Annotated in this window: 104 protein-coding genes, 1 tRNA gene and 3 pseudogenes (2 of these 108 only partly in view); 66 read left to right on the top strand and 42 right to left on the bottom strand. The window is 71.6% G+C overall.

What is annotated here, in order from left to right; translation table 11 throughout:
- The 4 genes in view from dnaK to OHA91_RS18160 are tightly spaced (at most 39 nt apart) and all read left to right on the top strand, a layout consistent with a single transcriptional unit that may run on beyond the window.
- Positions 1–1,760: the 3' portion of a molecular chaperone DnaK gene (dnaK, locus tag OHA91_RS18175; RefSeq protein WP_031155121.1), read on the top strand. The gene continues 85 nt to the left of window position 1, outside the view; the window shows 1,760 of its 1,845 coding nt (coding positions 86–1,845); the start codon falls outside the window, past its left edge; its stop codon occupies positions 1,758–1,760.
- A complete protein-coding gene (gene grpE / locus OHA91_RS18170; RefSeq protein ID WP_031155123.1) occupies positions 1,760–2,419 on the top strand; it encodes a nucleotide exchange factor GrpE in 660 nt (219 codons plus the stop codon). The genes dnaK and grpE overlap by 1 nt, the downstream gene beginning before the upstream one ends.
- 39 nt (positions 2,420–2,458) lie before the next feature.
- Complete coding sequence (dnaJ, locus tag OHA91_RS18165; RefSeq protein ID WP_031155126.1) at positions 2,459–3,637, top strand: molecular chaperone DnaJ; 1,179 nt, start codon at positions 2,459–2,461, stop codon at positions 3,635–3,637.
- 2 nt (positions 3,638–3,639) lie between these two features.
- Positions 3,640–4,110, top strand: a complete 471-nt coding sequence (locus tag OHA91_RS18160) for a heat shock protein transcriptional repressor HspR (protein ID WP_031155128.1) — start codon at positions 3,640–3,642, stop codon at positions 4,108–4,110.
- Positions 4,111–4,194: 84 nt separating this feature from the next.
- Here OHA91_RS18160 and OHA91_RS18155 read toward each other — a convergent pair whose 3' ends face one another.
- The gene (locus OHA91_RS18155; RefSeq protein WP_051893480.1) at positions 4,195–5,268 is read right to left on the bottom strand and encodes a helix-turn-helix domain-containing protein; all 1,074 of its coding nucleotides are present in this window, start codon (positions 5,266–5,268) and stop codon (positions 4,195–4,197) included.
- A gap of 84 nt (positions 5,269–5,352) precedes the next feature.
- Here OHA91_RS18155 and OHA91_RS18150 point away from each other — a divergent pair, with 84 nt between their 5' ends.
- Both OHA91_RS18150 and OHA91_RS18145 read left to right on the top strand, forming a co-directional pair.
- Entirely contained in the window at positions 5,353–5,628 is a 276-nt protein-coding gene (locus OHA91_RS18150; protein ID WP_030838845.1) for a hypothetical protein, read from the top strand.
- On the top strand, positions 5,625–5,939 hold the full coding sequence (locus tag OHA91_RS18145; protein ID WP_030026718.1) for a Rieske (2Fe-2S) protein: 315 nt from the start codon (positions 5,625–5,627) through the stop codon (positions 5,937–5,939). Before OHA91_RS18150 ends, OHA91_RS18145 begins: the two co-directional genes overlap by 4 nt.
- Positions 5,940–6,073: 134 nt before the next feature.
- On the opposite strand, the gene OHA91_RS18140 is transcribed toward OHA91_RS18145, so the two are convergent.
- Entirely contained in the window at positions 6,074–6,487 is a 414-nt protein-coding gene (locus OHA91_RS18140) for a pyridoxamine 5'-phosphate oxidase family protein (RefSeq protein ID WP_031155136.1), read from the bottom strand.
- A gap of 116 nt (positions 6,488–6,603) precedes the next feature.
- Between OHA91_RS18140 and clpB the strand changes: the two genes are divergently transcribed.
- A complete protein-coding gene (gene clpB, locus OHA91_RS18135) occupies positions 6,604–9,204 on the top strand; it encodes an ATP-dependent chaperone ClpB (protein ID WP_266499088.1) in 2,601 nt (866 codons plus the stop codon).
- 158 nt (positions 9,205–9,362) lie between these two features.
- Positions 9,363–9,902, top strand: coding sequence for a YbjN domain-containing protein (locus OHA91_RS18130; protein ID WP_030647953.1), 540 nt, complete (start codon positions 9,363–9,365; stop codon positions 9,900–9,902).
- 10 nt (positions 9,903–9,912) lie between these two features.
- Here OHA91_RS18130 and OHA91_RS18125 read toward each other — a convergent pair whose 3' ends face one another.
- Positions 9,913–11,001, bottom strand: a complete 1,089-nt coding sequence (locus OHA91_RS18125; protein ID WP_266499085.1) for a hypothetical protein — start codon at positions 10,999–11,001, stop codon at positions 9,913–9,915.
- A gap of 368 nt (positions 11,002–11,369) precedes the next feature.
- On the opposite strand from OHA91_RS18125, the gene OHA91_RS18120 reads away from it, so the two are divergent.
- Together OHA91_RS18120 and OHA91_RS18115 are read left to right on the top strand one after the other, a co-directional pair.
- Positions 11,370–11,855: a prevent-host-death family protein gene (locus tag OHA91_RS18120; RefSeq protein ID WP_266499082.1), complete on the top strand. Its 486-nt coding sequence runs from the start codon at positions 11,370–11,372 to the stop codon at positions 11,853–11,855.
- Complete coding sequence (locus tag OHA91_RS18115) at positions 11,852–12,202, top strand: hypothetical protein (RefSeq protein WP_266499080.1); 351 nt, start codon at positions 11,852–11,854, stop codon at positions 12,200–12,202. Before OHA91_RS18120 ends, OHA91_RS18115 begins: the two co-directional genes overlap by 4 nt.
- Before the next feature lie 74 nt (positions 12,203–12,276).
- Here the strand turns inward: OHA91_RS18115 and OHA91_RS18110 are convergent, their stop codons facing one another.
- Positions 12,277–13,473 carry a pyridoxal phosphate-dependent aminotransferase gene (locus OHA91_RS18110; RefSeq protein ID WP_266499078.1) on the bottom strand — a complete coding sequence of 399 codons (1,197 nt, stop codon included), beginning with the start codon at positions 13,471–13,473 and terminating at the stop codon, positions 12,277–12,279.
- A gap of 671 nt (positions 13,474–14,144) precedes the next feature.
- Here OHA91_RS18110 and OHA91_RS18105 point away from each other — a divergent pair.
- The 13 genes from OHA91_RS18105 to OHA91_RS18045 all read left to right on the top strand — a co-directional run bounded on the left by OHA91_RS18105 (position 14,145) and on the right by OHA91_RS18045 (position 28,582).
- Complete coding sequence (locus tag OHA91_RS18105; protein WP_266499075.1) at positions 14,145–14,690, top strand: DUF2617 family protein; 546 nt, start codon at positions 14,145–14,147, stop codon at positions 14,688–14,690.
- 157 nt (positions 14,691–14,847) lie between these two features.
- Positions 14,848–16,491, top strand: coding sequence for a polyamine aminopropyltransferase (locus OHA91_RS18100; protein WP_266499073.1), 1,644 nt, complete (start codon positions 14,848–14,850; stop codon positions 16,489–16,491).
- 32 nt (positions 16,492–16,523) lie between these two features.
- Positions 16,524–17,348, top strand: a complete 825-nt coding sequence (locus tag OHA91_RS18095) for an SRPBCC family protein (RefSeq protein ID WP_266499071.1) — start codon at positions 16,524–16,526, stop codon at positions 17,346–17,348.
- Positions 17,349–17,412: 64 nt separating this feature from the next.
- Positions 17,413–18,195 carry an aldose epimerase family protein gene (locus OHA91_RS18090; protein ID WP_031155151.1) on the top strand — a complete coding sequence of 261 codons (783 nt, stop codon included), beginning with the start codon at positions 17,413–17,415 and terminating at the stop codon, positions 18,193–18,195.
- Between the two features lie 21 nt (positions 18,196–18,216).
- Positions 18,217–18,780 (top strand): orotate phosphoribosyltransferase, encoded by a 564-nt coding sequence (gene pyrE, locus OHA91_RS18085; protein ID WP_031155153.1) that lies wholly within the window; start codon positions 18,217–18,219, stop codon positions 18,778–18,780.
- Between the two features lie 238 nt (positions 18,781–19,018).
- Positions 19,019–20,041 carry a class II fructose-bisphosphate aldolase gene (gene fbaA / locus OHA91_RS18080; protein ID WP_031155155.1) on the top strand — a complete coding sequence of 341 codons (1,023 nt, stop codon included), beginning with the start codon at positions 19,019–19,021 and terminating at the stop codon, positions 20,039–20,041.
- A 204-nt stretch (positions 20,042–20,245) separates the two neighbouring features.
- Positions 20,246–20,959, top strand: a complete 714-nt coding sequence (locus OHA91_RS18075; protein ID WP_051893481.1) for a ScbR family autoregulator-binding transcription factor — start codon at positions 20,246–20,248, stop codon at positions 20,957–20,959.
- A gap of 250 nt (positions 20,960–21,209) precedes the next feature.
- Positions 21,210–21,623: a DUF3151 domain-containing protein gene (locus OHA91_RS18070; RefSeq protein ID WP_031147497.1), complete on the top strand. Its 414-nt coding sequence runs from the start codon at positions 21,210–21,212 to the stop codon at positions 21,621–21,623.
- Between the two features lie 166 nt (positions 21,624–21,789).
- A complete protein-coding gene (locus OHA91_RS18065; RefSeq protein ID WP_136230952.1) occupies positions 21,790–22,635 on the top strand; it encodes a tryptophan 2,3-dioxygenase family protein in 846 nt (281 codons plus the stop codon).
- The gene (gene kynU, locus OHA91_RS18060; protein ID WP_031147499.1) at positions 22,628–23,839 is read left to right on the top strand and encodes a kynureninase; all 1,212 of its coding nucleotides are present in this window, start codon (positions 22,628–22,630) and stop codon (positions 23,837–23,839) included. Before OHA91_RS18065 ends, kynU begins: the two co-directional genes overlap by 8 nt.
- Before the next feature lie 171 nt (positions 23,840–24,010).
- A complete protein-coding gene (locus OHA91_RS18055) occupies positions 24,011–24,889 on the top strand; it encodes an alpha/beta hydrolase (protein ID WP_031147500.1) in 879 nt (292 codons plus the stop codon).
- A 154-nt stretch (positions 24,890–25,043) separates the two neighbouring features.
- Positions 25,044–26,672, top strand: a complete 1,629-nt coding sequence (locus OHA91_RS18050) for a PKD domain-containing protein (protein ID WP_266499059.1) — start codon at positions 25,044–25,046, stop codon at positions 26,670–26,672.
- A gap of 209 nt (positions 26,673–26,881) precedes the next feature.
- Positions 26,882–28,582 carry a PKD domain-containing protein gene (locus OHA91_RS18045; protein ID WP_328739618.1) on the top strand — a complete coding sequence of 567 codons (1,701 nt, stop codon included), beginning with the start codon at positions 26,882–26,884 and terminating at the stop codon, positions 28,580–28,582.
- A gap of 40 nt (positions 28,583–28,622) precedes the next feature.
- On the opposite strand, the gene OHA91_RS18040 is transcribed toward OHA91_RS18045, so the two are convergent.
- The 4 genes from OHA91_RS18040 to OHA91_RS18025 form a co-directional block, all read right to left on the bottom strand.
- Positions 28,623–29,579: an MASE1 domain-containing protein gene (locus OHA91_RS18040; RefSeq protein WP_037631706.1), complete on the bottom strand. Its 957-nt coding sequence runs from the start codon at positions 29,577–29,579 to the stop codon at positions 28,623–28,625.
- A gap of 47 nt (positions 29,580–29,626) precedes the next feature.
- Positions 29,627–30,502, bottom strand: a complete 876-nt coding sequence (locus OHA91_RS18035) for a PP2C family protein-serine/threonine phosphatase (RefSeq protein WP_051892820.1) — start codon at positions 30,500–30,502, stop codon at positions 29,627–29,629.
- A gap of 169 nt (positions 30,503–30,671) precedes the next feature.
- Positions 30,672–34,607 carry a hypothetical protein gene (locus OHA91_RS18030; protein WP_328739617.1) on the bottom strand — a complete coding sequence of 1,312 codons (3,936 nt, stop codon included), beginning with the start codon at positions 34,605–34,607 and terminating at the stop codon, positions 30,672–30,674.
- Between the two features lie 188 nt (positions 34,608–34,795).
- Positions 34,796–36,079, bottom strand: a complete 1,284-nt coding sequence (locus OHA91_RS18025; protein ID WP_031147513.1) for an adenylosuccinate synthase — start codon at positions 36,077–36,079, stop codon at positions 34,796–34,798.
- A gap of 183 nt (positions 36,080–36,262) precedes the next feature.
- Here OHA91_RS18025 and OHA91_RS18020 point away from each other — a divergent pair, with 183 nt between their 5' ends.
- From OHA91_RS18020 to OHA91_RS18010, 3 genes and pseudogenes are all read left to right on the top strand, one after another.
- The gene (locus OHA91_RS18020; protein WP_266499050.1) at positions 36,263–37,105 is read left to right on the top strand and encodes a diacylglycerol kinase catalytic domain-containing protein; all 843 of its coding nucleotides are present in this window, start codon (positions 36,263–36,265) and stop codon (positions 37,103–37,105) included.
- A gap of 154 nt (positions 37,106–37,259) precedes the next feature.
- Positions 37,260–37,418: pseudogene (locus OHA91_RS18015) on the top strand (ABC transporter); the annotation flags it as partial.
- Positions 37,415–38,588, top strand: a pseudogene (locus tag OHA91_RS18010) (ABC transporter permease). The pseudogenes OHA91_RS18015 and OHA91_RS18010, both read left to right, overlap by 4 nt.
- Here OHA91_RS18010 and OHA91_RS18005 read toward each other — a convergent pair.
- The 7 genes from OHA91_RS18005 to OHA91_RS17975 all read right to left on the bottom strand — a co-directional run bounded on the left by OHA91_RS18005 (position 38,585) and on the right by OHA91_RS17975 (position 46,166).
- Positions 38,585–39,793, bottom strand: a complete 1,209-nt coding sequence (locus OHA91_RS18005) for a cytochrome P450 (protein ID WP_031147516.1) — start codon at positions 39,791–39,793, stop codon at positions 38,585–38,587. The pseudogene OHA91_RS18010 and the gene OHA91_RS18005 sit on opposite strands and share 4 nt — an antisense overlap.
- 30 nt (positions 39,794–39,823) lie before the next feature.
- The gene (locus tag OHA91_RS18000; RefSeq protein WP_266499048.1) at positions 39,824–40,483 is read right to left on the bottom strand and encodes a response regulator; all 660 of its coding nucleotides are present in this window, start codon (positions 40,481–40,483) and stop codon (positions 39,824–39,826) included.
- Entirely contained in the window at positions 40,480–41,817 is a 1,338-nt protein-coding gene (locus OHA91_RS17995; RefSeq protein ID WP_051892825.1) for a sensor histidine kinase, read from the bottom strand. Before OHA91_RS17995 ends, OHA91_RS18000 begins: the two co-directional genes overlap by 4 nt.
- An 88-nt stretch (positions 41,818–41,905) precedes the next feature.
- On the bottom strand, positions 41,906–42,577 hold the full coding sequence (locus OHA91_RS17990; protein WP_031147522.1) for a response regulator: 672 nt from the start codon (positions 42,575–42,577) through the stop codon (positions 41,906–41,908).
- Positions 42,574–43,917 (bottom strand): sensor histidine kinase, encoded by a 1,344-nt coding sequence (locus OHA91_RS17985; RefSeq protein ID WP_266499043.1) that lies wholly within the window; start codon positions 43,915–43,917, stop codon positions 42,574–42,576. The genes OHA91_RS17990 and OHA91_RS17985 overlap by 4 nt, the downstream gene beginning before the upstream one ends.
- Positions 43,918–43,927: 10 nt before the next feature.
- A complete protein-coding gene (locus OHA91_RS17980; protein WP_031147525.1) occupies positions 43,928–45,118 on the bottom strand; it encodes an acyltransferase family protein in 1,191 nt (396 codons plus the stop codon).
- Positions 45,111–46,166 carry an alpha/beta hydrolase gene (locus tag OHA91_RS17975; protein ID WP_328739616.1) on the bottom strand — a complete coding sequence of 352 codons (1,056 nt, stop codon included), beginning with the start codon at positions 46,164–46,166 and terminating at the stop codon, positions 45,111–45,113. Before OHA91_RS17975 ends, OHA91_RS17980 begins: the two co-directional genes overlap by 8 nt.
- Before the next feature lie 214 nt (positions 46,167–46,380).
- On the opposite strand from OHA91_RS17975, the gene OHA91_RS17970 reads away from it, so the two are divergent.
- A complete protein-coding gene (locus OHA91_RS17970) occupies positions 46,381–46,872 on the top strand; it encodes an HIT family protein (protein WP_328739615.1) in 492 nt (163 codons plus the stop codon).
- 55 nt (positions 46,873–46,927) lie between these two features.
- On the opposite strand, the gene OHA91_RS17965 is transcribed toward OHA91_RS17970, so the two are convergent.
- The 4 genes and pseudogenes from OHA91_RS17965 to OHA91_RS17950 form a co-directional block, all read right to left on the bottom strand.
- The gene (locus tag OHA91_RS17965; protein ID WP_031147529.1) at positions 46,928–47,317 is read right to left on the bottom strand and encodes a nuclear transport factor 2 family protein; all 390 of its coding nucleotides are present in this window, start codon (positions 47,315–47,317) and stop codon (positions 46,928–46,930) included.
- 80 nt (positions 47,318–47,397) lie between these two features.
- Positions 47,398–48,969: a serine/threonine-protein kinase gene (locus OHA91_RS17960; protein WP_031147531.1), complete on the bottom strand. Its 1,572-nt coding sequence runs from the start codon at positions 48,967–48,969 to the stop codon at positions 47,398–47,400.
- Between the two features lie 270 nt (positions 48,970–49,239).
- Positions 49,240–49,713 (bottom strand): annotated as a pseudogene (locus OHA91_RS17955) (MarR family winged helix-turn-helix transcriptional regulator); the annotation flags it as partial.
- Positions 49,706–50,335 (bottom strand): DJ-1/PfpI family protein, encoded by a 630-nt coding sequence (locus tag OHA91_RS17950; RefSeq protein WP_031147535.1) that lies wholly within the window; start codon positions 50,333–50,335, stop codon positions 49,706–49,708. The pseudogene OHA91_RS17955 and the gene OHA91_RS17950, both read right to left, overlap by 8 nt.
- 333 nt (positions 50,336–50,668) lie before the next feature.
- On the opposite strand from OHA91_RS17950, the gene OHA91_RS17945 reads away from it, so the two are divergent.
- The 3 genes from OHA91_RS17945 to OHA91_RS17935 all read left to right on the top strand — a co-directional run bounded on the left by OHA91_RS17945 (position 50,669) and on the right by OHA91_RS17935 (position 53,637).
- Positions 50,669–52,027: an aspartate aminotransferase family protein gene (locus OHA91_RS17945; protein ID WP_031147537.1), complete on the top strand. Its 1,359-nt coding sequence runs from the start codon at positions 50,669–50,671 to the stop codon at positions 52,025–52,027.
- A gap of 198 nt (positions 52,028–52,225) precedes the next feature.
- Positions 52,226–52,909 carry a GntR family transcriptional regulator gene (locus OHA91_RS17940; protein WP_031147539.1) on the top strand — a complete coding sequence of 228 codons (684 nt, stop codon included), beginning with the start codon at positions 52,226–52,228 and terminating at the stop codon, positions 52,907–52,909.
- 77 nt (positions 52,910–52,986) lie between these two features.
- Entirely contained in the window at positions 52,987–53,637 is a 651-nt protein-coding gene (locus OHA91_RS17935; protein WP_031147541.1) for a hypothetical protein, read from the top strand.
- Between the two features lie 64 nt (positions 53,638–53,701).
- Here the strand turns inward: OHA91_RS17935 and OHA91_RS17930 are convergent, their stop codons facing one another.
- A complete protein-coding gene (locus tag OHA91_RS17930; RefSeq protein WP_031147543.1) occupies positions 53,702–54,448 on the bottom strand; it encodes an SLATT domain-containing protein in 747 nt (248 codons plus the stop codon).
- Positions 54,449–54,738: 290 nt separating this feature from the next.
- On the opposite strand from OHA91_RS17930, the gene OHA91_RS17925 reads away from it, so the two are divergent.
- The 7 genes from OHA91_RS17925 (at position 54,739) to OHA91_RS17895 (ending at position 60,870) form a co-directional block, all read left to right on the top strand.
- Entirely contained in the window at positions 54,739–55,083 is a 345-nt protein-coding gene (locus OHA91_RS17925; protein ID WP_078959136.1) for a YbaB/EbfC family nucleoid-associated protein, read from the top strand.
- Between the two features lie 84 nt (positions 55,084–55,167).
- Positions 55,168–55,767 carry a recombination mediator RecR gene (gene recR, locus OHA91_RS17920; protein WP_030010802.1) on the top strand — a complete coding sequence of 200 codons (600 nt, stop codon included), beginning with the start codon at positions 55,168–55,170 and terminating at the stop codon, positions 55,765–55,767.
- Entirely contained in the window at positions 55,760–56,407 is a 648-nt protein-coding gene (locus OHA91_RS17915) for a DUF5063 domain-containing protein (RefSeq protein ID WP_031147547.1), read from the top strand. The genes recR and OHA91_RS17915 overlap by 8 nt, the downstream gene beginning before the upstream one ends.
- A gap of 120 nt (positions 56,408–56,527) precedes the next feature.
- Positions 56,528–57,802 (top strand): aspartate kinase, encoded by a 1,275-nt coding sequence (locus tag OHA91_RS17910; RefSeq protein ID WP_031147550.1) that lies wholly within the window; start codon positions 56,528–56,530, stop codon positions 57,800–57,802.
- Positions 57,799–58,875, top strand: coding sequence for an aspartate-semialdehyde dehydrogenase (locus OHA91_RS17905; protein ID WP_328739613.1), 1,077 nt, complete (start codon positions 57,799–57,801; stop codon positions 58,873–58,875). The genes OHA91_RS17910 and OHA91_RS17905 overlap by 4 nt, the downstream gene beginning before the upstream one ends.
- Positions 58,876–59,044: 169 nt before the next feature.
- Entirely contained in the window at positions 59,045–59,779 is a 735-nt protein-coding gene (locus tag OHA91_RS17900; RefSeq protein WP_381623819.1) for a SigE family RNA polymerase sigma factor, read from the top strand.
- The gene (locus OHA91_RS17895) at positions 59,776–60,870 is read left to right on the top strand and encodes a hypothetical protein (protein WP_266499021.1); all 1,095 of its coding nucleotides are present in this window, start codon (positions 59,776–59,778) and stop codon (positions 60,868–60,870) included. The genes OHA91_RS17900 and OHA91_RS17895 overlap by 4 nt, the downstream gene beginning before the upstream one ends.
- Here the strand turns inward: OHA91_RS17895 and OHA91_RS17890 are convergent.
- Both OHA91_RS17890 and OHA91_RS17885 read right to left on the bottom strand, forming a co-directional pair.
- Positions 60,837–61,652 carry an SURF1 family protein gene (locus OHA91_RS17890; RefSeq protein ID WP_031147558.1) on the bottom strand — a complete coding sequence of 272 codons (816 nt, stop codon included), beginning with the start codon at positions 61,650–61,652 and terminating at the stop codon, positions 60,837–60,839. The genes OHA91_RS17895 and OHA91_RS17890 overlap by 34 nt on opposite strands.
- 37 nt (positions 61,653–61,689) lie before the next feature.
- The gene (locus OHA91_RS17885) at positions 61,690–63,501 is read right to left on the bottom strand and encodes a S9 family peptidase (protein WP_328739612.1); all 1,812 of its coding nucleotides are present in this window, start codon (positions 63,499–63,501) and stop codon (positions 61,690–61,692) included.
- 87 nt (positions 63,502–63,588) lie between these two features.
- Here OHA91_RS17885 and OHA91_RS17880 point away from each other — a divergent pair, with 87 nt between their 5' ends.
- Genes OHA91_RS17880 through OHA91_RS17860 form a run of 5 tightly spaced genes read left to right on the top strand, consistent with a single transcriptional unit; the run spans position 63,589 to position 66,568 of the window.
- Entirely contained in the window at positions 63,589–63,756 is a 168-nt protein-coding gene (locus OHA91_RS17880) for a hypothetical protein (RefSeq protein ID WP_158714733.1), read from the top strand.
- Between the two features lie 39 nt (positions 63,757–63,795).
- Positions 63,796–65,097, top strand: a complete 1,302-nt coding sequence (gene codA / locus OHA91_RS17875) for a cytosine deaminase (RefSeq protein ID WP_328739611.1) — start codon at positions 63,796–63,798, stop codon at positions 65,095–65,097.
- Positions 65,098–65,103: 6 nt separating this feature from the next.
- Positions 65,104–65,688 carry an HD domain-containing protein gene (locus OHA91_RS17870; RefSeq protein WP_031147564.1) on the top strand — a complete coding sequence of 195 codons (585 nt, stop codon included), beginning with the start codon at positions 65,104–65,106 and terminating at the stop codon, positions 65,686–65,688.
- Positions 65,689–65,746: 58 nt separating this feature from the next.
- Positions 65,747–66,241 carry a DUF5956 family protein gene (locus OHA91_RS17865; protein ID WP_328739610.1) on the top strand — a complete coding sequence of 165 codons (495 nt, stop codon included), beginning with the start codon at positions 65,747–65,749 and terminating at the stop codon, positions 66,239–66,241.
- Positions 66,242–66,289: 48 nt separating this feature from the next.
- Positions 66,290–66,568, top strand: coding sequence for a hypothetical protein (locus OHA91_RS17860; protein WP_031147568.1), 279 nt, complete (start codon positions 66,290–66,292; stop codon positions 66,566–66,568).
- A gap of 75 nt (positions 66,569–66,643) precedes the next feature.
- Here the strand turns inward: OHA91_RS17860 and OHA91_RS17855 are convergent, their stop codons facing one another.
- The 7 genes from OHA91_RS17855 to OHA91_RS17825 all read right to left on the bottom strand — a co-directional run bounded on the left by OHA91_RS17855 (position 66,644) and on the right by OHA91_RS17825 (position 74,094).
- Complete coding sequence (locus tag OHA91_RS17855; protein WP_328739609.1) at positions 66,644–68,377, bottom strand: type IV secretory system conjugative DNA transfer family protein; 1,734 nt, start codon at positions 68,375–68,377, stop codon at positions 66,644–66,646.
- Between the two features lie 102 nt (positions 68,378–68,479).
- Positions 68,480–70,519: a peptidoglycan DD-metalloendopeptidase family protein gene (locus OHA91_RS17850; RefSeq protein ID WP_266499006.1), complete on the bottom strand. Its 2,040-nt coding sequence runs from the start codon at positions 70,517–70,519 to the stop codon at positions 68,480–68,482.
- Between the two features lie 7 nt (positions 70,520–70,526).
- Positions 70,527–71,216, bottom strand: coding sequence for a hypothetical protein (locus OHA91_RS17845; protein ID WP_031147575.1), 690 nt, complete (start codon positions 71,214–71,216; stop codon positions 70,527–70,529).
- A gap of 188 nt (positions 71,217–71,404) precedes the next feature.
- The gene (locus OHA91_RS17840) at positions 71,405–71,794 is read right to left on the bottom strand and encodes a DUF4913 domain-containing protein (protein WP_328739608.1); all 390 of its coding nucleotides are present in this window, start codon (positions 71,792–71,794) and stop codon (positions 71,405–71,407) included.
- Complete coding sequence (locus OHA91_RS17835; RefSeq protein WP_328739607.1) at positions 71,791–72,951, bottom strand: hypothetical protein; 1,161 nt, start codon at positions 72,949–72,951, stop codon at positions 71,791–71,793. Before OHA91_RS17835 ends, OHA91_RS17840 begins: the two co-directional genes overlap by 4 nt.
- A complete protein-coding gene (locus tag OHA91_RS17830; RefSeq protein ID WP_051892834.1) occupies positions 72,948–73,583 on the bottom strand; it encodes a hypothetical protein in 636 nt (211 codons plus the stop codon). The genes OHA91_RS17835 and OHA91_RS17830 overlap by 4 nt, the downstream gene beginning before the upstream one ends.
- Before the next feature lie 40 nt (positions 73,584–73,623).
- The gene (locus OHA91_RS17825; RefSeq protein ID WP_051892836.1) at positions 73,624–74,094 is read right to left on the bottom strand and encodes a hypothetical protein; all 471 of its coding nucleotides are present in this window, start codon (positions 74,092–74,094) and stop codon (positions 73,624–73,626) included.
- Positions 74,095–74,365: 271 nt separating this feature from the next.
- On the opposite strand from OHA91_RS17825, the gene OHA91_RS17820 reads away from it, so the two are divergent.
- The 12 genes from OHA91_RS17820 to OHA91_RS17765 all read left to right on the top strand — a co-directional run bounded on the left by OHA91_RS17820 (position 74,366) and on the right by OHA91_RS17765 (position 87,697).
- Positions 74,366–75,976, top strand: a complete 1,611-nt coding sequence (locus OHA91_RS17820) for a conjugal transfer protein (RefSeq protein WP_328739606.1) — start codon at positions 74,366–74,368, stop codon at positions 75,974–75,976.
- A gap of 81 nt (positions 75,977–76,057) precedes the next feature.
- A complete protein-coding gene (locus OHA91_RS17815) occupies positions 76,058–76,318 on the top strand; it encodes a hypothetical protein (RefSeq protein WP_031147587.1) in 261 nt (86 codons plus the stop codon).
- 166 nt (positions 76,319–76,484) lie between these two features.
- On the top strand, positions 76,485–77,045 hold the full coding sequence (locus OHA91_RS17810) for a hypothetical protein (RefSeq protein ID WP_245240035.1): 561 nt from the start codon (positions 76,485–76,487) through the stop codon (positions 77,043–77,045).
- Between the two features lie 7 nt (positions 77,046–77,052).
- Positions 77,053–80,040: an ATP-binding protein gene (locus OHA91_RS17805; protein ID WP_031147591.1), complete on the top strand. Its 2,988-nt coding sequence runs from the start codon at positions 77,053–77,055 to the stop codon at positions 80,038–80,040.
- A 50-nt stretch (positions 80,041–80,090) separates the two neighbouring features.
- A complete protein-coding gene (locus OHA91_RS17800; RefSeq protein WP_158714734.1) occupies positions 80,091–80,636 on the top strand; it encodes a hypothetical protein in 546 nt (181 codons plus the stop codon).
- 161 nt (positions 80,637–80,797) lie between these two features.
- Positions 80,798–82,996: a hypothetical protein gene (locus tag OHA91_RS17795; RefSeq protein ID WP_328739605.1), complete on the top strand. Its 2,199-nt coding sequence runs from the start codon at positions 80,798–80,800 to the stop codon at positions 82,994–82,996.
- 12 nt (positions 82,997–83,008) lie between these two features.
- The gene (locus OHA91_RS17790) at positions 83,009–83,584 is read left to right on the top strand and encodes a hypothetical protein (protein WP_051892841.1); all 576 of its coding nucleotides are present in this window, start codon (positions 83,009–83,011) and stop codon (positions 83,582–83,584) included.
- A 31-nt stretch (positions 83,585–83,615) separates the two neighbouring features.
- Positions 83,616–84,245 carry a hypothetical protein gene (locus tag OHA91_RS17785; RefSeq protein ID WP_051892843.1) on the top strand — a complete coding sequence of 210 codons (630 nt, stop codon included), beginning with the start codon at positions 83,616–83,618 and terminating at the stop codon, positions 84,243–84,245.
- Positions 84,242–85,321: a hypothetical protein gene (locus OHA91_RS17780; protein WP_328739604.1), complete on the top strand. Its 1,080-nt coding sequence runs from the start codon at positions 84,242–84,244 to the stop codon at positions 85,319–85,321. The genes OHA91_RS17785 and OHA91_RS17780 overlap by 4 nt, the downstream gene beginning before the upstream one ends.
- The gene (locus OHA91_RS17775; RefSeq protein WP_051892844.1) at positions 85,318–85,935 is read left to right on the top strand and encodes a hypothetical protein; all 618 of its coding nucleotides are present in this window, start codon (positions 85,318–85,320) and stop codon (positions 85,933–85,935) included. Before OHA91_RS17780 ends, OHA91_RS17775 begins: the two co-directional genes overlap by 4 nt.
- Positions 85,936–86,050: 115 nt before the next feature.
- Entirely contained in the window at positions 86,051–87,433 is a 1,383-nt protein-coding gene (locus OHA91_RS17770) for a WhiB family transcriptional regulator (RefSeq protein ID WP_078959138.1), read from the top strand.
- Positions 87,434–87,445: 12 nt separating this feature from the next.
- Positions 87,446–87,697: a hypothetical protein gene (locus OHA91_RS17765; RefSeq protein WP_037631708.1), complete on the top strand. Its 252-nt coding sequence runs from the start codon at positions 87,446–87,448 to the stop codon at positions 87,695–87,697.
- A gap of 138 nt (positions 87,698–87,835) precedes the next feature.
- On the opposite strand, the gene OHA91_RS17760 is transcribed toward OHA91_RS17765, so the two are convergent.
- Positions 87,836–87,909 (bottom strand) — tRNA-Pro (locus OHA91_RS17760).
- A 100-nt stretch (positions 87,910–88,009) separates the two neighbouring features.
- Positions 88,010–88,948 carry a metallophosphoesterase gene (locus tag OHA91_RS17755; RefSeq protein WP_328739603.1) on the bottom strand — a complete coding sequence of 313 codons (939 nt, stop codon included), beginning with the start codon at positions 88,946–88,948 and terminating at the stop codon, positions 88,010–88,012.
- A gap of 67 nt (positions 88,949–89,015) precedes the next feature.
- Between OHA91_RS17755 and OHA91_RS17750 the strand changes: the two genes are divergently transcribed.
- Positions 89,016–89,477 carry a GatB/YqeY domain-containing protein gene (locus tag OHA91_RS17750; protein ID WP_031147610.1) on the top strand — a complete coding sequence of 154 codons (462 nt, stop codon included), beginning with the start codon at positions 89,016–89,018 and terminating at the stop codon, positions 89,475–89,477.
- A 115-nt stretch (positions 89,478–89,592) separates the two neighbouring features.
- Here the strand turns inward: OHA91_RS17750 and OHA91_RS17745 are convergent, their stop codons facing one another.
- Entirely contained in the window at positions 89,593–91,878 is a 2,286-nt protein-coding gene (locus tag OHA91_RS17745; RefSeq protein WP_328739602.1) for a transglycosylase domain-containing protein, read from the bottom strand.
- 385 nt (positions 91,879–92,263) lie between these two features.
- Here OHA91_RS17745 and OHA91_RS17740 point away from each other — a divergent pair, with 385 nt between their 5' ends.
- Positions 92,264–92,614 (top strand): WhiB family transcriptional regulator, encoded by a 351-nt coding sequence (locus OHA91_RS17740; RefSeq protein ID WP_030648100.1) that lies wholly within the window; start codon positions 92,264–92,266, stop codon positions 92,612–92,614.
- A 29-nt stretch (positions 92,615–92,643) separates the two neighbouring features.
- Here the strand turns inward: OHA91_RS17740 and OHA91_RS17735 are convergent, their stop codons facing one another.
- Positions 92,644–93,897: an ArsA family ATPase gene (locus OHA91_RS17735; RefSeq protein ID WP_051892846.1), complete on the bottom strand. Its 1,254-nt coding sequence runs from the start codon at positions 93,895–93,897 to the stop codon at positions 92,644–92,646.
- Positions 93,894–94,874 carry an ArsA family ATPase gene (locus tag OHA91_RS17730; RefSeq protein WP_031147615.1) on the bottom strand — a complete coding sequence of 327 codons (981 nt, stop codon included), beginning with the start codon at positions 94,872–94,874 and terminating at the stop codon, positions 93,894–93,896. The genes OHA91_RS17735 and OHA91_RS17730 overlap by 4 nt, the downstream gene beginning before the upstream one ends.
- A gap of 72 nt (positions 94,875–94,946) precedes the next feature.
- Here OHA91_RS17730 and OHA91_RS17725 point away from each other — a divergent pair, with 72 nt between their 5' ends.
- The 5 genes from OHA91_RS17725 to OHA91_RS17705 all read left to right on the top strand — a co-directional run bounded on the left by OHA91_RS17725 (position 94,947) and on the right by OHA91_RS17705 (position 97,756).
- Positions 94,947–95,108, top strand: a complete 162-nt coding sequence (locus OHA91_RS17725) for a DUF4177 domain-containing protein (protein WP_007264966.1) — start codon at positions 94,947–94,949, stop codon at positions 95,106–95,108.
- The gene (locus OHA91_RS17720) at positions 95,105–95,578 is read left to right on the top strand and encodes a RidA family protein (protein WP_030648108.1); all 474 of its coding nucleotides are present in this window, start codon (positions 95,105–95,107) and stop codon (positions 95,576–95,578) included. The genes OHA91_RS17725 and OHA91_RS17720 overlap by 4 nt, the downstream gene beginning before the upstream one ends.
- 128 nt (positions 95,579–95,706) lie before the next feature.
- Positions 95,707–96,615, top strand: a complete 909-nt coding sequence (locus OHA91_RS17715; RefSeq protein ID WP_031147617.1) for an NUDIX hydrolase — start codon at positions 95,707–95,709, stop codon at positions 96,613–96,615.
- A complete protein-coding gene (locus OHA91_RS17710; protein WP_328739601.1) occupies positions 96,612–97,457 on the top strand; it encodes an MBL fold metallo-hydrolase in 846 nt (281 codons plus the stop codon). Before OHA91_RS17715 ends, OHA91_RS17710 begins: the two co-directional genes overlap by 4 nt.
- A complete protein-coding gene (locus OHA91_RS17705) occupies positions 97,454–97,756 on the top strand; it encodes a hypothetical protein (RefSeq protein WP_328739600.1) in 303 nt (100 codons plus the stop codon). Before OHA91_RS17710 ends, OHA91_RS17705 begins: the two co-directional genes overlap by 4 nt.
- On the opposite strand, the gene OHA91_RS17700 is transcribed toward OHA91_RS17705, so the two are convergent.
- Together OHA91_RS17700 and OHA91_RS17695 are read right to left on the bottom strand one after the other, a co-directional pair.
- A complete protein-coding gene (locus tag OHA91_RS17700) occupies positions 97,686–98,579 on the bottom strand; it encodes a nucleotidyltransferase domain-containing protein (protein WP_328739599.1) in 894 nt (297 codons plus the stop codon). The genes OHA91_RS17705 and OHA91_RS17700 overlap by 71 nt on opposite strands.
- A gap of 145 nt (positions 98,580–98,724) precedes the next feature.
- A complete protein-coding gene (locus OHA91_RS17695) occupies positions 98,725–99,399 on the bottom strand; it encodes a Crp/Fnr family transcriptional regulator (RefSeq protein WP_003981529.1) in 675 nt (224 codons plus the stop codon).
- A 288-nt stretch (positions 99,400–99,687) separates the two neighbouring features.
- Between OHA91_RS17695 and nth the strand changes: the two genes are divergently transcribed.
- From nth to OHA91_RS17680, 3 genes are all read left to right on the top strand, one after another.
- Complete coding sequence (nth, locus tag OHA91_RS17690) at positions 99,688–100,518, top strand: endonuclease III (protein ID WP_308289012.1); 831 nt, start codon at positions 99,688–99,690, stop codon at positions 100,516–100,518.
- 74 nt (positions 100,519–100,592) lie between these two features.
- Positions 100,593–101,315: an NUDIX hydrolase gene (locus OHA91_RS17685; RefSeq protein WP_245240037.1), complete on the top strand. Its 723-nt coding sequence runs from the start codon at positions 100,593–100,595 to the stop codon at positions 101,313–101,315.
- A gap of 13 nt (positions 101,316–101,328) precedes the next feature.
- Positions 101,329–102,531, top strand: coding sequence for a MarP family serine protease (locus OHA91_RS17680; RefSeq protein WP_031147628.1), 1,203 nt, complete (start codon positions 101,329–101,331; stop codon positions 102,529–102,531).
- 369 nt (positions 102,532–102,900) lie between these two features.
- Here OHA91_RS17680 and OHA91_RS17675 read toward each other — a convergent pair whose 3' ends face one another.
- The 5 genes from OHA91_RS17675 to OHA91_RS17655 form a co-directional block, all read right to left on the bottom strand.
- Positions 102,901–103,860, bottom strand: a complete 960-nt coding sequence (locus OHA91_RS17675) for an alpha/beta fold hydrolase (RefSeq protein ID WP_031147630.1) — start codon at positions 103,858–103,860, stop codon at positions 102,901–102,903.
- Positions 103,857–104,315: a phage holin family protein gene (locus tag OHA91_RS17670; protein WP_031147632.1), complete on the bottom strand. Its 459-nt coding sequence runs from the start codon at positions 104,313–104,315 to the stop codon at positions 103,857–103,859. Before OHA91_RS17670 ends, OHA91_RS17675 begins: the two co-directional genes overlap by 4 nt.
- Positions 104,316–104,382: 67 nt before the next feature.
- Entirely contained in the window at positions 104,383–105,816 is a 1,434-nt protein-coding gene (gene nhaA, locus OHA91_RS17665) for a Na+/H+ antiporter NhaA (RefSeq protein ID WP_328739598.1), read from the bottom strand.
- A 207-nt stretch (positions 105,817–106,023) separates the two neighbouring features.
- Positions 106,024–108,024: an acetate--CoA ligase gene (gene acs / locus OHA91_RS17660; RefSeq protein ID WP_328739597.1), complete on the bottom strand. Its 2,001-nt coding sequence runs from the start codon at positions 108,022–108,024 to the stop codon at positions 106,024–106,026.
- Positions 108,025–108,185: 161 nt separating this feature from the next.
- Entirely contained in the window at positions 108,186–110,678 is a 2,493-nt protein-coding gene (locus OHA91_RS17655; RefSeq protein ID WP_051892848.1) for a bifunctional SulP family inorganic anion transporter/carbonic anhydrase, read from the bottom strand.
- Between the two features lie 237 nt (positions 110,679–110,915).
- Between OHA91_RS17655 and OHA91_RS17650 the strand changes: the two genes are divergently transcribed.
- Positions 110,916–112,217: a polysaccharide deacetylase family protein gene (locus tag OHA91_RS17650; protein WP_031147639.1), complete on the top strand. Its 1,302-nt coding sequence runs from the start codon at positions 110,916–110,918 to the stop codon at positions 112,215–112,217.
- On the opposite strand, the gene OHA91_RS17645 is transcribed toward OHA91_RS17650, so the two are convergent.
- Entirely contained in the window at positions 112,171–113,229 is a 1,059-nt protein-coding gene (locus OHA91_RS17645; RefSeq protein WP_245240038.1) for an ATP-binding protein, read from the bottom strand. The two genes, OHA91_RS17650 and OHA91_RS17645, sit on opposite strands and share 47 nt — an antisense overlap.
- Before the next feature lie 109 nt (positions 113,230–113,338).
- Between OHA91_RS17645 and OHA91_RS17640 the strand changes: the two genes are divergently transcribed.
- Positions 113,339–114,086, top strand: partial view of a Fic family protein gene (locus OHA91_RS17640; protein ID WP_266498948.1) — the 5' portion only. The gene runs 74 nt beyond the window's last position; only the first 748 of its 822 coding nucleotides appear in the window; its start codon is at positions 113,339–113,341; the stop codon falls past the right edge of the window.

The raw sequence follows: 114,086 nt of genomic DNA, 5'->3' as shown, positions 1-114,086 counted from the left end.
ACGCCGAGGGCGCCAGGACCACGCCGTCCGTCGTCGCCTTCGCCAAGAACGGCGAGGTCCTCGTCGGCGAGGTGGCCAAGCGCCAGGCGGTCACGAACGTGGACCGGACCATCCGCTCCGTCAAGCGCCACATGGGCACTGACTGGAAGATCAACCTGGATGGCAAGGATTTCAACCCGCAGCAGATGAGCGCCTTCATCCTGCAGAAGCTGAAGCGCGACGCCGAGGCCTACCTGGGTGAGAAGGTCACGGACGCGGTCATCACCGTCCCGGCCTACTTCAACGACTCCGAGCGTCAGGCGACCAAGGAGGCCGGCGAGATCGCGGGCCTGAACGTCCTGCGCATCGTCAACGAGCCGACGGCCGCCGCCCTGGCCTACGGTCTCGACAAGGACGACCAGACCATCCTCGTCTTCGACCTCGGTGGCGGCACCTTCGACGTGTCGCTCCTGGAGATCGGCGACGGCGTCGTCGAGGTGAAGGCCACCAACGGTGACAACCACCTCGGTGGTGACGACTGGGACCAGCGCGTCGTCGACTACCTGGTGAAGCAGTTCGCCAACGGCCACGGCGTCGACCTGTCCAAGGACAAGATGGCCCTGCAGCGTCTGCGCGAGGCCGCCGAGAAGGCGAAGATCGAGCTGTCCTCCTCCACGGAGACCTCGATCAACCTGCCCTACATCACGGCTTCCGCCGAGGGCCCGCTGCACCTGGACGAGAAGCTCACGCGCGCCCAGTTCCAGCAGCTGACCGCGGACCTGCTCGACCGCTGCAAGACCCCGTTCCACAACGTCATCAAGGACGCCGGCATCCAGCTGTCCGAGATCGACCACGTGGTCCTGGTCGGCGGCTCCACCCGCATGCCGGCCGTCGCCGAGCTCGTCAAGGAGCTCACCGGCGGTCAGGACGCCAACAAGGGCGTCAACCCGGACGAGGTCGTCGCCATCGGCGCCACCCTCCAGGCCGGTGTCCTCAAGGGTGAGGTCAAGGACGTCCTGCTCCTCGACGTGACCCCGCTGTCCCTCGGCATCGAGACCAAGGGCGGCATCATGACCAAGCTCATCGAGCGCAACACCACGATCCCGACCAAGCGGTCCGAGATCTTCACGACGGCCGAGGACAACCAGCCGTCCGTGCAGATCCAGGTCTACCAGGGCGAGCGCGAGATCGCGGCGTACAACAAGAAGCTCGGCATGTTCGAGCTGACCGGCCTGCCGCCGGCCCCGCGTGGCGTCCCGCAGATCGAGGTCTCCTTCGACATCGACGCGAACGGCATCATGCACGTGACCGCGAAGGACCTCGGCACGGGCAAGGAGCAGAAGATGACCGTCACCGGCGGCTCTTCGCTCGGCAAGGACGAGGTCGACCGCATGCGCCAGGAGGCGGAGCAGTACGCGGACGAGGACCTGCGCCGCAAGGAGGCCGCCGAGTCCCGCAACCAGGGCGAGCAGCTCGTCTACCAGACGGAGAAGTTCGTCAAGGACAACGAGGACAAGGTCCCGGCCGAGGTCAAGACCGAGGTCGAGTCCGCCGTCGCCGAGCTGAAGGAGAAGCTCAAGGGCGAGGACACCGGCGAGATCCGCAGCGCGACCGAGAAGCTCGCCGCGGTCAGCCAGAAGCTCGGCCAGGCGATCTACGCCGACGCCCAGGCCGCCCAGGGCGCCGCGGGTGCCGGTGACGCGGGCCAGGCCAAGGCCGACGACGACGTCGTAGACGCCGAGATCGTCGACGACGAGAAGCCGAAGGGTGGCGCTGCCTGATGTCGGAGGAGACCCCGGGCTTCGACGAGGAGCCCGAAGTCCCCGCCGACGCCGCTCAGGACGACGCCGGGCCGAAGGCCGCCGACTCCGCCGACACGGCGGAGGGGGCGGCCCCGGCCGGGGACAGCGCACAGGATGTGGCCCTGCTGGCGCAGCTGGACCAGGCCCGTACCGCGCTCGGCGAGCGCACCGCGGACCTCCAGCGGCTGCAGGCGGAGTACCAGAACTACCGCCGCCGGGTGGAGCGGGACCGGATCACCGTCAAGGAGATCGCGGTCGCGTCCCTCCTGACGGAGCTCCTGCCGACGCTCGACGACATCGGCCGGGCGCGGGAGCACGGCGAGCTGGTCGGCGGCTTCAAGTCGGTGGCCGAATCGCTGGAGACGGTCGCCGCCAAGATGGGCCTGCAGCAGTTCGGCAAGGAGGGCGAGCCCTTCGACCCGACGGTCCACGAGGCCCTGATGCACTCGTACGCGCCGGACGTCACGGAGACGACCTGTGTGGCGATCCTGCAGCCGGGCTACCGGATCGGCGAGCGTACGATCCGTCCCGCACGGGTCGCGGTGGCCGAGCCCCAGCCGGGCGCGGCCCCCAAGTCCGAGTCCGCGGAGGGCGACAAGCCGTCCGGCGAGGACACGGATGCAGCCGACAAGGGCTGACGCAGTTCACGTAGAGGCACGGGAGGAGGGACACCGAGGATGAGCACGAAGGACTTCGTCGAGAAGGACTACTACAAGGTCCTCGGTGTCCCGAAGGACGCCACCGAGGCCGAGATCAAGAAGGCGTACCGGAAGCTCGCGCGCGAGTTCCACCCGGACGCCAACAAGGGCGACGCCGCCGCCGAGGAGCGCTTCAAGGAGATCTCCGAGGCGAACGACATCCTCGGGGACGCCAAGAAGCGCAAGGAGTACGACGAGGCGCGCGCCCTGTTCGGCAACGGCGGCTTCCGCCCCGGGCCGGGCGGCGGCGGTTCGTTCAACTTCGACCTGGGCGACCTCTTCGGCGGCACCCAGCAGGGCGGTCAGGCCGGCGGCTTCGGCGGCGGCCTGGGCGATGTCTTCGGCGGCCTCTTCAACCGCGGCGCCGGCCCGGGTGCGGGCACCCGCACCCAGCCGCGCCGCGGCCAGGACGTCGAGTCGGAGGTCACCCTCTCCTTCACGGAGGCGGTGGACGGGGCCACGGTCCCGCTCCGGATGTCCTCGCAGGCGCCCTGCAAGGCCTGTTCGGGCACCGGCGACAAGAACGGCACGCCCCGGGTGTGCCCGACCTGCGTCGGCACCGGCCAGGTCTCGCGGGGCAGCGGCGGGGGCTTCTCGCTGACCGACCCCTGCGCGGACTGCAAGGGCCGCGGCCTGATCGCGGAGACCCCCTGCGACGTCTGCAAGGGCAGCGGCCGTGCCCGCAGCTCGCGCACCATGCAGGTCCGGATCCCGGCGGGCGTCTCCGACGGCCAGCGGATCCGGCTGCGCGGCAAGGGCGCTCCCGGCGAGCGCGGCGGTCCGGCCGGCGACCTCTACGTGGTCGTGCACGTCGGTACCCACCCGGTGTTCGGCCGCAAGGACGACAACCTCACGGTGACCGTCCCGGTGACGTTCGCGGAGGCGGCGCTGGGCGCCGACATCAAGGTCCCGACCCTGAACGGCCCGTCGGTGACGCTGAAACTGCCCCCGGGCACCCCGAACGGGCGTACGATGCGGGCCCGCGGCAAGGGGGCGGTCCGCAAGGACGGCACCCGCGGGGACCTTCTGGTCACCGTGGAAGTGGCGGTTCCGACCGAGCTGTCGGACAAGGCCCGCGAGGCGCTGGAGATGTACCGCGAGGCGACGGAGTCCGAGGACCCGCGCTCCGCGCTGTTCGAGTCCGCGAAGGGAGCATGAGCATGGACGGCCGCCGACGACAGTCCTCCCGCTTGGGCGGGGGCTACCAACTCACCGACGAGACCCCGGTCTACGTGATCTCGGTGGCCGCCCAGCTCTCGGGTCTGCACCCGCAGACCCTCCGCCAGTACGACCGTCTCGGCCTGGTCTCCCCGGACCGTACGGCCGGCCGCGGCCGGCGCTACTCGGCCCGGGACATCGAACTGCTCCGCACGGTGCAGGCGCTGTCCCAGGACGAGGGCATCAACCTGGCGGGCATCAAGCGGATCATCGAACTGGAGAACCAGGTGGCCGCGCTCCAGCAGCGCGTCGCCGAGCTCTCGGCCGCGGTGGACGGCGCGGCGGCAACGCTGCGGGCCCGCGAGGCCCAGGTGCACGCCTCGTACCGGCGCGACCTGGTCCCGTACCAGCCGCCGCAGCCGGGCAGCGCCCTGGTGGTCTGGCGCCCCAGCCCCAAGCGGCCGCTGGACTGACCGGCAGGTCGCCCGGGCTCCCGGAGCACACCTTTCAGGCCCCGCCCCTCCCGGGGCGGGGCCTGAAGGCTTTCCAGAGGCCTTCTAGAGGTCTTCGGGGTCCCGGTGCGGGTCCCGGTCCGGATCGGCGTCCTCGCACTCCTGCGGGGCGGAGGGGCGGCCCAGGATGCCGGACTGGGCGATGAGGTAGCCGAGCTGGGCCCGGCTGCCGCTGCCGAGGGTGGTGGCGAGCTTGGCGATGTGGGCGCGGCAGGTCCGCACGTTCATGCCCAGGCGCCGGGCGATGGCCTCGTCCACGTGCCCCTCGATGAGGAGCTGGGCGATGGTGCGCTGCACGCCGGTGATGCCGCCGGGGGTGCTGCGGTACGTCACCTCCTCCGTGAGGGGCACGGCGCGGTGCCACAGCTGCTCGAACACCTTGATGAGGTAGTCGACGAGGCCGGGGTGGCGCAGCTCCAGCGCGACCCGCCGGTCGTCGCTCACGGGGATGAAGGCCACCGTGCGGTCGAAGATGATGAGGCGCTCTATCAGCTCTTCGAGCGTGCGGATCTCGACCTTGCCCATGGAGATGCGGTCCACGTAGGCGAGGGTGCCCTGGCTGTGCCGCGCGGTGTGCTGGTAGAGGGTCCGTATGCTGACCCCGCGGTCGATCAACGGCTGGTCGCGCTCCAGGGCTTGTGTGAGAGCCTCGGAGGGGCGCGCTCCGCCCGGCTGGACCGTCAGCACCTCGGTGTGGCATTCGGCCGTCGCGAGGTTCAGTGCGGCGTTGATCCTTTCGAAACCCTCCAGCACCGTGATGGCATGGGTGTCGGCCGGACTCTGTGCGCTGATGGCCAGGAAAGGCTCGAAAGTGTCGGTGAGATCTACAGCGCTGCGTCGGCGGTCCTGGATCTCGCGTTCAATCGGATGGAGCCGTTGCGCCAAAGCCACGGACGGGGGAACCGGCCGGAGTTGGTTCGCGTCATCCGGGTCGGGCTGCAGAAGGGCGAGTTCCAGCAGGCAGGGGGCGTTCTGGATCTCTCCCCGGGCGATCCGGCCGGTGCTCAGGGCAGCCGCGTAGAGCCGGGTCCCCTCGGCGCACATGGACGTGACGGGGTGGGGATGTGTCGCCATTGTCTCGTTTCGCGTCAAATCTCCACCCCCCAGGGTCCTGAACATGCAAGAACATGATGCATCGTCCCTGTGGCATTGACGTGCCTGAATGAGCCATCGTCTGACACGCGGGGGAGAGGATTCCATCAAGTGAGGACGAAGCCGACCATGTACAAGAGAATGCTTCGCTCGGTGCTTGCCATAGGTTTCTCCGCCGTTGCGGTATTTGGGGCAGTCAGCGCCGTCGAAAGTGACGCGGGGAGCGCTAGGGACGGTCAGGGCACGAGCCTGACGAGCACGGAGTTCGACACCGGCTGGACCACGGCACCCGTGGGCAAGTACGCCGACACCGGATGGACCAGCGCCGAGCTGGGCGGTAAGGACGACACCGGCTGGACCGAGGCTCCCGCTGGAGTGTCCGCATGACCCCCGACGACCGCGGCTTCCGCCGCGAGATGGCGTCCGCCTACCGATCGGGCTGGCAGTTCATCGACCTCGCCACGGCCATCCCCCACCCCGGCGACTCGTTGATGGTCACCCTGTTCGGCCAACCGATCGTCATCGTGCGCGAGGAGGACGAGGACGTACGTGCCTACCGGTGCCTGCGCCGCCCGCGCGGCGCGCCGCAGCCCGTCCGCTGCGAGGTGCGCTACGGAATGGTCTTCGTCAATCTCGACCAGCGGGACCACCAGCTCTTCGAACCCGACATCACCACCGCCACCCCCCGCAGTGCCTGAAGCGATTCCCCCGTCGTTGCAGATCGCTCAGGCGCTACCCCCACACAACGGCGCCATCGTGGACCTGACCACGATGGCGCCGTTGTGATGCCTGCGTCCAGTGCGTGAACCGGACAAGATGAAGAATCAACGGCTCATGCGCGACCCATGGCCCGGTCCAGGGTGATCTCCACGACCACTCGGTCGGGATTGGGCGACGGCGTCCGCCCGTACCGCTCCGCGTAGCGCGCCACCGCGTCGGCGACCGACGCCTCGTCCGTGCGGACCACCGCGCGGCCCTCGAGCGTGGCCCAGCGGCGCCCTTCCATCTGGCAGACCGCCACCCGCGCCCCGCCCTCCTGCGCGGCCTGCGCCGCCAGGACGTTGCGGACCTTCTTGCTGTGCTTGTTGCTGATCACCCGGGCCAGGCCGGCTGCGGGGTCGTACGTCACGCCCACCGGCACCACGTGCGGGGTCCCGTCGGGGCGCGGGGTGGTCAGCGTGCAGACGTGCCGCTCCCGCCAGAAGGCGAGGTACTCGGGCGTCGGGTTGAGTACGTCATGGGACATGGCCCGAAGGGTACGGGCAAGCCGTCCCCTCAACTGCCTTGAGTGGAATAGACTCAACTTTGCATACGCTGACCCTGTCAGACCTAGTTGCATCCCTCGGAGAGGAGAAAGACGCAGTGGACGCCGAGCTGACCAACAAGAGCCGGGACGCGCTGAACGCGGCCACCAGCAGGGCCGTCAAGGAAGGCCACGCGGACCTGACCCCCGCGCACCTGCTGCTGGCCCTGCTCGCCGGCGAGGACAACGAGAACGTGATCGACCTGCTGATCGCCACGGAGGCCGACCAGGCCGCCGTGCGCAGCGGCGCCGAACGCCTCCTCGCCGCGCTGCCCAGCGTCACCGGCTCCACGGTCGCGCCCCCGCAGCCCACCCGCGACCTGCTCGCCGTACTCGCCGAGGCCGACAGCGAGGCGGGCAAGCTCGGCGACGAGTACCTCTCCACCGAACACCTGCTCATCGCCGTCGCCGCCAAGGGCGGCGCGGCCGGTGAGGTCCTTTCCGCCCAGGGCGCGACGGCGAAGAAGCTGCTGGACGCCTTCCAGAACGCACGAGGAGCACGGCGGGTGACCACCCCCGACCCCGAGGGCCAGTACAAGGCCCTGGAGAAGTTCGGCACCGACTTCACGGCGGCCGCGCGCGACGGCAAGCTCGACCCCGTCATCGGCCGCGACCACGAGATCCGGCGCGTCGTGCAGGTGCTCTCGCGCCGTACGAAGAACAACCCGGTGCTCATCGGCGAGCCCGGCGTCGGCAAGACGGCCGTCGTCGAGGGCCTGGCCCAGCGCATCGTCAAGGGCGACGTGCCCGAGTCCCTGAAGAACAAGCGGCTCGTCTCCCTCGACCTCGGCGCCATGGTCGCCGGCGCCAAGTACCGCGGCGAGTTCGAGGAGCGGCTCAAGACCGTCCTCGCGGAGATCAAGTCCAGCGAGGGCCAGATCATCACCTTCATCGACGAGCTGCACACGGTCGTCGGCGCGGGCGCCGGCGGCGACTCCGCGATGGACGCCGGCAACATGCTCAAGCCCATGCTGGCCCGCGGCGAGCTCCGCATGGTCGGCGCGACCACCCTCGACGAGTACCGCGAGCGCATCGAGAAGGACCCGGCGCTGGAGCGGCGCTTCCAGCAGGTGCTGGTCGCCGAGCCGTCCGTCGAGGACACCATCGCGATCCTGCGCGGGCTCAAGGGCCGCTACGAGGCCCACCACAAGGTCGTCATCAACGACAGCGCGCTGGTCGCCGCCGCGACCCTCTCCGACCGGTACATCACCTCCCGCTTCCTGCCGGACAAGGCCATCGACCTCGTCGACGAGGCCGCGTCCCGGCTGCGCATGGAGATCGACTCCTCGCCCGTCGAGATCGACGAGCTCCAGCGCTCGGTGGACCGCCTGCGGATGGAGGAGCTGGCGCTGAACAACGAGTCCGACCCGGCCTCGCGCGAGCGCCTCGACAAGATCCGCAAGGACCTCGCCGACCGTGAGGAGGAGCTGCGCGGCCTGACCGCCCGCTGGGAGAAGGAGAAGCAGTCCCTCAACCGGGTCGGCGAGCTCAAGGAGCGCCTGGACGACCTGCGCGGCCAGGCCGAGCGGGCCCAGCGCGACGGCGACTTCGACGCCGCCTCCAAGCTGCTCTACGGGGAGATCCCGGCCCTGGAGCGCGAGCTGGCCGAGGCCACCGAGGAGGAGGCCGAGGCCTCCAAGGCCGGCACGTCGAAGAACACGATGGTCAAGGACGAGGTCGGCCCCGACGACATCGCCGACGTGGTGGGCGCCTGGACCGGCATCCCCGCGGGCCGCCTGCTGGAGGGCGAGACCCAGAAGCTGCTCCGCATGGAGGACGAGCTGGGCCGCCGCCTGATCGGCCAGACCGAGGCCGTACGGGCCGTCTCCGACGCCGTGCGCCGCACCCGCGCCGGCATCGCCGACCCGGACCGGCCGACCGGCTCCTTCCTCTTCCTGGGCCCGACCGGCGTGGGCAAGACGGAGCTGGCCAAGGCGCTCGCCGACTTCCTCTTCGACGACGAGCGGGCCATGATCCGCATCGACATGTCGGAGTACGGCGAGAAGCACAGCGTGGCCCGGCTCGTCGGCGCCCCGCCCGGCTACGTCGGCTACGAGGAGGGCGGCCAGCTCACCGAGGCCGTCCGCCGCCGCCCGTACAGCGTGGTGCTCCTCGACGAGGTGGAGAAGGCCCACCCCGAGGTCTTCGACATCCTGCTCCAGGTCCTCGACGACGGCCGGCTCACGGACGGACAGGGCCGCACCGTCGACTTCCGCAACACCATCCTGATCCTGACCTCGAACCTGGGCAGCCAGTTCCTGATGGACCCGGCCACCCCGGCCGAGCAGAAGAAGCAGCAGGTCCTGGACGTGGTCCGGGCGAGCTTCAAGCCGGAGTTCCTCAACCGCCTGGACGACCTGGTGGTCTTCTCCGCGCTGAGCCGGGACGAGCTGGCGCACATCGCCGAGCTCCAGATCCGCCGGCTCGCGAAGCGCCTGGCCGAGCGGCGCCTCACCCTGGACGTCACCCCCGAGGCCCTGGCCTGGGTGGCGGACAAGGGCAACGACCCCGCGTACGGCGCACGGCCGCTGCGCCGCCTGATCCAGACGGCGATCGGCGACCGCCTGGCGAAGGAGATCCTCTCCGGCGAGGTGCGCGACGGCGACACCGTACGGGTCGACGTGGCGGGCGAGGACCTGCTGGTGGGCAAGGCGCTCTGACCGGGCCCCCGGCCGGGCGCACCACCGGGCACCCCGCGTACAGGAACGTGCGCGGGGTGCACTCCTGTCCGCCCGCAGCGGATCCGTGACCGTCGGGCTGGACACAGGGTGGGCGGGATGGGGGAGGATGCAAGTATCCGCACGAAGGGAAGTACACGGTGAGCATCGACCCGGCCTCGATTCCGAACTTCGGAGGGCAGCAGCCCGATCCGCAGGCCACAGGACCGGCGGGCCCCGTCGTCCCCGACCAGGATCTGGTCAAGCAGCTGCTGGAGCAGATGGAGCTCAAGTACGTCGTCGACGACGAGGGTGACCTCGCGGCGCCGTGGGAGGAGTTCCGTACCTACTTCATGTTCCGCGGCGAAGCGGAGCAGCAGGTCTTCTCGGTGCGGACCTTCTACGACCGTCCGCACAAGATCGACGAGAAGCCGCAGCTCCTCGAGTCGATCGACGACTGGAACCGTCGCACCCTGTGGCCGAAGGTCTACAGCCACACGCACGACGACGGCTCCGTCCGCCTGATCGGCGAGGCGCAGATGCTGATCGGCACCGGCGTCAACCTGGAGCACTTCGTGTCCTCCACGGTCAGCTGGGTCCGCGCCTCCATCGAGTTCGACAAGTGGCTCACGGAGCAGCTCGGACTGGAGAAGGACATCGACTCCGCCGACGGCGAGGACGAGGACGGCGGGGACAACTGACCCCCCGCTCTCACAGGGGCATCTTGGCGAACACCAGGAGGTAGACCCCGTAGGCGTAACCGAGCCCGGCCAGCCCCGCGGTCACCACGACCGCGGAGCGCGGCCGGGCTCGTGCCATCACGGCGGCCAGCGGCAGCAGCAGCGGGAACGCCGGCAGCAGGAAGCGCGGCTTCGACTCGAAGTAGCCCGCCCCGCCCACGGCGATCACCAGCAGGACCGCGGTGTAGACGAACAGCGGCAGCGGGGGCCGGTCGGCGCACAGCAGCACCGCCAGCAGCAGGGCCGTGCCCAGCAGGAGTGCCGACACGGCGGTGGCGAGCGCCACGGGTCCGCCCCCGAGCACCTCCCAGACCTTGGACAGGGTGGCCCGGCCCCCGTCGAAGCGGGAGCCCCACTGCCGCTGCACGGCGAAGTACCCGGCCACGTCGTCCCTGGCCACCCCGACGGCCACCACGTACGCCAGCCAGCCCGCCGGCGCCAGCAGCCCGGCCGCCCAGACCGCGGGCGCCCGGGATCTTCGTACGAGCAGCGCGTGCAGGGCCGTGACGGACACGGCCGCGGCGACGGCGATCCCGGTGGGCCGGGTCAGCCCCGCGACCAGCGCCAGCGACGCGGCGAGCAGCCAGCGCTCGCGCAGCAGCGCGTACAGCGACCAGGAGGCGAGGGCGACCAGCAGCGGCTCGGTGTAGGCGAGGGTGAGCACCACCGCGTGCGGGACCGCCGCCCACAGCGCGACCAGCAGCAGCGCGACGCGCCGCCCGGCCACCAGCTCGCCGACCCGGTAGACGCCGACGGCGGCCACCGCGGCCGCGGTCCAGGAGACGAGCAGCCCGCCCCACTCGCCGCCGCCGGCCAGCCGCACCAGCGCCGGGTACAGCGGGAAGAAGGCGTAGTCGCTCTGCACCAGCCCGGTGACGGGCCAGATCTGGGTGCGGCCGTAGCCGTGCCGGGCGATGGCGAGGTACCAGACGGAGTCCCAGGAGTGCCCCAGCACCCGTACGGGGCTGCGCCCGGCCCACCAGGCGGCGAGGGCCAGCACGGCGGCCCCGGCCACGCGGATCGCGGCGAACACGCCGAGCGCGAGTGCGGCCGTGGGCACCCCGACGGCCCTGACGTCCCGCGGCCGCACGAAAACAGACGTACTGCCCGTCGCCGTCATCTACCCCGACTTCCTGCGCTGCGTGAGGACGCCCATCCGGACGAGGAGGAGCCTCGGGCACACTAAGCGCCCCCGACTCACTCCGGGCGGGAATGGCGTGGGAAGCTCCGGTGAAATCGGGCACCCCGCGGGGTGCGGGCTTGCTGAGGCGCGGTGGCGGCGCGGCGGCGGGCCGTCCGGCTCAGAGCCGCCGCAGTCGGTCCGCGGCCTCTTCGAGGACCTCGGTCTTCTTGCAGAAGGCCAAGACATGAGCACGGGGCGCTCATACACCCCTAGCACTCAGAACATAATCTGAGTACAGTCTGAGTATGAGCCTTGCTTACCTGGGAGCCGAGCCCGAGTCGGTTTCGTTCACGGATCTGTCGAGAAACCCGAAGGCCGTAGCTGCCCGGGCTGCCGCCCTCGGCGCGCTGCGCGTCACCCATCGGGACGCACCCGACATGGTGCTGACGACTGCGGTGCATGCGGAGCGGACCGAGGAGAACCTCACGACCGCGTCTCGGCTCTTCCTCGCGCTCATGAAGCACGATGACGGAGCCCGCTCGCTACTGCTGGCGCTGCCGGAAGTCTTCCCGTGGGTGCGGCATCTGGACGACGAAGAGATGCGCGCGTTCACCGTGGAGCTTCTGGAAGCGCTTTCCGACGCGGCAGAACTGGGTGCCAGGGAAGCCGTGCACCGCGCGCTCGTTTCCTGGCGGGCGACGGCTCGCATCAACTCCGATCCGGATCAGCTCAAGGAAGCGCTGCGTCCGCTCGACGGGGATGACCTGGGTTCGGTCGAGGTGAGCGGGTGAGCCCGAAGAAGGGCGATCGTGTCAGCGTCCCACCCCTGAACGGGTGGAATGTGGTCTTCGGGACCACGGAGGCGGTGACGGGTTGGGAGGAACTGTGCCGCGCGGCGCTGCCCAGTGCCCACCGATGCCTGGAGGCGCTGCGCACCGACCCGCTGTCGCGTGACAACTGGAATCGCCAACATCAGCTCCGCGGAAAACTCGCCACGAAGGAATGGAAGGGATCCGCGCTGGAGCAGTGGGAGTTCGAGGTCACGAGCGGTGGCCGGGATCGCTACCTGGTCAGCCCGGAAACGGCGACGGTCATTACGGTCTACGCGTCCACTCAGCACCCCAAGGACACCGAGTAGCTCGTCGTTCCCGTTGCGGGACGGGGTCCGGCTGAAATGCCGGGCCCTGTGCCCACACGTTCACCTGGCCGCTCTCAGCGAGCCAGCCGACCGAGGCGGTCCACCGCCTCCTGCAATACAGCCGTTCGCTTGCAGAAGGCCCAGCGGACCTGCGTGGCGCCGGCGGACTTGTCGTCGTAGAAGACCTGGTTCGGAATGGCGACGACCCCGCAGCGCTCGGGAAGGGCGCGGCAGAAGGCGAGGCCGTCCTTCTCGCCGAGGGGGGTGATGTCGGTGGTGATGAAGTAGGTGCCGCGCGGGCGGAAGACCTGGAAGCCGGCCGCCGCGAGGCCGCCGGCGAGGATGTCGCGCTTGGCGGCGAGGTCGGCGCGGAAGGCGTCGTAGTAGGCGTCCGGCAGGTGCAGGGCCTCGGCGATGGCGTACTGGAAGGGGCCCGAGGAGACGTAGGTGAGGAACTGCTTCGCCGAGCGGACCGCCGAGACGAGCTCCGGCGGTGCGGTGATCCAGCCGACCTTCCAACCCGTGAACGAATACGTCTTGCCCGCGCTGCTGATGGTGACCGTGCGCTCGCGCATGCCGGGGAAGCCCGCCAGGGGGGTGTGGGAGCCCTCGAAGACCAGGTGCTCGTACACCTCGTCGGTGACGACCAGCAGGTCGCGCTCGACCGCCAGCGCGGCGATCGCCGCGAGCTCGTCGGGGGTGAGGACGGTGCCCGTCGGGTTGTGCGGGGTGTTCAGCAGGAGCAGCCGGGTGCGCGGGGTGACGGCGGCGCGCAGCTCCTCCAGGTCGAGGGCGAAGGCGTCGCCGTGCGGGCGCAGGGTGACGGGGACGCGGGTGGCGCCGGTCATCGCGATGCAGGCCGCGTAGGAGTCGTAGAACGGTTCGAGGGCGATGACCTCGTCGCCGGGCTCCAGGAGCGCGAGGAGGGAGGCGGCGATGGCCTCGGTGGCGCCCGCGGTGACCAGGACCTCGCTGTCGGGGTCGTAGCCGAGGCCGTAGAAGCGCTGCTGGTGCGCGGCGATCGCGGTGCGCAGCTCCGGGACGCCGGGCCCGGGCGGGTACTGGTTGCCCAGGCCCGTGAGGACCGCGCGGGAGGCCGCCTCGGCGATCTCCGCCGGGCCGTCGGTGTCGGGGAATCCCTGGCCGAGGTTGATCGACCCGGTGCGTGCGGCCAGTGCCGACATCTCCGCGAAGATCGTCGTGCCGAAGGCCGCCAGCCGGCGGTTCAGGAAGGGGCGGTCGCTGCCCACGGGTGCGCTCATGGGCGCCATCCTGCGTGCAACCTCTGGACTTGCTCAAGTGTGCTTTGGGCCGTGCGGGCCGTGGGGATTCCTCCTTCACGCGGGACGCGGGGATCCCGCTCCCCGGGAGGACCGGGGCGTGAGAGAGGGGCGGACATGGAGTTCGTCTTCGTAGTGCTCGGGGTCTGTGCGTTGCTCGTGTTCTTCATGAGCCGGATCGTCCGGAAGCTGGCGGGGCACGGCTCCCGTCCGCGCCGGCCCCGCCGGGGCAGGCGCAGCTGGTGGGCCGGTGACTCCGGCTCGGCGGGCTGCGGATCGTCGTCCTCGTGCGGTTCTTCGTCCTCCTGCGGGGGCGGGGGGTGTGGCGGCGGCAGCTGACACGGGGCGGCCGACGCCGTTCTGACGTGGGCGTCCGAGGGGCCGTTTCCCCTCGGGCGCCCCGCGCGTTGTCCATGCATCCCGACGCGCGGGACGCAACCTCTTGAACACGTGAACTGCCGGGCCCCCGGGGGGATGTAAACCCCGTCAAGTTGGGTAAAAACGCTGTGAGTGCCGTGCCTTTCATGATTCCCTCGGTTGAGTAGACCAGTCCTCGGACCTCCCTGGACTTCCTGTGGACCCGTGCCGGTGTCCCCCCACCCGTGCTTGCTACCGCTGGCGGGCCCCGGCCCATCTCCCTCGCGCGTTTGCGGAGCCGACTCATGCTCACGACCCTCCAGACCTCCTACACCGACACGCGTGCCGCCGACCTCGCCTGGGCCCTGGGTCGGGACCGGCTGCCCGCCCTGGCCGTACTGAACCTCGAACTTTCGGGTGCGAAGGTCGAGTTGCGCCTGCTCGGGGCCTCCCATCAGGTTCTGCTGGAGGAGCGGGACGTGCTCTGCTCGGAGACGGTCGCCTGCATGCCCGGGAGCAGTACGCCGCTGCCGCTCGGCGTGGCGAAGCGGGTGGGCGACTGGGAGTACGAGTTCGCCGCGCGGGTCGAGACCCTGTCCCGGGGATCCTTCGCGGGGCGGGCTCAGGAGCTGCTCGCGCTGGTGGCCGACCACCCGAACGGACTGGCGGGGACGTTCCCGGGGAGCCCGCACGCCTTCACCGCGATGCTCGCCCAGCGGTACGAGGGCCAGGTGCGGTGGCGCACCTGGCACGCGTACCCGCAGGAAGGGCAGTTGGTGGCCACCCGCACGCGGGTCGGGGTGCGGATGGGCGCCGTGGCGCCCGCCCTGGAATCGGCCGCCCTGCTCTAGGCCGTGCGGGGGAGGGGGTGCTCGGGCGGTGCGTGGCCGACCGGCGCTCCGCGGTGCGGGATGTGCGGTGTGGTTACGCCAACTGGCCGGATCAGTGCGCCACTTGCACCCATGTGGGTGACCGGATGCGAGTGGGCGGTGACGTACGGTTCGCTTCATGATCGACCGTTCCGTCCCGCGCCGGGTCCTCCCGGCTCCGGAGCCGGGAGGCGCCGCGACCGTTGCGGCCGCCCTGCCCGTACGGCCCCGGACGGGCCGACTCCTGGTCCTGGCCACCGTGTTCGTCTGCGCAGCCTGCGGGCTCGTGTACGAGCTGGAGCTCCTCGCCCTGGGCACCTACCTCATCGGCGACTCCGTCACCCAGGCGTCGGTCGTGCTGTCCGTCATGGTCTTCGCCATGGGCGTCGGCTCCCTGCTCGCCAAACGCCTGCGGCACCGGCCCGCCCTCGGCTTCGCCGCCATCGAGGCCGGGCTCGCCCTCCTCGGCGGGCTCTCCGCCATAGCGCTGTACGCGAGTTTCGCCTGGCTGGGGGAGTCCCGCCCGGCGCTCGTCGCGTTCTCCTTCGCCATCGGCATGCTCATCGGCGCGGAGATCCCGCTGCTGATGGTCCTCATCCAGCGCATCCGCAGGCAGGACGCGGGCGGAGCCGTCGCCGACCTGTTCGCCGCCGACTACGTGGGCGCCCTCGTCGGCGGCCTCGCCTTCCCGTTCCTGCTGCTGCCGATGCTCGGCCAGCTCACCGGCGCCATGCTCACCGGCACCGTCAACGCCGTCGTCGGCGGCGGACTGGTCCTGTGGCTCTTCCGCCACGACCTGAGCCGGCGCAGCCGCTGGCTGCTCATCGCCGCCAACCTGACCGTCCTCGTCGTGCTCGCCTCCGCGACCGTCCTCGCCGACGACTTCGAGCGGCTCGCCCGGCGCGCCGTCTACGGTTCCGAGGTGCGGGTCGCCGTCCAGACCGGGGTGCAGGAGCTGGTGCTCACCGGCCCCGCGACCGGCTCACCGCGCTCCCTCGACCTGTACCTCGACGGGCGGCTGCGGGTCAGCGGCTACGACGAGTACCGCTACCACGAGGCCCTGGTCCACCCCGCGATGACCGGCCCGCACGCCCGTGTCCTCGTCCTCGGCGGCGGCGACGGGCTCGCCGCCCGCGAGGTGCTCCGCTACCGGGACGTCGCCTCCGTCACCGTCGTCGAGGTCGACCCCGGCGTGGTCCGCCTCGCCCGCACCGACCCCATGCTCTCCGCGCTCAACGCCGGGGTGTACGCCGACCCGCGCCTGGCCGTCGTCACCCAGGACGCCTTCCGCTGGCTGCGCGGGCCCGCCGCGAACGACCGCTTCGACGTGATCGTCTCCGACCTCCCCGACCCCGGCATCACCCCCAGCACGAAGCTGTACTCGCAGGAGTTCTACGGACTGGCCGTGCGGGCCCTGGCGCCCGGCGGCCGGATGGCGGTGCACGCCGGGCCGCTGGCCACGCGCCCCCGTACGTACTGGACGGTCGACTCCACGCTCCGCGCGGCCGGCCTGCGCACCGCCCCCTACAGCGCGGGCGGCCGCCTCACGGGCTTCGCCGCAGGCCCCGACCGCACCCCGCTCGGGGGAACCGGCGCGCCGCCGCAGGACTGGGGGTTCGTCCTGGCCGCCCGCGACCAGGAGCCCCGGCTGCGCGTGGACCACGAGACGCCCGCCCTGCGCTCGCTGTCGACCGGCTCCCTCCAGGACGCGTCGCGCGACGCCGAACGCACCCGGGTGAGCGGACTTCCGCCCTCGACGCTGCCGCATCCGCGCTATTCGTGACCCGGTGCGGTCCAGGCCGTAGGCTCGACCGCATGGAGCATCAGGTGTTCGTCCCGGTACCGGCAGACGACCTCCGCGCCGTGCTGCGCGACCCCGCCAGCGTGGCCCGGTGCGTGCCGGGACTCCAGCAGGACGCCGACACGGGCGTGGGCCCGCTCTCCGGACGGCTCAAGGTGCGGGCCGGCGGGAGCACCGTGACCTACCGGGGCTCCGCGGCCGTCATCGAGCAGGACCCCGACCGCTTCACCTTTGAGGGTGAGGGCACGGAGGTGCGGGGCAGCGGCAGCGTGAAGTTCTCCCTCGGCCTGCGCCTGACCCCGGTCCCGGGCGGGACCCGGATCGACTTCACCGCGCACGCGACCGCCGACGGGCGCGCCGCCTCCTTCGCCCCCGAGGCCGCGGCCACGGCCCTGCGCAGGCTGCTCGACCGGGCAGCCGGCCAGCTGGCCGCGGGGTCCGCGATCAGCGACCCGGTCGCGGAGGCCGAGGCCGAGGAACTCGACGGCCCGGCGGGGCCGGAGGACGAGGTCACCGAGGTCAGTGCCACGGTCTTCGAGACCGAGGTGCCGCCCCCGTCCCTGGACCCCGCCCTGGATCCCTTCCTGGCCGGCGGGTTCGAGGACCTCGACGCGGCCGGAGCTCCGCGGCCCCCGGCCGAGGCCGCCCACGCCCGCCGCACCATGATCGGCCGCAGCGCCGAGGAGGTGGACCACGCGCCCCCGCGCGGCCGGTACGCCCCGGTGCCCGCGCCGGCCGCCACCGCGACCGGCGACAGCCTGCGCTGGATCGCCCCGGCCGCGGCGCTCGCGCTCGCCTCGGCCGTCGTCATCGGCCGGGCCCTGCGCCGCCGCCGCTGACCTGCGGCCTCGGCCACGTCGACCCGCGGGGATTCTCGGCGGGCCACCCCCTAGGGTCGACCGCATGAGTACGCAACTGAGCGCCGGCGGCACCGAGGTGACTGTCGACCAGGAGAACGGCTGCCGGATCAGCAGTCTGCGCATCGACGGGACCGAGCTGCTGCGCCAGGGGCCCCGGTACGGGTCCTTCCCGATGGTGCCGTGGTGCGGCCGTATGAAGGACGGCCGGTTCCACAACGGTGCGACCCTGCACCAGATGCCCCTCGACCACCCGCCGCACGCCCTCCACGGCTTCGGCCGTGACGCGTCGTGGCGGCCGGCCGGCGCCACCGCCACCGAGGCCGCCTTCACCTACGACCTCGTCGACCCGTGGCCGACCCCCGGCCGGGTCACCCAGGTCGTCACGCTCGCCGAGGACTCGCTGACCCTCACCATGGGCGTCGAGACGTACGGGGACTCCTTCCCGGCCCAGGCCGGCTGGCACCCCTGGTTCCTGCGCAACCTGGGCGGCCGGGACGTGGAGCTCTCCTTCGACCCCGCCTGGCAGGAGGAGCGCGGCGCCGACCACCTCCCCACCGGCAACCGCATCGACCGGAAGCCCGGCCCCTGGGACGACTGCTTCGGCATGCCCGACGGGGTCGACGTCACCCTCACCTGGCCCGGCGCACTGGAGCTGCGCATCACCAGCAGGTCCGAATGGGTGGTCGTCTACGACGAGCAGGCCGAGGCCGTCTGCGTCGAGCCGCAGTCCGGCCCGCCGAACGGGATCAACACCGCTCCGCGCCTGGTCACCCCCGTGGACCCGCTGGAGGTTTCCACGACCTGGACGTGGCGTCGGCTCGCCTAGCCCGCAACTAAGCTCGTCGGCATGAGTGACGTCAACGAAGTAATGCCGCCAGGCACACGGGATGCGCTTCTGCAGCAGATCAAGGACAAGGCCGTCGTGCACGGCAAGGTGATCCTCTCCTCCGGCCGGGAGGCCGACTACTACATCGACCTCCGTCGGATCACCCTCGACGGCGAGGCGGCCCCGCTGGTCGGCCAGGTCATGCTCGACCTCACCGCCGAGCTCGACTTCGACTGCGTCGGCGGCCTCACCCTCGGCGCCGACCCGGTCGCCACCTCGATGCTGCACGCCTCCGCCGCGCGCGGTCAGCGCCTGGACGCGTTCGTCGTCCGCAAGGCGCAGAAGGCGCACGGCATGCAGCGCCGCATCGAGGGCACCGACGTGAAGGGCAAGCGCTGCCTGGTGGTCGAGGACACCTCGACCACCGGCGGATCCCCGCTGACCGCCGTCGAGGCCGTCCGCGAGGCCGGCGGCGAGGTCGTAGCCGTCGCCACGATCGTCGACCGCGGCGCCGCCGACGCGATCGCCGAGGCGGGCCTGCCGTACCTCACCGGCTACCGCCTCGAGGACCTCGGCCTGTCCTGACCGGCCACTGCGGCAACTCGTGACAAAGGTCCCCGGCCGCCCTTGAGGCGGGCCTGACCTGGCCTTTCCCCGCGGCCCGGGATGTTTCACGTGAAACATCCCGGGCCGTTCGCCCATCACGTGAGACCGGCGGGCTGGACCCTTGCGCGGAGTCTGGAAAGATAGGCGCGACGATGACGTCGCCCCCAGGTCAGGGCCCGCAATAAGCACACTCCCCGCACATCCAAGGAGCGGACAGATGCCCATCGCAACCCCCGAGGTCTACAACGAGATGCTCGACCGGGCGAAGGCAGGCAAGTTCGCCTACCCGGCCATCAACGTGACCTCGTCCCAGACCCTGCACGCTGCGCTGCGGGGCTTCGCGGAGGCCGAGAGCGACGGCATCATCCAGATCTCCACCGGTGGTGCGGAGTTCCTGGGTGGCCAGCACAAGAAGGACATGGTCACCGGCGCGGTCGCCCTGGCGGAGTTCGCGCACATCGTCGCCGCCAAGTACGACATCACCGTCGCGCTGCACACCGACCACTGCCCCAAGGACAAGCTGGACGGCTACGTGCGTCCGCTCCTGGACATCTCCGCCGAGCGCGTCGCCCGCGGTCTGAACCCGCTCTTCCAGTCGCACATGTGGGACGGCTCCGCCGAGACCCTGGCCGACAACCTTGCCATCGGCCAGGAGCTGCTCGCCAAGGCCGTCGCGGCGAAGATCATCCTCGAGGTCGAGATCACCCCGACCGGCGGCGAGGAGGACGGCGTCAGCCACGAGATCAACGACGAGCTCTACACCACCGTCGAGGACGCGATCCGTACCGCCGAGGCCCTGGGCCTGGGCGAGAAGGGCCGCTACCTGCTGGCCGCCTCCTTCGGCAACGTCCACGGCGTCTACAAGCCGGGCAACGTCGTCCTGCGCCCCGAGCTCCTCAAGGACCTCCAGGCCGGTGTCGCCGAGAAGTTCGGCAAGGCCTCGCCGTTCGACTTCGTCTTCCACGGCGGTTCGGGCTCCACGGCCGAGGAGATCGCCACCGCGCTGGAGAACGGCGTCGTGAAGATGAACCTGGACACCGACACCCAGTACGCCTTCACCCGCCCGGTCGTGGACCACATGTTCAGCAACTACGCCGGTGTCCTGAAGGTCGACGGCGAGGTCGGCACCAAGTCGAAGTACGACCCCCGCACCTGGGGCAAGGCCGCCGAGGCGGGCATGGCCGCGCGTGTGGTCGAGGCGTGCGCGAACCTGCGCTCCGCCGGCACCAAGATCAAGTAGTCGCCCGCCGCAGCCGCGGCAGCAGTCGCACAGGAGGGTCCGGCCCCCGTCCCAGGACGGAGGCCGGGCCCTCCGGCGTTCCCGGACGGGGGCCGGACGGGGGCCGGCGGGGGCGGTGCGGGGGCGGGGACGCCGGTGGACGGTGGCTCCGCGATGGTGTGAACTGCAATCCTGCGTCGGGGGCGTGGAGGGGGACAGGGGCACATGAGGGCTGGACGACCGCAGGTGAAGCAGGACCGTGCGGTGCGCACCCGCCGGGCGATCCTGGAGGCCGCCGCGATGGTGTTCGAGGACCGCGGGTACGACGCGGCCAAGCTGACGGACATCGTCAGCCTCGCCAAGGTCACCAAGGGCGCGCTCTACTTCCACTTCGAGTCGAAGGAGCACCTGGCGCAGGCCGTGATCGAGGCCCAGGTGAACATGCACGCGCCGTTCGCCCCGCAGGAGTTCAAGGCGCAGGAGTTCGTCGACGTCGGCATGGTCTTCTCGCACCGTCTCCAGTACGACGTGCTGATGCGCGGCAGCGCGCGGCTCACCCTGGAGCACAACGGGCGGGAGCTGGACCGGGCGGCGCCGTACCTGGGGTGGATCGAGCTGCACACCGCACTGATGGCGGAGGCGAAGGAGCGCGGCGAACTGCTCCCGCACGTGGACCCGTCGGCTGCCGCGCGGCTGGTGGTCGGGGCCTTCGCCGGGCTCAACGTCATGTCGCAGACGCTCGGCCTCGAACTGGACCGGGAGGTCTCGGCGCTCTACGCCAACGTGATGCCGGGCCTGGTGCTCCCGGCCGTGGCGGAGCGGCTCGACACCGCGCCCGGCCGCGGCGCCAGGGCGCTGCACGACCAGGCCGAGGCCTGCCGGTGCGATCGCCCCGTGCCGCCGCGTCCACCCGCCGCAGCCCTCGCCCCCACAACCTGACCCCGCCCCCTCGCCCCCGCCCCCTCGCCCCCTCGCCCCCTCGCCCCCCGGCCCCCTCGCCCCCCTCGGCCCCCCCTCGCCCCCCGGCCCCGGCGGGCCCCGGCCCCGGCCCCCGCCCCCCGCCGCGGCCCTCGCCTCCCGGGCCTGGCGGCCCACCCCGCAGCGCCCCGGGGCTCGGCGGGGTGGGCGGTCCGGGGCCGCGGGTTGTGCCGCCGGTTTTGCGGACCACCGCACCCGGCAGACTGGGGGCATGTCCATTCACCAGAACCTGCTCGGGGGCCCCGCCCCCACCCACCTCCCCGACGAGCCCGGCCGTGCGGCCATCGCCGCCGGCACCCCGGCCGTCGAGGTGGCCGCCGCGCACCCCACGTCCTCCCTCGCCTGGGCGGTCCTCGCCGACGAGGCGTTCGCCGCCGGCAGCACGGTGGAGTCGTACGCCTACGCCCGTACGGGCTACCACCGCGGTCTCGACGCGCTGCGCCGCGCCGGCTGGAAGGGCCACGGCCCCGTCCCGTGGGAGCACGAGCCGAACCGCGGTTTCCTGCGCGCCCTGCACGCCCTGGCCCGCGCGGCCGAGGCGATCGGCGAGAAGGAGGAGTACGAGCGCTGCACGACCTTCCTGCGCGACTCGTCCCCGACGGCGGCGGACACGCTGAGCGCCTGAGGCCGTACAGCGGGGGGTGACACGCGGACATCTCATGTGGTCTGCATCACTCCCCGCTGGAGCGCCGGCGCGCCGGCGCCCTATGATGCGGGCAGGGGACCGGGGCTCCACTCACCTCACGGAAGGAGCGGACCGCTACCCGGAAGCACGTGTCGAGGAGACAGCGATGTCGAACACCCTTGATGCCTCCGGAGTCGGCGGGGAAACCCCGAACCTCGACTTCGACGGCACGACCCCGTACGAGGACTACGTCCAGGCGGACGTCCTCACCCACCTCCAGCACCTCCGCTCGGACGACCCCGGCGAGATGGTCTTCCTGGTCACGACCCAGGTCATGGAGCTGTGGTTCACGGTCATCGTCCACGAGTGGGAAACCGCCGCGAAGGCTCTGCGCGAGGACCGCATCCCGGTCGCGATGGATGCGCTGAAACGTTCCCTCCGTGAACTGGAGGCCCTCAACGCCTCCTGGCGCCCGCTCGCCCAGCTCACCCCGGCGCAGTTCAACGCCTACCGCGGTGCCCTCGGCGAAGGTTCCGGTTTCCAGTCGGCGATGTACCGCCGGATGGAGTTCCTGCTCGGCGAGAAGTCCTCCTCCATGCTCGTCCCGCACCGGGGCGCGCCGCGCGTCCACGCGGAGCTGGAGAAGGCCCTCCAGGAGCCCAGCCTCTACGACGAGGTGCTGCGCCTCCTGGCCCGCCGCGGCCTGCCGGTCCCGGAGTCCGTCCTGCACCGCGACCTCTCGGTGCGCTACGAGGCCTCGCCCGAGGTCGAGGCCGTCTGGACCGGCCTGTACGCCGCCCCGGACGAGAACCCGGACCTCCACCGGCTCGGCGAGGTCCTCACCGACGTCGCCGAGCTCGTCTGGCGCTGGCGCAACGACCACCTGGTGGCCACCCGCCGTGCGATGGGCGCGAAGACCGGCACGGGCGGCTCGGCCGGTGTGACCTGGCTGGAGAAGCGCGCCACGAAGAACGTCTTCCCGGAGCTCTGGACGGCGCGCAGCTATGTCTGACACCTCCGAGGACATAGCGGCGGACCTCCGTACCCGCGCGGCCGCCCTGGACGCCGCCGACGAGCTGGCGAAGCTGCGCGAGCGCTTCACCCTGCCCGACGGCGTCGTCTACCTGGACGGCAACTCGCTCGGCGCACTCCCGACCGGCGTGGCCGCGACCACCGCCGACGTCGTGGCCCGGCAGTGGGGCGAGCTGCTCATCCGCTCGTGGGACGAGAGCGGCTGGTGGACCGCGCCCGAGCGGATCGGCGACAAGATCGCCCCGCTCATCGGCGCCGCCCCCGGCCAGGTGGTCGTCGGCGACTCCACCAGCGTCAACCTCTTCAAGGCGCTGGTCGGCGGTGCCCGCCTCGCGGCTCCCGGCCGGACGAAGCTGCTGGTCGACTCCGCGACGTTCCCCACCGACGGCTACATCGCGCAGTCGGCGGCCCGGCTGGCGGGCCTGACCGTCGTCCCGGTCGACCCCTCGCGGGCGGCGGAGGCGATCGACGCGGACACCGCCGTGGTCCTCCTCAACCACGTCGACTACCGAAGCGGCCGGCTCCACGACCTGCCGGCCCTCACGGCGGCGGCCCGCGCCGCCGGGGCGGTCGTGGTCTGGGACCTGTGCCACTCCGCGGGCGCCCTGCCCGTGGGCCTCGACGAGCACGACGTCGACCTGGCGGTCGGCTGCACGTACAAGTACCTCAACGGAGGCCCCGGCGCCCCCGCGTACCTGTACATCGCCGCCCGCCACCAGGACGCCTTCGACTCCCCCCTCCCCGGCTGGAACGGCCACGCGGACCCCTTCGCGATGACCCCGGCCTACGAGGCGGCGCGGGGTGCGACCCGCGGCCGCGTCGGCACCCCGGACATCCTGTCCATGCTGGCGCTGGAGGCGGCGCTCGACGCCTGGGACGGCGTGGCCGTCGAGGCGGTGCGGGCCAAGTCGCTCGCCCTGACCGACTTCTTCCTCGAATGCGTGGCGGCGTACGTCCCGCAGGGCCTGGTGGAGTCTGTCACCCCGGCCGAGCACGAGCGCCGCGGCAGCCAGGTCTCGCTGCGGTGCGAGAACGCCCGTGAGGTCATGGGCGAGCTCATCGCCCGGGGGGTCATCGGCGACTTCCGCGCACCCGACGTCCTGCGCTTCGGCTTCACCCCGCTGTACGTCGGTTTCGCCGACGCGGAGCGCGCAGCCCGCACGCTGGGTCACATTTTCGGGTGACGCGGTAGCGAAACGTCACATCACAGGGCGGGCGGGGCTACGGCTCCGTCCGCCCCGTCATATTCCGGGCCCAGCACGGAACCGCCCGTTCCAGACTGATACGGTCCCGCTCTGCCGGAACACCGGAACATCTGTCCCCGCTGTCCCACGCGTTACCGAGAGGTTGAGCCGATGACGGACCCCGCCGCCGTGGAACGGGACGCCGCCGAGGCCGCCTCGGCCTTCGCCCATCCGGCGGTCGCACCGGACGTGACGGCCGCTTACGGGGAACACCCCGACCACGTCGTCGACTTCTACGCCCCGCGCGGCGAGGCCACGGGACCGGTCCCGCTGGTGGTGGTCCTGCACGGCGGGGCGTGGCGGGCCCCCTACGACAGGCAACACATCACCCCCTTCGCGGACTTCCTGGCCCGGCGCGGTTTCGCCGTCGCCAACGTCGAGTACCGGCGCGGAAGTTCCCTGCCGCACCAGAGCGCCGAGGGGCCGGTCGCCGGGCGCTGGCCGGAGACCTTCGACGACGTCGCCGCCGCGATGGACGCCCTCCCGGGCCTGGTCGCGACCGCCCTGCCGCAGGCCGACGTCCGCCGTGTGGTCGTCACCGGGCACTCGGCGGGCGGCCACCTCGCGCTGTGGGCCGCGGCCCGGCACGTGCTCCCGTACGGCTCGCCGTGGCGGCTGTCCGTCCCGCCGATGCTGCGCGGGGTGGTGGCGCTGGCGCCGATCGCGGACTTCACGGTGGCGGAGGAGCTGGGCGTGTGCGGCGGGGCGAGCGCGCAGCTGCTGGGCGGCGCGGAGCACTGGGACGAGCGGCTGCCCTCGGCCGACCCGGCGTCGCTGCTGCCGACGGGCATCGCCACGGCGGTGGTCCAGGGCCGGGACGACATCGTGGTCCCCCAGGAGGTGGCCGAGGCGTACGTGGCGGCGGCGGCGAAGGCGGGGGAGATGGTGGGGCTGACCCTGCTCGACGGGGTCGGGCACTTCCCGCTGATCGACCCGGCGGCGGACGCCTGCGCGGTGGTCGCGGAGGAGATCTCCCAGCTGGCCTGGTAGCGGACCCCGGCCCTCCGCCGCACCGTCGGTGACCAGCACGGATGCCCGTGGCGGGGATGGCCGCCACGCTGGTTACTCTGGTCAAGCTTTGATCAGTTTGTGCCGAAGGACCAACAAAAAAATGGGGGGGCCGGTGCGCAATCACCGACTCGTAATGACCGCTGCCCTCGTGGCGGCGGGTCTCGGGCTCAGCCCGACCATGGCCTCGGCCACCGAAGGGCCGTCCAAGGCCGTCGCGCCGAGCCCGGCCAAGGCCGAGGGTGCCGCCGCAAAGACGTTCCACAGCCCTGCCGACCGTACGGTCCGCACGGCGCTGCCGGGCGCCCGCAACAAGGCCGCCGAGGACCACACGGGGATCGCGGTCGCGATCGAGGGCCGAAGCTTCAGCGCGTACGGACTCGAACTCGAGACCAGGATCACGGGTCCGGACGGCGTCACGCTCGACGTGGTCGTCGACTGGGGCGACGGCAAGACGGAGAAGACGACCGTCAAGGGGTCCGGCGAGCTGGTCCACGGCCACACGTACGCCGAGGTCGGCAACTACACGGTGAAGGTCACCGCGACCGACACCGCCAACGCCGTCCGGGGTGCCAACGAGATCGCGTTCGTGACCCCGGGCTCCAAGTTCACCCCGCACGCGCCGACCCGGCTGCTGGACACCCGTGACGGCACGGGCACGAAGGCCGGCAAGGTCGCCGCGCGGGGCGCGACCCGCGTGAAGGTGGCCGGCAACTCCGGCATTCCCGCAGGAGTCGAGGCGGTCGCCCTCAACGTCACCGTCACCAACACCACCGCCGGCGGTCACATCACGGTGTGGCCCGGGGGGAAGGGCTCGGAGCGGCCCGAAACCTCGAACCTGAACTACACGGCCGGCCAGTCCGTTCCGAACATGGTCATCGTCCCGGTGGGCGCCGACGGCCAGGTGGAGCTCTTCAACGGCGGCTGGGAGTCGGTCGACCTGGTCGCCGACGTCACGGGCTACTTCACCCGTAGCGCGGCCAGTGGCTACACCTCGATGACCCCGGCGCGGTTCGTCGACACCCGCGAGGGCCTGGGCACGGCCAAGGGCCAGCTCGCCGGGCGGGCCACCTTCGCCACCCAGATCAGCGATCTGCGCGGCGTGCCCAAGGGCATCACGGCCGTGGCGCTGAACGTGACGGTGACCGACCCGAAGGAGGCCGGGCACCTGTCCGTCTTTCCGGGGGGCGGGCAGGCTCCCACCGCGTCGAACCTGAACTTCACCGCCGGTCAGACGGTCGCGAACTCGGTGATCGTGCCGGTCGGTCCGGACGGCAGGCTCAGCGTCTTCAACGGCGCCTGGGCGGGCACCGACGTCGTCGTGGACGTCGTCGGCTACTACAGCAAGGACAGCAAGGCCGCATACCGGCCCATCGGCCCGTGGCGGACCCTGGACACCCGCGACCCGGAAAGCTGGTGGCCGGGTGGCCGTCTGCCGGCCCGCGGGTACATCCCGCAGTGGTACTCGCCCGACGACCACGCGGGTGACGAGGCCCTCGTGCTGAACACGACGGTGACCAACACGGTCGATCCCGGATTCCTCTCCGTGGCCCCGAGCCCCTTCCCGTGGCTGGTGAACGACCAGCCCGGGGCGCCCGTCCCGACCCGTCCCGGTTCCTCCAGCCTGAACTGGACTAAGGGCGCCACCGTCGCCAACCTGGTGCAGGCCGGTGACGGCGAGCACGGCATCGTCCACTTCTGGAACCAGGGCTGGAAGGACGCCGACCTGATCGTCGACCTCTTCGGCGTCTACGAGACCGACTGATCCGCCGGTCCGCGCACACGGCGAGGGCCCCGTCCGATCTCACGACCGGACGGGGCCCTCGCCCGTTCGCCGACCCGCTGGACATTGGGATCAGTTCGGGACAGAAACGCGCCAACTCGCCTGGATTGCACATGTATTCGCGATCTCACGGGTGAAGATCTATGTACTCTGTAGCCCAGACCTGAGCACGTTCAAAAATGGGGGGACCGGTGCGCAGTCGCCGTCTCGTAATTTCCGTCGCCGTCATCGCGGCAACCATCGGTCTCGCGCCGGGCATCGCCCAGGCCGCGGAGCCGGTCGCGCCCGGAGCGGCCACGCCCGGAGCGGCCACGCCCGGAGCGGCCACGCCCGGCGTGGGTGCGCCCGCCGTCGACCTGGCCAAGGCCGCGGCGCCTGACCTCAAGACCTACAAGAGCCCCGCGGAGCGTTCCGTCCGCAAGGCCCTGCCCGGCGCCAAGGGCGGGGTCGCCGCCCAGCAGGCGGCCGGCAACCCGGACCTGGCCCTCGTCCTGAACGCCGCGGCCACCACCGCGCACGCGTTCGACCTGAACACCACCGTCATCAGCGCCGACTCCACGCTGAAGGTCACCGTCGACTGGGGCGACGGCAGCAGCCCCGACGCCATGGACGCGTACGGCTCGACCGAGCTGAAGAGCAGCCACACCTACGCGAAGCTCGGCCAGTACAACGTCAAGGTCACCGTGACGGACCCGGCCAACCAGGCCGAGGTCGTCAACGAGTTCCCGGTCATGACCGCCGGCTCGGACTTCGTCGCGCACACCCCGACGCGCCTGCTGGACACCCGCAACGGGACCGGAGCGGTCCGGGGCAAGGTCCCCGCGTACGGGTCGACCCGCGTGCAGGTCGGCGGCAACGGCGCGATACCGGAGGGGGTCACCGCCGTCGCCCTCAACGTGACCGTCACCAACACCACCAGCGGCGGGCACATCACCGCTTTCGCCGAGGGCACCGAGCTGCCGACGACCTCGAACGTGAACTTCGAGGCCGGCCAGTCCGTCCCCAACCTGGTCATCGTGCCCGTCGGCAAGAACGGCTACGTCGAGCTCGCCAACCGCAGCTCGGAGTCCGTCGACCTGATAGCGGACGTGACCGGCTACTTCACGCGCACCGACGCCGCCGGCTACACGCCGATGACGCCGGTCCGGTTCGTCGACACCCGTGAGGGCCTCGGCACCACCCGGGGCCAGCTGGCGGGCCAGAAGACCTTCGGTACGCAGATCAGCGGCCTGCGCGGCGTGCCGGAAGGCATCACGGCCGTGGCGCTGAACGTGACGGTGACCAACCCGAAGGAGGCCGGGCACCTCTCCGTCTTCCCGGCCGGCGGGAGCATCCCCATCACGTCCAACGTGAACTTCACCGCCGGCCAGACGGTCGCGAACGCGGTGATCGTGCCGGTCGGCCCCGACGGCAGCATCAACGTCCGCAACGGCGCCTGGGCCGGCACGGACGTGATCGTCGACGTCGTCGGCTTCTACAGCACCGACAGCAAGGGCGCCTACATGCCGATCAAGTCGGTCCGGCTGATCGACACCCGCGACCCGCGCTGGACCCACGGTCCGATGCAGGGCCGCGGCTACATCTGGCAGGCGCTGTCCGCGGGCGAACCCGGCATCGCCGGCTACGTCCTCAACACGACGGTCACCAACACCGCCGGCACGGGCTTCCTGTCGGTCGCCCCGGACCCGAACACGCGGGAGCAGTACCGGCAGGGCAGCCAGGTCTTCCCGCAGCGCCCCACCGCCTCGACGCTGAACTGGACGGCCGGCAAGACCGTGCCGAACCTGGTCCAGGCGGGCTCCGGGAACAACGGCATCGTCGACTTCTGGAACCAGGGCTGGGACAAGACCGATCTCGTCGTCGACATCTTCGGCTACTACGAGACCAACTGATCCACCGCCGAGCGCCCCGGGGACGGCCTCCCCGGGGCGCTCAGCGTTCGGGCGGCCTGCCGCCCGGAGCCAGGTGCTCCACCAGTTCGGCCAGGTCCTCGCAGACCTGCTCGATCCGCAGCCGTACGTTGTTCTGCTCGGTGACCAGCGCGGACAGCAGCAGCCCGGTCAGGGCGGCCGCTCCGTTGAGGGCCTGCAGGTTGACCATGAGCTCCAGCAGGCTGTGCTCGGTGAACGGTCCGACGTGATCGTGCGCCGCCGAGATCGCCAGGACCGAGATCAGCAGGGCGCACGGCGCGCTCCCGGCGAACTGGAAGCGTACGGCCGCCCAGATCAGCAGCGGGAAGACGAGGAAGAGCACGGACAGGTGGCTGCGGGTGGCCACGAGGGTGACGACCACGGACGTGACCGCCAGGGCCGACACCTCGACCAGCCGGTAGTCGTCCCGGGGCAGCCGGGCCCGGCGCAGGACCAGCAGCAGCGGGGTCAGTACGAGCACCCCCATGGCGTCCCCGACCCACCAGGCCGCCCACACCGGCCAGAATCCGCCCCGGGGCAGATCGCCGGTGAGGACGAGGGTCCAGGTCCCGGCCGTCGCGCTGATCAGCATCGGTAACAGGCCGCCCAGGAAGACGAGCGCCAGCGCGTCCCGCAGCCGGTCCATCTCCGTGCGGAAGTCCACCCGGCGCAGCATCAGGTACGCGCACACCGGTGCGATGGTGTTCCCGGCGAGGATGCCGAGGTCGCTGAGGTCGAATTCGCTGATGCGTTCGATGGCGAAGTAGGTGCCGAGGGAGATCCCCGGCCAGACCCGCAGGCCCAGCCAGAGCAGGGCGGCCAGCGCGATGCCGGTGGGCAGCCACAGCGGGGTGACCTGGGCGCCGTCGACGGTCACGCTCTGGCGCAGGCCGATCCGCCCGCCGATGTAGTAGGCGACGGCGACGGCGAGGATCAGTAGGAGCAGTTCGGCCGGACGTCGCCATCCCTCGGTGCGCACCGCTTCATCAGACAACAGCCCGCGGGCCGGGTGGGGCGTGACACGCGCTACGCCGTCCCACGGGGTTCCGGGCCGCCGTCCTCGCCCGAGCCGGCTTCCGGGGCGGGTCCGGCCGCGTCGTGGCTGAGGACGAGCACCGCGGCGTCGTCCGCGTGGCCCGTCGAATCGGCCACCTTCATCACCTCGGCGGCCAGCTCGGCGGGGTCGGTGCCCGCCGCCTCCCGGACGACCTTGACCACGCGTTCCAGCCCCACTTCGAGCGGGAACCGGGGGCCCTCGACCACGCCGTCGGTGAGCAGGACGATCGATCCCGCCTCCGTCAGCCGCCGCCGGGTCACCGCGTACGCCGACCCGGGCACCAGGTTCAGCGGCAGCCCGCCGTTGTCCTCGGCTATGCCGTACCGGCCGTCGACCGTGGCCCAGACCGCGGGGACGTGACCGGCCCGGGCGCTCTCCAGCTCCCAGGTGTCCGGGTCGAAGCGGAGCAGGCTGCAGGTCGCGAAGAGGTCGCGGTTCATGGAGAGCAGTACTTCGTTGGCCCGGCTCAGCACCTCGCCGGGATCGACGACCACGGCCGCCACGGCCCGCAGGCAGATCCTGACCTGCCCCATGAAGGCGGCCGCGTCGACGTCGTGGCCCTGGACGTCACCGATGCAGAAGGCGAGGGCGCCCTCCGGCAGCCGGAAGCCGTCGTACCAGTCGCCGCCGATGTCCAGGCCGTGCCGGGCGGGCGAGTAGCGGGCCGCGGTGCGCAGCCCCGGCAGGCAGGGCAGCTCGGTGGGCAGCATCTCGCGCTGCAGGGCCTCGGCCAGTTCCACGCGCGCCTGCTGGAGCTCCACGCCCTGCCGCGCCTGAGCGGTCAGCCGGCCGAGCATGCTCAGCAGGTCGGCGCTGGCGACCCGAGGGGGACGGCGCCGGTTCATCGAAGGCTCCGACGATGGTGCATCCGTCCCTGCTTCCGCCGTGGAAAGGACGTGCCCATCATATTTCCGCCCACCCGCACCGCGCCCCCCGAGACGCTCGGGCCCGGCAGATGCGCAGGGCCCCGCCCGATCTGGTGACCGGGCGGGGCCCTCGCTCCTTCTTTCCTGGTCAGGAGGTGAAGTAGCCGTTCAGGTCGGCGATCACGTCGGCGGATCCGGAGTTGTTGTAGAAGGTGACCCAGCCGTCCACGACGGGGACGACCACCAGGTTGGCGACGGTCTGCCCGGCCGTGTAGTTGAGGTTCGACACGCCCGGACGGGCGACCCCGTGCGGGTGGACGATCAGGTGGCTGGCCTCGGTCGGGTTGGTGACCGTGACGTTGAGGACGACGGCGGTGACTCCTTGTGCGGGGACTCCTGCGGCGCCGGTCACCTGGAGGTGGACGGCATCGCCCGGGCCCACGGCTCCGGCGCGGGCGCCGGTGCCGTCGCGGGTGTCGAGGAGGCGGACCGGACCGGCCGCGGAGAAGGCGGAGCCGGTGGCCGCGTAGTAGCCGGTGACGTCGGCGATGAGGTCGACGGATCCGGCGTTGTTGCGGAGGTCGACCTTGCCGTTGACCACCGGCACCGTCACCAGGTTGGGGACGATCTGCCCGGGCGTGAAGTTGAGGTTCGACACGCCGGGCGCCGCCTGGCCGTTCGGATACACCGTGACGTGGCCGGCCTCGGTCGGGCTGACGGCGGTCACGTTCATGACGACCGCGGTCACCCCGGTGGCCGGGATGCCCTTGACCCCGGCGACCTGGAGGGTGACGACCCCGCCCGGTCCGACGCGCTGCTTCTTCGCGCCGGTGCCGTCACGGGTGTCCAGGAACCGGGACGGCGTGATCGGGTTCAGCGCGGAGCCGGCCCCGGCCTTGTCGGTGTAGTAGCCGGTGACGTCAGCGATGAGGTCGACGGATCCGGCGTTGTTGCGGAGGTCGACCTTGCCGTTGACCACCGGCACCGTCACCAGATTGGGGACGATCTGCCCGGGTGCGAAGTTGAGGTTCGACACCTTGGGCACGGCCTGCCCGTTCGGGTAGACCATCACGTGCCCGGCCTCGGTCGGCTGGACCGCGGTCACGTTCATCACGACGGCGGTGACGCCGGTGGCCGGAATGCCCTTCACACCCGCGACCTGCAGGGTGACGACGCCGCCCGGTCCGACGCGCTGCTTGGTCGCACCGGTGCCGTCTCGCGTGTCGAGGAAGCGCGACGGGCCGTGCGGCACGAACCGGCTGCCCTTCGGGGGCTGGGCCGTGACGGTGTAGGCCTTGGGCAGGTAGCCCCGGGACGGGACCCCGGGGGTGTGCTCGACGCCGTCGAGCAGCAGGTCGTACTGTCCGGGTTCCAGCCCGTTCGTGTCGACCTTGACGTACAGCTGCTTTCCGTCGGTGTTCGCCGTGATCGGCTCCAGCACCCGCTCCGGCGAGCCGTTGCGGATCAGCTTGAGCTTGGTGGCGAAGGTGAGCCCGGTACCGGTGACGATGGCGTCGGTACGCGTACCGACCATGCTCGTCGACGGGCTGATGCCGGTCGGGTTCGGCGCCGGCGGCTCGACGCAGCCCTCCCGGCACTCTCCCTGGAAGGAGAAGTCGACGGGTGTGCGTGCCCGCTTGGGGCTCAGCAACAGCACTGCCTGGGCGGGCGCCGCGCCGGCACTCGTCGCGCAGCTGAAGGCGAACCGTTCACGGTCGGCCGTGCACCCGTACCCGGCGGTCGAGGAGGTCCATTCCGGCCCGTTCATCAGGTCCAGACCCGGCTTGTCGAACTCCGTGGTGCTGGTGGTGCCGGTGACGGCGATGGTCTGGCCGGCCCTCATGTCGATCACGGCGCAGTAGGCGGTGGAGGCCTCGGACAGGGTCCCGCCACGGGCGGGGAAATCGTTGACCGAGATGCGGTTGGCGGTGCATTCCGGCGCCCAGCCCGAGGCCGTGCCCACCCGCCAGGTGTCCAGCTTCGCGGCGATGGTGCCGCCGAGGGCCTTGTCGGGTCCGACGATCGCCAGGTACGACGTCGAGCCGGCGACCCGGCAGGAGCCGGTCCGCAGGCACACGGCGCGGCCGTCGCCGTCGACGACGGTCAGCGGGGCGCCGTCGACGTACGGGATGTCCGGGGTCCGCGCCGCGATCCAGAACTTGTCGGTGGCGGCACCGGTCACCCGCACGCAGCGGGTGTCCAGGGGCGAGGTCAGGTCGAAGGCGAGAGAGGGGCCGCCCGTCTTCGTGGAGGGCGTGTCCGCGCACTGCGCGGTCGCGGACACGTCGCGCCGCACCAGGCGGTACGTTTCCGTTCCGCCCCAGGCGGTGGCCGAGCTCTCCAGCAGCACCGTGTACGGCTCGCCGGGAGCCAGGGAGCAGACGTTGGCCGTGGAGGGGGACGCGGTCTCGCACCTGATGGTGCCCGCCGCGTCGACCACCTTGACCGTCACCGTCGCGTCCCTCGGAGTGCCGGAGACGTGGTCGAGCAGCTCTGCGGTGGAGTGGGCGTTGCCCGGCACGCTCAGGCAGGCCTGCGACCTGTGGAAGGCCACCGACACCTCGGCACCCCAGGTGCCGTTGCCGAACGTGGACTGCGGCCACGGCGTGCAGCCCTGGGCCTCCTCGGTCCGGTGGAACGCCAGTCCGAAGGTCGTGGACGCCTGGCTGCTCCTCAGCACGGCGCGGAAGGGGGCGGTGCCGGTCAGCTTGCAGAGGGTGCCGGTGTCGCACTGCTGCCGGGTTCCGGACGCGTCGTACAGCTTGTACGCGGCGTAGCTGCCACCGGCCGGCGGCCGGTTCAGTACGTAGATGCCCTTGCCGCCGGCGGTGGGCAGGGTCAGACAGAGTACGTGCCCCGGCCCGGTGAAGGCGCCGGTGGCCGGACCGGCCGCCAGACCGTTGTCGTGGGTCGGGGTGCAGCCCCTGGTCTCCCTGGCGGAGTGGAAGGCGATGCCGAAGGCCTTGAAACTGTCGCTCGTGGGGTTGGCCGACCAGGTGTAGTCACCCGGGGCCAGGTTGCAGACGTCGTACCGGGGGCAGCTGGGCACGGTCTCGCCGGCCTCGGACAGGAGCGGCGACGGAAGCGGGTGGGCGCCGGTCGCGATGACATCGGCGTAGGTGTATTCGGCGGCCTGGGTGACCCGCAGGATGCGGCAGTGCTCCGTCCCGGTCAGGTCCGGGAGGCTCCCGTACGCCTGGGGCTCGACCACCGCGCAGCCCTCCGGCTTGGAGAGCCGGGCCACGGTGTAGTCGTAGTCGACGGCCTTCCCCGAGGACTGCAACGCCGAGATCCGGAACGGTGCGGTGCCCGTGAGCCTGCAGTCCACCGCGTCCGTCAGGCGGCCCCTGGACGAGCAGACCTCTTTGCCCGAGGCGTCGTACACGCTGTGCAGGACCTCGTAGCTGCTGCTGTAGGCGCGCAGGACGTCACCGGCGGCCAGGTCCAGGGTGTAGCAGTCGCCCGCCGAGCCGGCCGGCAGCGAGCGGTGCAGCACGGACGGCGCGCCGAGCCTGCGGTCGGCGGCGCCGATGGCCTTGCACCCGGTGGAGGAGAGCAGCGCGGTGTACGACACGGAGATGCCGTTCGCCGTGCCGCTCTTGTCCGTGACCTGCACCGTGTACGTCCCGGCCTGACCGGTGGGACACCGTAGCGCCGGGTACGCGGGGTGGCGGACGCTCTCGCAGGCGACGGCGGCGCCGCCGGGCGCGATCAGCTTCGTGGTGGACGGAAGCGTCGAGACGACCTGGAGCATGACCAGGTCCTTCTGCTGCGGCAGGGTCAGCGAGAAGGACGCCGTCTTGGACGGGTCGACCGTGCAGGTGACGACCGTGTGGGGCGCGAGGGCCGCCGGACAGGGCTCGGCGAGGTCGCCCTGCTGGAGCGTCCGTACGGCAGCCTGGTGGTCGGCCTTGGGATCCGGCTCCGGCGCGGCCTGCGGACCCGCGGCCTTCGGCTGTGCCGCGGCCGTGGCGGCCGTGGTGGTGCCGGGCGCCGCGGGATCCGCGGCGGCGGTGCTGGTCTGGCCTGTCAGTGAGGCCAGCAGGGCGAGCAACAGGGTGCCCGAGGCGGCTGTCGCGCGCATCCGCCCCCGTCTGCTCCGCCCTCTTCTGCCGATCGGCAGCAAACTCATGAACCCCCCAGTTCGGATGTGCCCGACCCCCGTGACCTGCTGGGAAGCTCTGGGCAGCCGGAGTGTAGCGCCTGCCCCGGACAGCCCGAAGGGCGGGATGCGCCGTGCGCGTCCCGCCCTTCCGGTGGTGCGTGTCCTGCCTACAGGAACGAGTTGATCTCGATCGTCTCGGTGCGGCCGGGGCCGACGCCGATCGCGGAGATCGGGGCGCCCGACATCTCCTCCAGGGCCTTCACGTAGGCCCGGGCGTTCGCCGGCAGGTCCTCGAAGGTCTTGGCCTTGGTGATGTCCTCGGACCAGCCGGGGAGGTATTCGTAGATCGGCTTCGCGTGGTGGAAGTCGGTCTGCGAGTAGGGCAGCTCCTCGACGCGCTTGCCGTCGATCTCGTACGCGACGCAGACCGGGATCTGCTCCCAGCCGGTCAGCACGTCCAGCTTGGTGAGGAAGAAGTCGGTCAGACCGTTCACACGGGTGGCGTAACGTGCGATCGGCGCGTCGAACCAGCCGCAGCGACGGTCGCGGCCGGTGGTCACACCGCGCTCGCCGCCGATGCGGCGCAGGTCCTCGCCGTCCTGGTCGAACAGCTCGGTCGGGAACGGACCCGCACCGACGCGGGTGGTGTAGGCCTTGAGGATGCCGATGACACGGCTGATCTTCGTCGGGCCGACGCCGGTACCGGTGCAGGCGCCGCCTGCGGTCGGGTTCGACGAGGTGACGAAGGGGTAGGTGCCGTGGTCGACGTCGAGCAGGGTGCCCTGGCCGCCCTCGAAGAGCACGACCTTGTCCTCGTCCAGCGCGTTGTTGAGGATCAGGGTGGTGTCGGCGACGTAGCCCTTGATCTGGTCCGCGTACTGGAGCATCTCCTCCACGATCGCCCCGGCCTCGATGGCGCGGCGGTTGTAGAGCTTCGCGAGGAGCTGGTTCTTGCCCTCCAGCGCCGCTTCGACCTTCTGGGTGAGGATCGACTCGTCGTAGAGGTCCTGGACCCGGATGCCGACGCGGTTGATCTTGTCCGCGTAGGTCGGGCCGATGCCGCGACCGGTCGTACCGATCTTGCGCTTGCCGAGGAAGCGCTCGCCGACCTTGTCGAGGGTGACGTTGTACGGCGTGATCAGGTGCGCGTTGCCGCTGATGAGCAGCTTGGAGGTGTCGATGCCGCGCTCGTTCAGACCGCGCAGCTCGGAGAGCAGGACGGCCGGGTCGACGACGACGCCGTTACCGATGACCGGGGTGCATCCGGGGGAGAGGATGCCGGAAGGGAGAAGGTGCAGCGCGTACTTCTGGTCGCCGACGACGACCGTGTGGCCGGCGTTGTTGCCACCCTGGTAGCGCACCACATAGTCAACGGATCCACCGAGCAGGTCGGTGGCCTTTCCCTTGCCCTCGTCACCCCACTGAGCTCCGAGCAGCACAAGAGCGGGCACAGGCGTACACCTCTTCCGGATGGGGCATGTCCAAGGTCAGGGGGGCGTACGACGATGTACGCGGGCTGAGCCGTCGGACGGGTTGCCCCGGAATAGACGAAGGCCCTGGCGCAATAGCGCAAGGGCCTCTTGCACAAAGATGCTACCCGAGGAAGGACCGAGGTGTCGGCTCCAGAGCCCACCATGAGCCAAGCGGGCGCGCCGGTAGGCGGTCTGCTGGTGCTCGTCGACCCGGTCGCCCGCCGTCTTGACGGCGAGTCCGTGCGGATCGCGAAAGATGTGTTGTCAGCGGGAGCGGCGGCGAAGATCTGCCTCCCGGATTCGCAGGAGGAGTTTGCGCGGGCGCTCGCCCGCCGGGGTCATCGGCAGCCGGTGATCGTGGGCGACGACCGGGCGCTGGTGCGGGCCGTGGGGCTGCTGCACCGGGAGCGGGGGCTCGGCGAGAGCGCTCTGGCGCTGGTTCCGGTGGGGCCGGTGGGGTCCCTGGCGCTGGCGAGGTCCCTGGGGGTGCCGCAGTCCGCCGTCGCGGCGGCCCGGGCGGTGCTCGACGGGTCGGTCCGGACGTGTGACCTGCTGGTCGACGACAGTGACGGAGTGGTGCTGGGCGCGCTGCGGATCCCGCCGCTGCGGGGGCCGGAGCGGGGGGTCCCGAGGCCTGCCGGGCCGTCGGTGTGGAGCGCGTACCGCTCGCTGGTGCGGACGCTGGTCCGGCCGGTGGCGGCCGCGGGCGGGGTGGGCGGCGGGCACCACCGGCTGCGGGTGGAGGCCGACGGGGTCCTGCTGGCCGATGTGGACCAGCCCGTGGCGGACGTCTCGGTGCGCACGCGGGGCGACGGCGAACCGGCGGAGGTCGCGGTGCGCACGGGCGGCGGCTTCGCCGGCTCGACGGTGACGGCCCGGGCGAAGACGGTGACGGTGTCGGGTGCGGACTTCCGCTACCGGGCCGACGGCGCGATGGCCGGTCCGGTCCGCCGCCGTACGTGGACGCTGCGCCCCGGGGCATGGATGCTCACCCTGCCCCGGTGACGGAGTCGGCGCGGGCGGTGCGGGAGGTGCGGGAGGCGCCGGTGGCGGAGCCGGAGCCGGTGGCTGTGGCGCAGGCGCTGGGCGGCGCGCCGCGTGGTGCGGGACCCGGCGGCGCGCTGGATCCCGCACGAGGCCGAGGTGGTGCGTGCGCGCCGGGCTGAAGGTCCGACTCCAGGCCGACACCGACAAGCTGGACGCCGTACTGCGCTCCCTCGCCGCGTCGGGTGTGCGCTCGCTGACCGCGACCCCGCCCACCCTCGAAGAGCTCTTCCTGCGCCACTACACCGACGACGGCGAGGCGACCGCGCGATGAAGCGACGACCGAACGGCCTCGCGGGCACCGGCGCACTGCTCCGGCTGGCCCTGCGCCGCGACCGGGTGATGATGCCGGTCTGGATCCCGGTCACCGCGCTCCTGGTGGTGAGCATGCCGGGATCGCTCGGCAGCGTGTACGCCACCACCGCCGAACGCACCCAGGCCGCCGCCTCGATGAACGCCAACGGCTCCGTGCGCGCCCTGTACGGGCCGGTCTTCGGCGACTCCCTCGGCGCCCTGACCGCCTGGCGCGCCGGGGTCTTCGGCGCGGTCCTCGCGGCTGTCATGAGCCTGATCATCGTGGTCCGACACACCCGCGAGGAGGAGGAGTCGGGCCGTCAGGAACTGCTCTCCGCAGCCATGGTGGGGCGCCGGGCCCCGCTGACCGCGGCCCTGCTCGCCGCGCTCGTAGCCAACACCTGCGTCGGCCTGCTCGTCGCCGGCGGCCTCGCCGGGCAGGGAGCGCCGGGCGCGGCCGCGCTCGCACTGGCACTCGCCGGCACCGGCATGCTCTTCGCCGGCGCGGCCGCCGTCGCCGCCCAGCTGACCGAGAGCGCCCGGGCGGCCAAGGGATTCACGGCCGCGGTGCTCGGCGCGGCCTTCGTCCTGAAGGCGGCCGGAGACGCCGGTACGGCGGGCGGCAGTTCCGCCCTGACCTGGGTTTCACCGCTCGGCCGTCCTGCGCCTGAGCGGTGAGGAGTCGGGGCAGCGGGCGGAACCGCTGCTCGCGAACGCGGTCGGCCGGCTCCGCTGGGCCGGCGGCCACCTGGCCGTCGCCTTCGGCGGCTCGGCGCTGATGCTGCTGCTGGCGGGGCTGGGCCTCGGCATCGGGCACGGCGGCGAGGTGGGGACGACGGTCGCGGCCACCCTCGCCCAGCTCCCCGCGGTGTGGGTGATCGGGGCGCTGGCGGCCCTCCTCCACGGCGCGGCCCCCGCGTACGCGGCGGCCGCCTGGGCGGTGGCCGGCAGTGCCCTGGCCCTGGGCTGGCTCGGCCCGGCGCTGAACCTCCCCCAGGCCGCCCTGAACCTCTCGCCCTTCGCCCACCTGCCCAGGCTCCCGGGCGCGGAGCCCCTGTCGTGGGCTCCGCTCCTTGCCCTGACCGCCCTAGGGGCGGCCCTGGCGGCGGCCGGCCTCACCGCCCTGCGCCGCCGAGACATGACGGCCTAGAACTCCACGAGCAGGCTCTTCAGCCCGCGGATGACGTACCCGTCCTGCCACTGCGGCTCCTCGACGAGCCGCAGTGGCGGCACGCCGTCCGCCAGCAGCGCGCCGAACGAGGCCTCCAGCTCGCGTCGCGCCAGCGGCGCCCCCAGGCAGTAGTGGATCCCCGCCCCGAAGGTCAGGTGCGGATTGTCGGCCCGTGCGAGGTCCAGCGTGTCGGGGTCCTCGAAACGCGCGGGATCACGGTTCGCGGATCCGAAGAGCAGCGCCACCTCGGCCCCGCGGGGGATGTCGGTGTCGCCGACGCGGATGTCGTCGAGCACCCAGCGCTCGAACATCTGCAGGGGAGTGTCGTACCGCATGAGTTCATCCACAGCTGTGGACAACTTTTCGGGATCGCGGCCGGCGCGGAGCGCGGCGAGCTGGTCGGGGTTGCGCAGCAGCGCCCACCACCCGTTGACCGTGGTGTTCACGGTGGCCTCGTGCCCGGCGTTCAGCAGGAGGACGCAAGTGGAGATCATCTCCTGCTCGCTGAGCCGCCCCTCGTCGTCGTGGGCGGCGATCAGCCCGGAGATCAGGTCCTCGCCCGGGCGCGCGCGCCGCTCGGCGATCAGCTCCCGCAGGTACGCGCTGAAGTCGGTGCTCGCCCGCACCGCGCGCCGCGCCGTCTCCTCGTCGGGCCGCAGCTCGAACATCCCGCAGATGTCCGCCGACCACGGCCGCAGCAGCCCCCGGTCCGACTCGGGCACACCCAGCAGCTCCGCGATCACGGCCACCGGCAGCGGCTCGGCGACCGTGGCGAGCAGGTCCCCGCCCCCGTCCGCGAGCAGCCGCCCCACCAGTTCCCCGGCCATCCGCCGCACGGCCGGCACCAGCCGCTCCACCGTCCGCGGGGTGAAGGCCTTCGCCACCAGCCTGCGCACCCGCGCGTGCGCGGGATCCTCCAGGTCCAGCAGGCCGTTGCCGTTGAGCACGTGGAACGGCTCGTGCTCCGGCGGCGGCGCCTGCCGCCCGAACTCCTCGTGCGAGAAACGGTGGAGGTAGGTCCGACCCAGCCGCCGGTCCCGCAGCAGTGCGCTCACATCGGCGTAGTGCGGCACCAGCCACTGCCCGGTGGCCTCCCACCAGATGGCCCGCCCCCGCTCCCGCAACTCCCGGTAGGCCGGGTACGGATCGGCGACGAACGCGGCATCCCACGGATCAAAGCCCATCCCCGCAGAGTAAGCGCTCGGCCCTCCGGATCAGGCCGGTGTCACCAGGCGGGTCTCATAGGCGAACACCGCCGCCTGCGTCCGGTCCCGCAGACCCAGCTTCACCAGGATCCGGCTCACATGGGTCTTGATCGTGGACTCCGCGACGATCAGCCGGTCGGCTATCTCCGCGTTGGACAGGCCCTGCGCGATCAGGACCAGCACCTCCGTCTCCCGCTCCGTCAGCTCGCCCACCCCCGCCGGGTCCGCGAGCCTGCGCGCCTCGGAGATCTTCGAGAACTCCGCTATGAGCCGCTTCGTCACCGATGGCGCCAACAGGGCCTCGCCGGCCGCCACCACCCGTACTCCGTCGGCCAGCTGACGGGCCGAAGCGTCCTTCAGCAGGAACCCGGAGGCCCCCGCCCGCAGCGCCTGGTACACGTACTCGTCGAGGTCGAAGGTCGTCAGGACCAGCACCTTCGCGTCCGTGTCCGAGGCCACGATCTCCCGCGTCGCCTCCAGGCCGTTCATCTGCGGCATCCGGATGTCCATCAGCACCACGTCCGGCCGCAGCGCCGCCACCTGCGCGATGGCCTCCCGGCCGTCGACCGCCTCGCCCACCACCTCGATGCCGTCCATGGCGTTCAGCAGAACGGAGAACCCCTCGCGGACCATCATCTGGTCGTCGACGATCAGCACCCTGATCGTCATACCGTCCCCTCCTGCGGCTCGGGCACCGGCTCGGGACGGTTGCGCACCGGAATGAACACCGCGACCTCGTACCCGCCGGACTCCGTCCGGGCGGCCGTCATCTCCCCCTCCAGCATGGCCACCCGCTCCCGCATCCCGGTGATCCCGTGGCCGGCCCCCGGCGAGGGCCGCACATCCCCGGTCGGCGCCTCGTTGACGACCCGTATGCCCAGGCCGCCCAGCACGTAGGACACCTCCACCCCGGCCGACGCGCCCGGCGCGTGCCGCAGGGTGTTGCTCAGGGCCTCCTGGATGATCCGGTACGCCGACAGCTCCACGCCCTGCGGCAGCTCCCGCACCGCGCCCGTGATCGTCTTCTCCACGCTCAGCCCGGCCTCGCGCACATTGGCCAGCAGCCCGTCCAGCGAGGCCAGCGTCGGCTGCGGGGCGTCCGGCGCCTCGTAGTCCGCGGAGCGCACCACGCCCAGCACCCGCCGCAGCTCCGTCAGGGCCGCCACCGCGTTCTCCCGGATGGTGACGAACGCCGCCTCCAGCTCCGGCGGCGGGTTCTTCACCCGGTACGGAGCGGCCTCCGCCTGGATCGCCACCACCGACATGTGGTGGGCCACCACGTCGTGCAGCTCCCGCGCGATCGTGGTCCGCTCCTCCAGCAGCGTCCGCTTGTCCCGCTCGACGGCCGTGACCTCCTGCTGTGCGCTCACCTCCGCCTTGGCGTGCCGGCGTATCTGGATGCTGCCGGCGATCACCAGGGCGAACGCCGACGTCACCGCCATCTCCGGCGCGTTCGACCCCCACTCGCCGGTGAACACCACGGAGATCGCGGCGCCCAGCGCGAGGGTCAGCGCCCACATCCACGCTGCCACCCGGGGCCCGGTCCGCAGCGTGACGACGACCATGACCACGATGTAGGAGAAGAACGCGCCCGGGGTCCAGGGCCAGCTGACGCCCTCACCGAGGGCGGCCAGCACCACCGTCATCGCGACGGCCGCCCACCACGCGCCGACCGGCCGTACCAGCGTCATGAGGACGGGAACCGCGGCTATCAGCCCCATGACGAGCTGGCCCAGATCGCCCAGGTAGCTCGACTGCCCCTCCATGGTGAAGAGCACGGCGAGGAAGGCCAGCGCCCCCACCGCCGCATGCTGCCGCCACGGCGCATGCCGTCGTATCCCCTTGGGGAGCCGCCGCGAGAAGCGCCCCGGGGCCCCCGCCGGCGGCAGCGGCCGGTAGGCGAAGGCATCGGTGACGAGGTCCTGGCGCAGGGTCGCGATCACCTCCGATGCCAGTCGGAACTCAGGCGTCCGGGCTGTCCCCCCGGTGGTCGTCTCGGTCATACGCACAACCGTAGGTCTGTACCGGCTTCGTCCGCGTCGCCGCTGATGGGGATTTCTCCGGGTCCCTCTCAAGTACTACACGGGTCCGTCAGTAGCCCGTCGGACGGATCAGACCGCTCTCGTACGCGAACACCGCCGCCTGCGTGCGGTCCCGCAGGCCGAGCTTCACCAGGATCCGGCTCACATGGGTCTTCACCGTCTGCTCGGCCAGGACGAGGTGCTCGGAGATCTCCGCGTTCGACAGGCCCTGGGCGATCAGCGACAGCACCTCGGTCTCCCGCTCGGTCAGCACGTCGATCCGGGCCCGCGACGGCGCGCGCGGCGCCCCCAGCCGGGAGAACTCCGTGATCAGCCGCTTCGTGATGTTCGGCGACAGCAGCGCCTCACCGGCCGCCACCACCCGCACCGCCTCCGCGAGCTGATCGGCGGACGCGTCCTTCAACAGGAACCCGGAGGCCCCGGCCCGCAGCGCCTCGTACACGTACTCGTCGAGGTCGAAGGTGGTCAGGACGAGCACCTTCACCTCGGCGTCGGGAACGCGGGTGATCACGGACGTGGCCTCGATACCGCCCATGCCCGGCATGCGGATGTCCATCAGCACCACGTCCGGGGCCAGCTCGGCGACCTTCGCGACGGCGTCCGCCCCGTCCACCGCCTGCCCCACGACCTCTATGTCGGGCTGGGCGTTGAGGAGCACGGTGAAGCCCTGCCGCACCATCATCTGGTCGTCGGCGATCATCACCTTGATCGGGGTGCTCATGGTGCCTTCTTCGTCTCGGTGCCGGTGCCGGTGCCGGCGGGCGGGTTCTGCGGATCCATCGGGAGCACTGCGCTGACCTCGTACCCGCCGTCGGGGCGCGGGCCCGCGGCCAGTTCGCCACCCAGCATGCCTGCCCGCTCCCGCATCCCCAGCAGGCCGTGCCCCGCTCCCTGCGAGGGCGGGGCCGGCCGGGTCGGCGCGCTGTTGGCGACACAAAGGTGCAGCTCGCGCGGCCCGTACGCGACGCCGACCTCCACCTGCGAACCGGGGGCGTGGCGCAGGCAGTTGCTCAGGGCCTCCTGCACGATCCGGTACGCGGTGAGCTCGACGCCGGGTGCCAGCGACCGGCGGACGCCCGCGACCTCGGTGGTGACCTCCAGTCCCGCCCCCCGCACGTTGTCCACGAGGCCGTCCAACTCGGCGAGGGTCGGCTGCGGATGCTGCGGGGCCGCCGGATCGCCGGGCTGTTCGGAGCGCAGCACCCCCAGCACCCGGCGCAGCTCCGTGAGGGCCTCCAGCGCGTTCTCCCGGATGCCCGCCAGGTTCTCCTTGAGCTCCTCGGACGGGTTGTCCACGAGGTGCGGGGCGACCTGCGCCTGGATGGAGATCACCGACATGTGGTGCGCGACGACGTCGTGCAGCTCGCGGGCGATGCGGCTGCGCTCCTCCAGCAGGGTGCGCCGGGCCCGCTCCTCCGCGGTGAGCGTCTCCTGCTCGACCAGTTCGCCACGGGCCAGCCGCAGGGCGCGCAGCGCGTACCCGAGGAGCCCGACGAAGCCGAAGAGGACGGTGGCCCCCATCGAGGAGATCTGGCTTCCGTCCGGATGGAAGGCCACCTCGGCCGCCCCGGTGAGGGCGACGGAGATGCCGACGACCCATATGGTCACCCGCGGCGGCACCCGGAGGGCGACGAGCAGCAGCACGGGGGCGAACGCGAAGATCCCGCCGGGCGTCCAGGGCCAGGTCTGGCCCTGCCCCACGTTGTCGTGGATCATCCAGGCGATCCAGCCTGCGGCGAGCAGCCCCAGCCACCAGGCGGCGATCGGGCGGAACATCGCGAGCCAGATGGACAGCGCCGTCAGGAGCGCGACGGCCAGCGGCGGGCCGCCTTTGACGTGGTAGTGGTCCATGAGCTGCTCGGTGGTGAGGAACCCGAAGAACATGGCCGCGTAGGCGACGAGTGCGTGCGGCAGCCGCGCCAGCCACCGCGGGCGGCCCATCCGGGGAAGGGGATCGCGCCGCAGGGTGAACAGCTCCAGGGCCAACGCCAGGCTCGGTGAGGCCCCCTTGACGGCATCGGAGGGCGCCGGCTCGGCCGGGGGCACGCGCTGCTCGTTCACGTCGGCCAGCCTAGGCATGGGTGATCTCCTCGACGGAAGTGCCCGGCACGGAGCGGGCGGCCGTGACCGTGGCCGGCCGGGAACCCCGGGCCTGTTCGTGGGTGCGGAACGCTGCCCAGCACAGCCCCAGCGCGGCCGCGAACACCGGCAGCCACCCCACCCGGGCCACTATCCAGCCCACCGAGTCGGGCGCGGTGTGCAGCCCGGGCAGGCGGGCCGGGACCAGCAGTCCGAGGGCGGTGACGGCCATCATGGCGGTCTGGTGCCATAGGAAGATCGTCATGGCGGAGAGGTTCACCAGAGCCACCTTCGCCCAGGCCGCCGGCCTGCGCATGAGCCGGGCCAGCCGGTCGCGGGCCAGCAGGGCCAGCCCGCACTGGGCCAGTCCGAACGCGACCGCCGCCAGCGTCGGCGGGTTGAGGTTCGAGACGGCCGCCCCCGGCACCCCCACCATGGAGGCCGGATACCCGCCCCACAGGACCAGCGCGGCGGTGGCCGCGGCGGCGACGCCGACCAGGAGGAGCAGCCGGCCGCGCCGCGCGAGGGCTCCGCGCGACCACGCGGCGCCCAGCGTGAAGGGGACCAGCCAGCCCGCGGCCACGTTGACCCACCCGATCCACTCCGGCCCGCCCAGCCCGAAGCGCCACAGGTCGACGCCCGCCACCACGGCGGCCGGCCACACCGGGCCGAGCCGGGCCACCAGTGGAGTCGAGGCGGTCAGCGCGGCGAACACCAGCAGGAACCACAGCGGCGACAGGACCAGCTTCACCAGCGTCCGCACGGTGTCGAACTCCGCCCCACCGACGAGCATTCCGCCCGCCACGACCGTCCAGAGGACGAGCACCGCGGCGACCGGGCGGAACAGCCTGCCCAGCCTCTGCCCGACCCAGGCTCCGTACGTGATGCCCCGCTCGCGCGCCGAGGCGTACCCGAGGGCTGCGACATGGCCGCCGACCAGGAAGAAGACAGCCAGCGTCTGGAACACCCAGGAAACCGGGGCCAGCCAGGGCATGTGCGCCAGCGGGCTGGTGCCGTGCAGACCGCCGTCGGCGGCGGTCAGCGAGGTGACCAGCCAGTGGCCGAGGACCACGCCGAGGATCGCGAGGGCCCGGAGCGCGTCCACGGCCCGGTCCCGGCCGGCCGGCGTGGCCGCGTCGATACCCGCCGCCAGAGCGGACCAGCGGGCGCGGAGCTCACGCATGCCCGGCCTCCTGGGCGGGAGCGCTGCCGAGGACGATGGCCGCCAGTGCGTCGAGGGACCGGGTGCCCGGCTTGAGGTAGTCGCTGTGGCCGCCGGATCCGGCGGCGAAGGCCCGCGCCCCGAAGGCGGGGTCGACCGGGTCGGTGCCGAAGCCGAGTCCGCCGAGCCGGACGTGCGGCACGCCGGCTATCCAGTCGGCGCCGCCCCGGCCGGCCCAGACCCGGGCCGCGGTCGGCAGCTCCCGGGCGGATCCGGCCCCTGTGCCCGGACTGCCGAAGAGGACCACGTCGCCGACGGCGGCTCCCGTCACGGTCCGTGCGCAGACGACGGAGCCGTAGGAGTGGCAGAGCAGCGAGATCCGGGCACCGGGCGCGGCCATGTCCCGCAACCGGTCCAGGAACGGCCCCAGTTCGGCCGCGGCCTCGTCCGCCCGGCCGGCGGTCAGCACGGTCGTGCTGACCGTGCCCGGGGTGTCGTACCCGAGCCAGGCAACCACGGCGGTGCGCGCATGCCCGGTCTGGAGGCGCTGCCGGAGGGCGACCGCTCCGGACCGGAACCTCTCGTACGTGTCGAGGGTGGTGTCCGAGCCGGGCACCAGGACGGCGATCCGGTCGGCGGTCTCCAGCTCGCCGAACACCTCGACGGCCCGGCCCCCGCCGCGGCCGTCGAAGGCGAGGAACTGTGCCGTGCCGGCCGCCGCCATGGCCCGCAGCCGGCCGGCCCGGCCGGAGCGGTCGGCGTCCTGGGCCATCCGGACCGCCTCGGCGATGTTGTCGCGGTTGGCGGCATAGCGGCTCTGGGGCGGGGCGCCCTCGGCGAACACGGCGGGCGCCGGGGCGGGTGCCTGCGCGGAGGCGGCGGCGGACACGGGAACTATCACGGCCGCCGCGACCAGCGAGGCCAGCAGCGTGCGGCGCAGCCGCCCGCCACGCGCGCCGTCCGGCCTCCCGGAGCCGAACCCGGCCTCCCCCGCGCCGTCTTCCTCCCTGGCGCTCACCGCATCCGCGGCCCGTGCCGTGTCCGCCGTCCGTGCCGTCCCCGTGGCCATGGTGTGTTCCTTCGGTCTCCCGGAAGGGGCGTCAGTGCCCCTCTCCGCTACCGAAGTTAGAAATCCGAGCCCCTGGTCGGCGTCCCGCCACGGAGCCGTGTTCGTACGTAGCTCTTAGGTATGACGGGAAATACTTCAGAGGCACGACGCCGCACCGGTGCGCACCGGCGTGGCGCCCAACGCCCTTCCAAATCAGGCAACTTGGAGTTCATCGGTGACAGAGAGCGACTGGCGTCTCGACCGCATCGGCAGCGCGCACCGCGGGGTGAACCCGACCGTCCTGCGCCGCCTCGACACCGGATTCGCGGTCATCGGGGACCGGCAGTTCCTCCCCGGATACTCGGTGCTGCTGACCGACGACCCGGCCGTCACCCGCCTCTCGGACCTGCCCCGGCCCCGCAGGACGGCGTACCTCGCCGACCTGGAGCGGCTGGCCGAGGCCGTCGAGCGGGCCTGCGCGCGGCTCGACCCGGCCTTCCGCCGGGTGAACATCGAGATCCTCGGCAACACCGACCCGTACCTCCACGCCCACATCTGGCCCCGCTACGACTGGGAACCCGACGACCGCGTCAGGCTGCCCGTGTGGCTGTACGAGCGGGAGTGCTGGCGCGGCGAGCGGCACGCGCTGGCTCCGCGCCACGACGCCCTGCGGGCGGCGATCGGCGAGGAGCTGGACCGGCTCGGGCCGGCCGGGCCGACGGCCTGACCCGGGCGCCGGGCCAAGCGTGGCGACGGTGAGCGGTGAGCGGTGAGCGCGGGCCTCAGTCCGCCGCCAGGGGCTCGACGAATCCCGCCCGCCAGCGCGGGGCGGGGTCCTGGCCGGGGCTGGTCCAGTACTCCCTCGCCTCCACGACCTCCCCGTCGCGCACGGTCCACAGGGAGACGGCCCGGTAGAGGACGTGGTCCTGGGGCACCTCCACCTCGGTGACGACGTGGTCCCCGTCGGCCAGGATCCGGAGCACTCTCACGGGCTTCTCGTCCGCGTCGCCGTCGTCGCTGTTCACGGCGATGAAGTTGGCGCGCCCGACGATGCGCTCGGCGCTCACGGGCCATTCGATGACGGCGTCCTCGGCGATGAGCCCGGCCACGCCTTCCCAGTCGCGTGCCTCGATCCGCTCCCACAGTCGTGCCACTACCCTCAACGGCTCCATGTGCCGCAGTGTCCGACAGCGCTGTCCTGACCAACAAGCTTTGCCTGCAGGCTTATTGACCTCGACACAAACGGTGCGGGTCACTGCCTGCGGTAGTCGAGCGGGGGACCGTCACTGCCCGCGAGCTCTCTGCGCAGGGCGCCGTCGGGCAGCAGCCGCAGCCGGCTCCGGCCGCCCGCCGTGCAGGTCGGCGGGGCGCCGGAGGTGACGGTGGAGGCGTCCAGCTCCACGGGGTCGGGGCCGGGGGCGCCGTGCAGGGCCGCGGTCCAGGAGCAGGCGAATCCGGGGTCCTGGACGTCCAGGGACATCACCTGTTCGCCGACTCCGCCGCGCGTGAGCGTGAGCCGCCAGGTCTGGCTGCCGCGGACGGCCTGCCAGGTGCCGACGTAGGCCTCGGGGAGGAGCCCGGCCACGTGCGCGGACCCCGAAGCGAACCCTGAAGCGGACCCCGAAGCGGAACCCAGAGCCGAAGCGGAGGCCGAAGCGGAAGGCGATCCGGAGCCGGCCGCCACCGGCGTACGGGGACTCGTGACGGGCGGGCGCGGATCCTCGGCCCCGCTCATCACCGCGTACACCGTGCCGGCGGACAGGACCGCCACGACCGCGGCCACCGCGAGGAGCAGGGCCGTGGACGCCGTCCAGGGCCTGGGCGGAGGTTCCGGTTCCAGCGGCGGGTACGCGGAGTAGGAGGGCGGCAGCGGAGGCGGCGCCGGCACCGCACGGTCCGGCCCGGCGTCCTCGCGGTCCAGCAGCTCTACGGCGTGCCGCCCGAGCCGGGCCACCAGCGGGGTCGGCAGCCACGGCTCCAGGGCCCTCCCGTCGGCCACGGTGTCGTCGGCGCCGACCCGGGCCAGTACCTCGGCGGGCCCGGGCCGCGCGCCCGGATCCCTGTGCAGGCAGTCCCGTACGAGGTCGAGCAGTTCCGCCGGTACGCCGGCCAGGTCGGGTTCCGCTTCGGTGCTGCGCAGCAGGAGCGCCGCCAGGCCGCCGGGGTGCTCCGCGTCGCCGAAGGGCAGGCGCCCGGTGGCCGCGTACGCCAGGACCGCGCCGAGGCAGAAGACGTCGCACGCGGCGGTCACCGGCTCTCCGCGGATCTGCTCGGGGGCCATGAAACCGGGGGAGCCGATGACGTCGCCGACCCGGGTCGGACCGGCACCGCACCCGGTGGGGCAGCGGGCGATGCCGAAGTCGATGACGCGGGGGCCGTCGAGGGTGATCAGGACGTTCGAGGGCTTCAGGTCGCGGTGGACGATGCCGGCCCGGTGGATGTCCGTGAGGGCGTGCGCGAGGCCCGCAGCCAGGATCCGCACGGAACGGTCCGGCAGCGGGCCGAAGCCGTGGGCGACGACCCGGCGCAGGCTCGGCCCGGCGACGTAGCCGGTGGCGAACCAGGGGGTCGCGGCCTCGGTGTCGGCGTCCAGGACCGGGGCGGTCCATTCGCCGCCGACCCGGCGGGCGGCGGCGACCTCCTGGCGGAAGCGGATGCGGAACTCCTCGAGGGCGGCGAGCCCGGGGTGGACCAGCTTGACCGCGACGGTGCGGCCGCGGTCGGAGCGGGCGAGGTAGACCTGGCCCATGCCGCCGGCGCCGAGCCGGGACAACAGGCGGTAGGGGCCGATGCGGTGCGGGTCGTGCGGATGCAGTTGTTCCATGGCCGGGTGGTCCTTCCCCTGCTGGCCGAACAGCTCCGCTGGGAAGGACGGTTGGAGGGGTTCGCCGGTTGCCTCCCCGTCGACCTCGCCGGGCTCGAACACCTGACCGGTCCCGCACCCGAACCGGGCCCGAACCGCGAAGGTTCGGGCCCGGCGTACTCAGGCTGACGGACGGGACGGACCCGCAAGACCGAGTGGATCAGACGGATCGGCTGACTCGGACGTATCGGATGGATCAGATGGATCGGACGAATCGGATGGGTCGGACGGGTCGCGCGGTGCGGGCAGCGTGTCCAGCGCCGCTGCGAGCCGCTCCAGGACGCGGACCGTCTCCGCGAAGGCGGTGTCCCCCAGCTCCGCCGCCAGACGGGCGGCCATGGCCGAGTGGCCCGGACCGATCCGGTCCACCGCCGCGCGGCCCTCCTCCGTCGGGCGCAGCAGCTTGGCCCGCCGGTGCGCCGGGTTCGGCGCGTACTCCGCGAGGCCCTTGGCCACGAGCAGGTCCGCGATGCGCTGGACGCTCTGCCGGGTGATCCCCATGCTCCGGGCGACCCCCGCGACGGGCAGCGGTTCCCGCAGCACCGCTCCCAGTACCTGCCACCAGGCGGCGGTCAGCCCGGCGGGCCGCGCCAGCTCCTCGGAGAGGGAGAGGAACTGGCCGTTCAGCCGGAACACCCCGAGTGCGGTGCGGCTCAGCAGGTCCTGCCGGGTCCGGGGGGACCCGAGCGGCGGCGGCTCAAGCATCGCCCGCCGCCGATGCCGCCATCAGGACCGGGTACGCGCTCTCGTCCGAGTGGTGGAAGAGCCCGTACCAGGCGTCCAGGACGTCAGGCTTGTAGACGTCCAGGCGGGCGAAGACCTCGCGGGCGAAGGCGACCGGTTCCGTCGGGCCCGCCGTGATCAGGTCCCCGTCGGTCACCGCGTCGGCCTCGACGTAGTTCCCGGCGCCCCCGTAGCCGGGCTGTTCGGCCAGGTAGAAGGAGGCCGCGCTGGTGTGGGCGCGGTCGTCCAGCAGGCCTTCGCGGGCGAGGCCGGCGGTGGCGCCGCAGATCGCCGCGACCGGCACTCCGGCGGCCAGGAACTCCCGCGCCTTCGCCGCGAAGGGCGCCAGCTCGTCGCCCGTGTCCCACAAGGAGGCCCCGGTGAGGATCAGTAGCGAGGAGTCCTCCGGTCGCAGATCGGCCAGGCCCAGGTCAGGCTGGATGCGGATGCCGCCCATGGTGGTGACCGGCGCTCCGGCGGCGAGGCCGACCGTCCGCACGACGTGGCCGCGCTGGGTGAGGTGCGCGGTGGTGTGGCCGGTCTCCCAGTCGGCGTAGGTGTCGTAGACCGCGAGGTGGACGGGCTTGCGAGCGGTCTCGCTCATGGTGTTTCGCCTCCAGCGTCGGATGGTGCCAGGTGCCTGCGGCGCTCACCGTGGCCGAGGTGCCGAGGTGCGCGGTGCAGACGATGCGCGTGGTACCTGCGGTGCCTGTGATGCCGACGGTGCTCGTGGGGTGTGCCGCGCAAGCCGTCCGTACCGGCTTCCGCGAGGGCCTCCACGAAAAGCGCCTATGACAAGAGACTGTCATAACGACAGGATGCTGTCAATACTTCGGAAGGGTGCTCCACGGGCGCAGACAGACTGCCGAGGTCGGCCCGCCACCCGCATACAGTCCGCCGATATCCCTCCCCACCTGCGCACTTCTAGCGTGACGTCATGACCCCTCATGCCACCCCGCACACCCTTGCCGCCGTGAAGGACGCAGATCGGAAGCACGTCTTCCATTCCTGGTCCGCCCAGGCCCTGATCGACCCGCTCGCCGTCGCGGGGGCCGAGGGCTCCTACTTCTGGGACTACGAGGGCAAGCGATACCTCGACTTCTCCTCCCAGCTGGTCAACACCAACATCGGCCACCAGCACCCCAAGGTCGTCGCCGCGATCCAGGAGCAGGCCGCCCGGCTCTGCACCCTCGCGCCGGGCTTCGCCGTCGACGTCCGCTCCGAGGCCGCACGCCTCATCGCCGAGCGGACCCCCGGTGACCTGGACAAGATCTTCTTCACCAACGGCGGCGCCGAGGCCGTCGAGAACGCCGTCCGCATGGCCCGTCTGCACACGGGCCGCGCCAAGGTGCTCTCCACCTACCGCTCGTACCACGGAGCCACCGCCGCCGCGATCAACCTGACCGGCGACCCGCGCCGCTGGCCGTCCGACACGGCCGCCGCCGGCGTCGTGCACTTCTGGGGCCCGTACCTCTACCGCTCCGCCTTCCACGCGACCACCGAGGCCGAGGAGTGCGAGCGCGCGCTCGCCCACCTCGCCGACACCATCGCCTTCGAGGGCCCGCAGTCGATCGCGGCGATCATCCTGGAGAGCGTGCCGGGCACCGCGGGCATCATGGTCCCGCCCGCCGGCTACCTCGCGGGCGTCCGCGAGCTCTGCGACCGCCACGGCATCGTCTTCATCCTCGACGAGGTCATGGCCGGCTTCGGCCGAACCGGCACGTGGTTCGCCGCCGACCACTGGGGCGTCACCCCCGACCTGATCACCTTCGCCAAGGGCGTCAACAGCGGCTACGTGCCGCTCGGCGGCGTGGCCATCTCGGCCGCCATCGCCGAGACCTTCGCCACCCGCCCCTACCCGGGCGGACTGACGTACTCCGGCCACCCCCTGGCCTGCGCCGCCGCCGTCGCGACGATCAACACGATGGAGGAGGAGGGCGTCGTCGAGCACGCCGCCCACCTCGGCGAGAACGTGATCGGCCCGGCGCTCGCGGAGCTCGCCGAGCGCCACCCCTCGGTCGGCGAGGTCCGCGGCCTCGGCGCCTTCTGGGCCCTGGAGCTCGTACGGGACAAGGAGACGCGCGAGCCGCTCGTCCCGTACAACGCGGCCGGTGCGGACAACGCCCCGATGGCCGAGTTCGCCGCGGCCTGCAAGGCGTCCGGGCTGTGGCCCTTCGTCAACATGAACCGGACCCACGTCGTCCCCGCCTGCACCATCACGGAGGCGGAGGCGAAGGAGGGCCTGGCCCTGCTGGACGAGGCGCTGACGGTCGCCGACCGCCACACCACCGCGTAACCGGACCGACTGACGACTGAAGGACTGACGGCTGGTGGCGGTGACGGCGGCGGTGACGGCGGGGGTGGCCGGTTGGCGCCGGTGTGATTCTCGTCCTCGCGGGGGTCGGATCCGCACATAACCCCCACCAACCGTCCGGTTTCGGCCTCGCTGTCTGGCCTATGGTGTCCGGAGCTCTACGACAGGAGACGGACCCCTATGCCAGGCAGCGGAGCTGTCACCCGCAACACACTTCGCCAGCAGATCGCGGACGCGCTGCGTGACGAGGTGCTCGCGGGACGCCTGCCTCCGGGGACCGAGTTCACCGTGAAGCAGATAGCCGAGCAGTACGAGGTCTCCGCGACCCCGGTCCGCGAGGCGCTCGTGGACCTCTCGGCCCAGGGGCTGCTGGAACTGGTCCAGCACCGCGGCTTCCGCGTGCGGATCTTCTCGGTCGACGACTTCCGCGGCATGATCGAGGCCCGTTCGCTGGTCGTGGACGGCATCTTCCGCAGGCTCGCCGAGCGGGGCACCGCCCCCGGCTCCGGCGAGATGCTGGTGTCGGTGCGCCGCCGGGGCGAGGAGGCGCGCAGGGCGGCCCAGAGCGGCTCCCTGGAGGTACTGATCGGCTACGACCTGCGCTTCTGGCGGGAACTGAGCGGCCTGGTCGCCAACACCTACATCACCGAGTTCCTGCACCGCATCCGCGTGCAGTGCTGGGTCTTCGCCGTCCCCCACCTCCAGCGCGAGCCGCAGCTGCGGGAAGCCCTCTGGGACGGGCACGGCGATCTGGTGGACGCCGTGACCCTGGCGGACGCCGACGCGGTACGCCGCATCGTGCACGGCTACAACGAGCACGCGCTGGCCTGGGCCGAGCGCCTCCGAGCCCCTGCGGCCCCCTAGTTCTGCGCACCCCTTCGCGGAGGGTGTCCGGCGCACTACGCTGGCCTGATCGGCGACAACGACTGATCGGAGGCCGTGTGGCCTGTGACCTGTGGCTGGTCCCCCTTGTCGACGTGCTGTGCCACAGCCCCGACAACCCCTTCGCGGAAGAGATCGCCTCGTACGACAAGGCGCTGGGTGAGGCCGGACTCCCGTCCGTGCCCGTGTTCGCGTACATGCCGGGTCTGAGCGGGGACGTCGCCCCGGTCGCCGGTTTCGACTACGACGCCCTGCATTTCCTGAGACGGGCCTACCTGCTCCAGCTCTGCGGCCTGCCGGTGACCCCGGTGGACGAACTGGGCGGGGACTACGAACAGCTGCTGGAGATGTTCGAGCCCACCGCGCAGCAGTCGCACCTGGTGTGGCACTACGACCACGCGGGCGCGTACGTGCCCGTCGACTTCGCGGCGCCCCTGGCGAACGAGGAGCTGCTGGCCGGCGGCGGGCCGCTGGGGTCCGCCCACGGGCTCCTGCGGGAGCTGCTGTTCGTCGCTCCCGCCATCGGGATAGATCCGGGGAACCCGCCCGCGGCGCCGGCGCCGCCGGGGCGGCCGACGTCGCTGGAGGAGCCGGCGGGACCCATCCCGTACGACGGCAGTCCCTTCGCCCGCGAGCGGCACGTCTGGCTGGGACTGCACGCGGCGGCGACGCGCAGTCTCGGACAGGGCTCGATGATCATCTTCAGCTGAGCCGGTCACGGCACGTACCTGTCACCGGTGGGCGGGGCGGCACCGCCCCGCCCGCACCACAGGCTCAGCGGGGCTGCTCCGGGGGCCGCTGGCGCGGCATGTTCGGGCGGGTGCCCGGCGGCAGCGGGAAGCGGGCCGGCGGGACGTAGGCGTCCGTGCGCCCCCCGGAGGCCCCCAGCGACTGCATCACCAGCGGCGCGGGCCCGGCCCGGAACTCCACCATCCAGTCCGCCGTCTCCGACCGCACCAGCTCCGTGATGTCCTCGGAGAAGCGGCGCAGCACGGTCAGGCAGCGCTCGGCGGCCTCGCTGGCGGTGCCCTCGGTGGGCCCGAGCACCTCGCGGACGTTCTCCGAAGCCCAGTCGAACTGGAGGGTCTGGAGCCTGCGCTGCACCGCCTGGGCCGTGGCCACGTCCCGCATCCACCCCGACGTCAGCCCGAAGAACCGGTCGCAGGCCAGCGCGGCCGCGCCCAGCAGCAGTGCCAGGTACCCGTACGTCGATCCGCCCGGCGCCGAGCCCGTCAGCTCCAGCACCGGCATCGCGGCGCCCGTGACGGCGCCCAGGGCCGCGCCGACGCGCAGTACGCGCGCCCCGCGGCGCTTCCACGCCCGGTCGGACAGGTACCACTCGGCCGTGCGCAGCGCGTCCGCCTCGACCCGCCGGTAGAGCTCGTCGAGCCGCTCGGCGGGCTCCCCCCAGTCCCCGAGGGGAAAGGGCCGACCGGTCAGATCGCCCGCCGCCATCGCCCCGCCGCCCTCCTCCCGGGGATCCCGGGGTGGCCCCTCGGGCTGCATCTCCGGCTGGCTCACCCGGCACTCCCTCTGCCTGCGCTGACGTGTGGTGGTGCGCGTGTGCGCAATGATGCGCATGCTCTTCCTACCTTCGAATGACGGGCGATGGACAACGAATCCCGGGATTTCCGCTCGCAAGGAGGTCTCCATCAGGTACGCGTAGGCCCCGACTCTCACTCGAAAGAGTTGGTCCTCACGGCGTAGGGCGCGGCGCCCGGGGAGCACGTAGGCTCGGATTGACCAAGCGTTCCGAAGGTCTCGGGGTCGCAGAGGTCCCGACGGTACCGACGTACGGAAGTGAGTGCCCTGTGATTCCCGGTGGTGGCCAGCCCAACATGCAGCAGCTGCTCCAGCAGGCCCAGAAGATGCAGCAGGACCTCGCTGCGGCGCAGGAGGAGCTGGCGCGGACCGAGGTCGAAGGCCAGGCCGGCGGCGGCCTGGTCAAGGCGACCGTCACCGGCTCCGGTGAGCTGCGCGCGCTGGTGATCGACCCGAAGGCCGTGGACCCGGAGGACACGGAGACGCTCGCCGACCTGGTGGTCGCGGCGGTCCAAGCCGCCAACGAGAACGCCCAGGCGCTCCAGCAGGAGAAGCTGGGCCCCCTCGCGCAGGGCCTGGGCGGCGGCAGCGGGATTCCCGGGCTGCCGTTCTAGCAGTACCCTCCCCCGGTCCTCTCCCATCCGATCCCAACCGATCCCGTCCGATTCCATCCGACGAAAGCGAAAGAAGGCAGTCCGTTGTACGAAGGCGTGGTCCAGGACCTGATCGACGAACTGGGCAGGCTGCCCGGCGTCGGGCCCAAGAGCGCGCAGCGGATCGCCTTCCACATCCTGCAGGCCGAGCCCACCGACGTCCGCCGCCTCGCGCACGCGCTGCTCGAGGTCAAGGACAAGGTCCGGTTCTGCGCCGTGTGCGGGAACGTGGCGCAGGAGGAGCGGTGCGGCATCTGCCGCGACCCGCGCCGGGACACGACGGTCATCTGTGTCGTCGAGGAGCCGAAGGACGTGGTCGCGATCGAGCGGACCCGCGAGTTCCGGGGCAAGTACCACGTCCTCGGCGGCGCGATCAGCCCGATCGAGGGCGTCGGCCCGGACGACCTGCGGATCCGCGAGCTGCTGGCGCGCCTGGCGGACGGCGAGGTGACCGAGCTGATCCTCGCCACCGACCCGAACCTGGAGGGCGAGGCGACCGCCACCTACCTCGCCCGCATGATCAAGCCCATGGGCCTGAAGGTCACCCGCCTGGCCAGCGGGCTCCCCGTCGGGGGAGATCTGGAGTACGCGGACGAGGTCACGCTGGGGCGGGCCTTTGAAGGAAGGCGACTTCTCGATGTCTGACGCAACGCTGCACGCTCTCGGCCAGGATCCGGACGACTTCGCCGCCTCGATCGCGGACCAGATCGAGTCGTTCATCGTCGCGGTCACCGAGGTCGCCAAGGGCGAGGACCCGGACAGCGCGGTGCCCTTCCTCCTCCTGGAGGTGTCCCAGCTGCTGCTGGCGGGCGGCCGGCTGGGCGCGTACCAGGACGTGCTGCCCGACGAGCGCTACGAGCCCGACCTGGGCCCCGAGCCGGACGTCGACGACCTGCGCGAGCGGTTCGCGATCATGCTGGAGCCGGTCGACGTCTACTCCGAGGTCTTCGACCCGTACGAGCCGCGCAAGGCCCCCGTCGCCCACCGGATCTCCGACGACCTGGCCGATGTGGTCGCCGACCTGCGGCACGGCCTCATCCACCACCAGGCGGGCCGCATCACGGAGGCGCTGTGGTGGTGGCAGTTCTCGTACTTCACCAACTGGGGCCCGACGGCCTCGGCGACGCTGCGCGCCCTCCAGTCCCTGATCTCGCACGTGCGCCTGAACCAGCCGCTGGCGGCCCTGGACGGCCTGGACACGGACGAGGACCTGACCGAGGACGACCTCGCGGAGCAGGCCGGACAGGTGATGGCGGAGGAGCTCGGCGGCCTGGGCCGCAAGTGATCCTCCGGCGCGGGAACCCGGAGTTTGATCTGTTCGTCTCATGATGTGGTACGAGGCGGTCGGATCCCGGTCGCTCGTTAGACTGCACCAGCAATGAGACGGACTGAGCGAGGAGCGCACGTGGGCCTTGTCGTGCAGAAGTACGGAGGCTCCTCCGTAGCCGATGCCGAGGGCATCAAGCGCGTCGCCAAGCGGATCGTGGACGCCAAGAAGAACGGCCACCAAGTGGTGGTCGTGGTGTCCGCGATGGGCGACACGACGGACGAGCTGATCGATCTCGCCGAGCAGGTTTCCCCGATGCCTGCCGGGCGCGAATTCGACATGCTGCTGACCGCCGGAGAGCGGATCTCCATGGCCCTGCTGGCCATGGCGATCAAAAACCTGGGCCACGAGGCCCAGTCGTTCACCGGTAGCCAGGCAGGCGTCATCACCGACTCGGTCCACAACAAAGCGCGCATCATCGATGTCACGCCGGGCCGTATCCGCACCGCGCTGGACGAGGGCAACATCGCCATCGTCGCCGGTTTCCAGGGCGTGTCCGCGGACTCCAAGGACATCACCACCCTGGGCCGCGGCGGCTCGGACACCACCGCCGTGGCGCTCGCCGCGGCGCTGGACGCCGAGGTCTGCGAGATCTACACCGACGTCGACGGCGTCTTCACCGCGGACCCCCGCGTCGTGAAGAAGGCCCGGAAGATCGACTGGATCTCCTCCGAGGACATGCTGGAGCTGGCGGCTTCCGGTTCCAAGGTGCTGCTGCACCGCTGTGTCGAGTACGCACGCCGATACAACATCCCGATCCACGTCCGGTCGTCCTTCTCGGGACTTCCGGGCACCTGGGTCAGCAACGAGAATCCGCAAGGGGACGAGCAGGTGGAGCACGCCATCATCTCCGGAGTCGCTCACGACGTCTCCGAAGCCAAGATCACGGTCGTCGGCGTCCCGGACAAGCCGGGCGAGGCCGCGGCGATCTTCCGCGCCATCGCGGACGCCGAGATCAACATCGACATGATCGTGCAGAACGTCTCCGCGGCCTCGACTGGCCTCACCGACATCTCCTTCACGCTCCCCAAGGCCGAGGGCCACAAGGCCATCGACGCCCTGGAGAAGGCGAAGGGCGCGATCGGCTTCGACTCCCTGCGCTACGACGACCAGATCGGCAAGATCTCCCTGGTCGGCGCCGGCATGAAGACGAACCCGGGCGTCACCGCCTCGTTCTTCCAGGCGCTGTCCGACGCGGGCGTCAACATCGAGCTGATCTCCACCTCGGAGATCCGCATCTCGGTCGTGACCCGCCAGGACGACGTCAACGAGGCCGTCCGCGCCGTGCACACGGCCTTCGGCCTGGACTCCGACAGCGACGAGGCCGTCGTCTACGGAGGCACCGGCCGATGACCGCCCCCCGGTCGACCCCGGCTCCGGCACTCGCCGTCGTCGGGGCGACCGGAGCAGTCGGTTCGGTCCTGCTCCGGATGCTGTCCCAGCGGGCGGACGTCTGGGGCGACATACGCCTGATCGCCTCCGGGCGCTCGGCCGGCCGCATGCTGTCCGTCCGAGGGCAGGAGTGCGAGGTGCTCGCCCTCACCGAGGACGCCTTCGACGGCCTCGGGCCGGGCGACGTAGCGCTCTTCCTGACCCCGGCCGAGGTCTCGGCCCGGTGGGCGCCCGTCGTCACCGCGCGCGGCGCGGCCGTCGTCGACCAGTCCGCCGCCTTCCGGGACGATCCCGAGGTGCCGCTCGTGGTGCCCGAGATCAACGCCCACGCGGCGCGGATCCGGCCGCGAGGGATCGTCGCCGCCCCGGACACCGTCACCGCCGCGATGATCGCCTCCCTGGGCGCGCTGCACGCCGAGTACGGACTGACCGAGCTGGCCGTCTCCACGTACGAGGCGGCGAGCGCGGCCGGCCGGGCCGGATCCGAGGCGCTGCGCCGCCAGCTGTCGCTGGTCGTCGGGACCTCCCTGGGCGAGCAGCCCGGCGACGTCCGCCGTGCCGTGGGCGATGACACCGGCCCCTTCGCGGCCCCCCTGGCACTCAACGTGGTCCCGTGGTGCGGCGAGCTGAACGAGGACGGCTGGTCCTCGCACGAGCTGGCCGTGCGGGCACAGACGCGCCGGATCCTCCAGCTGGAGACGCTCCCGGTGTCGGTGACCTGCGTACGGGTGCCGGTGCTGACCGGTGACTCGCTGACCGTGCGGGCCGGCTTCGAGAACGAGGTGAAGGCCGCGCACGCCCGGGAGATCCTGGAGGCCGCGCCCGGCGTGGTGCTCGTGGACGACCCCGCGGCGGGGGAGTTCCCCACCCCCGTGGACGCCGCCGGGACGGATCCGGCCTGGGTGGGGCGGGTGCGGGCCTCGCTCGACGACCCCTACGCGCTGGAGTTCTTCGTGTGCGCAGACAATCTCCGCCAGGGGGCGGCGCTGAATGCCACACGGATCGCGGAACTGATCGCAGGTGAATTTGCGTAATTCGCTTTGTAGGATCGGTGCCGATCCCTTGATCAAGGTGATGGCCCGACTGCCGTTTCGCTGGACGGGGCAATCGGGAAGAGCGGGTACGCATGAGCGCAATACGGATTTCTCTGTTGAGGCTTCCACGCGCGTACAACCCTGACGGGGGGACGCGTGTCCTACAGGCGTGGCAGAGGCACTGCTCGAACTGGCCGTCCTACCGGCACGCACGGGGATCCTCCCGCCGCGCCGGGATTTCCGCACGCCCGGCGGCGGTCTCCCCGTGATCGTTCCCGTCCCGCCGACGGGGACCCCGGAGGCCCCCGCACGGTCCGCCGCACCGGTCCCGGGCGGCCTCGTGCCCGCGCAGCGCGACAGCGCTGAGGCGGAGGCGACCGGCAAGGACGAGACGGCCGAGGTGGTGGCCGGTACCACCGTCGACCACCTCACGGCGACCTACCAGGCGCACTACCGCTCGCTCCTCGGCCTCGCCGCGCTGCTCCTCGACGACACCGCCTCCTGCGAGGACGTGGTGCAGGAGGCGTTCATCCGCGTGCACTCGGCACGCAACCGGGTCCGCGACCGCGAGAAGACCCTGGCGTACCTGCGCCAGACCGTCGTGAACCTCTCGCGGTCAGCCCTGCGCCGGCGCATCCTCGGCCTCAAGCTGCTGTCGAAGCCCATGCCGGACATGGCGAGCGCCGAAGAGGGCGCGTACGACCAGCTGGAACGGGACGACCTGATCAAGGCGATGCGCGGACTCCAGCGTCGCCAGCGCGAGGTGCTGGTGCTGCGCTACTTCGCGGACATGACGGAATCCCAGGTCGCCGAGACGCTGGGGATATCGCTCGGCTCGGTCAAGGCGTACGGATCGCGGGGTATTGCCGCGCTGCGGGTGGCGATGGAGGCTGCGCAGTCATGATGGACGACCACACGGCGCCGGCCGGCGCGGGCGGCGAAGACGAGCTGCGGATCCTCCTGCACGGGGCCGTCGAGGGCCTCCAGCCCTCCGAGGACGCGCTGGAGCGCATCCTGCACGCCGTTCCCGCGCGGCGGCGGGCCCGCAGGCGCCGGGCCGTCGTCGGCGCGGCCGCGGCCGCGCTGCTCGCGGGCACCGCGATCCCGGCCGCCCTGCACCTGGCGGGCGGCGAGGGAACGGCCGCGGACCGCCACGCCATGGCCGGGCACGAGGCGCACGCCGGCGACAAGCAGGGCGGCGCGTCCGACCCGCACCAGAACGGATACGGGGCCTACCCGAAGGCCGGCGGCTCCCACAGCGGCGCCCCGGATGCGGGCGGCGCCACCGGGCAGCCGGACCCCTCGCAGGGCGGCGCCACGGCCGGCGGCTCGACATCGGGCCCGGCGGGCACCGGCGCCTCCGGCGGACCGGCCGGTTCCGCGGCCGGTTCTGCGGCGGGCACGGGCCCGATGCCGCCGGTGGCCGCCCCGGGCGTGCCCGGATGCGGTGCCGAGCAGCTGGGCGTCGTGGGCTTCGTGCGCAACCCGGAGGGCGACGGCCGGGTGGCCGGCGGCTTCCGGGTCACCAACGTCTCCGCGCAGGGCTGTGCCGTCACCGGCCGGGACACCGTGACCGCGGCCTCCGCGCCCGTCGCGACGCTCGTTCCGGGCTCCGGGGTCGCCGTGGTCGGCCACACCGCGGGCGGCCCGGGCAGCGGGCTGCTGCCCGACCCGTCGGCGGAGGCGTCGGTGGTGGTGCTCCCGCCGAACAAGTCCTACGAGGTCCGCTTCGCGTGGGTGCCGCCGGGCGAGCCCTGCGCGGCGAACGGCGCGGACGGGAGCGTCAAGCCGCCGCAGACCGGCTCGGCGGGCACTTCGGGCGATCCCGGCAGCGGTGCCGCGTCGGAACCCCAGACGGGCACGCCCCAGGCGCCGAGCGTCGTCGAGGTGACCCACACCCCCCCGACGGGCGGCGCCCCGACGACGCGGACGTCGATCCCCGACGCCTGCGGCGGCACGGTCTACCGGACGGGTGCGATCCCGATCGACGACTGATCCTGCGCGGCGGGGTCGGCGGGGTCGGCCGGGTCGACGAGGCCCGCCTCCGCGTCGCGCAGCGTCTCCACCTCGCGGCGGTAGAGCCGGAACCACATGAAGAGCACGAAGGCGACGAAGACGAACCACTCGCCGGTGTAGCCGAGGTTCTGGAAGGCCTTGAGGTCCAGCCCGGTGTTCGTCGGCGCCTGCGCGGGTACCGGAAGCATCCCGTCCACCGGGGTCTGCACCGTCAGCCAGGCGTCGTACAGGTCGTGCGGGACGATGTTGACCAGCGTGGCCGCGGCGATCACGCCGAGCTGCCCGGCGGGCAGACCGCCCTGCGCGTGGACCCCCTTGGTGCCCGAGTTCTCCGAGGCCTGCAGGGCCCCGGACACCTCGACCCGGCCCGTCGGCGCGGCCGGCGCCTTCGCGGGGTCCGCCGTGCCCGGCAGCCAGCCCCGGACCACCGGGAGGGTCTTGCCGGAGTCGGTCTTCAGCAGCGTCAGGACGTAGAAGCCGGACGCGCCGTCGAGCCGCCGCTCGGGCACCAGCATCTGCTCGGCGTACTCCCCGGACGCGGAAGCCAGCCGTCCGGAGGTCTCCGTGTCGACCGGCAGCAGCGAGTCCAGAGGGGCGGCCACCTGGTCGACGGGCCGCTCGGCGGTCGCTTCCCGGTGGCTGTCGACACGCGCCTCGAACCGGCCGAGCTGCCAGGACCCCATGAACAGGCAGAAGGGGACCGCGAGCGCGACGAAGACGTTGATCCCCCACCAGCGCGGGGTCAGGAGAAACCGGTGCACCCCACCACGGTACGGGGGGTGCACCGGCCACCGGTCCTCAGGGTCGGGCGGGCAGGTGCTTCAGCGCGAACTCCAGCTCCATCCGGACCTGCTTGATCCGCTCCTCCACGACCAGCGAACCGTGCCCCGCGTCGTACCGGTACACCTCGTGCACCGCCCCGCGCGCCGCGAGCCGGTCCACGTAGTTGTCGATCTGCCGGATCGGGCAGCGCGGGTCGTTCACGCCGGCCGCGATGTGCACCGGGGCCTTCACCTCGTCCACGTACGTCAGCGGGGAGGACGCCTCGAACCGGTCCGGGACCTCCTCCGGCGTACCGCCGAAGAGGGTGCGGTCCAGGGCCTTCAGCGCCTCCATCTCGTCGTGGTAGGCCGTCACGTAGTCCGCGACCGGTACGGCGGCCAGCCCCACGGCCCAGGCGTCGGGCTGCGTGCCAAGGCCCAGCAGCGCCAGGTACCCGCCCCAGGAGCCGCCCGACAGCACGAGCCGCTCCGGGTCCGCGAGGCCCGACGAGACCGCCCACGCGCGGACCGCCTCGATGTCCTCCAGCTCGATCAGGCCGACCCGGTGCTTGAGGGCGTCGGTCCACTCGCGGCCGTAGCCCGTCGAGCCCCGGTAGTTGACCCGGACCACCGCGAAGCCGTGGTCCAGCCAGGCAGCCGGGGTCGCGGCGAAGGCGTCGCTGTCGTGCCAGGTCGGCCCGCCGTGGATCTCGAAGATCGTCGGGAAGGGGCCGTCGCCGTGGCCCGCCGGGCGCTGTACGAGCGCGTGGATCCGGCCGCCCGGACCCTCCACCCAGGCGTCCTCCACGGCCACCGAGCCCGGCGGCCGGGGGCCCGGCGGGTCCAGGACGACGCCGCCCGCGGTGGACCGTACCGCCGAGGGCTCGGCGGCCGAGGACCAGAGGTACTCCACCGTCCCGTCGGGCCGCGCGGTGGCCCCCGACACCGTCCCCGGCGGCGTGTCCACGCGCACGAGCTCCCCCGCGGCCAGGTCGTAGCGCCACAGCTCGCTGCGCGCCTCGAAGCTGTGCGCGACCAGCAGCGCGGAGCCGTCCGGGTACCACTCGGCACTGACGTCGCCCGGCAGGTCGATCGCGAGCTCCTGCTCGGCGCCGGTGGCCACGTCCCACACCAGCGGCTCCCAGCGGCCGCGCCGCTGGTGGCCGATGAGCAGCCGCGTGTCGCCCGCGACCGGGGCGAAGCCGAGCACCTCCAGGCCGAGCTCCTCGGTCCCGCCGCGGGAGTCGTCCAGCTCGGCGACGGTGGTCCCGTCGAGGGTGAGGACGCGCAGGGCGGAGTGCATCGCGTCGCCGTGCTCGGTGTGCTCGACGGCCAGCAGGGTGCCGTCGTGCGACAGGTCGCCGACGCCGGCGGACTCCCGGTGCCGGTAGACCACCGTGGGCTCGGAGCGGTCCGGGCGGACCACGTGGATGGTCGAGCCGTCCTCGTCCGTGGAGCGCCCGACGACGGTGGTGCCGTCGCGCCCGATGGCCAGCCCCGCCGGGTACGAGGGCTCCAGGCCGGGGGTGGCCGGTTCGTCGGGGCCGCCCGCGAAGGGCTGGCGCACCCACGTGCCGAACTCGTCGCCGTCGGTGTCGGAGAACCACCAGATCCACTCGCCGTCGGGGGAGAGGGTGCCGTCGGTGGTGCCGTTGGGGCGGTCGGTGGCCTGCCGCTGCAGGCCGGTGGCGCGGTCCCAGGCGTAGATCTCGAAGGTGCCGGTCGCGTTGGAGACGAAGAGCGAACGGTCCGGGGCGTCCTCGGCCCAGTCGGGCAGCCCGACGCGCGGCGCACGGAACCTCTTCTCCCAGTCGGGCGTCTCGGGGGTGATCTCGCTGTCGCTGGTCATGCGCCCATTGTGGCCGCAGCCGCCCCCGGGATGCCGACTGCTCCGAACGGGCGCACAGTGGAACCCGTACTCCAAGGAGGAACGATCATGGCCAAGAAGGCCCGCACCGGCCACCACATGCACCAGGACTCCGAACGCGCGATGGCGAAGAACACGGCCGCCGAGGCCCGTGCGAAGGCCGCGGTCAAGGACCCGCACTCCACGGCGGCGAAGACGCGCGGCATGCAGCAGAAGGCCCAGGCCAAGCGCGGCTGAACCAGCGCGGCCGACCGCCTTCCTCCGTACGCTGGCGCCATGCGGATGATCGTCCGGGGCGCCCGGCTGCTCCACACATCAGGCCTGTCCGACGTCGAGGTCGGGGAGGACGGCCGCATCGCGCGGGTCGTCCCCTACGACGACCAGAAGGAACCGCCGGCCACCGGCATCCTCATCGAGGCGCACGGCGGCCTGCTCACCGCAACCTTCGTCGAACCGCACATCCACCTCGACACGGCGCTGACCGCCGGCGAGCCGCGGCCCAACGCCTCCGGCACCCTGTGGGAGGGCATCGCCTGCTGGAGCGAGCGCAAGCGCACCCTGACCCGCGAGGACGTGATCGAGCGGGCCACCGAGGTGCTGCGCTGGCAGGCCGCCCACGGCGTGCTGCACGTCCGTACGCACTGCGACGTCACCGACCCGTCCCTCACCGCGCTCGACGCGCTGGCGGAGGTGCGCGACCGGGTGCGGGACGTCGTGGACCTGCAGATCGTCGCCTTCCCGCAGGAGGGCATCGTCTCCTTCCCCGACGGCGAGGCGCTGCTGCGCGAGGCCGTCGCCCGCGGGGCGGACGTCGTCGGCGCGATCCCGCACTTCGAGGACACCCGCGAGGACGGCGTCGCCTCGCTGCGGACCGCCTTCGCGCTGGCGGAGGAGCACGGCCTTCGGGTGGACGCCCACTGCGACGAGATCGACGACGAGCAGTCCCGCTTCGTGGAGGTGCTGGCCACCCTCGCCCTGCGCTCGGGCCTGCGCGAGCGGGCCACCGCCTCCCACACGACGGCCATGGGCTCCTACAACGGCGCCTACAGCTTCAAACTCCAGCGGCTGCTGTCCCGTTCGGGCATCAACCTGGTCGCCAACCCCTTCGCCAACCTCAACCTCCAGGGCCGCTTCGACGCCTACCCCAAGCGGCGCGGCCTCACCCAGGTCCGGGAGATGCTGGCGGCCGGGGTCAACGTGGCCTTCGGCCATGACGACGTGATGGACCCCTGGAACGCCCTCGGCACCGCCAACCCGCTCCAGACCGCCCTCGTCGGCCTGTACGCCGCCCAGCTCACCGGCGCCGACGACATCCCGGTGGCCTTCTCGATGGTGACGGACCGTGCGGCGCGCGTCCTCGGCCTCGGTGCCGACGAGTACGGCATCACCGCCGGCGCCCCCGCCTCCTTCGTCCTCCTGCCCGCGCCCTCGCCCGAGGAGGCGATCCGCCGCCAGGTGCGCCCGCGGTACGTGGTCTCGCGCGGCTCCGTCCTCGCCGAGACCCCGCCCGCCCCGACCCGGCTGGCGTGGCCCGGCGAGCCCCCGTCGGACGTCGACTTCACCCGCCGCCTACGCTGACGTGCCATGACGTGGACGCTTGACACCAACTCAGCCCGGGCCGCCCTGGAGATCGCGTCGGAGTACGCGGACACGGCGCTCCTGAACCACTCCGTGCGCTCCTACGCCTTCGGCGCGCGGTACGCGCAGGACCACGGCCTGGAGTACGACCGGGAGCTCTTCTACGTGGCGGCCCTCCTGCACGACCTGGGCCTGACCGCGCCGTTCGACAGCCACACCCTGCCCTTCGAGGAGGCGGGCGGCCACGTGGCCCGCGTCCTGACGGCGGGCCTGGGCTGGCCGGCGGACCGCCGGGCCCGCGCCGAGGAGATCATCGTCCTGCACATGCGGGACGACGTGGGCGCGGCCGAGGACGCCGAGAGCCACCTCCTGCAGGTGGGCACCAGCGCCGACGTCTCCGGCCTGCGCCTCGCCGAGTTCGACCCGTCCTTCACGGCAGGCCTCCTCGCCGCCCACCCGCGCGCCGGCTTCGGCCCCGTCTTCACCGCCCTCGTCGAGGACCAGGCGGAGCGCAAGCCCGCCTGCGCGGCCGCCGCCTACGTCGCGAGCGGCGCGGCCGCCCGCATCGCGGCCAACCCCCTGGACGCGTGACGGGTCTCCCGCGGCGCAGGTCACGAGGATCCGTCACCGCTTCGGATAGCGTGCCCGCATGTCGTGGGACGAGGACGGAACACCGCACCCGCTCGCACAGCGCCGCACCGGCCGCAGCGAGCTGGAGGCGGACCAGCTGCCGGAGATGCGGGAGCTGGAGGTGCTCGGCTGGGAGCTGGCCCCCGAGGACCTGCGCTGGGTCTTCCTCCCGTACGTCTGGCCCCCCGCGGCCCGCACCTGGATCCCCGACCGCTCCACCCACTGGGCCGTGGACACCGAACTCGACGGCCACGGCCACATCACCGGCGTGGAGTGCGCCCCGCTCCCCGATCCCGACCTGCGCGAACTCGACCGGGAGGCCGACGCGGCCCTCGCCGCCCTCGGCCTCCCGCCACGCCCCCGGGGCCGCCTCTGGCTGCTCCGCCCGGTCGGCCCCTTCACCACCGTCGCCGCGGTCCTCGACCACCTCGACGCCCTCGCCGCGGCAGCCCCCTCCCCGGACCTCCCGTCCCTGGCCCGCACGGAACTGGCCGCACTCCACGAGAGCTTCTAGGGGGTGTTGGCTACCCTGGACGTGGGGGCAGCGGCGGGAGGCGGTCTCATGAGGCGGCGGCATCACTTCCACATCGACCACGCGGGCCACTCGGTCAGTGCCACGGTCCAGACCGGCCGCACCGCGGTCGTCGAGGTCCTGGTCGACGGCAAGGAGACGGGCCACGCGACGACCCACCACGACCACCCCGTGACCGTCCGTGTCGAGCTCCCGACGGACCCCCCGACGAAGGTCTCCGTCCGCGCCACCCCCGGCCCGGGCATCCCCCGCTGCGTCTTCGAGGCCCCGGCCATAGAGCCCCACATCATGTCGCCCCGCCCCTTCTGACGAGCCCCGGAAAGCGCAGGAAGGCCCTGATCCGTTTCTCGGAGGTCGCCTGCCGGAGCCGGTACCGGAGCGACTTCAGCGGGCGGCTCCGGGGTCGTACTTGGACAGGGAGGCCTTGACCTCGCGGGCGTACGGGCCCTCCCACCAGGGGATCGTCTCCACCAGGACCGGTTTGGTGCCCGAGGCCAGGACGAGGGCACGGCCCGGGGGCATCGAGCCCAGGTCGGAGACCTGGAGCACGCGTTCGCGGCGGACCGACTCGTTCACCGTCCGGTTTCCGGACCAGCCGCCGAACTCGGCCTCCTGCGTCGCGGAGTACTCGCGGAGCTCGTACTCGCCCGCCAGCTCCGAGAGGTCGCCGAGGAAGCGGGTGTCGGAGACGCCGCCACCGTAGACCCGGATGTTCGCGGCGGACCAGAGCTTCTCCATGCCCCGGTCGCCCCACACCTCGACGCCCTGGGCCCAGGACTGGAGGATCGTCATCAGGACGATGCCGCGCGATCCGTAGTGCGAGTAGAGGTCGGGCAGGGCACGCCAGCGGCAGACGTTCGCCGCCTCGTCCAGGACCCCGACCATGGGGAGCGACAGCCGGCCGCCCCGCTGGGTGGTGGCGTACTCCTCGGCAGCCTCGACGACGGCCACGGTCAGCGCCGTCACCAGCGGGCCCGCGGAATCACTGCCCTCGCGGGAGAGCGAGTAGAGGGTCGAGCAGGTGCGGACGAACTCGCGGGGATCGAACTCGGGGCGGTCGGTCGGACCCATCGGGGTCACCCACTTGTTGACCTCGGGGTTGATCAGGCAGGACGCCATCTGCTGGGCGACGCCGTAGATGCCGCTGCGCTGTTTGTCGGGAGCCGTGATCACGCCCGCCAGGGAGTCGGCGGGCATGACGTGCCCGGCGCTGCGCAGGATGCGCTCGGGGGTGTCGTCCTTCGGGTTGGACAGCCAGGTGTAGATCTGGGTGATGGACGCCTTGGCGGTCGCCGCCGCGAGCAGCAGGTTGGCGAGGAGGTCCTGGCCCGCAGGGTCGAAGAACGCGTCGGTGGAGGCATCGGCGTCGCGCGAGCCCGAGGCGAAGTGGTCGGCCAGTTTGCGGGCCTTGGCCACGTCGGTGACGTACGAGAGGGGGTTCCACCACCAGGTCGGCGGCTCCTGGGCCACCTGCTGCGGGTCGAAGACCCACACCTGCCCGCGGGCCTGGCGCGGCCCGCGCGTGCCGTCGACGATGTCCCGCTTGTTGGAGGTGACGAGCACCGCCCCGGGGGCGTTCAGGATCGCCGGGATGGCGCGCCGGGTCGTCTTGCCGGTACGGGGACCCCAGATGTCGACGTGCATGTCCTCGAAGGAGCCGAACAGCGGCTGCCTGCCCTTCACCGACCGGCCGATGAACACACCGGGCACCTGGGCCTGTACGCCGAGGCGCTCTGCGGTGGCGGCCGCCCCCTTCATGGTGAGCTTGCCGAGGTCCGCGCCGTCCACCATGTGTCGGGCGGCGCGGTCCACGTCCGGTTTGTCTCGCAGCCGCTGCCGTATCCGGTAGCCGGCGGTGACCAGCCCGGCGACCAGCAGGGCCTCGGCGGCCGCGATGGCGTTGGCCGCGCCGCCCGGCCACGCGTAGTCGCCCGTGGCCAGGGCCACGGCGAAGGACACGGGGTTGCCGGGCGGATCCGGCTCGCCGACGAACGACGCGCCGAGGCGGGCGGCGAGCCAGGCGGCGGACAGGAGGGCCAGGGCGCCGACCACGAGCAGGACGATCTCCACCGTCCAGTCGTCTTCGGCGCGCGGCTTCTTCTGTGGTTCGGTGGCCATCGTCAGGGCGTTCCTTCCGCCGGTCCTGTGGCGGACACCGGCATTTCCTTTTCTGGTGGTTTCGGGCGCGGGGCCTGCCCGCCGGGTTGGGGGAACGTCCCGTCAGGGGAACGTCCCTCCGGTCGGCACCCGGTAGACGCCCGTGATCTGCCCCTGCCACTCCCAGTTGCTGAATTCGACGTTCTTGCCCGGCCTCGGGGCGTGGAGGATCGTGTGCTTGGCCGGGTCCCAGACGATGCCGACGTGTTCGGAACCCGCCGAGCTGGGCTGGAAGAAGATCACGTCGCCCGGCTTGGTCTGGCTCAGGTCGACCTTGTAGGGCTTGAGGTTGGGCTGTTGGTCGTAGGTGGTGTAGCCGATGTTGATCTTTCCGTCGCTGGCTTGGTAGTAGATCCACTGCGTGAAGCTGGAGCAGTCGAAGGACGTGGGGTTGTCGCCCTGCAGACGGCCGGCCGCCCAGACGTAGGGCTTGCCGATGCCGCGCTGCGCCCAGCCGAGTGCCGCCCGCACCACCTGGTCGTCGACGTCGGGGATGGGCCCGGTCGAGCCGAGGCCGTCCGGCGGGACGGCGGTGCCCTTGCCGTTCTTGGCACAGTCGCGGTAGTCGGCGTCCTTGCCCTTGCCCTTGCCGTCGCCGCCGGGCACGCCGCCGTAGTCCGGGCTCGCCGTGATCTTGCCGGCCAGCCATGCCTGGGGGTCGATCTGACCGGGGCCGTTGTCCTGGCCGCTGCGGAAGGGGTCGTCGACACCTGGCATCAGCACCTCCCAGTGGAGGTGGGCGCCCGTGGTGTTACCGGTGAGCCCGACCGCGCCGATCTGGTCGCCGCGCTTGACGGTGTCGCCCATCTTCACCGAGACCGTGCTCTGGTGGGCGTACAGGGTGATGATGCCGCCCGCGTGCTCCAGGCGTGTCTCGTTGCCGTACGCCCCGCCGCTGCCGAGCTTGACGACCTTGCCGTCGGCCGGGGCGTAGATCGGGGTGCTGACGGGCGATTCCAGGTCGAGCCCGGTGTGGTAGCCGAGGCTCCAGTGCGGACCCTCCGCGTGGTACTTGGTGCCGACCTTGTACGTGCCCTCCTTGAGCGGCCACTGCCAGTTCTTGCCGTCGGTCGTCGCCGGCGGATCGTCCGGACGGAACGGGGCCGCGAGCGGGCGGGAGAACGCGACCGGTGCCATGGCCGCCGTCGTGCCCTGTCCGCCGCCGCCGAGGGGCGGGGTGGACCAGCTGCGGGGGCCGGAGGAGCGGATGCTCAGAGCCTCGCTCGGCTGGGCGTTGTTGTTGACCGGCTCGGGGATGTCCGCGTCCTTTCCGAGGACGGGGAAGCCTGGGTTCTGCTCGACGGTGGCCTTCAGGTGTGCGTACCAGCGGTTGATCAGGTCCTTGTCGCCGGTGAGGGTGCCGCGGTAACGGGCGGCCTGGGTGAGGACCACGCGGGGGTAGACGGTGTTGCTCTTGTTCGAGCCGGAGTAGGTGAGCAGCGCGTCCCAGGCGTTGGTCTCCACCTTCAGCGCGTGGATGAAGTTGGCCGCGCCGAAGGCCGCGTCGTCGATGTTGTAGCGGTCCTTCTGGCGGTCGCCGTTGCCGTCGTCGCCGTAGTCGTGCCAGGCGTCATCACCGAACTGGAGCAGGCCCTTGTAGCCCATGCCGTTGTCGCCGCCGGAGGCCGCGGACTTGTCCTGGCCGTACTTGGTCTCCTGGTACATCTGCCCGGCGATGATCGTCCAGTCGAGGCCGTCGTAGCGTGCGGCTGCGCGCATCGAGGCGAGGATCATCTTCGGAGGTATCTCGTCGCGGGCGGTGTCGCTCGGCATGTACATCTTGCCGGCGGGCATGATCGGGTTCGTCGCCGCCTTGTCACCGGTGTTGCCCGCCGCCGCGTTCTCCCCGTAGTTGCCGCAGGCGGCCTGGGCGGCACCCCCGCCCAGGCCGCCGACGAGGGCGCTGACCAGGATGACGATGACGAGCAGGATGCCGAGGGCCGGCATCGCGCCGGCGCCGGCGACCAGCAGCAGCCATTTGCGGTTGTTCTTCTTCTTTCCGCCTCCGCCGCCTTGCCCCGAGGCGACCTGGGCCGCGCTCTTGGCGGCCTTCGCCACCTTGGCGGCCTTCGACGCGGCCGCCAGTACGGCAGGAGCCACCACGGGTGCCTCACCCTCCCTGGGGCTCGGGCGCGCCCACGTTGCCCAGGCCGTATATGTCGAAGCCGTTCACCTGCCACTTGCCGCCGCTCTTGCGCGCGCTCACCAGCCAGGTGTTGGTCTCGGTCTCGGCCTTGGTGCCGTCGTTCGAGCGGGTCGCGGTCACTTCCACCACGCTCGAGATCGTCTGACCGCTGCCGCGCGTGAGTTCGTCGGCGATCAGCGCGTCCCGGCGTACGAAGGCCTGCCCCGCGGAGGAGCACTTGGACTGCTGGCACACGGCCCAGGCCTTGCCGGTCGGCAGTACGGTCAGCTTCTTCATCCGCTCGCCGCCCTCGGTGAGGGCCAGCAGGCGGGGCGCCCAAGAGGCGGTGTCGTCGCTGTACTTGAAGGTGTTCAGGCCCGCCATGTAGTCGGCCATCGCACGGTGGGCCTCGCCCAGGTCGTCGGGCTGAACGATGGGGGGCACCCCGGAGGCCGCCCCGGACTGCGGCGCGGCAGCCCCGGCGCCGGAACCCGCGCCCGTCCCCTTGCCCGTACCCGCGCCTCGTGTGGCCGTGGTCGCCCCGGGCTTGGCATCGGCCTCGGCGCCGTCCTCGCCGTCGAAGACGACGAGCACGACCAGGCTACCGACCAGCAGGGCACCCAGTAGTGCCAGCGCCAGTACCGCACTTCGCTTGTTTTCGGCAGGAGAATCCACCGTCCCGGCCCTCCCTCAGTCAGGTCGCCGAGACACGGTAGGTGGCGGGACGGGCGGCCGGACGTGCGCTTTCCTCGCGGGGAATGACGAGGAAAGGGGCGGGGAGGGGTGAGGAAAACGCCAGGTGCGTGCGGGAGTTGGAGAGGGGAAACGCCGTCAGGAATGCCGCGTGCGCCCTCACCGGGCTCTTACAGGGGCTGGGCCTCGGGGTCGTACTCCTCCAGCGGGAGCGTGTCGAAGGGGTACGCGGTGTGCCCGCCCTCCTTGGGTGAACAGGCCGCGAACGGGCCCAGGTCGGTGTCCATCAGCACGCGCAGGTGCGGATCGGCGTGGTGCAGCCACCACGTCGACAGGCCGAGCGTGGGTTCCAGGCGCAGCTGCTCCCAGGCCAGCCACAGCGCGGACAGCCGCGCGCCGGCCTCGGGGTGCTCCCACCAGCGGGGGCACCAGGTGGCGGAGGACCCGTTCAGCCGGCGGCGCACCGTCGGGGCGAGGAACTCCTTGACGAAGGCGAAGACGTCCGAGAAGTAGAGCTCGACCTCCTCGCCGGGGGGCGGAACCTCTTCGCGACCGGTCACTGCTCGACCCCTTGGGACTTGGGGGCGGCCTCGATCACCGGGTTGATCGTTCCGTGCGTGCCGGCCACGCCGGGGCGGGGGCGCGGCGGCACGACCACACGGCTGGGAACGGCCCCACCGTGCAGGAAGGACTGCCCCAGCGGGGGCTGCTTGGGCTCGGGCTGCGTCGGCGCAGGCTGCGAGGGCTCTGGCTGCGAGGGCCCAGCCTCCTGCACCTTGGGCTGCTTCGGGCCGGGCTGTTGGGGCTCGGCCTTGGCCGGTTCGGACTGAGCCGGCTCAGGTCGGGTGATCTCGGACTCCGTGGGCTCCGCCGCGGGCGCGGTCAGCTCCTCGTAGCTCGTGGCCGCACTCAGCCTCGCGACCGCTGCGGTGTGCGCCTGTTTCAGGTACTCGGGGACATCGATGGCGGCGAGCTTGGCGGCGAACTGCTCGGGGGTCGTCGTCTCCTTCTTGTAGTCCTCGAGCCGTAGCTGACAGCGGACGGAGTCGTCGGACAGAAAGGCGTACATGTCCTGCGGCAGGTGGGCGTGGTGGGGGAACTCGACCGGGAAGCGCACTGCCTCCTTGCCCACGCCCTCGGGTCCGAGGACCCGGGGCATCTCCATTCGCCCCAGTACCGAACCGGCGCCGATGTCCGCAGCGAAGATCTCGACCTCCCCGGTGGCCGCTTTGGCATAGGACTCGGAAGCGGCGTCCCAGATATCCGCCGGGCTCTCTTGGACGTAGCCCTCGTCAAGACCGAACCGCTTGATGAGGGCCGATTGCACATTGCCGTCCCACAGCTCGTACGAGTCCAGCCGCCGGCCCACCGGAGAGTCCTCCAACACCTGGTAGCCACGGCTTTCACCGCACGCCTGGGCGAGGAACCGGTGCCCCACCTCGCGCGGGGCACCCTCCGGCTGGGATTTGAAGGACCAGAGCGCGCGGGTCTCTCCCCGGTGCTCGGCAGTGGGCGATTCGGTCTTCGCGACGTGGGTGGCGAATTCCAGCACGTCGGCGAACTTCTTTTCGCCACCCGCCGCGATCCATTCGCCGTACAGGCGGTCCACGGCCTGCTTGACCCGTTCCGGGGGGAGCGGGCGGCCGTCCTTGTGCGCATCCTCGAGGGCGATGGCACGGTCGATCTCGGCCTGCGTGAACCGGGGGGCTTCTGTCACTGGCGGGCCTTCGCGTACTCAGCGGGGGGATGGATTTCGAGCGAGACGGCCGAGCCACCCGCACTGTCGGCGGTCCACGTGGGAAACGTGACCGACTGGGTCAGCGTGATGAACGGCAGTCCTGGAACACCCGCCTCCGGCGCCCAGTAGGCGAAGCGATAGGGCTCACGGTTGAGCATCCGCTCACCCTGGTCGGACCAGTACGACGGGTGGGGCGGCTCGGGGAAATCGACGGAGTCCCAGGATCCGGTCCAGGTGGGAGCGCCGAGCACCGCAACGGCCGCACCGAGGAACTCCGGCCACGTCGCAGCTGCGGTGTCGAAAACCGCACTGTTCTCCGCCGCTGTCCCAGCCTTCAGCTGCCACGTGTAGTGGACGAGGCGCGCCAGTGGGCTCCACAGGCCGCCCGCCTGGTCGTAGAACGTCCACTTTCCGCCGCTGCGCGTCCGGACGCGCAGCTGCCGATCGGAGGTCAGCGGCTCCCAGCCGTACCGCCCGCACCACGTGTCGAACTCTGCCGATCCGCTCTGCGGCGGGCCCGACCACACCGAGGGCCAGTCGTCGACCGCCTTGAGGCCTGTCAGTTCGGCGGCAAGGTCCTGGGGTGTCCGGCCGGTCGTTTCCGTCAGCATGTGTGGCTCCTTCGTCCGTGGTGCGTTTGACCGTATCCCGTCAGGAAAGCAAGATCCCGAACGCGAACACGGCCAGGACGATAGCGCCCATGACGAGGCGGGCCTTCGGGTCCTCCCGCTCCCACAGTTCGTGGACCACGGCCCAGCCGGTCAGTCGCGCCGCGCGGCCGTTGTGCAGGGTCGCGGTCTCTGTCGGTCCGTCAGGCCGTGCGTCGTCCTCGGCCCCGTCGGCGTCGGCGTCGGTGTCGGTGTCGTACAGGGCGTCCGCACCCGTCACCCCCTGCTGCTCCTGGGCGACGACCACCAGGCCCTCCAGCAGGTCGGGCATGGTGTGCGGCGTGAGGGGATACGCGACCGTGCCGTGCGCGGTGCGCAGGCAGAGCTTCGCCTGCCAGGGGTTGCCCGGCTCGTAGCCGGCGATCCAGGCGTGCTCGGCGTCCTCGACCGGCGCTTCGCTGGACTCGGCGGCGGTGCCCGCGTCCTGCCACGGGTGGACCTTCAGCTCGCTCAACTCTCGTCCTTCGGGGGGTCGGGGACGTCTCCGTACCCGCAACCCGGGCACAACCCGGCATTGTGACGGAGCCGCAGGCCGGTTCGCCTCGTCGTCGGCCCCCGGCTTTCCCACAGGGATTCCTTATTTTTTCCTCACTTCTCCCCGTGAGGAAAAGCGGAAGGGGAACATCGACTCGATTTGCCACACTGCCGACCGCACCTGGTCTCACCAGGCCCGCCGCACGCCCGACCGGCGGACGGGGATCACACGCGGGGGGAGAACCGAGTCGATGACGGACCACAGCAGTTCTGCTGACGGGGCCGGCGAGGGATGGCCTTCCCAGCAGCCCGCCCCGCCCCAGCTCTCCGCGGAGGCGGCCCGCAGCCAAGTGGCCGCGGCCTGGGTGCGGGTGGCCCCGCAGTCCAACGTTCCGCCGGGCCAGGTGGCCGTACCGAGCCTTCCGCCGCGCGCGGACCGGCCTGCCGCCGAGTCGAAGAAGGACAAGCGGGAGCAGGCGAAGGCCGAGCGCAAGGCCGAGTACGAACGCAAGCGGGCGGCCCGCAAGGCCGAGTACGAGAGCAAGCAGGCCGCGCGCGCGAGCCGCAAGGGCGGCGGAAAGGTTTCCGCCTCCACGACATCCGCCGCGACCACCGCATCCGCCGAGGCCACCGCGCCCACCGCCGGTGCGGACCCGTCCGCCGCCGAGGGCGCCCCCGCGCCCGCGCGGAGCGGCGTCAAGGGGCCGGACGCCCGGTTCGACGTGCCGCGCCCCGGAGGCCGGCTCCCCTCGAACGGCCGGAGCACGCACGTCGTCCTGCGCGCGACCCTGTTGATCACCACCTGCGTCTTCGCGCTGGGGTCCTGCGGTGTCACGGGCCTGGTCATCGGCCGGTCCTCCGTCTCCGTGAAGCCCGCAGCCCTGGACGGCAAGGACCTGGACCGCTACCGCCTCACCGACTTCCCGGTGCAGTCGGCGGCGGTGTTCGCCGAGGAGTACGCGTCCCTCTGCATGACGTACGCGCCGGAGAACACCGACAAGCGCCGCGAATCCCTCTCCCGCTACATCTCGGCGGGCGTCGACCGCGACTGCGGCTGGAACGGCAAGGGCAAGCAGCAGGTCAAGCAGGCGAACTGGGACGGGACCGTCGAAGAGCTCCCCGAGTACGGGAAGAACGGCCGGTACCTCAACATCCAGGTCACCTACACGGGCGGCCGCACCACCACCCTCTCCGTGCCGGTGTACGTCAAGGACCTCGCGGGAGCATCGGGCCTGCGGGTCGTCGGCAACGTCGGCGAGATGCCGCTGCCGATCCGCGACACCGCGCCCGCGTTGGAGAAGTCGGAAGAGGTCGTCGACCAGGAACTGTCCGCCCAGCTCAGGGAGCAGGTCCTGGCCGGCTACTTCAAGGCGTGGGCCGCGTCCGACACCACCGCCCTGACCCGCTTCACCACCCCCGACGCCACGCCGGCGGCGGTCTCGGGCCTGGCCGGCGCGCTGACCGCGCCGGTGGTCCAAGAGGTCCAGGCACTGGCCCCCGAGGGCACCGAGGTCGGCAAGAAGCCCACATACACCCAGGGCCAGGCGGTCCCGGCACGGGTGACGGTCGTCTGGGGCGGTGGAGGTGCCGATGACGCGAAGGCGGAAGTGGCCCTGAAGCGCTCGTACCGGGTCACCGTGGTGAACACGGCGCAGGGCTGGTTCATCAAGGACATCCACGGCGGTGTCATGGACCCGACGGGTGGACGGGCGGACACGCCGAGCACGGCCTCCCCGACCGCCGCCCCGGCCTCCGGAGCGAGCGCCCCGCCCGCTCCGGCCGCCCCGTCCGCCCCCTCGGGCGGGGCCTCGCCCGGCCTCCCCACATCGCCCAAGCCGGCTGCTTCCGCGCCGGCCCACTGAGAAGGCATCGCGTGAGGCGGCGTACCGGCCGCCCCGCACGACGCAACACCCATCCGTACCCCTCACAACGAAGGACACCGCGTGATCCTGGCAGCAACGACCCTCGACAGCATGTTCGGCAAGATCCAGGACATCCTGGGCGGCCTGGGCATCACGATCGCCTCCTGCGCCCTCCTCATCCTCGGCATCCGGATGCTGCTGTCGATGAAGCGCGGCGAAGGCATGCGCGAGGCCTTCCAGGGCTTCGGCATGATCGCGCTGGCCGCCTTCATCATCGGTGGCGCCGCCGGCCTCGCCGGAATGCTCATCAGCCTCGGCGAGCAGATCGGCGGCAAGGGCTGATCCCGGGTCCGGGCCGCGCCGCAAGGGACGTGGCCCGCCACCGTGGACGCGCCGCCCACGCCCGCGCCCACGACCACGCCCGCGCCCACGACCACGCCCGCGCCCGCGCCCGCGACCACGCCCGCGACCAGCGGCACGCAACCAGGCCAGAGAGGGGGACCGACTGATGACACAGGAAGCGCCGGACGCACCGGCGCCCATGGTCGCTTACGACCACACGGACCTGCTGAACCGTCCCAAGCGCATCTGGAACTGGGGCAACATTCCGCTGCCCGGTCTGCTCCTGCCCGCCCTGGGTGCCGCCTTCGCCTTCGGCGTGCTGTGGATCGTGGTCTTGCTCTCGGTGTCGGCCTTCGTGCCCTTCCTGGGCCTGTCGCTCATCACGTCGGTCCTGTACCTCGGGCCGCCGGTCGGCGTCTACTTCGTCTGGGGCCGACCGCTGCCCTCGGCCCTCACCCTCAGCCAGCAGGTGGTGGTGTGGGCCGACTACTGGGTGCAGCCCAAACGCCTCCAGGGCCTGGCCGCGGACCGCGAACCGGAGGAGCTGCACTGGCAGGTCATCCTCTGGCAGCCGCAGGCGCGCCGCTGGCACAAGCGCTACGACGCGGCACGCGCGACGGCGGCCCGGGACGGCTCCTCGTACGCCGCCTCCGCCCCGTCCCCGTCTCCGACCGCGTCCTCACCGAACGCACCCGCCGAGACCGCACACTCCGAGACTGCAGGATGACTCGTCCATGTTCATGCTGATCATTTTTGGCGGGGCGGTCGCCTTCTTCCTCGTCGCCATGCTCCTCGCGTCCACTTCCTCCAAGAAGAACGCCGGTGCCAAGAACGCCGGTTCGCAGAACGGCGGCTCCAGGAACGGCGGCTCCTCACGGAGCCAGGCGCCGGCCAAGCGGCGCGAGGAGATGCGGCTGCCCTACCGGTACGCCGACGACCTGATCTTCGTCCACGGGGACTCCGTCTGGACGGGCATCGCCCTGCCCACGGCCATCGACGAGTACCTCAACGCCGTCGAGCTCCAGGCCATGGCCGAGGCCCCGGCCCGCGCGCTGCTGAACCTCGCCCGCGGTGACCGCAACGTCGAGTGCCACTACCGCAAGGTGTACCGGCCGATCACCGCCCAGGACTGGGCCGAGCAGCTCAACGCAGTGGCCTGGGACCCGACGGAGAACTACAAGGCGTACAACTTCCGCAAGGCCGAGTACCAGGAGCGCATCGGCGCGCTGCGCGAACGCAACATCCTGCTCGTCAAGCTCGGGTCGATGAAGCGGAAGTCAGGCGGCGAGAGCGGCGTGCTCCCCGGCGGTGACGACCCGGTCGAGGACGCCGGTCTGACCCAATCGGTACGCGGTGTCGCCGACACGGCGGCGGCCGGTGCCACGGGCGTGCACGACGAGTTCCTGTCCCCGGAGCTCCTGGCCCGGTGGACCCAGGTCGCACGCGAGGTCCACGAGAGCCTCGACGGCCTCGGCGGCACTCCGCTGAGCCGCGAGGAACTGGTCTGGCTGATCCGCAAGCCGCTCCACGGCGACCTGCCGATTCCCGCCGAGCCGGTGCTCGGCAGCCGTTCCTGGGGGCCCGACCAGTTCGACCTGGTGGTCGACTTCTCCGGCGAGAACCACAAGACGCACATCGTGCTGCACCAGTACGACGAGATGACCGGCGAGCGGCACACCAGCTACACGACGACGCTCGTCGCCGCGAGCTGGCCCACCGAGACCCGCTTCCGGCAGTCCACCGCGTGGGCGCGCTACGCGGCGCAGCACGTCGACTTCCCCGTGGAGATCGACATGCGCTTCTCCCTCATCCCGTACCTGAAGTTCCAGGACCGGGCGAAGAAGATCAGCGGCAACCTCGTCGACGAGATGAACGACATGGCCAACTCCGGACGCGCCCCCGGCACCCAGCTCGCCGCGCAGGTCACCCGTGCCCAGAACCTCCTCGACGACGTGGAGGAGCACAAGATGCCGGGCATGGAGGCGCAGATCCGCTTCACCGTCTCGGCCCCCGACCTCGCCGAGCTGGAGCGCCGCCGCCGCGTCCTGGAGATGCAGTTCAAGCAGGATCTGAAGGTCACCCTGCTGCGCCCGAGCCGCCAGCAGTGGCGACTGCTGCAGTCCCAGCTGCCGGGCGACGCGCCCAAGCTGCCCATCGCGCCGTACCTGCGCCTGCAGGAGGTCGAGCAGCTCGGCGCCGGGCTGCCCACCGCGGGCACCGAGCTCGGCGACAACCCCGAGCGCCGCTCCGGCAAGCAGCTCGGCTGGGTCGGCAACCTCGTCGGCTGGGCGGGCAAGACCCCGGTCCACTACTCCCTGCACGTGGGCCCCGCGCGCAACGACGGCGGTGGCGTCGCCATCGTCGGCGCATCGGGCGGTGGCAAGTCCTCGCTGGCCCTGCAGAAGTTCTACGAGGAGTCGGAGTCGGGCGTGCGCTGCCTCGTCATCGACCCCAAGACCGACTTCGCCCAGCTCTGCTACTACCTGGCCTTCGGGTCCCAGGTGAACGATCCCGAGTTCCCCCTCGATGCCGAGGCGGGCCTCCTCGGGACCCCGCAGAGCCGCTTCCAGCCGGTCAACCCGGAGTTCTGGGCCGAGACCGAGGTCGTCGACCTCCTCAAGGGCCAGGCCGGCGTGCTCGACCCCTGGGTGGTCGCCCGCGACGTGCCCTCCGGCCGCCTGCTCGCCGAGACCATGCTGAGGGGCTTCCTCGGGGACGAGGACTACCAGCGGGTCCGCCTTCCCGTCATCGAGGCGATGGCCACCGTGGTCGGCTGGTACAACTCCGCGATCAGGCAGGCCACCGAGCAGGGCCTGAGCGCCCGCGACGCCGAGCGCCAGGTGCCCAGGCCGACGCTGTGGCAGGTGGTCGACGAGGTCATCCGGGCGTACGACGAAGCGGTGGCCTCCGGAGACCGCGAGGCCGTCAAGGACCTCAAGCTCGCCCAGATGCTGCTCACCGAGCTGCGCACCCTGCCGTACGCACGACTCGCCTTCTCCGAGAACCCGCAGACCCTGTCCGCCATGCGCAAGCGCCGCACGGTCATCACCCTGCGCGGTTTCCAGACGCCGGCCTCCTCCGACCCGCGCAGCTGGAACCCGGCCGAGCGGCTGGCCGCCACCGCCCTCATGGCGGTCGTGGAACTGGGCAGCCAGATGCTCGACGTCGGCTACGAGAAGAACCCCGTGACGGGCGAGGTCGGGCTGCGGCCCAAGGCGCTGTTCGTCGACGAGGCGTACGTCGTCACCGCGACCGAGAGCGGCCGCGACCTGATGCGGCGCGCGCTCAAGCAGGGCCGGTCGTACCTGGCGGTGATCGTCCTGATCACCCAGCAGGCCATCGACCTCGTGCAGATCGAGGACTCCGAGGCGCGCAGCGGCGGTGCCAACCAGATCCACACCGTCTTCGCGTTCAAGCAGAAGTCCGCCCAGGAGGCCTCACTGGTGGCGCCGCTGCTCGGCCGGCCCGAGAGCGACACCAAGGTGTCCAACTCCCTTCAGGAGCTGCGAACGGGTGTCTGCCTGCAGCGGGACGTCGACAAGCGGGTCGGGACGGTCGCGGTGGACCTCGTTTTCCAGGAGATCCTCGCCGCCACGGACACCAACGGCACCACCCGTCCGGGCCGCCAGGCCACGGACCCGCCGCTCAGCGTGTGGGACTGGACCTTCATGCAGGAAGCCGCCCGCGAGGACCGGCCGACCGAGGCCGAGCCCGCTCGATAGCGGTGCCCTCGCACCACGACCCATCCGAACGCGTTACCCAAGGAGACACCATGCGCCTGCCCAAAACCCTTGCTGCAATGACCGCGGCCGTCGCGCTGACAGCACTGACCGGTTGCGGTGGCGAGGGGGACAGCGGTCCGCTGGCCGCCTTCGGCCTGCCGAAGGCGGACACCATGGCTGCTGTCGAGCAGCTGCTCAACAAGAACGCCCCCACGTGCCGTGAACTCGAGCCGCGCATCGGTTCGAAGACCAAGGAGCGCCTGAAGGACCCTTCGGCGTTCGCCGTCAAGGAGACGGCGACCTGCAAGGCAGGCAGGGACGAGTACACCACCTTGATGCTCCTGTCCGACATGAAGAAGTTCCAGGAAGCGAACAAGAAGGCCCTGGAGGCCGACCCGGACTTCGACACGTCCTACTTCGTCGGGCAGAACTTCGCAGTCGACCCCGGCAACGATGACGCGGCTCGGAAGATGAAGTCGGCCGGCCTTGCATTGATGGTCTGTGACCCCAAGTTCAAGGCTGAGATCCCGAGCGGCTACAAGATCAGCGAAGAGCTGGTCAAGGGCTGCTTCGTGACCGACTACCTCCCCTCCTAGGCCGCAGGCCGTTCCCGCCCGCGCCCCGTCCCTGCGGAGACCCCAGAAGGATGCCAATGTTCGTGCGCCGTAGCGCCAAGCCACGTGGAGCCGCAGTCGGCAGCCCGTCGCTCCTCGACCGGGTGAGGGGCGCAGGGAGGGCGGCCAGGGCCGGGGCGTTCGTGATCCTCGCGCTGATCGCGCTGACCCTGGCGACTCCCGGCACGGCGTCCGCGGACTTCTCCTGCAGCTTCACCGGCGACGACTCCTACGAACTGGACCAACCGGGCGCCAACGGCGAGTCCATCTTCCCCGCCGTCAACCAGTGGGAGAACGAGGCCCAGCGCGCCAAGAACCTCAACGACACCACCGGGATGATCACCGGGGCGGTGAACATGCCCCAGGCTGGCGCCGAGTACACCATGTACGAGCTGGCCGCCATGCGAGGCCTGAACTGGTCCGGTACGCAGCGGGACATCGGCGACGCCTCCCAGACCGACAGCTCCGCGGACTTCAGTGGCGCCGACAACTGCGAGATCATGGACTATGTCAACAACGGCATCGCCAACATGGTCTTCGACGGCACGAAGATCTTGACGCGCATCTCCATATCCATCAAGGAGTTCGCCTCCAACCCGAGCCCTTTGAGCGGGCTGTACACAGGTCGCGACAGCGTTGTGGAGACCCTGCAGACCAAGGTCTTCATCCCCGCCGTCCCTGTCATGATCACCCTCACCGGCATCTGGGTCTTCACGAAGTGGCGCAAGGGCGACATGCGCGAAGCCTGGTCCGGCGTCAGCTGGGCCGCCCTGACCACGATCGCCGTCGTGGCCCTCTTGACGGGCGGGAACTTCAAGGCGGTCATCAACGAGGCGGACTCGGGTATCGCCAGTGCCAACAGCTATCTGAGCGAAGCGGTGCTCGGCGGCATGGCGGATGAGGTGCAGGTGCCCTGCGATCTGCCCAAGAACGCTCCCAACCGCGGTTTGCGCGTGTCGAGCTGTGCCATGTACGACACGCTCGCGTTCCGGCCCTGGGCGCTGGGCCAGTTCGGAGAAGGCGGCACGAGCTGCATCTTCAAGCGTAATGGCGGAGGCAAGGTGGACAAGGGAACCTGCCTTCCGGCCGAACCCTCTGAAACGTGCGACTACGGCACGGGGGCGCGCTGCGAAGACCTGCGTGTTCGGCAGCTGGTCAGCCAGTCCATGACGAACAAGGACGCCTTCAACGGCGAGGTGACCGAGAAGAGCAAGTACAAGGAGGACTGGTACGGCATCCGGCAGGACATGGCCGGCGGCAAGGGCTCCAACCAGGAGGACGAAGACCCCAAGAAGCGGGTCTATCCCGTCGCGTTCGGCGAATGGGCCGGGCACGGCGCAGGCAATCGGATCGGGCTCGCCTTCTACTCGCTCGTGGCCGCGCTGATCGTCGGCGTCATGGTGATCGTGCTCAGCGCGCTGACCCTGCTCTGGCACGCGGTCACCCTCATCATGATCATCATGCTGCCGTTGATCGCCACGCTGGGCATCCATCCGTCCCAGCAGAAGCTGCTCAAGGGCTGGCTGCAGACGTTCATCCACAGCTTCGTCCTGCGGGCGGGTTTCGGCGTCATCCTGACCGTGCTCCTGATGCTGTACCAGATGATCCTGCCCGCCAAGATCTCCCTCGGTATGCAGCTTCTGATGCTGCTCCTGGTCACGGTCGCCGTCGTGATGATGCTGAAGAAGCTGCTCGCGGGGAACTTCAGCCCGCAGATCGCCGGAGCGCAGGACGCGCTGGGCGTGGGGGACATGGCGAACACCGTGGGCGGCAAGCTGGCCCAGTACGGCACCGGTGCCGCAGCCGGCGTCGCGAAGAAGACGGGCCGGGTCGCCGGAAGGACCGCGACCGGAACGGCGAAGCTGGCCGGGGGCGCGGTGAAGTCGTCGGGGAAGCTCACCGGAAAGGGAGCGCTGGCTGCCGCACGGGCCTACGACAACAAGAAGAACGACAGCCGGTGGCAGAAGGAGGGCAAGCTCCCCGCCCGCAACTCCCGGCGCGACCAGCGCAGGCGTGCGTACGAGGCCAACGAGGTCCAGAAGGACGCGTACCAGAACGTGCTCGACCGGCGGGCGCAGCCGTCCGCGGCGGGCGGGGAGCCGGCGGCCGAACCGGCGCGCCAGAGCGGCCGCGTCAGCCCGGGGACCTCGACGCCCCCGGCTCCTGTCGTCGCCCCGCAGCAGGGTCCTCGGCCCTCCGCCGGCCGGGTGAACGCCCCGGAGCCCGCCCCCGCACGGCAGCAGCCGCGGCCGTCGGCGCCCGACCTCCGCAGCGCGCCGACACCGCCGAACCCGTCTCCGGCGCCCGCGCCACGAGAGGGCGACGGCAGGGTGTCCCGCTAGGAAGGTCTGATCATGGCAAGTGTCATCGCCGACCACCCGCCGCAGGAGCTCGCCGCCGAACTGAGTGGGCTCCTGCGCGTGGACTGGCGCACCGTCTGGCCCGGGATACCCGACGGTGAGGCCGAGCGCGCCGAGTGGTGCGCGGCCTTCGGCTGGGAGCCGCTGTGGCTCCAGTCGGGCCTGTGGGTGCGTACGCCGCAGGGCGGCCGCCTGCACCTGGCCTCTGCGCCCGGCCCCGGCCGGCCCGTGACCCGGGCGTCGTACACCGTCTGGAAGGCCACTGCGGCCGAGGAGTCCGAAGGCGAGGCCGTCCTGGCGGTCGCCCTCGACCGCTACGCGGCCCACCTCGCCCGGATGACGGCCGCGTTGGGGGCCCCGGGCCGATGGGGCGACGCCGAGGAGCGGGCGCTGGAGAGCAGCGCCCCGTACCGGATGGCCCAGTGGAAGTACGCCAATCCGCTCGCCCCGGTGATCGTTCTCGATCTGGACCACCGGGCCGGCGGGTACGCGGGGGGTGGGACGATCTCTCTCGCCTTCCACGGGCCGGCCGACCCGAACCCGGATGCCGGCCCGGGTTGGCTGCTGTGACGTACGAGACGTGAGAAAGAGAGACCACGACATGAGCACGCCCTTCGAACCGCCGGTGGACCGCACCCCGCAGGAACTCGTCACCGAGCTGCGCGGACTGACCGACGTCCACTGGGAGACCGTCTGGAACGGCCCGCCCCTGGCCAGCCAGGACCTGGACGAGTGGTGCGCCCAGTTCGGCTGGACGCCGACCCAGTTCGAGCACGTCCTCAACGTGGACACGTCCACCGGGGGCGTGATGACGCTGAACGCGATCGGTGGCAGCTGGGCACCCGTGCAGAGTCTCTCGTACTGGGTGTGGGGCGAGACGGCGGTAGGTGGCCCGGCAGGGAATCCCCGTGTTCTGGCCGAGGCTGATCGGGTGTGGCCCCTCTACCGCGACGCCGTGTCATCGGTGCTCGGCGCACCGGCCTGGGACGGCGCCTGGGACTCGGCGGCCTTTCCCGATGAGCTCGGCGAGTTCGTCGTGCCCAAGGCCGAGACCCGGCTCAAGCAGAAGCGCCCCTATCGCATCGCCTACTGGGAGATTGCCGCTCCGAGTGGCGCACTCGCCAGCCTGACCATCAGCCCCGCCACGGGTACCGCTGACGGATCTCGTGTCGGAGTGGTCAACATGACCTTCCGTGTCTATCCCCGTCCGTTGGAGACCGGCCGGCGGTGAGTCCTGAACCGATACCGAAGCACATAGAGGAAGGCGCCGTCGCCCGGGCGAACGCCCGGCACAAGGCAGCCCTGGATGCCAAAGCCGACCCGGACTCCGTGGTGGCGCGCATTTCGGCTGCCGCCGAAGCGGCAGGCCTGAAGGACAAGCTGACGGAACGCGGAGTACTTCAGGAGTCGAAGGAGAAGCGCTACATCGACAGCCTGGCCAAGGACAAGGCGAAGCTCACTCCGCCCGACGGGGCGAAGCCGATCAGCGCCTTCTGGTCCCACGGCATCGAGCACCCCGACGCGCCGAAGAACTACGACGGTATCCCGTTCCTGTCCCAGCGCTTCATAGCGGAGGAGTGGGCTGCCCAGCAGAACAAGACCAACCCAGGCAGCGCGCAGACCCTGGAGACGATCCAGGGCGGCCGGGAACTCGACAACATGTTCCTGTGGGAGCCGGAAGTCATCGAGGCCCTCGGTGGTGCGGACGCGGGCTTCGGCCCGGGCTACGCCAAGGCCAAATGGGACGAGATCTCCGCGACGTACGGCGGGCTGGCCGAAGGCCGAGTGAACGTCTTCGCGGACACCGGCAACACCCGGGCGGTCCTGTATCAGAAGGAACTCGGCACGCTCCGCGGGAACGAGAACGTCGGTCTGGACAACATCCACTTCGTCTACGAGGCGCCCCGGTCCTGGCCGGAGGTCACCCGTACGGAAGCCGGTACGAACACCGTGCGGGCCGTCGCGCAGTTCGACAACAAGGACCTCCCCCACTACATCGACCCGCAGGGCTTCGCGGCCGACACCCCCGAGGCCCGCAAGGCGAAGCTCGACAGCCTCCTGGAGGGCGTCGCCCCGGCCCCGGGCCCGGCGCAGGCGCAGCCACAGGCACAGGCCCCGGCCGTCAAGGCAGCCGAGCAGCAGGCCGCGCCGAAGGGCCCGGCCGCCCCGCTGTGGCAGATGGGTTTCCAGCAGCCGCAGACCGTCACGCGGCCCGAGCGTTCCGGGCCGACCCCCGTTGCCGGCTCCCCAGGAGCTCCGCCCCTCGCTCTCCGCCCCCTCGCAACAGGTATGGACGGTCCGGCATGACCTCTCGCCCCTCCCCCGAATCCCTCCGTCGGCTGCTCCGCCAGGAGCGCGACGACGCATGGGCCGTGCGGCTGCTCCGCCGGATCGTCCTCGGGATCGCCGGCGCCTACACCCTCTTCACGTTCGCCTCGGCCGGCAGGGCCGCGTTCGTCACGGTGTGCGGGCTGCTGGTCCTGGCCGTGATCCTCTGGATGCTGCGCCGCCGCGGCCAGTTGCTGCTCGCACTGGTCTCGACCGTCGTCACTGCCGCGATGACCGGCTATCTGGCGGCCGTGGGCGACATCGCACGGGGGACCGCCGGCGGACTCCTCAGCGGACAGGCGGTGTTGGGCTACTGGGCGCTCGGCGCCATGGCGCTGCTGGGTGCCTGGATGCTGCGGCAGCCCCGGGGCCGCCGGGGAGTCACCGTCGTACTGGCCGACGTCACTCTCATCGGCGCGTCCGTGGTGGGGATGCTGGCACCGTTCCTCGGTGTTCCCCTTGGATTCCTAGGCGTCGTGGGGGTTCTGACGGTCGGTAGCGGAACTTTCCACTCCGTGAAGAAGAGCGAACGCAGGGTGAAGCGCCCTGAGGTTCGCAGGGTCGCGGTAGCCGCTGATAGGGGTGGTCGGTGAGGTGGGCCACCTTTGTGTAATAAATGATCAACAAGGTGCCGTCCGGCTTTGCCGCTGCCAATTCGCCTGTTCTAGAGTCCCCTACGGTCACAGGAAGCATCGGGGGGCTAGTTTCATGGCGAGGACTGCGTCGAGAACCCGGCCGGCGGCGACGCTGCCGGCCACCACCACACCTCTGCCCTGCCAGCGACGGCCCGACATCTTCAAAGAGCCGCTCCTGGAGCGTCCGCCCGCGGGTGTGCAGGAGCTGCCGTTCCGCACGCGCAGGAGCCAGGCCCTCACCCATGCTGCCCGCGAGCTCTGCTTCTCCTGCCCGCTGAGGGCGGAATGCCTGCAGGACGCCGTCGTCCGGTCCGATCCGGGCGGTTACGCCGCCGCCACCACCGAGCAGGACCGGCGCTGGATCCGCATGTGGCTGCACATCGGCGACAGCCGGGGACGTCTGTCGGACGCCGACGCCGAGTCCGCCTCCGGCGGGCGTGGCGAAGCGGTCGGAGCCTCAGCCGTGCTCGACGCGTTCAGCGCCCTCCAGACGCACCGGACGCGCCGGTCGTTCGGTGTCGGCCGGGGGCCGGTTCCCACCCAGCGGCAGGGCCCGGCACAGCACTTCAGAACAGACCGACGACAGCGCGCCGACACAGACAGGGTTTCGACAATGCCGGCTCCTGCCCTGCAGGGGGAACGGATCACCTACTCGCTCGGTGATCCGGCCCTGGCCATACAGAAGACCGTGCTCGGTCCGCTGGCGCGCGCCACGCTCCTCATGCTCAAGGTCGCCCAGCAGCTGGCGGGGATGCTCGCGCTCACGCCGTCCGCGGGAGTGGAACCCGAGCTCCTCGCAGCCGTGGGCGAGACCCGCCGGAGCCTGGAGTCCTGGCGCACGGCAGCCGGTGACGAGGCCGCCTACGAGGTCGCGGACAGCGGCCTGACCGGTTCCGTGAGCATCGAGCTCGCGACCAGCGACCCCGTCGCCGCACTGCAGCAGGACATCTTCGAGCCCCTGCTGCGCCGCCTGGCGGCCTCGCTGCAGCGCGTCGAGGCCATCACGGCGGTGCTCGTCCCCGCCGCCGACACCGCGGACCCGGCCGCCGTCCCGCACGTCCGGCAGCTCTCGGCCGTACTGGAAGCGGTGCGCGAGCTCGGTTCCCACCTGGAGCGCTACCAGCCCCTCGCCCAGCGCCAGGGCCACGGCGAGGGCCTCCCGGGCATCCGGCGCGACGATCACCCGTACCACTCCGCCACAGTCGCGGGCGGGGCCGGTTCCTGGAGCGTCCCCAGCCTGCGCCGGTCCGTGGAGACGGCAGTGTCCTCCTTCCCGGGTCGCTTCACCGGCCGCGACGTGGTCGGGGCGCTGCCCCCGGGTGTGTATGCGGACGCGGGGAAGTCGGTCAGCAACGCCCTGTCCGCCATGGTCAAGTCGGGCCGATTGCTTCGGGTCTCGCGCGGCACCTACATCGCGAACCCGCCGTCCACCGGCGAAGCCGTCCCGAACTCCTGAAAGGCAGTCGCCGTGCAGCCCACCTCTCCGGCCGCGGAAGTCCGCGTCTTCTCCTACCACGCCGGCCTGATCGACGGGGTCCCCGTGACGGCCCCGCCCTTCGGCAACATCCAGGACGTCGTCATCGGCATCCTCCAGCAGCGCGCCCAGCAGCTCGGCTTCCCGACCCCCGCGGTGATCACCGATGACCGCTACGGCGGCGCGGTCCGCCTCCTCATCCACCCCGACGGCAGCACCGAGACCCTGCCCGACACCGACCGCTGACCCAGAGGCGCTCGGCGAAGGCCCGGATCACGTCACCCATGATCCGGGCCACCGCGACGAGTGGCTCAGTCAGTCGCCCAAACGCAGAAAGAGCCGGTGCAGATTGCTCTGCACCGGCTCTCACCTGGTCTTACTCTGTCGGGGTGGCGGGATTTGAACCCACGACCTCTTCGTCCCGAACGAAGCGCGCTGCCAAGCTGCGCTACACCCCGATCGTCGCCCTGAAGTGTTGCTGTCCTGGCGACATCGATTACTTTAGCGGACCTCTCGCCGGAGACGAAATCCGGTTTTCGCGGAGCGGGTGGCGGGGCCCTACTCCTTCGGGGTCAGCGTCAGGAGCGTCGCCTCCGGCGGGCAGGCGAAGCGGACCGGGGTGAAGCGGTTCGTGCCGCAGCCGGCCGAGACGTGCAGGTAGGAGCGGTGGCCCGCCGCCTCGTGCGCGGACAGCCCCTTCACCCGCTCCGTGTCCAGGTCGCAGTTGGTGACCAGCGCCCCGTAGAAGGGGATGCACAGCTGTCCGCCGTGGGTGTGGCCCGCGAGGATCAGCGGGTACCGGTCGGCGGTGAAGGAATCGAGGACCCGCAGGTACGGGGCGTGCACCACGGCCAGCGAGAAGTCCGCGTCCGCCTCCGGCCCGCCGGCGACGCTCGCGTAGCGGTCCCGCTTGATGTGCGGGTCGTCGAGCCCGGTGAAGGCCAGCTCCAGCCCTTCCAGCTTCATCCGGGCCCGGGTGTTGGTGAGGTTCAGCCAGCCCGCCGCGTCGAAGGCGTCCCGCAGCTCCTCCCACGGGTTGTGCACGGCGCCGACGACCGGCTTGTTGCCGTTCAGCCCGTGTCGGCCCTGGACCTTCTCGACCAGGTAGCGCGCGGGGTTGCGCAGCCGCGGCCCGTAGTAGTCGTTCGACCCGAAGACGTACACGCCGGGGAAGGACATCAGCGGGCCGAGGGCGTCGAGGACCTCGGGGACGCCCTCGGTGTCCGAGAGGTTGTCGCCGGTGTTCACGACGAAGTCGGGGCGCAGGCCGGCCAGGGACTGCAGCCAGGCGCGCTTCTTGCGCTGCCCGCCGACCATGTGGATGTCCGAGACCTGGAGCACGCGCAGCGGGCGCATCCCCCGGGGAAGGACCGGCACCGTGACCCGGCGCAGCCGGAAGGACCGCGCCTCGAAACCGGCGGCGTAAGCCACACCCGCGGCCCCCACCGCAGCGATTCCGGCAGCCGCTTTCAGTGGTACTCCGTAACGCGCACGCATGGACCCATCGTCGCAGACGGGAAAACAGGTGAGCGCCACCGTCCCCGTACCTGGCACACTCACCTGCATGACCACGCTCAAGGCCAAGCTCCAGGAAGACCTCACCACCGCCATCAAGGCGCGCGACGAGCTGCACTCGTCCACGCTGCGCCTGACCCTTTCCGCCATCACCAAGGAGGAGGTCGCGGGCAAGGAGGCCCGTGTGCTCTCCGATGAGGAAGTCCTCAAGGTGATCGCCAAGGAGGCGAAGAAGCGCCGTGAGGCCGCGGACGCCTTCGCGCAGGGTGGTCGTCCCGAGCAGGCCGCGCGCGAGAGCGCCGAGGGCGAGTTCCTGGACACCTACCTGCCCAAGCAGCTCTCCGACGAGGAGCTCGCCGGGATCGTGGCGGAGGCCGTCGAGGAGGCCCGGTCGGCGGGTGCCGAGGGGCCGCGGGCCATGGGCGCCGTCATGAAGATCGTGAACCCGAAGGTCGCCGGTCTGGCGGAGGGCGGGCGTGTCGCCGCTGCCGTGAAGAAGGCGCTCTCCTGAGAGGCCGCAAGACGTAAGACGTAAGACGTAAGAGGGAGGGCCCCGGCCGAATCGGCCGGGGCCCTCCCTCGTGTCGTTGCCGCGTACCGCCCGCTGCGGCTACCGCGCTCCGCGGCTACTGGCCGTCGCGGCCGCCGATCACCGTGTCCGGGTCGATCGTGATGCCGGGGAAGGGGTTGTCCGGCTGGCCGGCGCCGCCGCCCGTGGCGCCGCCGCCCGTCTGGCCCGCGTTCTGGCCGCCGGGCCGCCCGCCGGGCTTGCCGTCGCCGCCGGGCTTGCCGGGCCGGCTCGGGCTGGTGGACGGCTTGTTGCCGCGGGGGCCGCCGGAGGGCACGTTCGGTTCGGTGATGTGGACCGTGGTGAAGCGCAGGGCCTCGCGGCCGGACAGCGCGCCCGTGATGGCGTCCTTCCAGATCGGGCCGGGCAGGCCACCGCCGAAGACCTTGTCGTAGCCCCGGCCGCCGATGGTGATGTTCTCCATCGTGATCTTCTTCGCGCCGCCCGAGCCGACCCACACCGCGCCGGAGACGTTCGGGGTGTAGCCCACGAACCAGGCGTTGTAGCGGGAGTCCGTCGTACCGGTCTTGCCCGCGCTGTCGCGGTCGGTCAGGCCGGCCCGCTCACCGGTGCCGGAGTCGACCACGCCGCTCAGCAGGGTGTTGATGGTGTCGGCGGTGTTCTGCGACATCGCCCGCTCGCACTTGCTCTTGGGCACCGCGAGCGCCTTGCCGTGCGCGTCGGTGATCGACTCGATGGCGACCGGGGTGCAGTAGACGCCCCGGTTGGCGAAGGCCGCGTACGCGTTGGCCATCGTCAGCGGGGACATCTCCTCCGAGCCGAGTGCGATGGCGGGGCCGTCGGCCAGCTTCGCGCCGCTCGCCGGCACCACGCCGAGCTTCGCCGCCATCTCCGACACCGGGCACAGGCCGATCTCGGAGATCATCTCGACGAAGTAGGTGTTGATCGACTTCTCCATCGCCGTACGCAGCGCGTAGGGGCCGACCTCGTCCTCGGTCTCGTTCTCCGCCGATTCCTTCTGGGTGTTGATGTACTGCGAGCCGTCGCAGCGGGAGATCGGGCTCGGGTAGTCGAGCTTGTTCGGGGCACCGTAGACCTTCGTCGGGGGCATGCCCCGCTCCAGGGCGGCGGCGGCGATGAACGGCTTGAAGGTCGAACCGACCTGGAAGCCGAAGTTCGAGCCGCCCATCCGCTTGTCCACGGAGTAGTTGATCTGCGTCTCGTTCTTGCCGAAGCCGTACGGCTTGGACTGGCCCATCGCCAGCACCCGTCCGGTGCCCGGCTGGACCATGGTCACAGCCGTCGCGATCGCGTCCTCCTGGTAGACGTGGTCCTTGATCGACTCGTTGGCCGCGTCCTGCGACTGCGGGTCCAGGGTCGTGCGTACGGTCAGGCCGCCCTTGTTCCAGACCTTCGCCCGCTCCTCGCGGGTCTTGCCGAAGACCGGGTCGGTCAGGAAGGAGTTGCGCACGTAGTCGCAGAAGAAGCCCGCGCCCTTGACCGCCGTGATGCAGCCGTTCTTGGGCTTGGTGACCTTCAGCGTGACCGGCTTCGCCTTCGCCGCGTCGGCCTCCGCCTGCGAGACGTCCTTGGTGTCGGCCATCCGCTGGAGGACGATGTTGCGGCGCTTCGTCGCCTCCTGGTTGTCGTTCACCGGGTCGTAGCGGCTCGGCGACTGCACGACGCCCGCCAGGAGCGCGGACTCCTCCAGGGTCAGGTCCTTGGCCGGCTTGCTGAAGTACCGCTGGGCCGCGGATTCGATCCCGTAGGCCTGCTGGCCGAAGTAGGTGATGTTGAGGTAGTTCTCGAGGATCTTCTTCTTCCCGAGCTCCTCCTCGACCTGGATCGAGTACTTCAGCTCGCGGATCTTGCGGCCGAGGCTCTTCTCCTGGGCCTCGCGCACCTTGGTCTCGTCGTCGCCGGCCTCTTCGACGAACACGTTCTTCACGTACTGCTGGGTGAGCGTGGACGCGCCCTGCGCCGCGCCGCCCTCCTGCGCGTTGCGGTTGACCGCGCGCAGGATGCCCTTGAGGTCGACGGCGCCGTGCTCGTAGAAACGCGAGTCCTCGATGGCGACGATGGCCTTCTGCATGTACGGGGAGATCGACGTGAGCGGGACCACCTGGCGGTCGCGCGAATAGACGGTGGCGATCAAGCCACCCTCGGCGTCCAGAATCGTGGTCCGCTGGCTCAGCGGCGGTGTCTTGAGATTGGCCGGGATCTCGTCGAATCCCTCGACCGTGCCCTTGGCGGCCAGTCCCAGGGCGCCTGCAGCCGGAATCGCCATGCCCGCCAGCACGACTCCGGAGAGAACGGACACCCCGAGGAACTTGGCGGCCTGCTGGCTCCCGGTGAGCCCGCCGCCCGAGCGCTTCTTTCCCATGGAGGGCAGCCTACGTTCTGATTCGCCGGACACGCGCGAATGCCTTGGCCTAAGCTGACCCCAACTGTCACAGCAGTCCGGTGCGACATCAACCCCTCGGCTTGATTTTCACCCTTCCCGAATGGGGTGGACTGATGTCCGAATCTCGCTGCCGCGGTGAACTCGATCCGCCGATTACACCCGAATCGTCGGAATGGTCGGGCATGTCGCCGGATCACTCCGTCGGGTGATCTGCCGCTTACCCATAGTCCGTTCGGACCATTCAAGATTGGGCCCGTCGGGGGTGTTGCACTGTGCCCGCCTTCCGTAACGTCCTCAACTGGCAGCGGTGAATATGCCGCTACCGCCGTGGGGGAGCCTCGATTCGGGAGAGGACGGCGCCGGGATGGGCTGGGTTACCGACTGGAGTGCGCAGGCAGCCTGCCGCACTACCGATCCGGATGAACTGTTTGTTCAAGGAGCGGCACAGAACAGGGCCAAGGCGGTGTGCACCGGATGTCCGGTGCGGACCGAATGCCTGGCCGATGCGCTCGACAACCGCGTCGAGTTCGGCGTGTGGGGCGGAATGACCGAGCGGGAACGACGTGCGCTGCTGCGCCGGCGTCCCACCGTCACCTCGTGGCGACGGCTGCTCGAAACCGCCCGTACGGAGTACGAGCGCAGCACGGGCATCCTCACCATGGATGCAGACGCGGAGATCGACGTTCCGTACGAGACGTACGCGGCAGCCGGGTAGAACACGCGGCCGCCACCCCGTACGAACGCCTACGCTCCGGCCGGCACCCCGGCCGCGAGTCGTTCTCCGATGGCCCGCAGCCCGGCGAGGTCGTGCACATCGCCGGGCAGGGCGGCCACTTCGGCCACCGCCACCTCGGGGTGGAGCGAGGTGAAGCGATCACGCGTGCGCTGCTCACGCGCGATCACCTGCATGCGTTCGGCGTGCAGGCGCAGCAGTCCTGCCGTGATCCGGTCGACGGCCGTGGTGTCGTCATCGGCGCCGGGGGGTTCGGCGGCCGTGTCACGAAGTCCAGCTTTCCCGGACTCCTGATCGACAATGCCGCCTTCTTCAAGATTCTCTGCGGCGGCCAACGCCCGTTCGGCGGACAGCTGGTCGGCGCCGCTGCCGTGCACACGGTTGAGCACCAGACCGGCGAGCGGCATCCGCTCAGCGGCCAGCCGCTCCACGAAGTACGCCGCCTCGCGCAGGGCGTCCGGTTCGGGCGCCGCGACCACCAGGAAGGCCGTACCGGGCGCCTGGAGCAGCCGGAAGGTCGCGTCGGCTCGGGTGCGGAAGCCGCCGAACATCGTGTCCATCGCCGCCACGAAGGTCTGTACGTCCTTCAGCAGCGAAGCCCCCATCAGTTTGCTGAGGGTGCCGGTCATCATCGACATGCCGACGTTCAGGAACTTCATCCCGGCCCGGCCGCCCACCTTCGCCGGCGCCATCAGCACCCGGATGAACTTCCCGTCCAGGAAGGACCCCAGGCGCCCCGGGGCATCCAGGAAGTCCAGCGCCGACCGGCTCGGCGGGGTGTCCACGATGATCAGGTCCCAGTCGTCCCGGGCCCGCAGCTGCCCGAGCTTCTCCATCGCCATGTACTCCTGCGTGCCCGCGAAGCCGGCCGACAGCGACTGGTAGAAGGGGTTGGCGAGGATGGCGCGGGCGCGCTCGGCGTCGGCGTGCGCTTCGACGATCTCGTCGAAGGTCCGCTTCATGTCCAGCATCATGGCGTGCAGTTCGCCGCCGTCCCCGCCCGCGGTAGCGACCCTGCGCGGGGTGTTGTCCAGCGAGTCGATCCCCATCGACTGCGCGAGCCGCCGCGCCGGGTCGATGGTCAGCACGACCGCCTTCCGCCCCCGCGCGGCCGCCCGTACGCCCAGTGCCGCGGCCGTGGTGGTCTTGCCGACGCCGCCCGCCCCGCAGCACACGATGATGCGGGTCTCCCGGTCGTCCAGCAGCCGGTCGACCGCCAGCCGCGGCGGAGTGTCGAGTCCCACCGTGTCCACCCCCTCGCTCATTCGGCCACCGACTGCTTCCGAAGTTCCTTGGCCAGCTCGTAGAGCCCGGCCAGATCCATCCCCGCCCCGAGCAGGGGCAGTTCGTACGTCGGCAGGTCCAGGCCCGCCAGTACGGCGCGCTGCGCGCGCTCCAGCTCCACCCGGCCCGCGTGCTCGGAGGCCTGCGCGAGCAGCGGCTCGACGAGCCGCTCCGCCAGTCCGCCGCGGCGCGCTCCGCCCAGGCCCGCCCGCGACAGCGCCTTCGCGACCCCGGCGCGGTGGTCCTCGGCCGCGGTGCGCAGGGTGTCCTCGTCCAGGTGGTGCGGGCGGACCATGTTGACGACGACCCGGCCGACCGGCAGCCCCGCCCCGCGCAGCTCCTCGATGCCGTCCGCGGTCTCCTGGACGGGCATCTCCTCCAGGAGGGTGACCAGGTGCACCGCCGTCTCGGGGGACTTGAGCACCTTCATGACGGCCTGTGCCTGGTTGTGGATCGGGCCGAACCGGGCCAGGCCCGCCACCTCGTCGTTGACGTTCAGGAACCGGGTGATCCGCCCGGTCGGCGGCGCGTCCATGACCACGTGGTCGTAGACGTACCGCCCGGCCTTGTCCTTGCGGCGCACCGCCTCGCACGCCTTGCCGGTCAGCAGCACGTCGCGCAGGCCGGGGGCGATGGTCGTCGCGAAGTCGATGGCCCCCAGCTTCTTGAGCGCGCGTCCGGCCGAGCCGAGCTTGTAGAACATCTGGAGGTAGTCCAGCAGCGCCCGCTCGGCGTCGATGGCGAGCGCGAAGACCTCGCCCCCGCCGGGCGCCACCGCGATCTTCCGTTCCTCGTAGGGGAGCGCCTCGGCGCCGAAGAGCTGCGCGAGCCCCTGCCTGCCCTCGACCTCCACCAGAAGAGTCCGTCTGCCCTCGCGCGCGAGGGCAAGCGCGAGTGCCGCGGCGACCGTGGTCTTGCCGGTGCCGCCCTTGCCGCTGACCACCTGGAGCCTGCTCACATCGACCGAGCCTAACCACTCGCCTCCCGGGGCGCGCATGAGCCCCGCATCACAGGCACTACCCTCGCTCCCATGACCAAGAAGTTCGAATACGCGACGGTCCCGCTGCTGGTCCACGCCACCAAGCAGATCCTGGACACCTGGGGCGAGGACGGCTGGGAGCTCGTCCAGGTCGTGCCCGGCCCGAACAACCCCGAGCAGCTCGTGGCCTACCTCAAGCGGGAGAAGGCATGAGCGGCGTCGTCGACGCGAAGCTGGCCGAGCTCGGCCTGACCCTGCCCGAGGTCGTCCCGCCGCTGGCCACGTACCAGCCGGCCGTGCGGTCGGGCGCCTACGTCTACACCGCGGGCCAGCTCCCGATGGTCAAGGGCAGCATGCCGGTCACCGGCAAGGTCGGCGCCGAGGTCTCGCCGGAGCAGGCCAAGGAACTGGCGGCCACCTGCGCGCTGAACGCCCTGGCCGCCGTCAAGTCGGTCGTCGGCGACCTCGACAAGATCGCGCGTGTCGTGAAGGTCGTCGGCTTCGTCGCCTCGGCCCCCGACTTCACCGGCCAGCCGGGCGTGCTGAACGGCGCGAGCGAGCTGCTGGGCGCCGTCCTCGGTGAGAAGGGCGTCCACGCCCGCAGCGCCGTCGGTGTGGCGGTCCTGCCGCTCGACGCGCCCGTCGAGGTCGAGATCCAGGTCGAGCTGGTCCCCGGAGCCTGATCCCCGCGGGAGCCCTACGGACCGGGGCGCGGCGCCGCCTGCCGGGCCCGCCCCGTTCCGGCCGCCGCGCGGCGGCCGGTGAAAGGGTGACCCTCGAACATCGGGCCGGATGGCCGTAGCATCCGGCCATGCCGAATGGTCAGCAGCAGCCCCCCGCCGGGGGCCAGTGGTACCCGCCCGAATGGCCCGACCGCATCCGCGCGCTCGCGGACGGCTCGCTCACCCCGGTGGAACCGCGGCTCGCCGCCACCGTGATGCTCCTGCGCGACACCCCGGACGGGCCCGTCGTCCACATGCTGCGCAGGAGGGCCTCCATGGCCTTCGCCGGCGGCGCGTACGCCTATCCGGGCGGTGGGGTGGACCCCCGCGACGAGGAGCACCACGTCGGCTGGGCGGGCCCCTCCCAGGCGGACTGGGCGGCCCGGCTCGGGACCGACCCCCGTACCGCCCAGGCCATCGTCTGCGGCGCCGTGCGGGAGACCTTCGAGGAGGCGGGCGTCCTGCTCGCCGGCCCGAGCCCGGACACCGTCGTCGGCGACACCACCGGTGACGACTGGGAGGCGGACCGGCGGGCCCTCGTGGCCCGGGAGCTGTCCTTCGCGGACTTCCTCGAACGCCGCGGCCTGTGGCTGCGCTCCGACCTGCTCGGGGCGTGGGCGCGCTGGATCACCCCCGAGTTCGAGCCGCGCCGCTACGACACCTGGTTCTTCGTGGCCGCCCTCCCCGAGGGACAGCGCACCCGCAACGCCTCCACCGAGGCCGACCGGACCGTCTGGATCCGCCCGGCCGACGCCGCCGGCGGCTACGACAAGGGCGAGCTGCTGATGATGCCGCCCACCATCTCCACGCTGCGCTCCCTGGAGCCGTACGGGAGCGCCGCGGACGCGCTCGCGGCGGCCGGGGCCCAGGACCTCGCCCCCGTGCTGGCGCAGGCCGCTCTGGAGGGCGGCGAGGTGGTGCTCAGCTGGCCGGGCCACGAAGAGTTCACCAAGCGCGTCCGTCGCGGGCGCCCCGGAGGCCCCGGAGGTCCCGCATGAGCGACGCCGTAGCACTGCCCGGACAGCCCCGCGGATTCGTCGCCTCCGGGCCGGCGACCGCACGCGCGGTGAACGTACTGGCCCCCAACCCGTCGGCGATGACCCTGGACGGCACCAACACCTGGCTGCTGTCCGAGCCGGGCTCGGACCTCGCCGTCGTCATCGACCCCGGCCCGCTGGACGAGGCCCACCTGCGGGCGGTCGTCGCCACCGCCGAGCAGGCGGGCAAGCGGGTCGCACTCACCCTGCTCACCCACGGACACCCCGACCACGCGGCGGGCGCCGGCCGCTTCGCCGAACTCACCGGCACCAAGGTGCGCGCGCTGGATCCGGCCCTGCGCCTCGGCGACGAGGGCCTCGCCGCCGGGGACGTGATCCGGACCGGCGGGCTGGAGCTGCGCGTGGTCCCGACCCCGGGCCACACCAGCGACTCGCTCTGCTTCCACCTGCCCGCCGACCGGGCGGTGCTGACCGGCGACACCATCCTCGGCCGCGGCACCACGGTGGTCGCGCACCCCGACGGCCGCCTCGGCGACTACCTGGATTCCCTGCGGCGTCTGCGCTCCCTCACCGTGGACGACGGCGTGCACACCGTCCTGCCGGGGCACGGGCCGGTCCTGGAGGACGCGCAGGGCGCCGTGGAGTACTACCTGGCCCACCGGGCGCACCGGCTGGCGCAGGTCGAGACGGCCGTCGAGAACGGCTTCACCACGCCCGAGGCGGTCGTCGCCCAGGTGTACGCGGACGTGGACCGCTCCCTGTGGCCGGCGGCGCAATGGTCCGTCCGCGCCCAGCTCGAGTACCTTCAAGATCACGGACTGATCCCTGGAAGGCCCGAATGAACACCGTGTTCCTGCTCGTCATGCTCATAGGCACCGCCGGGTGGATCACCTCGACGGTGTCGCTGCGCGTGAGGAGCCTCCAGGTGCAGGCGGACCGGACGGAGCGCCGCCTGGCGCTGCTGCTGGACCACCTGGGCATCGAGGAGCCGGAGCCGGCGGGCATGGACGAGGTGCGGGCCCTGATCCGCGAGGACCGGCAGATCTCGGCGATCAAGGCCTACCGCCGCATCACCGGCGCGGGCCTGGCGGAGGCCAAGCTGGCCGTCGACGCCCTCGCCGTCCGCCTGCAGAAGAACTAGGCCCAGGCGCCGCCCCCGCGCGGGGGAGCCGCGTCTTGGTGCCGTGGCGGGCCGTGTACTCGTCCGCCAGCCACGGGCCGAGGTCCTCGACGTAGGAGCGCGGGACGGCCGGGTCCTCGACCGGATCCAGGGCCACCGCGGCCGCGGCCCGCATCTGGGCGGCGCGCTCCGGGTAGAAGCTGCCGAAGACCTCCGCGGACTCGGTCAGATCGCTGGTCCAGCCACCCCACCGGGGCATGACCAGCGTGAATCCCGTGCGCACCAGGCGGCGTGCGAAGAGCCGGCTCAGCCTCCGGTACTCCTGCGGTCCGGAGGCCTCCCGCAGGCTCGTCCGCCACCTGGGCAGGAGCGAGGCGAGGTCGCCGTTGGTCTCACGGGCGAGCAGGCTGTCCGGCCGGTAGCGCGGCAGGTGCTCGGCCAGGTCCGCGCCGAGCAGCGGGGTGCACAGGCAGGCGAGGAACCAGCCCAGGTCGAATCGTTCCTCCTCGCTCAGCACGGTGTCCTTGTCGTGCAGCAGGACGCCGACCCCGTCGATCTCCTCGAAGTCCTCGTCGATGCCGCGCGCGAGGACCTCGGCGGTGTCGCGGTCGTCGTCCGAGGGCGCGTGGTGCAGGACGAGCAGCAGGTCGAGGTCGGAGCGCCCGGGCCGGGCGCTCCCGCGCGGCACGGACCCGTACAGGTACGCGCTGTGCAGCCGGCGCCCGTACGCCTCGGCCGTTCTCGCGCGCGCGGCGGCCACGACCCCTCGGAACTCGCCCTGCACCTGCCCGAGGGAGCCCTCCCGCTCGAAGTACCCGTAGGCGTCCAGACCCCTGTGCTCCATACCTCCACTGTGCACAGGTCGGCCCCGTCGGCGTCCGAGGCGCGGGGGCGGGCGGGGAGGAGCCCCCGCGAAACGGACCCGCCCGGGCACGCAGAAGGGTCCTGCCCGGCCGGGCAGGACCCTTCTGATGCGACTGCGGGTGCCGTCAGCGGGAACGCTTCGCGAGGCGCTCCACGTCCAGCAGGATCACCGCACGGGCCTCCAGGCGGAGCCAGCCGCGGCCCGCGAAGTCGGCCAGGGCCTTGTTCACGGTCTCGCGGGAGGCGCCGACGAGCTGCGCGAGCTCTTCCTGCGTGAGGTCGTGGACGACGTGGATGCCCTCCTCCGACTGCACGCCGAAGCGGCGCGACAGGTCGAGGAGCGCCCGGGCCACGCGGCCGGGAACGTCGGAGAAGACCAGGTCGGACATCTGGTCGTTGGTCTTGCGCAGGCGCCGGGCGACGGCGCGCAGCAGCGCGGTCGCGACCTCGGGCCGGGCGTTGAGCCAGGGCTGGAGGTCGCCGTGGCCGAGGCCGAGCAGCTTGACCTCGGTCAGCGCGGTGGCGGTGGCGGTGCGCGGGCCCGGGTCGAAGAGCGACAGCTCGCCGATCAGCTCGCCGGGGCCGAGGACGGCCAGCATGTTCTCGCGGCCGTCGGGGGAGGTGCGGTGCAGCTTCACCTTGCCCTCGGTCACGACATACAGCCGGTCGCCGGGGTCGCCCTCGTGGAACAGGGCGTCACCGCGTGCGAGGGTCACCTCGCCCATGGAGGCGCGGAGCTCCGCGGCCTGCTCGTCATCGAGCGCCGCGAAGAGCGGGGCGCGCCGCAGAACGTCGTCCACGAGTCTCTCTCCTATGTCGACCAGCTCAGGGGACCGCTCCCCATTTTGCCGGACGGCTCAAACAGTGCGATCAATCACAAGGATGCCGGACGGACGGGCGTGCTGTGCGGCGAGAGGCCAATCGGAGTGGTGTTACCTGAGGTCCGGGCGGGTGTCAGCGCCCGGCCTTAGGCTGGCCGGGTGTCCAATAAGCCGGTGAGAGCACAGGCCAAGGGGTCCGCAGGAGTGACGGACGCCCAAAATTCAGCTGTGGGCGAACAAGGTCCTTCGGAGGCGCCCCCGAAGGCCGTGACCGCCCCTCAGGGCAAAGTTTCGGCCAAGAAACCGACGGCTGCCAAGCCGGAATCCCGCCTGGCCATGGTGCGCCGGGCGCGCCGCATCAACCGAGAGCTGGCCGAGACCTACCCGTACGCCCATCCGGAGCTCGACTTCCGCAATCCCTTCGAACTCCTCGTCGCGACGGTGCTGTCCGCACAGACCACCGACCTGCGGGTGAACCAGACGACCCCGGCGCTCTTCGCGGCCTATCCGACCCCCGAGGACATGGCCGCGGCCGTCCCGGAGGATCTGGAGGAGCTCATCCGCCCGACCGGGTTCTTCCGAATGAAGGCCAGGTCGCTGCTGGGCCTCTCGCAGGCGCTGCGGGACGACCACGGCGGGGAGGTGCCGGGACGGCTGGAGGACCTGGTCAAGCTGCCGGGCGTCGGCCGCAAGACCGCCAACGTGGTCCTCGGCAACGCCTTCGGCGTCCCCGGGATCACGGTGGACACCCACTTCGGCCGGCTGGTGCGCCGCTGGAAGTGGACCGACCAGGAGGACCCGGAGAAGGTCGAGGCGGAGATCTGCGCGATCTTCCCGAAGAGCGAGTGGACGATGCTCTCGCACCGGGTCGTCTTCCACGGCCGCCGCATCTGCCACGCCCGCAAGCCCGCCTGCGGGGCCTGCCCGATCGCCCCGCTCTGCCCGGCGTACGGGGAGGGCGAGACGGACCCGGAGAAGGCGAAGAAGCTGCTCAAGTACGAGAAGGGCGGCCAGCCGGGCCAGCGGCTGAGCCCGCCCCCGGACTACCCGGGCCTGCCCGCCCCGCCGCTGGGCGCGGGCGCGGCGCAGCAGGCGTAGGAACGATTCGGTACCCGGACCGCGTTTGCGGTGTGGGAGACGCTGTTGACAGAGGAACGCGGACAGGGGTGCCTATGACGCGCGGTACACGGGACGAGGCCGGGGTCACTGCGGGAGTGCGCGAGGGGGGCGGCCCGGCCGTCACCACCGCGGGGCTGCCCGACTGGCTCGATCCCGTCGTCGAGGCGGCCCGGACCGTGGAGCCGCGGCAGCTGAGCCGGTTCCTGCCGCCCGAGGACGGCCGGGGGCGGCAGTCCGCCGTCCTCATCCTCTTCGGAGAGGGGTCCCGCGGCCCGGAGCTGCTCCTGATGGAGCGCGCCGGCACCCTCCGCTCGCACGCGGGCCAGCCGTCCTTCCCGGGCGGCGCGCTGGATCCCGAGGACGGGGATCCGCACACCACCGGCCCGCTGGCGGCCGCGCTGCGCGAGGCCGAGGAAGAAACGGGACTCGATCCATCCGGGGTCCAGCTCTTCGGGGTGCTGCCCCGGCTCTACATCCCGGTCAGCGAGTTCGTCGTGACCCCGGTCCTCGGCTGGTGGCACACCCCCAGCCCGGTCGGCGTCGTGGACCCGGCCGAGACGGCCCGGGTGTTCACGGTTCCGGTGGCCGACCTCACGGATCCCGAGCACCGGGTCACGACGGTCCACCCGCGGGGCCACCTGGGCCCCGGATTCACCGTCGAATCGGCCCTGGTCTGGGGTTTCACGGCCGGGGTGATCGACCGGATCCTCCACTTCGCCGGCTGGGAACGCCCGTGGGACCGATCACGCCAGGTCCCGCTCGACTGGCACGCATGAGACGGTGGCCCACGTGAACGTGCTGGACATCCTGTTGCTGCTCGCCGCCGTATGGTTCGCGATCGTCGGCTACCGCCAGGGGTTCGTCGTCGGCATCCTGTCGGTGATCGGCTTCCTGGGCGGTGGCCTCGTCGCCGTTGCCCTGCTCCCGCTGATCTGGGACCGGGTGACCGACAACGGCACCCAGGTGTCCACCACGGTCGTCGTCATCGCCGTCGTGGCGATCATCATCTGCGCCTCGGTCGGCCAGGCGCTGACCACCCACCTCGGGGGCAAACTCCGACGCCAGATCACCGGAACGCCGGCGCGCGTGCTCGACGCCACCGGCGGAGCCCTGGTCAACGTCGTCGCGATGCTCCTCGTGGCCTGGCTGATCGGCTCGGCGCTCGCCGGCACCTCGCTGCCCACCCTGGGCAAGGAGGTCCGAAACTCCAAGGTGCTGCTGGGCGTTTCGCGGGTGCTGCCCGACCAGGCGAACAGCTGGTTCTCGGAATTCAGCTCCACCCTCGCGCGCAACGGCTTCCCGCAGGTGTTCAGCCCGTTCTCCAACGAGCCCATCACCGAGGTGAGGGCGCCCGATCCGGCGCTCGCCACCAGTCCCGTCGCGGACGTGGCGAAGCGCTCGATCGTGAAGGTCGTCGGCACGGCGCCCAGTTGCAGCAAGGTCCTGGAGGGCACGGGCTTCGTTTTCGCGCCCGGCAAGGTCATGACCAACGCGCACGTCGTGGGCGGGGTCGGCGAGCCGACCGTGCAGATCGGCGGCGAGGGCAAGCTCTACGACGGCAAGGTCGTGCTCTACGACTGGGAGCGCGACATCGCCGTCCTGGACGTGCCCAAGCTGAAGGCGCCGCCGCTGGAGTTCACCGACAAGGACGCGGCGAGCGGCAGCGACGCGATCGTCGCCGGCTTCCCGGAGAACGGCGCGTACGACGTCCGCGCGGCCCGGGTCCGCGGCCGGATCAATGCCAACGGACCGGACATCTACCACCGCGGTACTGTCCGACGGGACGTGTACTCGCTGTTCGCGACGGTCCGCCAGGGCAATTCCGGCGGCCCGCTGCTGACGCCCGACGGCAAGGTGTACGGGGTCGTGTTCGCGAAGTCCCTCGACGACCCGAACACCGGCTACGCGCTCACCGTGGACGAGATCCGCGACGACATCGAGAAGGGCCGGACGGCCGAGCGCCGGGTCGAGAGCCAGGGCTGCGCCCTCTGACGCGGCGCCCCCGCCGGGTCCCTGGAGGGTGTCTTGTCGATCAGGCCCGGCATGATCGACAAGACACCCTACGTCCGTGGATGCCGCAGGCGTGCGGAGACCCAGCGGGCCCGGCGGCGCAGGATGCGGGGAATCCCGAGGTGTGGGTCGTGGCCGTGGCGGCCGGCCCCCTCGTGCGTGCCCGGCGTAGCTGCCGAGCGGCGTTCGTGCGCGGTGTCACCGTAGTCGTGCGTCCAGCTCATACTCGGCTCTGTGCCCGGGCCCCAAGGTCCGTAATCCCGTACGGGGCGGCCAATTGGCCTATGCGCGGGGCAATTGAATGCTCGTAAGACGATCCGACTACTGAACTGCCGTTCGGACGGCGGGCGGTCAGCGGTCGGGCTCGGGGTCCTTCAGCCAGTTCACCAGCTCGGTCGAGAAGGCGACGGGGTCCTCCTCGTGCGGGAAGTGCCCGAGCCCGTCGAACAGCCGCCACCGGTACGGGGCTTCGACGTACTCGCCGGATCCGGCGGCGCTGCGCGTGCGCATCACCGGGTCGAGCGAACCGTGCAGGTGCAGCGTGGGCACCCGGACCGGGCGCTTCATCCGCCGGTTGAACTGGAGCCCGTCGGGCCGGGCCATCGACCGCATCATCCAGCGGTACGGCTCGATCGAGCAGTGCGCGGTGGAGGGGATGCACATGGCCCGCCGGTACACGGCGAGGTCTTCCTCCTCGGGAGGCCGCGGCCCCGACCAGTCGCGGATCAGGTCCCCCACGAGGGCCCCGCCGTCGGCGACGAGCTGCCGCTCGGGGACGAACGGCCGCTGGAAGCCCCAGATGTGGGAACTCGCCCTGGTCTGCCCGAAGTCCGACAGCATCGCCGAGCGCCACCGCCGGGGGTGGGGCATGGACGACACGACGAGCCGGCGCACCAGCTTGGGCCGCATCACGGCCGCCGTCCAGGCGAGGTACCCGCCCAGGTCGTGCCCGACGAGCGCGGCGTCCGGCTCGCCGAGGGACCGGATGACCCCGGTGATGTCGAGGGCCAGGTTGGCGGGGTCGTAGCCGCGCGGGGTGCGGTCGCTGCCGCCGACCCCGCGCAGGTCCATCGCGACGGCCCGGTACCCGGCGTCGGCGAGCGCGGTCAGCTGGTGCCGCCACGTCCACCAGAACTGCGGGAAGCCGTGCAGCAACAGCACCAGGGGTCCGTCACCGAGCTCGGCGACGTGGAAGCGGGCGCCGTTGGCGGCCACGTCCCGGTGCGTCACCGCTTCCCCGCCGGGGAGGCCGAGCCGCACAGCTGTGGCGGCCGTGGGCGGAATGCTGGGGTCCGGCGTGGGCGCTGTCATGAGGACGAGCGTGCCACACCCACAGCCTTGTCACTGACCGGCCGCGGGTGCGGCTTGACGGTCCCGACCAGCGCGGCGGTCTGCTTGACCGAGGCGATGGACTTCTCCGGCGGCTTGACCTTCTTGAACTTCCGTACGGCGATCAGCGCGAGCACGCCCGCGATCAGCAGGAACGCGCCGCCGACGATCAGGAAGGACCAGGCCAGGCCGAGCCCCAGGTTGTGGATGCCGTACGCCGCGGCGAAGGTCAGCACCGGGAGGGAGAAGACGGCGAACACTCCTGCGACGGCGATGGAGGCGGTACCGCTGCCCACGCGCTTGACGTCCTCGCGGAGTTCCGCCTTCGCCAGGGCGATCTCGTCGTGAACCAGGGCGGACATCTCGGCGGTGGCCGAGGCGACCAGCTGGCCGAGTGTGCGCTCGGCTCCCTGCGCCTCTTGGTCCACTGCGCTCATCGCTCTCTCCCTCTGTCGTCCGCCACCTGGCGGCGGTCGTGCGTGTGTCCCTGCGTCGTCACTCAGATCATGCCGGACGGTCGGCCTCGGTGGTGGACCCGGCTGCGGTTTGGGGCGCGGCGGCGGCCGCCTTCTCCGCCTTGCGGCGGTGTTCCGCGGCCCGGTCCTCGTAGATCTTCGCCATCCGCAGGTGGTAGTCGGGCTTGTCCTCCTCGTAGATGTCCGGGATGCCGTCGTGGTCCTCGTCGCGCTCCTCGGCCTCGGTGAGCTCGCGGTAGCGGCGGTTGCGGAGCTTGAGCAGGACGCATGCGATGACGGCGGCGATGAGGGAGCCGATCAGGACGGCGGCCTTGATCTCGTCGGTGAGGGTCGCGTCGCCGGCGAAGGCGAGCTCGCCGATGAGGAGGGAGACGGTGAAGCCGATGCCGGCGAGCGAGGCCACGGCGAGTACGTCGGGCCAGGCCAGGTCCTCGTTCAGCTCGGCCTTGGTGAAGCGGGCGGCCAGCCAGGTTCCGCCGAAGATGCCCACGGCCTTGCCGACGACGAGGCCGAGGACGACGCCGAGGGTCTCGGGGCGGGTGAAGACCTGCGCGATGGCCTCGTCGGAGAGCGAGACGCCGGCGGAGAAGAGCGCGAAGAGGGGCACGGCGAGACCGGCCGAAACGGGCCGCACCAGGTGCTCGATGTGCTCACCGGGTGAGGTCCGCTCGCCTTCCCTGCGGGTGCAGCGGAGCATCAGGCCCATGGCGACGCCGGCGATGGTGGCGTGGACGCCGCTGTTGTACATCAGCCCCCAGATGACCAGGGCGAGCGGGATGTAGACGTACCAGCCCCGGACACCGCGGCGGAGCAGGAACCAGAAGAGGACCAGTCCCACGAGCGCGCCGCCGAGCGCCAGGAAGTCGATCTCGCTGGTGAAGAACACGGCGATGATCAGGATGGCGAAGAGGTCGTCGACGACGGCGAGGGTCAGCAGGAAGGCGCGCAGGGCCGAGGGCAGGGAGGTGCCGATGACGGCGAGGACGGCGAGTGCGAAGGCGATGTCGGTGGCCGTCGGGACCGCCCAGCCGTCCATCGAGCCGTTGCCGGCGACGTTGACCAGTGCGTAGACCAACGCGGGCGCGGCCATGCCGCAGAGCGCGGCGATCACCGGGAGCGCGGCGGCCTTGGGGTCGCGCAGATCGCCCGCGACGAGCTCGCGCTTGAGCTCGATGCCGGCGACGAAGAAGAAGATGGCGAGGAGCCCGTCGGCGGCCCAGTGCTGGAGCGAGAGGTCCAGGCCGAGGGAGGCGGGGCCGATGTGGAAGGACCGGACGCTCGCGTAGCTGTCCGAGATGGCGGGGATGTTGGCCCACAGCAGGGCGGCGATCGCGGCCACGAGCAACAGGACGCCGCCCACCGTCTCGGCCCGCAGGGCATCGGCGATGTAGCGGCTCTCGGGCAGCGAGAGGCGGCCGAGCAGCTTGCGGCTCTTGTGGTCGGTGGGGCTGGGCGCGGCCACGAGGGGCACCTCCGGGGGCTGTTGGACGGCATGGCGGAACTCGTTGCCGACCAGACTTCCCGGCGCACCCTGTGGAGCTTTTACGCTTTCAATATTTTACAGGGTGTACGCGAGGACGTATCCGGCGATCATCACTTTATGCGCGAAAGGGGCACCCGGCGCGTCGCGCCGAGTGCCCCTCCCGTGTGGTTCGCCCGTGTCGCCCCGTCAGTCCTCGCTGCCGGCGGCCGCCGGGAGCTTGCTCTGGATGAGGTCCATGACCGAGGAGTCGGCGAGCGTGGTGACGTCGCCGACCGCCCGGTTCTCCGCCACGTCGCGCAGCAGGCGGCGCATGATCTTGCCCGAGCGGGTCTTCGGCAGCTCCTGGACCGGCAGGATCCGCTTGGGCTTGGCGATCGGGCCGAGCGTGCTGCCCACGTGGTTGCGCAGGTCCGCGACCAGGTTCTCGGTCTCGGAGGCGCTGCCGCGCAGGATGACGAAGGCCACGATGGCCTGGCCTGTGGTCTCGTCGGCGGCGCCGACCACGGCCGCCTCGGCGACCGAGGGGTGCGAGACGAGCGCAGACTCGACCTCGGTGGTCGAGATGTTGTGACCGGACACCAGCATCACGTCGTCCACCCGGCCCAGCAGCCAGATGTCGCCGTCGTCGTCCTTCTTCGCGCCGTCGCCCGCGAAGTACTTGCCCTCGAACCGCGACCAGTAGGTGTCGATGAAGCGCTGGTCGTCGCCCCAGATGGTGCGCAGCATCGACGGCCACGGCTCGGTGAGGACCAGGTAGCCGCCTCCGCCGTTCGGGACCTCGTGCGCCTCGTCGTCCACGACGGTGGCGGAGATTCCGGGCAGGGCGCGCTGGGCGGAGCCCGGCTTGGTGTGCGTGACGCCCGGCAGCGGGGAGATCATCATCGCGCCGGTCTCGGTCTGCCACCAGGTGTCCACGATCGGGCAGCGGTCGCCGCCGATGTGCTTGCGGTACCAGATCCAGGCCTCGGGGTTGATCGGCTCGCCGACCGAGCCCAGCACGCGCAGGCTCGACAGGTCGAACTTCGCGGGGATGTCGTCGCCCCACTTCATGAAGGTGCGGATGGCCGTGGGCGCCGTGTAGAGGATCGTGACGCCGTACTTCTGCACGACCTCCCAGAAGCGGCCCTGGTGCGGGGTGTCCGGCGTGCCCTCGTACATGACCTGCGTGGCGCCGTTCGCGAGCGGCCCGTAGACGATGTAGGAGTGCCCGGTCACCCAGCCGATGTCGGCCGTGCACCAGTAGACGTCGCTCTCCGGCTTCAGGTCGAAGACCGCGTGGTGGGTGTACGCCGCCTGCGTGAGGTAGCCGCCGGAGGTGTGCAGGATGCCCTTCGGCTTACCCGTGGTCCCCGAGGTGTAGAGGATGAAGAGCGGGTGCTCGGCGTCGAAGGCCTGCGGGGTGTGCTCGGCGGACTGGCGGGCGACCACCTCGTGCCACCAGACGTCGCGGCCCTCGGTGAAGGCGGTGTCCTGGCCGGTGCGGCGTACGACGAGCACGTGCTCGACCTGCGGGCACTTGGCGACGGCCTCGTCGATGGCGGGCTTCAGGGCGCTGGGCTTGCCGCGGCGGTAGCCGCCGTCGGCGGTGATGACCAGCTTGGCGTCGGCGTCCTGGATCCGGGAGGCGACGGCGTCGGCGGAGAAGCCGCCGAAGACCACGGAGTGCGCGGCGCCGATACGGGCGCACGCGAGCATCGCGACGACCGCCTCGGGGATCATCGGGAGGTAGACGGCGACGCGGTCGCCGGCCTCGACACCCAGCTCGGTCAGGGCGTTGGCGGCCCTGGAGACCTCGTCCTTGAGCTCGGCGTAGGTGATCGCGCGGCTGTCGCCGGGCTCGCCCTCGAAGTGGAGGGCGACGCGGTCGCCGTTGCCGGCCTCGACGTGGCGGTCCACGCAGTTGTACGCGACGTTCAGCTTGCCGTCGGCGAACCACTTCGCGAAGGGCGGGTTCGTCCAGTCGAGCGTCTCGGTCGGCTCGGTGGCCCAGGTCAGCCGCCGGGCCTGCTCGGCCCAGAAGCCCAGCCGGTCCGCGTCGGCCCGTGCGTACGCAGCCTCTTTCATATTGGCGGCGGCGGCCAGATCGGCGGGCGGTGCGAACCGCCGCTCCTCCTTGAGCAGATTGGCCAGGCTTTCATTGCTCACGACATCTCCCTTTCCCAGGGTGTCCGTTGTGTCCCCGGGCATAGCTCATCAGTCTGCGGCCCAGGTGACAAGGGGTAGCCTGAAATTGGTTTAGACCTATATCACGGAGACGGCCCGCACGAGAACGGCGTGCGAAGGGCCCCTCCCCGCTGAAGGCTGCGGGAAGGGGCCAATCGATGGCACGGATACCGGAGAGTATCGGTTCAGACGTGCTGGCCGACGGTGTCGAAGACCCTGCAGTCGAAGAAGTCCTCGCCCTCGGACAGCAGGTACGCCTGGGCCTCACCCACGTGGAAGTACATCCCGTGCAGCTCCAGGGTGCCCTCGGAGAGCCGCCTGGCCACCGATTCGTGGGCCCTCAGGTGCTCCAGCTGCTGGACCACATTCGTCAGGCACAGCTGCTCCACGGCGTCCGCGGGGAGTCGGCCCGCGATCCGGGCCCAGGCGTGGTGGCGGCTGGCCATCCGCGCCAGGCTGGGCAGCCCGTGCCGCAGCCAGCGGCGCAGCGGGGTCATCGCGACCCCGGGCGCGGAGCTGAGCAGGGCCTGCATGGCCCCGCAGCCCGAGTGCCCGCAGACCGTGATGCTGTCCACCTGCAGCACGTCCACCGCGTACTCGATGGCCGCCGCGACGGAGTCGTCCGTGGACTCCGCGCCGGGCAGCGGCACCAGATTGCCGACGTTGCGCACGGTGAACAGGTCTCCCGGGCCGCTCGCCGTGATCATGCTTGTCACCAGTCGGGAGTCAGCGCAGGTGATGAAGAGCTGCGAGGGCCGCTGGCCCTCGCGGGCCAGCCGGGCCAGCTCGTCGCGTACGTGGGGTGCGGTGTCGCGCTGGAACGCGCTGATCCCGCTGGCCAGTTGGCCCGCGCCGCGCCGCCGGGGCGTCGGCGAGAGGTCTTGCGCCCCGCCGTCCTCCGCGGCCGCCGCTTCCGCCATGGTCGCGGCCGTGGCCGTACGGGTGGAGGGCGCGCGGTGGTCGCAGTGGTTCTGCCAGGGGGTCCAGGGGCGGCAGCACTGGTGCGTCCCGCGCTGCTGGGCGCGGCGGGACCGCTCGCCCGGGTGGCCGCCCTCGGCATGGCGGGCGTCGTGGCCGCGCCCGGACCTGTGGGCCCCGCCGACGCCGTCGGCCCCGTCGGCCCCGTCCGCTCCGCCGGGGGAGCCGGCCTTGCCGGCCGCGCCCGGGTCCGCTCCGGTGATCCGGGCCGCCTGGCCCGAGCGGCCGGTGACCTCCAGGGATCCCCCGTGCGCCAGGTGTGACTGCTGCCAGTCCTGGATCGTCTCGTAGGCCGCGTGGTCCATGAAGGAGCCGTCGAGCTCCACCACGGCGTGCGTGTCGTGCGGGATCTGGTTGAGCACCCGGCTCAGCCGCGGCACCGCCAGGAAGGTCAACTGCCCGCGCGCCCGCACCCGGTGGACACCGCTGTCCAGCCGCTCCAGCGTGATCCGGGTCCGGGTGAGCCGGTGCAGGGCCAGGGCGACGGCCACCGCGATGCCCACGGCCACGCCCTCCAGCACCCCGCCGAGCACCACGGCCACGATGGTCGTCCCGTAGACGAGGGCCTCGCGGTGCCGGGTGACGCTGCGCAGGTGCGTGATACTGACCATCTGCACGCCCACCGCCATGACCAGGGCGGCCAGCGTGGCCAGCGGGATCAGGTCGAGGAGCGGGACCAGCAGGAACGCCGCGAGCAGCACCCAGAACCCGTGCATCATGGACGACTTGCGGCTGGCCGCACCGGACTTGACGTTCGCCACGCTGCGCACGGCCACACCCGTGATGGGCAGACCGCCCAGGGCTCCGGAGACGATGTTCGCCGCGCCCTGACCGCGCAGTTCCCGGTCGAGGTCGGCGCGCGGCGGGCGGTTGTCCGTGCCGCGCTCGGAGGCGATCAGCTTGTCGGTCGCGACCGCGGAGAGCAGGGACTCCACGCTTCCGACCAGGGTGATGGTCAATACGGCGGCGATGAGGCCGAGGACCGGCCCTTCGGGCATTTCGGGAAGGGCGTGGCTGCGCCAGGACGGCAGGTCCACCCGGGGCAGGCTGAGCCCGGCCAGTGCGGCGAAGGCGGTGGCCGTGGCGACGGCGGCGAGGGGTGCCGGCACCTTGCGCAGGGCGCGGCCCGTCCGCCCGGGCAGCCGCGGCCAGCCGAGGAGGACGACCAGGGTCAGCGCGCTGATGCCGAGCGCCACGGGGTGCAGGTCGGCCAACTGGCCGGGCAGACCGAGGACGTTCGCCACGGCCGAGCTCTGCGGGGTGCCGCCGAGCACGATGTGCAGCTGGGCCAGCGCGATGGTCACGCCGATGCCCGCGAGCATGCCGTGCACGATGGCCGGGCTGACCATGAGCGCGGACCGGGCGGTGCGCAGGGCGGCGAGGCCGAGTTGGCAGACCCCGGCGAGCACGGTGATGGCGCACGTGGTGCGCCACCCGTAGCGCTGGATCAACTCCGCGGTGACCACGGTGAGTCCGGCGGCGGGCCCGCTGACCTGGAGCGGAGCGCCGCCCAGGCGTCCGGCGACGATCCCGCCCACCGCGGCCGCCACCAGGCCCGCCTGGAGCGGCGCTCCGGTGGCCAGGGCGATGCCGAGGGAGAGCGGCATGGCGATCAGGAAGACGGCGATGGAGGCGGAGAGGTCCGCGGGGAGGTCCTTGCGAACCCCTTGGGGTGTGCGTGTGGGGGAAGTGGCTGTCATGGGGTCCCGTCTCCTCGGGGATGAGGGGTGAAGCGGCGGGAGTCTCAACGCTCAGTAAATGGATGGTAATGGAGAGTAAAGATCAGTAGTGGATAATTCGGGCAAATGGTCTATGAATTAGCACTCAAGGGTGATTAAGCATTTTGTCCGGCTTGTCATACCTTCCTCGCGCAGGGCCGCATGGGACGTTGCGGCGCGGAAGACCTGCGATGCAACAGCGAGGGAGAGGTGGGGCGGATGATCGCCGCCACGAAGAAGATCGCCGGCGGCCTGGTCGCCACGGCGCTGGTCCTGGGCGTCGCCGGGTGCACCGCCTCGGAACCCGCGAAGTCCCCGGCCGCCGGAGGCCCGAACGCGCGCAAGGGCGCCGCCGAGGCCCCCGGCAGTGTCAATCGCCCCATCGGCGACGGTTCGACCGCGTACACCGGACCGCAGCCGAACGTGCAGAAGCCGCAGAAGATGAAGCCGGGGGAGAAGCCCCCGCAGTTCGTCGTGTTCTCGTGGGACGGGGCCGGCGAGGACAGCCAGAAGCTCTTCTCGCACTTCCGCGACGTCGGCAAGAAGTACAACGCCCGGATGACGTACTTCCTCAGCGGCGTGTACATGCTCCCTGAGGAGAAGCGTTTCCTCTACACCGCTCCGCAGCACTCGCCCGGCCGCTCCGACATCGGATTCGGCGACCTCCAGGGCATCAAGGACACCGCCACCCAGGTCCGCGCGGCCTGGCTGGAGGGCAACGAGATCGGCACCCACTTCAACGGGCACTTCTGCGGGCCCGACGGCGGCGTCGGCACCTGGTCCGTGGACGAGTGGAAGAGCGAGATCGACCAGGCCAAGTCCTTCGTCAAGAACTGGAAGACCAACGCGGGCCTGAAGCAGGAGGAGTCGCTCCCCTTCGACTACGACAAGGAGCTCATCGGCGCCCGCACCCCCTGCCTCGAAGGCCAGAAGAACTTCATGCTGGCGGCGAAGGGCATGGGCTTCCGCTACGACTCCAGCGGGATCAGCAAGCAGATCTGGCCCAAGAAGACGGACGGGCTCTGGGACATCCCGCTCCAGCTGGTGCCCATGCCGGGCCGCGCCTTCGACACGCTGAGCATGGACTACAACTACATGGTCAACCAGTCGGGGACGACCTCGCAGGGCGACCCGTCCCAGCACACCTACTGGGGCGACCAGATGCGCGACGGCCTGCGGCAGGCCTTCGACCGCGTCTACCAGGGCAACCGCGCGCCGCTGATCATCGGCAACCACTTCGAGTCCTGGAACGGCGGCACCTACATGCGCGCCGTCGAAGAGTCGATCAAGGGCATGTGCACCCAGAAGGAGGTCCGCTGCGTGCCGTTCCGGGAGCTGGTGGACTGGCTGGACGCCCAGGACCCGAAGGCCCTGGAGTGGATGCGCACCCTCGACGTCGGCGAGGCGCCGAAGGAGGGCTGGACGAAGTTCCTGACCGCGGGGCCGCCGGCGCCGCCGGCCGCCCCCGCCGGCGTCAAGCCGGCTGCGGAGCCGGCCGAGGAGACTGGGGACGAGGGCTGACGATCTCCTCGACGCCCGCGCCGCCGTCGAACGCGCCGAGGGCGTCCAGGCCCTCGCGCAGGACGAAGCCGGGGTCGACCTGGTCCGCCAGGTCGGCCCCGGTCTTGGCGTTCCCCCAGCTCTCCGCGTTCTTGAGGTGGAAGCTCACCATCTGCTCGGTGTACCGGTCCCAGTCGCGGTGCGCGTACGAGTCGTCGGCGGCGTCCTGGAGCGACTGGAGGGCGAACCGGTTGGTCGCCTCCAGCAGTTCGAAGGAGGCCGGGCGTCCCTTCTCCATCGCCCTTACCCAGTCGGAGTGCCCGACGGTGACCAGCAGGTCCTCGCCGACCTCGTCCTGGAGGAACTCGATGTCCTCCGGGCCCTGCACCTTGTTGCCGACGACCTTGAGCGCGACCCCGAAGTCCCGCGCGTAATCCTTGTACTGGCGGTAGACGGAGACGCCCTTGCGGGTCGGTTCGGCGACCAGGAAGGTCACGTCGAAGCGGGTGAACATGCCCGAGGCGAAGGAGTCGGAGCCCGCCGTCATGTCGACGACCACGTACTCGTCCGGTCCGTCGACCAGGTGGTTGAGGCAGAGTTCGACCGCTCCGACCTTGGAGTGGTAGCAGGCCACACCCAGATCGGCCTCGGTGAACGGCCCGGTGGCCATGAGGCGTACGGGCTCCCCGTCGAGCAGGACCGTGCGCGCGCAGGCCTCGTACACCGGGTTGTCCTCGGTGACGCGCAGCAGGCGCGAGCCCCGGCCGGGCGGTGTGGTCTTGATCATCATGTCGGCGGACGCGATGCGCGGGTTGGAGCCCCGCAGGTACTCCTTGATCAGGGGCAGGTGCGCGCCCAGGGCGGGCAGTGCGGCGGCATCGTCCTCGGCGAGCCCGAGCGCGGCGCCCAGGTGCTGGTTGATGTCGGCGTCCACCGCGACGACGGGGGCTTCATTGGCTGCGAGGTGGCGGATGAAGAGGGAGGACAGGGTCGTCTTGCCGCTGCCGCCCTTTCCCACGAAAGCGATCTTCATGTTCACCAAGCGTAGTGGGTAAGTAGCACTGAGTTGTCAAGGTGAGTGAAGAAGACCACTCCAAGGAGGGGTCGGTGCCATGCCCGCGCAGTGCGTAGGCTCCCTACTTATGAGTAGCGCTTCTGACCCGTTGGCCGGCCTGGCCGGGCTGCCGGGTGTCGCCGATTCCGTGGATTCCGTACGCAAGGCCGTGGACCGGGTCTACGGGCACCGGGTGATGCGCCGCCGCAGCGGTGAGATCACCTCGGAGGCCGCCCTGCGCGGCGCCCGCGGCAGCGCGGCGCTGTCCGGCGCGGACTGGGCGCTGGAGGAGGTGCGGCGGCGTACCGACTTCGGCGCGGAGCCGGAGGCGCTGACTGTCGGCGCCGCGCTGCGGCTCACGGCCGAGGCCGGCCAGCTGCTGAGCATCTGGCGCCAGTCGCCGCTGCGGGTCCTGGCGCGCCTGCACCTGGTGGCGGTCGGGTCGACGGCCGAAGGGGACGTGGTGGGCCGGCCGCGCCTGGCGGGCGAGCCGGTGGTGGAGCCGCTGGTGGAGGCGCCGCTGCCGGGGGCCGACGAGGTCGCCGGCCGCCTCGACGGCCTGTCCCGGATCGTCATCGCGGGCGGTTCGGCCCCTGCGCTGGTCACGGCGGCGGTGGTGCACGGCGAGCTGCTGGCCCTGCGGCCGTTCGGCTCGTACAACGGGCTGGTTGCGCGCGCGGCCGAGCGGATCGTCCTGATCAACAGCGGGCTGGACCCCAAGGCGATCTGCCCGGCGGAGGTCGGCCACGCGGAGCAGGGCACCGAGGCCTATCTGGCTGCCTTCGAGGGCTATCTCTCCGGAACCCCGGAGGGCATGGCGGCCTGGATCGGCCACT

The organism is Streptomyces erythrochromogenes, from assembly GCF_036170895.1.
In the GTDB taxonomy this organism is placed as follows: domain Bacteria; phylum Actinomycetota; class Actinomycetes; order Streptomycetales; family Streptomycetaceae; genus Streptomyces; species Streptomyces erythrochromogenes.
Note: the sequence above shows the minus strand (reverse complement) of the source record. Positions and strands in the feature narration are given on the sequence as shown.

Coding starts and splice junctions, on each gene's coding strand:
- grpE (WP_031155123.1), top strand. CDS start 1,760: ATGTCGGAGGAGACCCCGGGCTTCGACGAGGAGCCCGAAGTCCCCGCC.
- dnaJ (WP_031155126.1), top strand. CDS start 2,459: ATGAGCACGAAGGACTTCGTCGAGAAGGACTACTACAAGGTCCTCGGT.
- OHA91_RS18160 (WP_031155128.1), top strand. CDS start 3,640: ATGGACGGCCGCCGACGACAGTCCTCCCGCTTGGGCGGGGGCTACCAA.
- OHA91_RS18155 (WP_051893480.1), bottom strand. CDS start 5,268: ATGTTCAGGACCCTGGGGGGTGGAGATTTGACGCGAAACGAGACAATG.
- OHA91_RS18145 (WP_030026718.1), top strand. CDS start 5,625: ATGACCCCCGACGACCGCGGCTTCCGCCGCGAGATGGCGTCCGCCTAC.
- OHA91_RS18140 (WP_031155136.1), bottom strand. CDS start 6,487: ATGTCCCATGACGTACTCAACCCGACGCCCGAGTACCTCGCCTTCTGG.
- OHA91_RS18120 (WP_266499082.1), top strand. CDS start 11,370: ATGAGCCTTGCTTACCTGGGAGCCGAGCCCGAGTCGGTTTCGTTCACG.
- OHA91_RS18110 (WP_266499078.1), bottom strand. CDS start 13,473: ATGGCGCCCATGAGCGCACCCGTGGGCAGCGACCGCCCCTTCCTGAAC.
- OHA91_RS18105 (WP_266499075.1), top strand. CDS start 14,145: ATGCTCACGACCCTCCAGACCTCCTACACCGACACGCGTGCCGCCGAC.
- OHA91_RS18100 (WP_266499073.1), top strand. CDS start 14,848: ATGATCGACCGTTCCGTCCCGCGCCGGGTCCTCCCGGCTCCGGAGCCG.
- OHA91_RS18095 (WP_266499071.1), top strand. CDS start 16,524: ATGGAGCATCAGGTGTTCGTCCCGGTACCGGCAGACGACCTCCGCGCC.
- OHA91_RS18090 (WP_031155151.1), top strand. CDS start 17,413: ATGAGTACGCAACTGAGCGCCGGCGGCACCGAGGTGACTGTCGACCAG.
- pyrE (WP_031155153.1), top strand. CDS start 18,217: ATGAGTGACGTCAACGAAGTAATGCCGCCAGGCACACGGGATGCGCTT.
- fbaA (WP_031155155.1), top strand. CDS start 19,019: ATGCCCATCGCAACCCCCGAGGTCTACAACGAGATGCTCGACCGGGCG.
- OHA91_RS18075 (WP_051893481.1), top strand. CDS start 20,246: ATGAGGGCTGGACGACCGCAGGTGAAGCAGGACCGTGCGGTGCGCACC.
- OHA91_RS18070 (WP_031147497.1), top strand. CDS start 21,210: ATGTCCATTCACCAGAACCTGCTCGGGGGCCCCGCCCCCACCCACCTC.
- OHA91_RS18065 (WP_136230952.1), top strand. CDS start 21,790: ATGTCGAACACCCTTGATGCCTCCGGAGTCGGCGGGGAAACCCCGAAC.
- kynU (WP_031147499.1), top strand. CDS start 22,628: ATGTCTGACACCTCCGAGGACATAGCGGCGGACCTCCGTACCCGCGCG.
- OHA91_RS18055 (WP_031147500.1), top strand. CDS start 24,011: ATGACGGACCCCGCCGCCGTGGAACGGGACGCCGCCGAGGCCGCCTCG.
- OHA91_RS18050 (WP_266499059.1), top strand. CDS start 25,044: ATGACCGCTGCCCTCGTGGCGGCGGGTCTCGGGCTCAGCCCGACCATG.
- OHA91_RS18035 (WP_051892820.1), bottom strand. CDS start 30,502: ATGAACCGGCGCCGTCCCCCTCGGGTCGCCAGCGCCGACCTGCTGAGC.
- OHA91_RS18030 (WP_328739617.1), bottom strand. CDS start 34,607: ATGCGCGCGACAGCCGCCTCGGGCACCCTGTTGCTCGCCCTGCTGGCC.
- OHA91_RS18020 (WP_266499050.1), top strand. CDS start 36,263: ATGAGCCAAGCGGGCGCGCCGGTAGGCGGTCTGCTGGTGCTCGTCGAC.
- OHA91_RS18005 (WP_031147516.1), bottom strand. CDS start 39,793: ATGGGCTTTGATCCGTGGGATGCCGCGTTCGTCGCCGATCCGTACCCG.
- OHA91_RS18000 (WP_266499048.1), bottom strand. CDS start 40,483: ATGACGATCAGGGTGCTGATCGTCGACGACCAGATGATGGTCCGCGAG.
- OHA91_RS17995 (WP_051892825.1), bottom strand. CDS start 41,817: ATGACCGAGACGACCACCGGGGGGACAGCCCGGACGCCTGAGTTCCGA.
- OHA91_RS17990 (WP_031147522.1), bottom strand. CDS start 42,577: ATGAGCACCCCGATCAAGGTGATGATCGCCGACGACCAGATGATGGTG.
- OHA91_RS17980 (WP_031147525.1), bottom strand. CDS start 45,118: ATGCGTGAGCTCCGCGCCCGCTGGTCCGCTCTGGCGGCGGGTATCGAC.
- OHA91_RS17975 (WP_328739616.1), bottom strand. CDS start 46,166: ATGGCCACGGGGACGGCACGGACGGCGGACACGGCACGGGCCGCGGAT.
- OHA91_RS17965 (WP_031147529.1), bottom strand. CDS start 47,317: ATGGAGCCGTTGAGGGTAGTGGCACGACTGTGGGAGCGGATCGAGGCA.
- OHA91_RS17960 (WP_031147531.1), bottom strand. CDS start 48,969: ATGGAACAACTGCATCCGCACGACCCGCACCGCATCGGCCCCTACCGC.
- OHA91_RS17950 (WP_031147535.1), bottom strand. CDS start 50,335: ATGAGCGAGACCGCTCGCAAGCCCGTCCACCTCGCGGTCTACGACACC.
- OHA91_RS17945 (WP_031147537.1), top strand. CDS start 50,669: ATGACCCCTCATGCCACCCCGCACACCCTTGCCGCCGTGAAGGACGCA.
- OHA91_RS17940 (WP_031147539.1), top strand. CDS start 52,226: ATGCCAGGCAGCGGAGCTGTCACCCGCAACACACTTCGCCAGCAGATC.
- OHA91_RS17915 (WP_031147547.1), top strand. CDS start 55,760: ATGTCTGACGCAACGCTGCACGCTCTCGGCCAGGATCCGGACGACTTC.
- OHA91_RS17905 (WP_328739613.1), top strand. CDS start 57,799: ATGACCGCCCCCCGGTCGACCCCGGCTCCGGCACTCGCCGTCGTCGGG.
- OHA91_RS17895 (WP_266499021.1), top strand. CDS start 59,776: ATGATGGACGACCACACGGCGCCGGCCGGCGCGGGCGGCGAAGACGAG.
- OHA91_RS17885 (WP_328739612.1), bottom strand. CDS start 63,501: ATGACCAGCGACAGCGAGATCACCCCCGAGACGCCCGACTGGGAGAAG.
- OHA91_RS17880 (WP_158714733.1), top strand. CDS start 63,589: ATGGCCAAGAAGGCCCGCACCGGCCACCACATGCACCAGGACTCCGAA.
- codA (WP_328739611.1), top strand. CDS start 63,796: ATGCGGATGATCGTCCGGGGCGCCCGGCTGCTCCACACATCAGGCCTG.
- OHA91_RS17870 (WP_031147564.1), top strand. CDS start 65,104: ATGACGTGGACGCTTGACACCAACTCAGCCCGGGCCGCCCTGGAGATC.
- OHA91_RS17865 (WP_328739610.1), top strand. CDS start 65,747: ATGTCGTGGGACGAGGACGGAACACCGCACCCGCTCGCACAGCGCCGC.
- OHA91_RS17860 (WP_031147568.1), top strand. CDS start 66,290: ATGAGGCGGCGGCATCACTTCCACATCGACCACGCGGGCCACTCGGTC.
- OHA91_RS17855 (WP_328739609.1), bottom strand. CDS start 68,377: ATGGCCACCGAACCACAGAAGAAGCCGCGCGCCGAAGACGACTGGACG.
- OHA91_RS17830 (WP_051892834.1), bottom strand. CDS start 73,583: ATGCTGACGGAAACGACCGGCCGGACACCCCAGGACCTTGCCGCCGAA.
- OHA91_RS17820 (WP_328739606.1), top strand. CDS start 74,366: ATGACGGACCACAGCAGTTCTGCTGACGGGGCCGGCGAGGGATGGCCT.
- OHA91_RS17810 (WP_245240035.1), top strand. CDS start 76,485: ATGACACAGGAAGCGCCGGACGCACCGGCGCCCATGGTCGCTTACGAC.
- OHA91_RS17805 (WP_031147591.1), top strand. CDS start 77,053: ATGTTCATGCTGATCATTTTTGGCGGGGCGGTCGCCTTCTTCCTCGTC.
- OHA91_RS17800 (WP_158714734.1), top strand. CDS start 80,091: ATGCGCCTGCCCAAAACCCTTGCTGCAATGACCGCGGCCGTCGCGCTG.
- OHA91_RS17790 (WP_051892841.1), top strand. CDS start 83,009: ATGGCAAGTGTCATCGCCGACCACCCGCCGCAGGAGCTCGCCGCCGAA.
- OHA91_RS17785 (WP_051892843.1), top strand. CDS start 83,616: ATGAGCACGCCCTTCGAACCGCCGGTGGACCGCACCCCGCAGGAACTC.
- OHA91_RS17775 (WP_051892844.1), top strand. CDS start 85,318: ATGACCTCTCGCCCCTCCCCCGAATCCCTCCGTCGGCTGCTCCGCCAG.
- OHA91_RS17770 (WP_078959138.1), top strand. CDS start 86,051: ATGGCGAGGACTGCGTCGAGAACCCGGCCGGCGGCGACGCTGCCGGCC.
- OHA91_RS17755 (WP_328739603.1), bottom strand. CDS start 88,948: ATGCGTGCGCGTTACGGAGTACCACTGAAAGCGGCTGCCGGAATCGCT.
- OHA91_RS17750 (WP_031147610.1), top strand. CDS start 89,016: ATGACCACGCTCAAGGCCAAGCTCCAGGAAGACCTCACCACCGCCATC.
- OHA91_RS17745 (WP_328739602.1), bottom strand. CDS start 91,878: ATGGGAAAGAAGCGCTCGGGCGGCGGGCTCACCGGGAGCCAGCAGGCC.
- OHA91_RS17740 (WP_030648100.1), top strand. CDS start 92,264: ATGGGCTGGGTTACCGACTGGAGTGCGCAGGCAGCCTGCCGCACTACC.
- OHA91_RS17735 (WP_051892846.1), bottom strand. CDS start 93,897: ATGAGCGAGGGGGTGGACACGGTGGGACTCGACACTCCGCCGCGGCTG.
- OHA91_RS17725 (WP_007264966.1), top strand. CDS start 94,947: ATGACCAAGAAGTTCGAATACGCGACGGTCCCGCTGCTGGTCCACGCC.
- OHA91_RS17720 (WP_030648108.1), top strand. CDS start 95,105: ATGAGCGGCGTCGTCGACGCGAAGCTGGCCGAGCTCGGCCTGACCCTG.
- OHA91_RS17715 (WP_031147617.1), top strand. CDS start 95,707: ATGCCGAATGGTCAGCAGCAGCCCCCCGCCGGGGGCCAGTGGTACCCG.
- OHA91_RS17710 (WP_328739601.1), top strand. CDS start 96,612: ATGAGCGACGCCGTAGCACTGCCCGGACAGCCCCGCGGATTCGTCGCC.
- OHA91_RS17705 (WP_328739600.1), top strand. CDS start 97,454: ATGAACACCGTGTTCCTGCTCGTCATGCTCATAGGCACCGCCGGGTGG.
- OHA91_RS17700 (WP_328739599.1), bottom strand. CDS start 98,579: ATGGAGCACAGGGGTCTGGACGCCTACGGGTACTTCGAGCGGGAGGGC.
- OHA91_RS17685 (WP_245240037.1), top strand. CDS start 100,593: ATGACGCGCGGTACACGGGACGAGGCCGGGGTCACTGCGGGAGTGCGC.
- OHA91_RS17675 (WP_031147630.1), bottom strand. CDS start 103,860: ATGACAGCGCCCACGCCGGACCCCAGCATTCCGCCCACGGCCGCCACA.
- OHA91_RS17670 (WP_031147632.1), bottom strand. CDS start 104,315: ATGAGCGCAGTGGACCAAGAGGCGCAGGGAGCCGAGCGCACACTCGGC.
- acs (WP_328739597.1), bottom strand. CDS start 108,024: ATGCCCGGGGACACAACGGACACCCTGGGAAAGGGAGATGTCGTGAGC.
- OHA91_RS17655 (WP_051892848.1), bottom strand. CDS start 110,678: ATGACAGCCACTTCCCCCACACGCACACCCCAAGGGGTTCGCAAGGAC.
- OHA91_RS17650 (WP_031147639.1), top strand. CDS start 110,916: ATGATCGCCGCCACGAAGAAGATCGCCGGCGGCCTGGTCGCCACGGCG.
- OHA91_RS17645 (WP_245240038.1), bottom strand. CDS start 113,229: ATGAAGATCGCTTTCGTGGGAAAGGGCGGCAGCGGCAAGACGACCCTG.